Origin of the sequence: Bacillus sp. M6-12, from assembly GCF_002860285.1 — a bacterium.
Classification (GTDB): Bacteria; Bacillota; Bacilli; order Bacillales; family DSM-1321; genus Peribacillus.
In genome coordinates, this window is the sequence record NZ_PGVF01000003.1 from 57,672 (window position 1) to 173,014 (window position 115,343).

Annotated in this window: 111 protein-coding genes and 4 pseudogenes (2 of these 115 cut by a window edge); 19 read left to right on the top strand and 96 right to left on the bottom strand. The window is 39.8% G+C overall.

The features are described from left to right. The 11 genes from CVD28_RS05335 to CVD28_RS05380 all read right to left on the bottom strand — a co-directional run. Positions 1–1,344, bottom strand: partial view of a phenylacetate--CoA ligase family protein gene (locus CVD28_RS05335; RefSeq protein WP_101591347.1) — the 5' portion only. Its footprint begins 48 nt before the window's first position; 1,344 of the gene's 1,392 nt are visible here — the first part of the coding sequence; the start codon lies at positions 1,342–1,344; its stop codon lies beyond the left edge, outside the window. Between the two features lie 37 nt (positions 1,345–1,381). Then, a complete protein-coding gene (locus CVD28_RS05340; RefSeq protein ID WP_257985779.1) occupies positions 1,382–2,170 on the bottom strand; it encodes a creatininase family protein in 789 nt (262 codons plus the stop codon). Between the two features lie 142 nt (positions 2,171–2,312). Continuing rightward, positions 2,313–3,314: an MBL fold metallo-hydrolase gene (locus CVD28_RS05345; protein ID WP_180953972.1), complete on the bottom strand. Its 1,002-nt coding sequence runs from the start codon at positions 3,312–3,314 to the stop codon at positions 2,313–2,315. An 11-nt stretch (positions 3,315–3,325) separates the two neighbouring features. Continuing rightward, positions 3,326–4,120, bottom strand: coding sequence for an enoyl-CoA hydratase/isomerase family protein (locus CVD28_RS05350; protein WP_101591350.1), 795 nt, complete (start codon positions 4,118–4,120; stop codon positions 3,326–3,328). A gap of 49 nt (positions 4,121–4,169) precedes the next feature. Beyond that, positions 4,170–4,922, bottom strand: a complete 753-nt coding sequence (locus CVD28_RS05355) for an SDR family NAD(P)-dependent oxidoreductase (protein ID WP_101591351.1) — start codon at positions 4,920–4,922, stop codon at positions 4,170–4,172. Positions 4,923–4,984: 62 nt separating this feature from the next. Then, positions 4,985–5,131, bottom strand: coding sequence for a PaaD-like zinc ribbon domain-containing protein (locus tag CVD28_RS29435; protein ID WP_441296800.1), 147 nt, complete (start codon positions 5,129–5,131; stop codon positions 4,985–4,987). A gap of 44 nt (positions 5,132–5,175) precedes the next feature. Further along, positions 5,176–5,832 (bottom strand): Phenylacetic acid catabolic protein, encoded by a 657-nt coding sequence (locus CVD28_RS05360; protein ID WP_101591352.1) that lies wholly within the window; start codon positions 5,830–5,832, stop codon positions 5,176–5,178. Positions 5,833–5,836: 4 nt separating this feature from the next. Continuing rightward, the gene (locus CVD28_RS05365; protein ID WP_101591353.1) at positions 5,837–6,055 is read right to left on the bottom strand and encodes a hypothetical protein; all 219 of its coding nucleotides are present in this window, start codon (positions 6,053–6,055) and stop codon (positions 5,837–5,839) included. Between the two features lie 12 nt (positions 6,056–6,067). Continuing rightward, positions 6,068–6,376 (bottom strand): metal-sulfur cluster assembly factor, encoded by a 309-nt coding sequence (locus tag CVD28_RS05370; RefSeq protein ID WP_101591354.1) that lies wholly within the window; start codon positions 6,374–6,376, stop codon positions 6,068–6,070. Beyond that, a complete protein-coding gene (locus CVD28_RS05375) occupies positions 6,376–7,314 on the bottom strand; it encodes a Phenylacetic acid catabolic protein (protein WP_101591355.1) in 939 nt (312 codons plus the stop codon). Before CVD28_RS05375 ends, CVD28_RS05370 begins: the two co-directional genes overlap by 1 nt. A gap of 52 nt (positions 7,315–7,366) precedes the next feature. Continuing rightward, a complete protein-coding gene (locus CVD28_RS05380) occupies positions 7,367–8,575 on the bottom strand; it encodes a CaiB/BaiF CoA transferase family protein (protein WP_101591356.1) in 1,209 nt (402 codons plus the stop codon). A 294-nt stretch (positions 8,576–8,869) separates the two neighbouring features. Between CVD28_RS05380 and CVD28_RS05385 the strand changes: the two genes are divergently transcribed. After that, complete coding sequence (locus CVD28_RS05385; protein WP_101591357.1) at positions 8,870–9,526, top strand: GntR family transcriptional regulator; 657 nt, start codon at positions 8,870–8,872, stop codon at positions 9,524–9,526. 87 nt (positions 9,527–9,613) lie between these two features. On the opposite strand, the gene CVD28_RS05390 is transcribed toward CVD28_RS05385, so the two are convergent. The 16 genes from CVD28_RS05390 to CVD28_RS05465 form a co-directional block, all read right to left on the bottom strand. After that, positions 9,614–10,402: an IclR family transcriptional regulator gene (locus CVD28_RS05390; protein ID WP_101591358.1), complete on the bottom strand. Its 789-nt coding sequence runs from the start codon at positions 10,400–10,402 to the stop codon at positions 9,614–9,616. A 291-nt stretch (positions 10,403–10,693) separates the two neighbouring features. Further along, positions 10,694–10,957, bottom strand: coding sequence for a hypothetical protein (locus CVD28_RS05395; protein WP_101591359.1), 264 nt, complete (start codon positions 10,955–10,957; stop codon positions 10,694–10,696). A 38-nt stretch (positions 10,958–10,995) separates the two neighbouring features. Beyond that, entirely contained in the window at positions 10,996–11,772 is a 777-nt protein-coding gene (locus tag CVD28_RS05400) for a hypothetical protein (protein WP_101591360.1), read from the bottom strand. 67 nt (positions 11,773–11,839) lie between these two features. Next, positions 11,840–12,598, bottom strand: coding sequence for an SDR family oxidoreductase (locus tag CVD28_RS05405; RefSeq protein ID WP_101591361.1), 759 nt, complete (start codon positions 12,596–12,598; stop codon positions 11,840–11,842). 39 nt (positions 12,599–12,637) lie between these two features. Next, a complete protein-coding gene (locus CVD28_RS05410; RefSeq protein ID WP_101591362.1) occupies positions 12,638–14,086 on the bottom strand; it encodes an aldehyde dehydrogenase family protein in 1,449 nt (482 codons plus the stop codon). 389 nt (positions 14,087–14,475) lie between these two features. After that, positions 14,476–15,246, bottom strand: coding sequence for an IclR family transcriptional regulator (locus CVD28_RS05415; protein ID WP_101591363.1), 771 nt, complete (start codon positions 15,244–15,246; stop codon positions 14,476–14,478). 288 nt (positions 15,247–15,534) lie between these two features. Then, on the bottom strand, positions 15,535–16,764 hold the full coding sequence (locus CVD28_RS05420) for an FAD-dependent oxidoreductase (RefSeq protein ID WP_101591364.1): 1,230 nt from the start codon (positions 16,762–16,764) through the stop codon (positions 15,535–15,537). 329 nt (positions 16,765–17,093) lie between these two features. After that, entirely contained in the window at positions 17,094–18,296 is a 1,203-nt protein-coding gene (locus CVD28_RS05425; RefSeq protein ID WP_101591365.1) for an MFS transporter, read from the bottom strand. 332 nt (positions 18,297–18,628) lie between these two features. Beyond that, the gene (locus CVD28_RS05430; protein WP_101591366.1) at positions 18,629–19,546 is read right to left on the bottom strand and encodes a hydroxymethylglutaryl-CoA lyase; all 918 of its coding nucleotides are present in this window, start codon (positions 19,544–19,546) and stop codon (positions 18,629–18,631) included. Positions 19,547–19,558: 12 nt separating this feature from the next. Beyond that, positions 19,559–20,059, bottom strand: a complete 501-nt coding sequence (locus CVD28_RS05435; RefSeq protein ID WP_101591367.1) for a LeuD/DmdB family oxidoreductase small subunit — start codon at positions 20,057–20,059, stop codon at positions 19,559–19,561. Then, positions 20,060–21,334 carry a 3-isopropylmalate dehydratase large subunit gene (locus CVD28_RS05440; protein ID WP_101591368.1) on the bottom strand — a complete coding sequence of 425 codons (1,275 nt, stop codon included), beginning with the start codon at positions 21,332–21,334 and terminating at the stop codon, positions 20,060–20,062. 90 nt (positions 21,335–21,424) lie between these two features. Continuing rightward, positions 21,425–22,657 (bottom strand): CaiB/BaiF CoA transferase family protein, encoded by a 1,233-nt coding sequence (locus CVD28_RS05445; RefSeq protein WP_101591369.1) that lies wholly within the window; start codon positions 22,655–22,657, stop codon positions 21,425–21,427. Positions 22,658–23,320: 663 nt separating this feature from the next. Beyond that, on the bottom strand, positions 23,321–24,508 hold the full coding sequence (locus CVD28_RS05450; RefSeq protein WP_101591370.1) for an FAD-dependent monooxygenase: 1,188 nt from the start codon (positions 24,506–24,508) through the stop codon (positions 23,321–23,323). A gap of 105 nt (positions 24,509–24,613) precedes the next feature. Then, entirely contained in the window at positions 24,614–25,726 is a 1,113-nt protein-coding gene (locus CVD28_RS05455) for a cupin domain-containing protein (protein ID WP_101591371.1), read from the bottom strand. Positions 25,727–25,974: 248 nt separating this feature from the next. Next, entirely contained in the window at positions 25,975–26,916 is a 942-nt protein-coding gene (locus tag CVD28_RS05460) for a fumarylacetoacetate hydrolase family protein (protein ID WP_101591372.1), read from the bottom strand. A 25-nt stretch (positions 26,917–26,941) separates the two neighbouring features. Beyond that, on the bottom strand, positions 26,942–27,196 hold the full coding sequence (locus CVD28_RS05465) for a YciI family protein (RefSeq protein WP_101591373.1): 255 nt from the start codon (positions 27,194–27,196) through the stop codon (positions 26,942–26,944). 204 nt (positions 27,197–27,400) lie between these two features. Between CVD28_RS05465 and CVD28_RS05470 the strand changes: the two genes are divergently transcribed. Next, the gene (locus tag CVD28_RS05470) at positions 27,401–28,189 is read left to right on the top strand and encodes an IclR family transcriptional regulator (RefSeq protein ID WP_101591374.1); all 789 of its coding nucleotides are present in this window, start codon (positions 27,401–27,403) and stop codon (positions 28,187–28,189) included. A 221-nt stretch (positions 28,190–28,410) separates the two neighbouring features. On the opposite strand, the gene CVD28_RS05475 is transcribed toward CVD28_RS05470, so the two are convergent. The 12 genes from CVD28_RS05475 to CVD28_RS05530 form a co-directional block, all read right to left on the bottom strand. Next, complete coding sequence (locus CVD28_RS05475; protein WP_101591375.1) at positions 28,411–29,349, bottom strand: DMT family transporter; 939 nt, start codon at positions 29,347–29,349, stop codon at positions 28,411–28,413. Between the two features lie 147 nt (positions 29,350–29,496). Then, the gene (locus tag CVD28_RS05480; RefSeq protein ID WP_101591376.1) at positions 29,497–30,519 is read right to left on the bottom strand and encodes a TAXI family TRAP transporter solute-binding subunit; all 1,023 of its coding nucleotides are present in this window, start codon (positions 30,517–30,519) and stop codon (positions 29,497–29,499) included. A 46-nt stretch (positions 30,520–30,565) separates the two neighbouring features. Then, on the bottom strand, positions 30,566–32,521 hold the full coding sequence (locus CVD28_RS05485) for a TRAP transporter permease (RefSeq protein ID WP_180953974.1): 1,956 nt from the start codon (positions 32,519–32,521) through the stop codon (positions 30,566–30,568). 135 nt (positions 32,522–32,656) lie between these two features. Continuing rightward, positions 32,657–33,376 (bottom strand): class II aldolase/adducin family protein, encoded by a 720-nt coding sequence (locus tag CVD28_RS05490; protein WP_101591378.1) that lies wholly within the window; start codon positions 33,374–33,376, stop codon positions 32,657–32,659. A 546-nt stretch (positions 33,377–33,922) separates the two neighbouring features. Further along, complete coding sequence (locus CVD28_RS05495) at positions 33,923–35,887, bottom strand: TRAP transporter permease (RefSeq protein ID WP_101591379.1); 1,965 nt, start codon at positions 35,885–35,887, stop codon at positions 33,923–33,925. Positions 35,888–36,280: 393 nt separating this feature from the next. Further along, positions 36,281–37,279, bottom strand: coding sequence for a PhnD/SsuA/transferrin family substrate-binding protein (locus CVD28_RS05500; protein ID WP_257985760.1), 999 nt, complete (start codon positions 37,277–37,279; stop codon positions 36,281–36,283). A 20-nt stretch (positions 37,280–37,299) separates the two neighbouring features. Then, the gene (locus CVD28_RS05505) at positions 37,300–38,376 is read right to left on the bottom strand and encodes a TAXI family TRAP transporter solute-binding subunit (protein ID WP_101591380.1); all 1,077 of its coding nucleotides are present in this window, start codon (positions 38,374–38,376) and stop codon (positions 37,300–37,302) included. A gap of 798 nt (positions 38,377–39,174) precedes the next feature. After that, positions 39,175–39,513, bottom strand: a complete 339-nt coding sequence (locus CVD28_RS05510; RefSeq protein ID WP_101591381.1) for a hypothetical protein — start codon at positions 39,511–39,513, stop codon at positions 39,175–39,177. Positions 39,514–39,543: 30 nt separating this feature from the next. Then, positions 39,544–40,860: a TRAP transporter large permease gene (locus CVD28_RS05515; RefSeq protein ID WP_101591382.1), complete on the bottom strand. Its 1,317-nt coding sequence runs from the start codon at positions 40,858–40,860 to the stop codon at positions 39,544–39,546. Positions 40,861–40,876: 16 nt separating this feature from the next. After that, entirely contained in the window at positions 40,877–41,434 is a 558-nt protein-coding gene (locus tag CVD28_RS05520) for a TRAP transporter small permease (RefSeq protein WP_180953975.1), read from the bottom strand. Positions 41,435–41,519: 85 nt separating this feature from the next. Next, the gene (gene dctP, locus CVD28_RS05525) at positions 41,520–42,536 is read right to left on the bottom strand and encodes a TRAP transporter substrate-binding protein DctP (RefSeq protein ID WP_101591384.1); all 1,017 of its coding nucleotides are present in this window, start codon (positions 42,534–42,536) and stop codon (positions 41,520–41,522) included. A 46-nt stretch (positions 42,537–42,582) separates the two neighbouring features. Further along, positions 42,583–44,367 (bottom strand): thiamine pyrophosphate-requiring protein, encoded by a 1,785-nt coding sequence (locus CVD28_RS05530; protein ID WP_101591385.1) that lies wholly within the window; start codon positions 44,365–44,367, stop codon positions 42,583–42,585. Between the two features lie 898 nt (positions 44,368–45,265). Here CVD28_RS05530 and CVD28_RS05535 point away from each other — a divergent pair. From CVD28_RS05535 to CVD28_RS05555, 5 genes are all read left to right on the top strand, one after another. After that, positions 45,266–46,729, top strand: coding sequence for an aldehyde dehydrogenase family protein (locus CVD28_RS05535; protein ID WP_101591386.1), 1,464 nt, complete (start codon positions 45,266–45,268; stop codon positions 46,727–46,729). Between the two features lie 601 nt (positions 46,730–47,330). Then, entirely contained in the window at positions 47,331–48,419 is a 1,089-nt protein-coding gene (locus CVD28_RS05540) for an amidohydrolase family protein (protein WP_101591387.1), read from the top strand. A gap of 18 nt (positions 48,420–48,437) precedes the next feature. Continuing rightward, positions 48,438–48,806, top strand: a complete 369-nt coding sequence (locus tag CVD28_RS05545) for a metal-sulfur cluster assembly factor (RefSeq protein WP_180953977.1) — start codon at positions 48,438–48,440, stop codon at positions 48,804–48,806. A gap of 732 nt (positions 48,807–49,538) precedes the next feature. Further along, on the top strand, positions 49,539–49,955 hold the full coding sequence (locus CVD28_RS05550; protein WP_101591389.1) for a riboflavin kinase: 417 nt from the start codon (positions 49,539–49,541) through the stop codon (positions 49,953–49,955). A 252-nt stretch (positions 49,956–50,207) separates the two neighbouring features. Further along, entirely contained in the window at positions 50,208–50,663 is a 456-nt protein-coding gene (locus CVD28_RS05555; RefSeq protein WP_101591560.1) for a flavin reductase family protein, read from the top strand. 369 nt (positions 50,664–51,032) lie between these two features. Here the strand turns inward: CVD28_RS05555 and CVD28_RS28575 are convergent, their stop codons facing one another. The 5 genes from CVD28_RS28575 to CVD28_RS05575 all read right to left on the bottom strand — a co-directional run bounded on the left by CVD28_RS28575 (position 51,033) and on the right by CVD28_RS05575 (position 54,605). Beyond that, positions 51,033–51,371 (bottom strand): AMP-binding enzyme, encoded by a 339-nt coding sequence (locus tag CVD28_RS28575; protein WP_257985761.1) that lies wholly within the window; start codon positions 51,369–51,371, stop codon positions 51,033–51,035. 73 nt (positions 51,372–51,444) lie between these two features. Beyond that, positions 51,445–51,714, bottom strand: coding sequence for a long-chain fatty acid--CoA ligase (locus tag CVD28_RS28580; protein WP_257985762.1), 270 nt, complete (start codon positions 51,712–51,714; stop codon positions 51,445–51,447). Between the two features lie 220 nt (positions 51,715–51,934). Next, complete coding sequence (locus CVD28_RS05565; protein WP_180953979.1) at positions 51,935–52,765, bottom strand: alpha/beta fold hydrolase; 831 nt, start codon at positions 52,763–52,765, stop codon at positions 51,935–51,937. A gap of 73 nt (positions 52,766–52,838) precedes the next feature. After that, positions 52,839–53,066, bottom strand: a complete 228-nt coding sequence (locus CVD28_RS05570; RefSeq protein ID WP_101591391.1) for a hypothetical protein — start codon at positions 53,064–53,066, stop codon at positions 52,839–52,841. Positions 53,067–53,918: 852 nt separating this feature from the next. Further along, on the bottom strand, positions 53,919–54,605 hold the full coding sequence (locus CVD28_RS05575; RefSeq protein WP_101591392.1) for an RraA family protein: 687 nt from the start codon (positions 54,603–54,605) through the stop codon (positions 53,919–53,921). Positions 54,606–54,900: 295 nt separating this feature from the next. Here CVD28_RS05575 and CVD28_RS29195 point away from each other — a divergent pair, with 295 nt between their 5' ends. After that, on the top strand, positions 54,901–55,047 hold the full coding sequence (locus CVD28_RS29195) for a hypothetical protein (protein WP_374702505.1): 147 nt from the start codon (positions 54,901–54,903) through the stop codon (positions 55,045–55,047). A 355-nt stretch (positions 55,048–55,402) separates the two neighbouring features. Here the strand turns inward: CVD28_RS29195 and CVD28_RS05580 are convergent, their stop codons facing one another. From CVD28_RS05580 to CVD28_RS05625, 9 genes are all read right to left on the bottom strand, one after another. Continuing rightward, the gene (locus tag CVD28_RS05580) at positions 55,403–56,179 is read right to left on the bottom strand and encodes an IclR family transcriptional regulator (protein WP_101591393.1); all 777 of its coding nucleotides are present in this window, start codon (positions 56,177–56,179) and stop codon (positions 55,403–55,405) included. A 518-nt stretch (positions 56,180–56,697) separates the two neighbouring features. Next, the gene (locus CVD28_RS05585; protein WP_101591394.1) at positions 56,698–57,480 is read right to left on the bottom strand and encodes an IclR family transcriptional regulator; all 783 of its coding nucleotides are present in this window, start codon (positions 57,478–57,480) and stop codon (positions 56,698–56,700) included. Positions 57,481–57,579: 99 nt separating this feature from the next. Then, positions 57,580–58,788, bottom strand: coding sequence for an FAD-dependent monooxygenase (locus tag CVD28_RS05590; RefSeq protein WP_101591395.1), 1,209 nt, complete (start codon positions 58,786–58,788; stop codon positions 57,580–57,582). Positions 58,789–59,148: 360 nt separating this feature from the next. Continuing rightward, positions 59,149–59,865, bottom strand: a complete 717-nt coding sequence (locus CVD28_RS05595) for a dienelactone hydrolase family protein (protein ID WP_101591396.1) — start codon at positions 59,863–59,865, stop codon at positions 59,149–59,151. Between the two features lie 279 nt (positions 59,866–60,144). Then, complete coding sequence (locus CVD28_RS05600) at positions 60,145–61,515, bottom strand: MFS transporter (RefSeq protein ID WP_257985763.1); 1,371 nt, start codon at positions 61,513–61,515, stop codon at positions 60,145–60,147. A gap of 607 nt (positions 61,516–62,122) precedes the next feature. Continuing rightward, a complete protein-coding gene (locus CVD28_RS05610; protein WP_101591399.1) occupies positions 62,123–62,680 on the bottom strand; it encodes a hypothetical protein in 558 nt (185 codons plus the stop codon). Positions 62,681–62,720: 40 nt separating this feature from the next. After that, a complete protein-coding gene (locus CVD28_RS05615; protein WP_101591400.1) occupies positions 62,721–63,950 on the bottom strand; it encodes an FAD-dependent oxidoreductase in 1,230 nt (409 codons plus the stop codon). A 445-nt stretch (positions 63,951–64,395) separates the two neighbouring features. Continuing rightward, positions 64,396–65,976 carry a class I adenylate-forming enzyme family protein gene (locus tag CVD28_RS05620; protein WP_101591401.1) on the bottom strand — a complete coding sequence of 527 codons (1,581 nt, stop codon included), beginning with the start codon at positions 65,974–65,976 and terminating at the stop codon, positions 64,396–64,398. Between the two features lie 437 nt (positions 65,977–66,413). After that, entirely contained in the window at positions 66,414–67,157 is a 744-nt protein-coding gene (locus CVD28_RS05625) for an alpha/beta fold hydrolase (protein ID WP_101591402.1), read from the bottom strand. A gap of 320 nt (positions 67,158–67,477) precedes the next feature. On the opposite strand from CVD28_RS05625, the gene CVD28_RS05630 reads away from it, so the two are divergent. Continuing rightward, positions 67,478–68,251 (top strand): IclR family transcriptional regulator, encoded by a 774-nt coding sequence (locus tag CVD28_RS05630; protein ID WP_101591403.1) that lies wholly within the window; start codon positions 67,478–67,480, stop codon positions 68,249–68,251. A 167-nt stretch (positions 68,252–68,418) separates the two neighbouring features. Here CVD28_RS05630 and CVD28_RS05635 read toward each other — a convergent pair whose 3' ends face one another. Further along, a complete protein-coding gene (locus CVD28_RS05635; RefSeq protein ID WP_257985764.1) occupies positions 68,419–69,594 on the bottom strand; it encodes an MFS transporter in 1,176 nt (391 codons plus the stop codon). 640 nt (positions 69,595–70,234) lie between these two features. Between CVD28_RS05635 and CVD28_RS05640 the strand changes: the two genes are divergently transcribed. Beyond that, positions 70,235–70,996, top strand: a complete 762-nt coding sequence (locus CVD28_RS05640) for an IclR family transcriptional regulator (RefSeq protein ID WP_101591405.1) — start codon at positions 70,235–70,237, stop codon at positions 70,994–70,996. Positions 70,997–71,180: 184 nt separating this feature from the next. Here the strand turns inward: CVD28_RS05640 and CVD28_RS05645 are convergent, their stop codons facing one another. The 13 genes from CVD28_RS05645 to CVD28_RS05705 form a co-directional block, all read right to left on the bottom strand. After that, a complete protein-coding gene (locus tag CVD28_RS05645) occupies positions 71,181–72,068 on the bottom strand; it encodes a fumarylacetoacetate hydrolase family protein (protein ID WP_101591406.1) in 888 nt (295 codons plus the stop codon). Between the two features lie 20 nt (positions 72,069–72,088). Further along, positions 72,089–73,204: a cupin domain-containing protein gene (locus CVD28_RS05650; RefSeq protein ID WP_101591407.1), complete on the bottom strand. Its 1,116-nt coding sequence runs from the start codon at positions 73,202–73,204 to the stop codon at positions 72,089–72,091. A gap of 329 nt (positions 73,205–73,533) precedes the next feature. Continuing rightward, positions 73,534–75,237: an acyl-CoA dehydrogenase family protein gene (locus CVD28_RS05655; protein ID WP_101591408.1), complete on the bottom strand. Its 1,704-nt coding sequence runs from the start codon at positions 75,235–75,237 to the stop codon at positions 73,534–73,536. Between the two features lie 4 nt (positions 75,238–75,241). Continuing rightward, complete coding sequence (locus tag CVD28_RS05660; RefSeq protein ID WP_374702504.1) at positions 75,242–75,661, bottom strand: acyl-CoA thioesterase; 420 nt, start codon at positions 75,659–75,661, stop codon at positions 75,242–75,244. A 22-nt stretch (positions 75,662–75,683) separates the two neighbouring features. Beyond that, positions 75,684–77,231 (bottom strand): class I adenylate-forming enzyme family protein, encoded by a 1,548-nt coding sequence (locus tag CVD28_RS05665; protein WP_101591409.1) that lies wholly within the window; start codon positions 77,229–77,231, stop codon positions 75,684–75,686. Positions 77,232–77,604: 373 nt separating this feature from the next. Then, positions 77,605–78,780 carry an acetyl-CoA C-acetyltransferase gene (locus CVD28_RS05670; RefSeq protein ID WP_101591410.1) on the bottom strand — a complete coding sequence of 392 codons (1,176 nt, stop codon included), beginning with the start codon at positions 78,778–78,780 and terminating at the stop codon, positions 77,605–77,607. Positions 78,781–78,924: 144 nt separating this feature from the next. Continuing rightward, positions 78,925–79,704, bottom strand: a complete 780-nt coding sequence (locus CVD28_RS05675; protein WP_101591411.1) for an enoyl-CoA hydratase/isomerase family protein — start codon at positions 79,702–79,704, stop codon at positions 78,925–78,927. Between the two features lie 14 nt (positions 79,705–79,718). Then, on the bottom strand, positions 79,719–80,573 hold the full coding sequence (locus tag CVD28_RS05680; RefSeq protein ID WP_101591412.1) for a 3-hydroxyacyl-CoA dehydrogenase family protein: 855 nt from the start codon (positions 80,571–80,573) through the stop codon (positions 79,719–79,721). Positions 80,574–80,741: 168 nt separating this feature from the next. Beyond that, a complete protein-coding gene (locus tag CVD28_RS05685; RefSeq protein WP_374702506.1) occupies positions 80,742–82,925 on the bottom strand; it encodes a helix-turn-helix domain-containing protein in 2,184 nt (727 codons plus the stop codon). Positions 82,926–83,020: 95 nt separating this feature from the next. Then, positions 83,021–83,308, bottom strand: coding sequence for a DUF3237 family protein (locus CVD28_RS05690; RefSeq protein ID WP_101591414.1), 288 nt, complete (start codon positions 83,306–83,308; stop codon positions 83,021–83,023). Positions 83,309–83,541: 233 nt separating this feature from the next. Further along, positions 83,542–84,906 carry an MFS transporter gene (locus tag CVD28_RS05695; RefSeq protein ID WP_101591415.1) on the bottom strand — a complete coding sequence of 455 codons (1,365 nt, stop codon included), beginning with the start codon at positions 84,904–84,906 and terminating at the stop codon, positions 83,542–83,544. Between the two features lie 530 nt (positions 84,907–85,436). Further along, entirely contained in the window at positions 85,437–85,598 is a 162-nt protein-coding gene (locus CVD28_RS27905; protein ID WP_180953981.1) for a hypothetical protein, read from the bottom strand. A 198-nt stretch (positions 85,599–85,796) separates the two neighbouring features. After that, complete coding sequence (locus CVD28_RS05705; RefSeq protein ID WP_101591417.1) at positions 85,797–86,561, bottom strand: DUF4931 domain-containing protein; 765 nt, start codon at positions 86,559–86,561, stop codon at positions 85,797–85,799. A 271-nt stretch (positions 86,562–86,832) separates the two neighbouring features. Here CVD28_RS05705 and CVD28_RS05710 point away from each other — a divergent pair, with 271 nt between their 5' ends. Further along, positions 86,833–87,366, top strand: a complete 534-nt coding sequence (locus CVD28_RS05710; protein WP_101591418.1) for a hypothetical protein — start codon at positions 86,833–86,835, stop codon at positions 87,364–87,366. Between the two features lie 30 nt (positions 87,367–87,396). Here the strand turns inward: CVD28_RS05710 and CVD28_RS05715 are convergent, their stop codons facing one another. From CVD28_RS05715 to CVD28_RS29200, 9 genes and pseudogenes are all read right to left on the bottom strand, one after another. Beyond that, a complete protein-coding gene (locus CVD28_RS05715) occupies positions 87,397–87,891 on the bottom strand; it encodes a YkvA family protein (RefSeq protein WP_180953983.1) in 495 nt (164 codons plus the stop codon). A 225-nt stretch (positions 87,892–88,116) separates the two neighbouring features. Then, positions 88,117–88,596 (bottom strand): annotated as a pseudogene (locus tag CVD28_RS05720) (HAD-IA family hydrolase). Positions 88,597–88,658: 62 nt separating this feature from the next. Beyond that, on the bottom strand, positions 88,659–89,414 hold the full coding sequence (locus tag CVD28_RS05725) for an alpha/beta fold hydrolase (protein ID WP_101591420.1): 756 nt from the start codon (positions 89,412–89,414) through the stop codon (positions 88,659–88,661). 186 nt (positions 89,415–89,600) lie between these two features. Next, complete coding sequence (locus tag CVD28_RS05730; RefSeq protein ID WP_101591421.1) at positions 89,601–89,891, bottom strand: hypothetical protein; 291 nt, start codon at positions 89,889–89,891, stop codon at positions 89,601–89,603. Positions 89,892–90,335: 444 nt separating this feature from the next. Further along, positions 90,336–91,127, bottom strand: a complete 792-nt coding sequence (locus tag CVD28_RS05735; protein WP_101591422.1) for an HAD family hydrolase — start codon at positions 91,125–91,127, stop codon at positions 90,336–90,338. Positions 91,128–91,152: 25 nt separating this feature from the next. Then, the gene (locus tag CVD28_RS05740; RefSeq protein WP_101591423.1) at positions 91,153–91,521 is read right to left on the bottom strand and encodes a DUF2243 domain-containing protein; all 369 of its coding nucleotides are present in this window, start codon (positions 91,519–91,521) and stop codon (positions 91,153–91,155) included. Positions 91,522–91,642: 121 nt separating this feature from the next. Continuing rightward, positions 91,643–92,146 carry a GNAT family N-acetyltransferase gene (locus CVD28_RS05745; protein ID WP_101591562.1) on the bottom strand — a complete coding sequence of 168 codons (504 nt, stop codon included), beginning with the start codon at positions 92,144–92,146 and terminating at the stop codon, positions 91,643–91,645. A 14-nt stretch (positions 92,147–92,160) separates the two neighbouring features. Beyond that, positions 92,161–93,165, bottom strand: a complete 1,005-nt coding sequence (locus CVD28_RS05750; RefSeq protein WP_101591424.1) for a glutathione S-transferase family protein — start codon at positions 93,163–93,165, stop codon at positions 92,161–92,163. 264 nt (positions 93,166–93,429) lie between these two features. Beyond that, complete coding sequence (locus CVD28_RS29200; protein WP_180953985.1) at positions 93,430–93,558, bottom strand: ATP-binding protein; 129 nt, start codon at positions 93,556–93,558, stop codon at positions 93,430–93,432. A 667-nt stretch (positions 93,559–94,225) separates the two neighbouring features. Between CVD28_RS29200 and CVD28_RS05760 the strand changes: the two genes are divergently transcribed. Next, positions 94,226–94,486: a hypothetical protein gene (locus CVD28_RS05760; RefSeq protein WP_101591426.1), complete on the top strand. Its 261-nt coding sequence runs from the start codon at positions 94,226–94,228 to the stop codon at positions 94,484–94,486. Positions 94,487–94,572: 86 nt separating this feature from the next. Here CVD28_RS05760 and CVD28_RS05765 read toward each other — a convergent pair whose 3' ends face one another. The 13 genes and pseudogenes from CVD28_RS05765 to CVD28_RS05820 form a co-directional block, all read right to left on the bottom strand. After that, complete coding sequence (locus CVD28_RS05765) at positions 94,573–95,352, bottom strand: SDR family NAD(P)-dependent oxidoreductase (RefSeq protein WP_101591427.1); 780 nt, start codon at positions 95,350–95,352, stop codon at positions 94,573–94,575. A 34-nt stretch (positions 95,353–95,386) separates the two neighbouring features. Further along, the gene (gene allD / locus CVD28_RS05770; protein WP_101591428.1) at positions 95,387–96,400 is read right to left on the bottom strand and encodes an ureidoglycolate dehydrogenase; all 1,014 of its coding nucleotides are present in this window, start codon (positions 96,398–96,400) and stop codon (positions 95,387–95,389) included. 14 nt (positions 96,401–96,414) lie between these two features. Further along, a complete protein-coding gene (locus tag CVD28_RS05775; RefSeq protein WP_101591429.1) occupies positions 96,415–97,407 on the bottom strand; it encodes a 2-hydroxyacid dehydrogenase in 993 nt (330 codons plus the stop codon). Positions 97,408–97,434: 27 nt separating this feature from the next. Continuing rightward, complete coding sequence (locus tag CVD28_RS05780) at positions 97,435–98,250, bottom strand: carbohydrate ABC transporter permease (RefSeq protein ID WP_101591430.1); 816 nt, start codon at positions 98,248–98,250, stop codon at positions 97,435–97,437. Next, positions 98,247–99,005 (bottom strand): carbohydrate ABC transporter permease, encoded by a 759-nt coding sequence (locus CVD28_RS05785; protein ID WP_101591431.1) that lies wholly within the window; start codon positions 99,003–99,005, stop codon positions 98,247–98,249. Before CVD28_RS05785 ends, CVD28_RS05780 begins: the two co-directional genes overlap by 4 nt. Positions 99,006–99,231: 226 nt before the next feature. Beyond that, positions 99,232–100,545, bottom strand: coding sequence for an ABC transporter substrate-binding protein (locus CVD28_RS05790; protein ID WP_257985766.1), 1,314 nt, complete (start codon positions 100,543–100,545; stop codon positions 99,232–99,234). 37 nt (positions 100,546–100,582) lie between these two features. Then, positions 100,583–101,488 (bottom strand): sugar phosphate isomerase/epimerase family protein, encoded by a 906-nt coding sequence (locus CVD28_RS05795; protein ID WP_101591432.1) that lies wholly within the window; start codon positions 101,486–101,488, stop codon positions 100,583–100,585. A gap of 15 nt (positions 101,489–101,503) precedes the next feature. Then, complete coding sequence (locus tag CVD28_RS05800) at positions 101,504–102,211, bottom strand: orotidine 5'-phosphate decarboxylase / HUMPS family protein (RefSeq protein WP_257985767.1); 708 nt, start codon at positions 102,209–102,211, stop codon at positions 101,504–101,506. A gap of 3 nt (positions 102,212–102,214) precedes the next feature. Next, complete coding sequence (locus CVD28_RS05805) at positions 102,215–103,012, bottom strand: SDR family NAD(P)-dependent oxidoreductase (protein ID WP_101591434.1); 798 nt, start codon at positions 103,010–103,012, stop codon at positions 102,215–102,217. Between the two features lie 525 nt (positions 103,013–103,537). Continuing rightward, complete coding sequence (locus tag CVD28_RS27910; RefSeq protein ID WP_180953989.1) at positions 103,538–103,681, bottom strand: hypothetical protein; 144 nt, start codon at positions 103,679–103,681, stop codon at positions 103,538–103,540. A 40-nt stretch (positions 103,682–103,721) separates the two neighbouring features. Further along, positions 103,722–104,081 carry a nuclear transport factor 2 family protein gene (locus CVD28_RS05810; RefSeq protein ID WP_101591435.1) on the bottom strand — a complete coding sequence of 120 codons (360 nt, stop codon included), beginning with the start codon at positions 104,079–104,081 and terminating at the stop codon, positions 103,722–103,724. 199 nt (positions 104,082–104,280) lie between these two features. After that, positions 104,281–105,026 (bottom strand): annotated as a pseudogene (pyrH, locus tag CVD28_RS05815) (UMP kinase). Positions 105,027–105,252: 226 nt separating this feature from the next. Next, complete coding sequence (locus tag CVD28_RS05820; protein ID WP_101591436.1) at positions 105,253–106,716, bottom strand: SulP family inorganic anion transporter; 1,464 nt, start codon at positions 106,714–106,716, stop codon at positions 105,253–105,255. A gap of 173 nt (positions 106,717–106,889) precedes the next feature. Between CVD28_RS05820 and CVD28_RS05825 the strand changes: the two genes are divergently transcribed. Then, a complete protein-coding gene (locus tag CVD28_RS05825; RefSeq protein ID WP_101591437.1) occupies positions 106,890–107,432 on the top strand; it encodes a recombinase family protein in 543 nt (180 codons plus the stop codon). 202 nt (positions 107,433–107,634) lie between these two features. Here CVD28_RS05825 and CVD28_RS05830 read toward each other — a convergent pair whose 3' ends face one another. Next, a complete protein-coding gene (locus tag CVD28_RS05830; protein ID WP_101591438.1) occupies positions 107,635–107,952 on the bottom strand; it encodes an ABC transporter permease in 318 nt (105 codons plus the stop codon). Between the two features lie 162 nt (positions 107,953–108,114). After that, entirely contained in the window at positions 108,115–108,381 is a 267-nt protein-coding gene (locus tag CVD28_RS05835; protein WP_101591439.1) for a hypothetical protein, read from the bottom strand. A 299-nt stretch (positions 108,382–108,680) separates the two neighbouring features. Here CVD28_RS05835 and CVD28_RS05840 point away from each other — a divergent pair, with 299 nt between their 5' ends. After that, positions 108,681–110,084: a DHA2 family efflux MFS transporter permease subunit gene (locus CVD28_RS05840; protein WP_101591564.1), complete on the top strand. Its 1,404-nt coding sequence runs from the start codon at positions 108,681–108,683 to the stop codon at positions 110,082–110,084. A 99-nt stretch (positions 110,085–110,183) separates the two neighbouring features. Here the strand turns inward: CVD28_RS05840 and CVD28_RS05845 are convergent. After that, positions 110,184–110,653 (bottom strand): annotated as a pseudogene (locus CVD28_RS05845) (GNAT family N-acetyltransferase). A 442-nt stretch (positions 110,654–111,095) separates the two neighbouring features. After that, on the bottom strand, positions 111,096–111,287 hold the full coding sequence (locus tag CVD28_RS05850; protein WP_257985768.1) for a hypothetical protein: 192 nt from the start codon (positions 111,285–111,287) through the stop codon (positions 111,096–111,098). A gap of 598 nt (positions 111,288–111,885) precedes the next feature. On the opposite strand from CVD28_RS05850, the gene CVD28_RS05855 reads away from it, so the two are divergent. From CVD28_RS05855 to CVD28_RS29205, 3 genes and pseudogenes are all read left to right on the top strand, one after another. Then, a complete protein-coding gene (locus CVD28_RS05855; protein WP_257985769.1) occupies positions 111,886–112,167 on the top strand; it encodes a translation initiation factor 2 in 282 nt (93 codons plus the stop codon). 172 nt (positions 112,168–112,339) lie between these two features. Then, positions 112,340–112,703, top strand: a pseudogene (locus CVD28_RS28450) (ferritin-like domain-containing protein); the annotation flags it as partial. Positions 112,704–113,224: 521 nt separating this feature from the next. Beyond that, positions 113,225–113,407, top strand: a complete 183-nt coding sequence (locus CVD28_RS29205) for an aspartyl-phosphate phosphatase Spo0E family protein (protein WP_101591440.1) — start codon at positions 113,225–113,227, stop codon at positions 113,405–113,407. A gap of 51 nt (positions 113,408–113,458) precedes the next feature. On the opposite strand, the gene CVD28_RS29040 is transcribed toward CVD28_RS29205, so the two are convergent. Then, positions 113,459–113,635, bottom strand: coding sequence for a Fur-regulated basic protein FbpA (locus CVD28_RS29040; protein WP_308315064.1), 177 nt, complete (start codon positions 113,633–113,635; stop codon positions 113,459–113,461). Between CVD28_RS29040 and CVD28_RS27915 the strand changes: the two genes are divergently transcribed. Beyond that, positions 113,600–113,761, top strand: coding sequence for a hypothetical protein (locus CVD28_RS27915; protein ID WP_180954012.1), 162 nt, complete (start codon positions 113,600–113,602; stop codon positions 113,759–113,761). The two genes, CVD28_RS29040 and CVD28_RS27915, sit on opposite strands and share 36 nt — an antisense overlap. 285 nt (positions 113,762–114,046) lie before the next feature. Beyond that, positions 114,047–114,460 carry a hypothetical protein gene (locus CVD28_RS05875; RefSeq protein WP_101591441.1) on the top strand — a complete coding sequence of 138 codons (414 nt, stop codon included), beginning with the start codon at positions 114,047–114,049 and terminating at the stop codon, positions 114,458–114,460. A 47-nt stretch (positions 114,461–114,507) separates the two neighbouring features. On the opposite strand, the gene CVD28_RS05880 is transcribed toward CVD28_RS05875, so the two are convergent. Continuing rightward, entirely contained in the window at positions 114,508–114,750 is a 243-nt protein-coding gene (locus tag CVD28_RS05880; RefSeq protein WP_101591442.1) for an S-layer homology domain-containing protein, read from the bottom strand. 316 nt (positions 114,751–115,066) lie between these two features. Next, on the bottom strand, positions 115,067–115,343 hold the end of the coding sequence (locus tag CVD28_RS05885) for an N-acetylmuramoyl-L-alanine amidase family protein (protein WP_101591443.1). 407 nt of this gene lie beyond the right edge of the window; the window shows 277 of its 684 coding nt (coding positions 408–684); the start codon falls outside the window, past its right edge — the gene reads right to left on this strand; the stop codon is at positions 115,067–115,069.

The window sequence follows — 115,343 nt, forward strand, 5'->3', positions numbered from 1 at the left end:
ATCTACAATCCTTTTAAATTTCAATTCGGAGCGCGGTAATGTTTCCGGTTCAACCAACTCTACGTCCATCCTTAATCCTATATTCTGCTTAATAATGGACTGAGTCCTAAGTTTAAGGTGTTCCCAAGAGTCTTTTCCAACAATTTTTTCCGGCTCTAATCTGATGCTCATTTGATCCATCCCATTTTCCCTTGTTAGGATTAACTGGAAGTATTCACTCACTCCATCCACTTGGCGAATCAGATTTTCAATGGCAGAAGGATAAACATTGGTTGCCTTGACAGTAATCATATTATCGCTGCGGCCAAGAACAACTCCATCTAAATAACGCCAAGTCCGTCCGCATCCGCATGGGATGTTTTGATTATAGGATCGGACCAAGTCGTGTGTCGTATAGTTAATCAACGGTTGTGCATTGTTTACAAAGGTTGTGATTACATTTTCACCGATTTCCCCATCTTTCACTTCTTTTCCTGTTTGCGGATCCATTGTCCATGAGAAAGTATTTAACTCATTCATGTGGACCCCCTTCCGATGCAGGCAACCTGGTGCTATGGCATCCAATTCAGCTACACCTAAAAGTTCACCTGAAATTGCACCGTAAGCCTTATCCAGTTCTTTCTTTATTGCTTCAATAGAGCACGGTCCAGGCTCTCCGGCGTGGTATGTGAATTTAATACTCGATTTTGATAAGTCAATCCCCATCTCTTTTGCCTTTTCTGCAATTCGAATCGCATAACTTGGTGTAGAGATTAGTACTGTGGGTTTTGCTTCCATAATATTTTTCACGTGTGCTTCTGTATCACTCCCGCCTCCCGGAATGATTTTTGCCCCTAACCTTCTGACCCCCCAATACGCACTCCAAAAGCCGGCATAGCTTCCGAAATGAAAGGCGAAGTAAAAACTATCGGTAGGCCTTATCCCCAATGCCCACCATCCATAAATCCACGACTCTCCATATCTTTCTGTATCATAATGTGTATACGGTATGCGCAAAGGATGGCCTGTTGAACCTGAAGTTTTTGCTTCATGAGCTACAAAACTATCTGTTACGGCTGACGTTAACCCATATGGAGGAAATTCTTGCTGAAAATGAAGAAAATCGCTTTTATCTGTAATAGGAACCTTTGTTTTAAAATCTTCCAGAGTTTTAACATCCTCAGGATGAAATCCGATTTCCTTCCATGTCTTTTGGTAATACAGGCTGTTTTTATATGCATAAGCCAATAGTGATTTAATCTTATTTAAATGAATTTCGTTCAGTTTTTCCCTTGGCATTGTTTCTGCCGTTTCATTCCAATACTTTTGATTTAGCAAATTGTCATTCCAGTATTCCTGACTCATTTTATCCTCCTCTGATACTTGATGATACTTTAAGATATTAGTTGAAAAGATGGGAGCATTTTAGTACTTCATACACGTCCTCACCCTGCATATGCCTCAAGATTACCTTTTTGAAGGTATTTTCGTAATAATCTATTATTTCTTTTCCAACCTGTTTAGTGACCTGACTCAGATTCCCTGTGTACCCCAATCCCTCTCCCAAATCCTTGAAGGAATTTACCTTTTTCATATCTTCAAAGGGTATCTTCATCGTTGGCAAAGATGTTAGGTAATCCTGTTCAATTAAATCTTCGTGAATATATAACATCGGTGCCGTTTCATATACGCCGGCATGTGTATCACCGTCAAGATCCAGCTCTTCCAGAGAACCCAGTTTTTTACCTAAAACAACCATATCCATAACGATTCTTTCAAATCCATGGATTGAACGCGTCCCATACTCATCATTAATGCGGGTACATACCCTTTCAGCCGTTCTTACCCAGGGAGGGTCAAGATGCTGACTTATTAAAATAATATTATTGAAGCCCTCTACTGCTATCGATGACATTATGTCAAAAAGATACTCTTCCACTATTTTTTTTCTGATGGATATAGATCCGGGATATGGGAGCGAAAACAAAGCATTTATATATGAAACGGCCGGACAAATAACGACGTCATAATTATTCTGGCTTAAATACTCTGCACACTTACCCATTACATGCTCTGCTATAAATATATCTGTACCAAGAGGTGCGTGAATACCGTGTTGTTCAACAGGTCCAATTGGAAGTAAGAATGCCGTATTGTTCCGGTCTAGACTTTCAACCTCTTTCCAATTCATTTCTTTCAACTGGTATATCCTTGACAAATCATCACCTCATTCACAATTACTCTCCCATTGCTGTAAAGCCTGCACCCTATGTAAATTAAAAACGGGATACCGATCTTTACACTAATCTTCCATCTTCAGGAGGTAGCTGTACCTAAATGTAATAATAGTACTGACCGTTAGCCTGCTTTTTTTTGAGTTCGCTTGAATATAACAAATACTCCAGGTGAGCCAACGATTCAGCAAAAGCAAACTTATGCTGGACAGGTTCCTTTAATTCCCCAAATAATTCCTTGGAAATATCCCATCCTGAAACACCATTATCCTTTCCCTTGTTTTTAACAAGGGAATATATTTTCTCTAATCTTTCCTTGTGATGATGAATAATCTCATTTATTCTCGTTCGAAGGTTGAAAATGGACTGCCGGTGCCCAGTTAATGTTATTTCAGCTGGCAGTTCTCTTACAGCTGTCAATGATGAGATGAAATCACTTAAAGGATTGACTCCCGAGTTGGGTTGGAAGGAAATGTTTGGAGTGATCTTAGGTAAAACAAGATCGTTTGAAATAAAAATTCCATTCCTTTCGTCCCAAAAAGTCATTAATCCCTCTGTATGTCCAGGAGACCATATGGCCTTAAAATTGTAATTTCCGATCTCTATTTCATCACCTTCAGATATTAAACTGATTTTTCTAGGGTGAGGAGAAACAGCTGGGTATCTGCTAATATGTTCCTCCTCAACGCCTGATGCAATATCCTCTGGCATTCCATAGGCGGTAAAGAACCGCTTCATTGTTAAGGGATAACTCTCATCAAGCCAATTTAAATCCAAGTATTTCTTTTCCTTATCAAGTAAGAGAACATCAGCGCCCGTTTTTTCCTGGAGCCAACCTGCAGCACCGAAATGATCCGGGTGATAATGGGTAACAATAATTTGTGAAACATTATCTTTAATTTTTAGTTCTTTGAATACTTGCTCCCACGTTTTTTCTGTTTCCTCATCGCGGAATCCACAATCGATGATTGTCCAGCCATTGCTGCCTTTTATCAAATAGACATTGATCGCTTTCAATGGAACCGGGATAGATAATGATACTTTATAAATATTTTGATACACTTCCGTAATAAATGAATTCATTTCATTTGTTCCAATCATCCGTCTACCCATCATTTGCCCTTGAAATTGGCCTGCCGTTTTTCTTTGTATGCATTGACTCCTTCATAGCAATCCTCTGTAACAACCAAATGCTTGTGCATTTGCCTTTCAAAATCGAAGGCCTCTTCGATTCCCATTGATAATCCGCGATAAATGGATTGTTTCATATTGGAAATCGCAACGGATGGTCCTTTAGCGATTTTCGCTGCATATTCTAATGTCTTCTCTCTTAATTCTTCAGCCTGATGAACCTGATCAATCAAACCGAGTTCTTGTGCTTTTGTAACATCAATCAGCTCACCTGTCACTGCGAGATGAAAAGCTGTTTGCTGCCCGACCAGTCTTCCGACCAACTGAATACCTCCACCTCCGGGAAATAAACCTAAGTTTCTTTCTGGCAAGCCAAATTTTTGGGTACCATTTGAAGCAATTCGGAAATCACATGATAAAGCCAACTCCAAACCTCCACCCAAGCAGTGACCTGCGATTTCAGCAATAAATATTTTGGAACTTCCCCTCATTGAAAGTGTTAAGTCTTTAATAACTTTCCCAAGTTTATCCATACCATCAACATCATGACTCTCAACGGTAGCTATATCCGCGCCGCCACAGAAGATTTTCGGGTTTGCACTTCTAAGGATTATTACCTTCACTTCATTTTGATCCAGCAATTGATCTACAACCTGCTGAATCTCAAGTGTTGTGGGAATATCTAAAGCGTTAGCCGGTGGTCTATTTAATTCTACAATCGCAATATTTCCATCAATTTTTGTTAATATGCTATCTTGTTTTGATATTGTGGACATTTTTACCACTCCTTTGATAATGTTTGTGATTATAAACTTTTAGGAAAAGTTAAATCATTGTTAGACCGCCACTTACGCTTATTGTCTGTCCGGTAATATAATTAGCTTCATTCCCCGTTAACATCGCAACAATATAGGCGATTTCTTCGGGTTCCCCAGCTCGTCTCATGGGGATGGCTTTTTCAAGCGCTTGAGCAAGTCTTGGATTGCCATCTATGACTTCCTGGTATAATGGTGTATTTGTTGGCCCCGGTGCCACACAATTTACTGTAATTCCATTTCTGGCGACTTCCCGGGCCAATCCTTTTGTAAAGGCAATGACACCGCCTTTAGCTGCCGAATAGGCTACTTGGCCGCTGGTACCCACTCTGCCAGCATCTGATGCGACATTCACAATTCTTCCATATTGTCTTTCTATCATCGATGGCAATACTTCACTGCAAAATCTCATTTGCCCGATTAAATTAATATCGATTGTTTCGATCCAGCTCTCTTCGTCACTGTCAATGAATCTTTCTATTTTATCCCAGCCCGCATTGTTTACCAGTATGCTTATAGGGCCTAATTGTTCTTCTGTCAGCCTGACAGCTTCCTTCACTTCTGATAATTTTGTTACATCTGCGGTAATCGGGATTGATTTTAAATCTATTTCCTTTAAGCTGTTATGAAGTTGTATATTGTCACTCTCAACATTACTCACAATCGCAACTGAGGCGCCTAACTCTGTCAGTTTTTCAACGATTGATCTTCCAATACCCCTTCCCCCGCCTGTAACCAAGGCCACTTGATTTCTAAGATTCAACGCAAATCCTCCTTTAGGTTTAAAAATCTCTTATACAAAAGATTTTGATAGAAACAGCCTTCTTAAAAACGCACGGCCTCAAAACAGTTCGAACAATCTTCGCATCTAAACTTTGATGATAAGAGCCGATCACCAAACAAAGATAAAATTACAACATTATCTGAGTAACAATGGGGACAAACCTTTTTTTCTTCCTCAGCTGTATTCATAATATTATTCCTTTCCCGAAGGTCTTCTATTATTATGAAAAAATCTATATTCCTACTGTGAATTCATAGAGAATACTTTTAATCTCACCTTCTAGTTCCATAAGAATGTCCTTCGTTTTCTTTTTAATAATCCCGGCCTTAAAAAGCTCTTCAGAGGGAAACAGGGTTTCTGAGTGTTCCTTTAGGTGTTCCATCGCCTTTTGGACATCATAGATAAATGATTCTCTAAAATTATCAGAACTAATGAGTAACCTTGCCCACTCACAGCCGTAAAGCTGATGAAACTTTTCTTCCTTTATAATTTTTAAAATATTTTTCTCGAGAGGTTCATAATTTGAGTCTTCAAGATCTGATAACACTCTATAAGCAATTCCATCAAATACTAGGATATTCGCTATCACTTGACTCCAATTTTCAGGCTTTTGCTTCAAGCCCTGCAAGGAAGCATTATCCTGTTGCAATTCATTTTGGTTGGTTATTACTCTTTTAAGGATCGCAATATGGCCGTTTTCTTCTTGTACCATAGCTGAAATCCCAGCGCTTGCTCCCAGACTTGGTCCTTTAATGCACCAGTGTGTATAGTGGGATGTTAAAGCATGTTTGATCCCAATGATGCTTCTAATTAAACTATTCAATTCTTGCTCAGTGCTATCATCAAGAATTTTCATAATTGCGGAGTCAGAACCGGTTTTTATTGTCATAGAATCAGAACCCCTTTTTTGAAATAATAGGATTTAATGAAAAAACTTTAACTAAATGTTTCCTGGGAACGATTTGCATATCAATATAATTGAATTCATCATAAGTCGCTTGAGCATAGGCTGCAGCAAGCCTAGAAGATTGCGCCTGTACGGTCCCGATAATTCTTAGTGACTCCTCTCTTTTTGTTCTGGCTAAAACTTCATAAATTTCTTCCTTCAACATATTATTCACCCTCTATACACTAGTATTGAGACTTTGAAAAACTTTTATGGCCTTTTCAGACATATCTTTTGATGTCCAAGGCTTTGACCAGTCATCTTCAACAACGACAGATTCAATATTCGGTTCTTTCAGCAATCTTTCTTTGATATCATTTTTAATCCAATCCATGCAAGGACAGCCGGTCGAAGTAAAGGTACATCTGACTTTAACTGTACCATCTTCTATTTCAACCCCTCTTACTAAACCTAAATCTACTATGCTGACAGGATATTCAGGGTCATTCACGTCTTTTAAAACGGTCATAATTTCTTCAGGTGTCATTATAATCCTCCTTTACTCTTCATCTTTCGGTATTCTTCTTGAATGATTCCTATATGACTTTTGGAATTCGGTCCTCTTCCTTTCCACCGCTTCTTAACTTCATCCCAAGTAGTTTCTTTGTCGTAGTGCCATTTTTTATTTTTAACATCGAATTCGCAAGGAAACTTGTAATCTAGTACATATTCTCCGCTAATCGCATCATAATGTGCCGGAACCTTTAAACCAAATTGTTCGCAAATTGGTACTACTTGACTTAGCCACTCTTGTCTTAACTGGTCATTTGTTAATTTCCTTAATCTGAATTCAAGCTGATCTTTACGTTTTTTATATTTATCTGGTACACCAAACCATTCAACTGTAATAGGGAACATCCAATCCACTGCTTCTTGTAAGCGCTTTCTGGATTCCGGTTCAGAAATTAAGTCCTTGATAAGGCTAATACCAAGATTCATATGGAAGCGCTCTTCAATTTCAACTTTCGCAAGGGCTCTTTTCCACGGTCCGTAACTAGTGTTATTAAACGGATCAATTAAAAGCGTTGCACCTGCCCTATCCTGAAAAGCCCCAATTAACGCAACTTCTTCATAAGTTTCAATTGGCATATCCATCGCATAAGGATAATTAAAATCCGTATATTCTCGTTCATACAGCATTTCTTCCACTGTACCCCCGCCAAGATCCTCGAGTAAACGGTAGTGAACATGTGCATGACCTATTTCATCCTGGATGAGTGCCATTAGTTGCCGATACCGTCTGTCATTAACATCCTTATGGTTTAAAAAGCCATAATACAAAGCTGCTCCCATAATTTCAGTATCTGCAACGATTGTTAATGTGTCCTTGATCATTTTTAAGTACCCGCTGCTCATTTCATCAATACTTTCAATAAGATAGCTTTCATTCTTCACATTCTTTTTAACTTCCAAATCGGTCAACATATAAAATTACCTCCTTCAATGTTGTGTTTATTTAGTATTTTAACTGGAATTATCATATAATCTTTTGCTCCAGCAATTCACGGATTTTTTCTTCACTAAATTTAAAGATGTCTTTATATACATCTTGGTTATGTTCACCCATCGACAAGGCTCCTAAGTGCTTTACCTTTCCCGGAGTCCTGCTGAGTTTGGGAATGATACCCGGCATCGGAAAATTGCCTAATATCGGATGTTCAAAAGAGATAACCATTTCCCTTTCCTGATAATGACGATCTTCTACAATATCTTTCGCCGAATAAATTTTGCCGGAAGGCACTCCATGTTTTTCAAGTATTGATAGAAGTTCTTCAGAGTGCAGTGTTTTAGTCCATCCTTCTATTTTCCAATCAAGTTCTTTCATATTTTTAGCTCTTGCTTTATGATTTGAATACTTCGGATCCCCATTTAATAGCGGCTCGCCCATTGCTTCACAGAGTCTCTTAAATACACCATCTGCATTGGCGCCGATTACAATGTATTTCTCATCTGCAGTTAAATAAATGTTTGATGGTGCAACACCAGGAAGTGTATTACCCATTCTCTCTCTGATTTCACCTGCAATTAAATAATCTGGAATAATGCTTTCCATAACGGCAAACACCGACTCATATAAAGCTGTATCGACAACTTGCCCTTTGCCCGAACGTGTTCTTTCGTGTAATGCTATCAGACAGCCAATTGTAGCAAACAGGCCAGCTAGGGTATCGCCGATCGATATTCCTGTTCTTGTTGGAGGGCGATCCGGGAATCCTGTAATGTATCTCAATCCCCCCATGGCCTCTCCTACACTTCCAAAACCAGCTCTTGATTTGTAAGGCCCAGTTTGGCCATATCCAGAAGTTCTAACCATAATTAAACCTTCGTTTATTTTTGACAATTCACTATATGACAAGTTCCATTTTTCCATCGTACCAGGTCTAAAATTTTCAATTAAGACATCCGATTCCTTAATCATTTCTTTTAAAATGTTTTGACCTTTTTCTTCCCTTAGATTCAATGTAATACTTTTTTTGTTCCGTGATTGTACAGGCCACCATAACCCGATATTATCTTTTTCCTTACCCCAATTCCTCATCGGGTCCGCTTTATCGGGTGGTTCAACTTTGATAACTTCGGCCCCAAAATCTGCAAGTATTTTCCCGGTAAACGGACCTGCAATCAACGTTCCCAATTCTATTACACGAACTCCTTGAAGCGGGAGCTTTTCGTTTGTATTATCCATTTCAAATCCCCCTTTCCAAAATTAATATAAGATGTTCCTCCTTCAAATCCAGCTTGTTTGTATGCTTGTGAATTACTATTGTATACAATGTGTTCATTTCTGCTTTAATTTTAGTGTATATGGATGGTATTTTCAAGTTGATTTCTAAATATTTTTAATATTCTTTATAATTTTGTACACAAAGGTATAAAGTTTGTATACAATGATTGTTTTTTTAAAATTCTTTGGTAATATTTAATTAGCGTAATATTACAACTGCTTATTTAATTATTTGAAGGGTGTGCAAGATCTTAGATGTCAGTTTATGAGCAAATTAAAGAGGATATCATTTTTGGAAATTTAAAACCTGGGGAACGGCTAACAGAAGAATCACTTGCTAACGGTTTGAACGTAAGCAGGACTCCAATTAGAGAGGCGATTAAGACATTAGAGATTGAGGGTTTGCTAGTACGGTATAACAGAGGAATCTTTGTTAGGGAGTTTTCAGAGGTTGATATTCAACAGCTTTATGATTTACGTGTATTCTTGGAGGGGTATGCAGCAGGTCAGGCTGCAATCAACAGAACTGAAATGGATGTTGACAAACTCACTAACATTAATCAAATAATGATAAATCTTTTAAATGAATTTCAAGACACCGATGAAAATATGAAAAAAGAAAAAGTAAAACGATTAACAAACTTAAACAATAATTTTCATGATACTATTGTCAATTCTGCATATAACGAGCATTTAAAGTCTTTGATATCAAAGGTAGTCATCTTACCATTAGTTTTCCGTTCCTTTTTCTGGTACAACAATGAACAATTAAAACAGTCTGTTTCAGCGCACACCTTTATCATCAATGCAATTAAACGTAAAGACGCTGAAAGAGCCAAAATTGCCATGACTGAACATCTCTATCAAGGAAGAGACCAGGTATTAAGCTCCTTGACATCAGAGCGTTCTTGATCATTAAAAAAAGCCCTTCTTTGAAGGGCTCGATGCAAAGTGAAATAAAAAAAGTGGGATTGGAAAAACGTATTGTCTCATGTAGGATTAAACTATTTCACGATAGAAATCATGGGTTATATCATATCCTATATACTTCGAAAGCTGCAGACAAACCCGCAATAACATTCGAACCGCTTTTGAATCCGGGCTGCAATCGAGGATTCCGCTAAAGCCAACTACAGTTACAGCAGCAACCAATTCACTGTTTTGATTGAATATCGGTCCGCTAATCGCTTCGATTCCAGGTGCCACTCCTCCCTGTGTCGTCGAATATCCAAATTTTCTTATCTCTTCCATTTCCTTATCAAAATCTACAAAAGTAAGGTTATACTTTTCTATTTCCATGTTAATCACTTTCTCAGCTGCACTATTTTGAAGGAAAGCAGAAAAAATCTTCCCAGTTGCACTCCGGGTAACACTGACTTGAGAACCTACTCTTATTCCGAGCATAATATCGTGGTTGCTTTCTTCCCACTTGGTAAAAAAAGGGCCTCTGTTTCCCCATATTGCGAGGGCTACAGTTTCATTTAAGACTTCTTTTAATTCAATCAAATACGGGGCTGACACATCATTTATATCCATTTGTTTATATCCTTTTAGTCCTAGAAGAATTAGCTCACTCCCGATTGAATATCGTAAATCGGCATTTTTCTCAAGGAATCCAGTACGGCAAAAACTGGTCAAGTATCTATGAAGCTTACTTTTAGACATTTCACAAATATTGGCTATTTCAGTTATTCCGATAGGCCTGCCTACATCCGCAATCTTTTTTAAAATATCTATCCCTAACTCTAACGATTGAATTCCGTTTCCTTTTAACTCATCTTTTTCCATGCGTGAATTCCCTTCTCAAGAAATTAAACGTACAGCCTAATGATAATATTATATCAAGTTTTTAAAAAATTTACTTCACCTTTTCAACCGGGTTCGACATGAGCATTCAATCTAAATATGTAAATATGGAAATATAAAACCGTAATTAGGCATGAAAAATATTCAGCCGGCCTTCAGTGATAGAGAAGGCCGGCTTGGCTGTTAACATATCATAAGTAAATTAAATCTTCAACTGTTTAGTTCATATCCAGGTCAAGTTTCAAGCGAAACTAGGGTGGTTTCATCCCCTAATCATTTAAGTGCTTCATCCCTCATGCCTTTTATAATTTCTTCGAATTCCGTTTCTTTTAAATGACCATTTAATAAATCTTTTGTATGCGATAAGACGTTCATCAGAAATTGCACTGAGGCATCGTCCTGATGCTGTGTCATTTCCTGCCATAGATCATTTAGCTCTTTATCAGTATTAGAGAGGTCTACGCCCCCCTCCTTTGCAGCCTCTACTTCATCAATAATCCTATGGACCTCTTCAGTCCATTCCTCAAAGTTAAACATTGCTATTTCCCTCCCTTGGGAGTTCCTTATTAATAGTTTTAATCTACAATAGGCAATGGTGCAATTCGATTTGCGCCAATCAGTCTCAAGTCTTCAACCGCCTTGGGAATCCATGGTTTCATCTTATTAATTTGAATTTGCATCAATTTCCGGCGTTTGGTCACATCTCCAGAATATTTTATAATGATATCCCGGCCCACTGCAATGTGCCTTGGTTCCTCGGCAATCACTTCTTTAGCAATATTTGTTCTTAGATCCTCAGGAAAACAAGCATATGAAATACTGTCCTTCGGATCCATTCTGCCCCCTAAATGGTAGGATAGTATTGCCTCGCCAGTGCATTGAAGTGTAGCAGCTATTTCAGCAGGGTCATCATAATCAAACGTTGCACGGTACATTGCCATTACGTCTGTATCTACCTTGTAGTCCTGTATACGTGGATTTCCACCGTATTTTTTGACCCACGAACTCCAAATTCTTTGATGCTTTACTTCATCAATGATTTGCTGTGATAAACGAATCCGAATGCCAATATCGTCAGGGTTCCGCTCCAGCATTACTATCTGTTTTGCAGGGGGATTTACACCATTCCAATATTCTAACCAAGCTAGACGGAGGCAATAATCTGCAAGCCCCTTCCTTTTTGTCTCTTCATCCAATTCAACTATCTCATATCCATTCCTATGCAATAAGTGCTCGCCTAGCAGATAGGAACGTTCCAACAATTTATCCGCAAATTCCTCACCGGTCCATTGGCCGATTTCCGCATCAGACAGTTCATGATATTTCGGTAACTCAAACGTTTTTACTGTCAAAAGAATCCCTCCTGAAACCAAATTTTATATTTTTATAGTTTTTACTATGATACTATCCTTTCCCTGGCTATATGCCCCTGCCACCATCCAGCTGCAATGCCGTTCCTGTAATCATTTGGGATTCATCGGAAGCAAGATATAATGCCGCTGATGCTACTTCTTCCGGTGTGACTAAACGACCTAATGGAAACTTATTCATAAGTTCTTTTTTTCCGGCTTCTTTATCTTTATTAGTTATGAAGCTTGGTAGCATTGGACTGTCTACAGCAACCGGGCAGAGAGCGTTAACACGGATGTTGTAAGGCGCCAGTTCAATAGCCAGTGCTTTGGCCATAGTAACTTCTGCTCCTTTAGTTGTTGCATACAAGTTTGTTCCTGGCATAGGCCGGACACCTGTCATCGAGGAAGTGAACAGGATTACCCCGTTTTTTTGCTCTTTCATAATAGGAACGGCATATTTTGAACCTAAAAACGGTCCCTTAATATTCACATCAATGATTCGATCCACAAAATTCTCGTCTATATCTTCAATTAGCTTAAATTCTTGGGGAATCCCGGCATTATTATACAAAATGTCGATACGGCCAAACCGGGATATTGTACGATCTATCAAAGCCTTGATATCGTCAGCCTTGGAAACATCTGTCTTTACAAATATTGCTTCATGGCCTAACTCTTGTATTTCTTTCTGAACCGAAGCACCTGATTCCTCGTTGATATCAGATATTACTACCTTGGCACCTTCCTTGGAAAACAGCAGGCTTGTAGCCCTCCCAATACCAGATCCTCCACCGGTTATGATTGCCACTTTTCCATCCAATTTCACGAGAACACCTCTCCTCCGTATTGTTTAAATGAAACAGCCTTACATATCTGTCCTATGGATAATCGCTTGTAATTCGGTATTTTCATATAATCCTTCAACTCCATGACCTCTTCCGATCCCGCTTTGTTTAAATCCACCAAACGGCATATTTGCGGCTGATGCCCCTACTCTGTGAATGTTTACAAAAACACTTCCAGATTGCAGTTTCCGTCCCAGTTTAAATCCACGGTCAACATCTGCAGTCCAAATGGAATTGCCCAGTCCGAATTCAGAATCGTTTGCCATACGAATGGCATCCTCTTCAGTTTCAAATGGGATGATCGGAATAACTGGGCCAAATTGTTCCTCCTTCACAATTTCAGCCTCATGAGAAACATTGGTTATGATGGTAGGCAAGATATAATAACCATCCTCAAATGATACATTGTCGGCAATTCTACCAACGGTCTGTACAGTAGCGCCACTCGCTTTTGAATTGTCGATCAAATTTTTCACGGTGTCAAACTGGCTTTTATTATTCAATGGACCCATCGTTGTTTCCGGATCTAGTCCAAATCCAACTACAATCTTATTTGCAGCCTGCGTAAATTTCTCTACGAAGCTATCATAATGTTCCTTACAAACATAAATCCTCTTAATGCCATAGCAAATCTGTCCGCTTGCGGTAAAAACTCCTTTGATGAATTCATCAATTAAATGCTCATTCACTACAGCATCCCTTAAAATGATTGCTGCATCATTTCCGCCTAATTCCATGCTGACATTCTTTATGGTATCAGCCGCACCTTTCAGTATCGAACGGCCCACTTCAGTGCTGCCGGTAAAGGAGACTTTACGAATCATCGGATGGGTCACCATGGCATCCCCTACAGAAGCACCGGACCCTGCGACGATATTTAATACTCCTTCTGGCAAATATCCAGACACTTCATTCAATATCTTAGTTAATGTAAGCGGACATGACATGGATGGCTTTAAAACCACTGTATTCCCAGCCAGCAGTGCCGGTGCCAACATTAAAAATGCCAAGATAATCGGATAATTCCATGGAACAATAATGGAAACGACGCCTATCGGCTGTCTTGCTAAAATCATCTTGCCCTGGCTTGTTTCAATTACCCGGTCATCCAGCTCGTGAACTAAAGAACTATAATATCTAAGTACATTGGCTGCACCCAAAAGATCATGCTTTGCATCCCGCAACACTTTGCCGTGCTCCATAACAAGTAGCCGAGCCAATGCTTCACAATTTTTCTCTATGTATTGCGCAGTTCGTGTCAGATAAAGTGCCCGTTCACTTGCAGGAATCTCGGCCCACTGCTGCCAAGCCTTGCTTGCACTTTCGACTGCTTCATGCACATGAATCTCTGAACCTACAGAAATCTCACCAACAACTTGCGCAATATTCGCGGGGTTATAAATCAGCACATTTTTATTAGACCCAATCTGCTTTCCATTAATCGTTAATCTTTCTTGGACGATATCCATTTCGGCCTCCTTGATTAGCTGTCAGGTTTGTATTCATTTATTAGGTAGAGTGTGTTGCTGCAAATGATCGAGCAATGTAATACCCTACACCAAATGACACCGCTTACAATTAAGAGTTAGTTATTGACCATAGTTAAATGGTCACATAGAAACCATTTATAGGGATATAACTGCACTTTTGAAGTTTACTATATGTGAATTTCATGTATTATTTGTGAATATATTATAATATTAATTTGAATTTTTTGAATAGTCAATGCTTTATGGGGGTTATATTTTTTATTTTGCTTGATCATAATCGATCAGGAAAAACCCGATAATTTTTTCACTATCGGTTTTTTCCAATTTGACCACCCGGTTTTCCTCAACCTAATGTTGTTATCAAACTTTCAAAAATTTAGTTGCTTATATCCAAGCTGGTGTGAAATAACATTGCATTTATCCAATAATTTACTTGCGGACAAAGAGGTTGGTGAAATGTCATGGTCTCCATAAAGTCCTATCACACTAATTGCCCCAGCTAGTTTCATATCCGCATAAAAAATGGGTCTGCTTATAGCGGCAATACCGGATATTAGACTGCTTTCTGTTACAGAAAAGCCAGTTTTCCTTATCCTTTCAATCTCCGTATTAAAATCGTCAGGAATAATTCTGCCTGCTGTCAGCTCTTTTTGATACAGAGGATCTGTTATTTCCTCAGGAAGAAAAGCCCTGAAAATTTTCCCTGTTGCTGTATATAGAGGTACATATGAACCTGTATCTATCCCTATATTGATAATTTTATTACTTTTTTCCCAACGAACAAAAAATGGACCACGATCTCGCCAGATGCTCAATCCAACCGTTTCGTTTAATTGATCCCTTAATTCTAATAGGTGTGGTGCAGCCTGTTTTGCGACATCAAGGCCGTCAAAAGCTGCGCTGCCTAGAGAGATTAATTCTGGACCTAAGTGCCATTTTGGATTATCCTCGTTTTCGCGAATTAATACACCGAGATGTATAAAAGAGTTAAGGTATCTGTAAATCTGACTCTTATGTAATTTTGTTTCATTTGCTATCTCACTTAAACTAAGAGGCACTTTTTTTTCTGCAAACGTACGCAAAATGGAAAACCCAACTTCCAAGGATTGTATGCGGCGATTTTTATCGTTTTCTTCCATAATATATTCCTCCACGTAGCATCAGATTAATTAACACCTCGTTAATCATATTAATTGTTCTTTTTTTAGTCAAGAGATGGGTGGAATATTTATGGCACGTAAATTGCGATTAATGAAAGTAAACCCTTCAAACGGTGGTGCATGGACTGCTTTAAAAACCAGCATGTTGGATTAATGTATTCAATCTATTCAATCATTTTTATTAGTTTTGCATAATATTAGATTGATTATTCAGTTAATTTTTATCGCCGGTATGTCTTTCTATCTACGGACTGGAAAAGCCAGATATTAATTGTTTTGAGTTGCTTTTGGCGGTTCCCCAATTCCCTGTTCGCGGACCGCTGTAATTAATGATGTTCGAAGCAGCCATTGTTTCGCGCATTCAGGATTTGCTGCCAGATCCGCCATTTGTCTTTGCATTTTCAATCGGTATTCAGGATCATTTTCTTTCATTAAATTTGTATTCTTTTCTGTGATCTCTTTTACATAATCCAGAGCTACTTGACGGCGAACAGAATTATACACTTCAAGTTCTACTTCAATCTTTGATTTATTGCCCTCGCCTAATATACGGATCAAACGTTTGCTTAAATCGACAGCATCATGGATGCCACTGTTTAAGCCCAAACCTCCGAGCGGACTGTTTATGTGTGCCGCATCCCCCATAAGAACAACGCGTCCATTATAAAACTTTTCCGCGACACGCTGGTGCACTCTATAAATCATTTTCTCAACGATAGGAAATGTGTCATTGGTATTCAATGCTCTCTTAAATCCACGCTGAATGCTTTCATCGCTTAGTGCCTCTTCATCTGAGATGGAAGTTGGAATAGGATACAATAATCTCCATGCTTCCGGCACTTTTAGAATGAACAGGAATTCATCTGGATCAGAAATGTAATTCACATAAGCAAGATCTGGCACGTAATTGGTGAAGGATACCGGTGTACCAACAAGTAAAAACCGCTCTTCAAGAGTATATCCATCGAAAGATAGACCCAAAGATTTACGGACTGTACTCCTTGCACCGTCTGCACCTAGCAAGAAGGAAGCTCTATGTACCTTTTCCCCATCCGGAGTGTGGATCTTCACAGTCACTCCCTCTTCATCTTGTTTAATTCCAATAACCTCGGAATTAAACAGGACATTTGCTACTGGTCTTTGCAGCAATCTTTCATACACTACTTGAGTGTAAGTTGATTGCGGGCATTGCAGGCGGAAAGGGAACTTGGTTTCGTCCTTAATGAGAGATGCGTTAAATTCCGCATAAAGTCCTGTTTGCCTATCACGATATTGAATGATTGGTGCTTTTAATCCCCTTTTTAACAATTCCTCTGCAAGACCGGTTGGCTCAAGTAATTCCATCGTTCCCGCATGAAAAGTCGAAGCTCTCCACTCCTTGTTCGGGGCCCCATTCTTTTCAAGGACCAAAACCGGGACTCCTTGTTGAGTAAGTACCTCAGCAGCAGTTAAACCTACCGGACCAGCTCCTACAATAATGACTGGATTTTCTAACATCTGCACTCCTCCTTATTGTTTAGATGATTCGCAAAAACATGTTAAAGCAATACACAGTTAATCACTTTACTCGTTATCTATGTGTTAACGATATAAACAATATGTTAATTGTACTTTCACATTATCACCACTTTTATCATGATGTCAATTGATTTTTAACATAATTACAAGGTTAACATTCTAACTTTTTAGTTAACTCTTAAATCAGGTTATTATATTGAATTATTATTAAAAATAAGCATTTTGGTAAAAAAACAGCCATATTAACCAGCCTATTAACAGCAGAATATTCATTTTGCGAAGTTAACATTAATGTATTTAATAGGTAGCTAAACATCCAATCCAGGTGCTCGTGTTTCCATATATGGTTCCTGCATGTGCTTATGAATAACAACAGCCGCTATTAACATAAATGTAAACAGCGAGAAATAAAGAGCCTTGTCTCCCCCAATATGATGAAAAACTGCACCTAGCAAAGGTCCAACCCCTGCTCCGCTAAAGCGAATAAAATTGTAGGTTCCAATTGCCGTTCCTTTCTTTTCATGAAATAGATTAATCAATGTTGTGGTTTGAGCGGGAAGACCAATTCCGAGTGACATCCCATATAACAATAAAAAGGTAATCAAAATAGGTTTAGGTAAAATGTTGAACATCAAATAAAAACAAAAAATCAATACGATCAGTGAAATTCCATATGACGTTCCAATTAGAATAGTTTTTCTAGTGAAATAGCCTTGAAGTCTGCCACCTACAGCAGAACCAAGTAAAAGCCCTGCCGTTAAAGGGATATAAAACAACCCTTTTGATGTTACAGACATATCATATACATTCTGTAATAATCCGGGTAAGAATACGAGAAGAACATAATACCCATAAAACTGTATAAACCCAAGCAGCATTATGGAGAAAGAAGCTCTATTAAACAGGATTTCTTTAAACGTTCGAAATGTAATCTTTACCGGAGCTAAATCCTTTGGCAATGTCTCATATAGGACAATACGGTTATAAATAAAACTTATTAATGCCAATACTAGTAGAACTAGAAATATCCCTTTCCAATGAAAAAAACCAGAAACAAAACTTCCTAATACAGGACCAAAAACAGGTCCTATAAAGACCATGGTTTGGTAAACACTCATGGCTTTGCCGCGGTCCTTGGCTGCATAGATATCCCCAATGACAGCTGCGGCCACTACTGAACCTGTGCTTATCCCAAATGCTTGAACAGCTCTTCCAACCAAGAAGAGATAATAGTTTTGAGTCAGAAGACATATCAACGATCCCGCCATGAACAAGAGAAGTCCCGGCAGAAGGATCGCCTTTCGTCCACGGGTATCCGCTAATGGTCCAATAATGAATTGGCTTGACGATAATATAAAGGTAAAAATGGAAATCGTCAGATTCACCATAAATGTATTAGCTGCAAAATAACCGCTGATTTCAGGAAGACTCGGCGTGTATACGGTTTGAGTAAACGGTGCTAAAAAAGCTGCAATCGATAGGCCGGCCAGTATCTTTTTCTCTTTAGTCATGCCGATGTTTTCCTCCTAATAAAATGGTCAATTAATCTGAAGTATCGCTCCTAATCTATGATGTTTTGGTTTTGGTAGTACTACCGTCTAAATAAACGAATGGAGACAAAAAAACGAAATAATCCCCTTCCAATAATTAGATGGGGACTACTTCATTCTGTCATAACGATCATAAAAAATGACAACGTCGTGGTTACTCCAACGTTTTACACGTTTATATAACACGGTTAATTGCATCCTTATCTAATAAAATAAAAGGTTTCTTAATTCAAAGCCATAGCTTAAGCACAAATTAGGCTGAATGATTTATCGTTCATCTTAGCGTGACAATCTTAATTTTGTGTCGTTGCAGTTGTATTCCTTTGTATCTTGTGAAGATGCCCTGTCAATTGACGCTCGGTCAAGGGTTTCACAAGCTCAACACAATCCAGAATCTTGTCAAAATCGATTCCGGTTTCAATGCCCATCTCGTGCATCATCATAACTAAATCCTCTGTTGCTGTATTTCCTGCAGCACCTGGAGCAAATGGGCATCCGCCAAGTCCCCCGATTGAACTATCAAAGACTGTTACTCCAGCCTGAAGGGCTGCCAACGTGTTTGCTTGAGCTAATCCATATGTATCATGGAAATGAGCTCCAATCTTAGCTTTAGGAGATTTCTCAAAGATGTTGGAAAATAGTTCATAGACTTGCTGTGGGTTTGCGCGGCCAATCGTGTCACAAACTACAATTTCGTCAACATCTAACTTCTCGACTTGTTCAATCATTTTCATAACTTCATTGACAGCTACTTTCCCCTCAAATGGACACCAAAATGAGGTAGCGATGTCGAAACGGATAAATATACCATCCTCTTTTGCGCGATAAATGACAGATTCTAATTGGGACATAGATTCTTCCCTGCTCATCCTTACATTTTTTTTGTTAAATGTATTACTCGCTCCTACAACTAGAGCAACAGCATTCACATTACTCTGGATTGCACGATCATACCCTTTTTGATTTGGAATGAGCGCTATATATTGAATGTCTGTTTTTCTAGTGATTTTTTCCAGTACTTCCTTTGCGTCCTTCATCTGAGGCACATGTACGGGATGGACAAAAGATGTTGCCTCAATTCGGGTTATGCCAGTTTCAGACAAAGCGTTGATAAGTTCCACTTTATGTTCCGTTGAAATAAATCGAGATTCATTTTGCAGCCCATCACGAGGACCCACTTCTACTATTTCAACCTTTTTCGGCAGATACATCTTACTTCCTCCTTATGATGAAATTCCCATCCGTTTTGCCAAATATGCTTCAAGGCCACCTAGAGAAACCATTTCAACTAAGTGTTCGGGAAGTTTTGTAGTATCATAGTTTGTTCCTTTGGTGATGTTGTTTACAGTTCCTTCCAACAGGTTTATTTCCAGTTCATCACCTTCATCAATATGAGAGGTGTCCCCCATCTCTACCACTGGAAGTCCAATGTTAATGGCATTCCGATAAAAAATGCGGGCGAAGAAATTGCCCAATATCGCACCTACCTGTAAATGTTTTAATACCAGAGGGGCGGTTTCACGACTGGAACCTGAACCAAAGTTATCGCCCGCTACAATAATGTCACCTGGCTGTATTTTTTTTGGAAATTCCGGATCGATGGCCTCCATTGCATGTTCTGCTTGCTTTTCAATCGATAGGCTCATGTATTGTCCTGGTGAAATTATATCTGTATTAATGTTGTCTCCATACTTCCACACGCGCCCCCGTATAATTGCCGACATCTATATCATCATCTCCTTTTTAATGTATTTTCTTGGATCAGCAATTCTTCCCTCGATTGCAGTAGCAGCAACAGTTGCTGGGGAGCCTAAATAAATTTCCCCGAGCGGGCTTCCCATTCTTCCTTTAAAATTACGGTTAGAAGAAGACATTACAACTTCCCCGGCACCAATTACCCCACTGGTAAAACCTCCGCATGCTCCGCAGGAAGGCATATTCACAATACAACCCGCCTCGGTCAATATATCAAGAATTCCTTCTTTATTAGCCTGCATCCAAACCGCTTGGGAAGCAGGTACTACCAGGCAGCGAATATTCTTGGAAATCTTTTGCCCTTTAAGGATTTGGGCAGCAATCCTTAGGTCACTTAAACGACCATTTGTACATGACCCTAAATATACTTGATCTACATTTGTTCCTTCGACAGCCGTAACAGGATGAACATTATCAATCTCATGAGGGCATGCTACCTGTGGTTCAAGTTCTGATGCGTTGTAAGTAAGTTCACGGATATACCGGGCGTCTATATCGCTTTGAATCCGGTCCATATCGTTAACTCCTTTTGCTCTCAAGAATTCCTCAACCACATCATCTGGTTCAATCAGACCTGTCTTTGCCCCTGCTTCGACTGCCATATTGGACAAGACCAATCTTTCGTCTAACGACATACCCCGTATTGCACTTCCCGAAAATTCAAGAACCTGATAGGTTGCCCCGGCATGCCCAATGTCCTTAATTGTTTTTAACATTAAATCCTTTGAGTACACACCTTGAGGGATTTGGCCATCCCAATTTACTTTAATAGTTTCAGGGACTTTTAACCATGTTTCACCCGTGAGAAGGACGCCAATCATTTCTGTTGACCCAATTCCCGTTGCGAACGCACCTAGGCCACCTGCCATGCATGTATGAGAATCAGTGCCTAGTATAAGTCTTCCAGGACGAACATGACCATGCTCCACAATGACCTGGTGACATGGGCCTTCAAATTCATAATAATGAGGCAGTTCATATTCTCTAGCCCAATCTCTTGTGTATTTCAATATATCCGCTTGATGCACTGTCGCCGGAGGAGTACAATGATCTGACACTACGACAACTTTTTCAGGGTCAAACAGTTTACCCCCTAATTTACGAAATCCTCTGTCAATGAGTCGCGGACCCAATAAATCATGCATCATTGCAATATCAACTTTTACCCAAACAATTTCACCGGCCTTAACTTCTTTCTTTCCCGCAGCCCTTGCCAACGTCTTTTCAGCTATTGTCATGCCCATATCAACACGTCCTTCCGACACGGAATAAATTCGCAAATCATTAACTACTATTCGGATGCATCAGCATTATGCAATGTTTTTAAGTGCTTTTTAAGTGGAGGAATTGACTGATTTTCGATAAAGTTCAATAATTCCCTTGGACTCCAGTTTAGTAATTTGCTCGTCTGTCAGATTCAGCGATTTTTGTAAAACTTCCTGTGTATGTTCACCGAGCTTTGGGCCAACCCATTCAGTTTCTCCCGGTGTCTCACTGAGTTTCGGTACTATACCCGGGATTTTAAGTGCACCGATGCCTTCCACATCAAATTCGCGGATCATACCCCTAGCGTTGTAGTGAGGATCATTGACAATATCTTCAATAGAATAGATGGAACCGGCTGGTACCTTTGCGTCATCAAGGATTTCAAGCACTTTTCCAAAAGCTAAGCTTTTTGTCCAATTTTCAATCAGTTGATCTAAAAACTCGGAATGTTCCGATCTTTTAGCGTTATTCTCAAACCTTGGATCATCCGCATATTCCGGGTGACCTATAGCAATCATCAAACGCTTAAAAATCCCATCCCCATTTGCTCCAATAACGACATATCTGCCATCCGAACATAAATACGTATTGGAAGGTGTGATACCCGGAAGAGTGCTGCCTGTTCTTTCACGGATTATCCCGGCCCTATCATACTCCGGAAGCATGCTCTCCATTAAGCTAAAGACGGACTCATACAGAGCCACATCCACGTATTGTCCTTTTCCAGTGCCCTTAACGTCACGATGATATATCGCCATCATTGACCCGATGACCGCATACAGTGCGGAAATGGAGTCACCTATACTTATTCCAACGCGAGTTGGCGGACGGTCAGGATATCCTGTCAAGTAACGCAATCCCCCCATTGCTTCTCCTATTGAGCCAAAGCCTGCTTTATTACGATAAGGACCATCCTGACCATATCCAGTAACCCTTACCATAATGAGTCCAGGATTGATTTCCTTTAGTTGTTCGTAACCAAGTCCCCATTTCTCCATCGTACCAGGACGGAAATTCTCAATGATGATGTCTACATCTCTGGCTAACTCCCGGACAATGTCCTGTCCTTCAGGCTGCCTCAAATCAATGGCAATTGATTTTTTATTTCTGGATTGCACATACCACCAAAGGCTTGTCCCATTTTCTACAACGCGCCATGAGCGGATTGAATCACCGGTTGTCGGCGCCTCCACTTTAATAACCTCCGCCCCGAACTCTGCAAACAGCCTTCCTGCCGACGGACCAGCAATTAACTGACCCATCTCCAATACCTTCATTCCTTTTAATGCTTTTTCACGCATTTGCCCTCGGATCCTCCTTTATTGGTTAATTGATTGTTAGGTAATTTAAGATGAAAATAAATTCTAAATTATCAGTCTTATTTTTATAAAATACTGCTATCCTCCATTCCTTTGTCAGTAAAACGATCAAGACTAACATATAAAAAGCTTGAATATATTCAAAACGCCTTTGACATTAAGTTAAAGGCGGCCTGATATTAAAGAGATCCTTATCTAAGATTAACAATGGGTCATAGTTGTGTACTTAGTGAAAGCGTATACAATGTTTTTGAATGGACATAGATTCTGGTGATTTGTGATTTCATTTAATAGCGCGCTATTTTCTACATGTTAATAATGTGAACGACTTGTTATACCTAATTATAAATTAACATTTAGTTTTCGAATATGTCAAACAATTCAGTAGATTTGGGGGGACATTTTCGATAAAGCTAAAGTCATTTTGATACAACGCGTGCTTTAACGTTTTTAACTTCTGTCTGGACACCCTAAATCTGACTTGTAACTTCTTCGCTCCTTCATGGAATCTCAATGCAGCTTTCCGTCTTTTCTAAGTATTTTCCGGATTGCATTTTTCTTCATTTCGAAGATTTAATATAAAAAAGCTACTGGTAAAATGCCAGTAGCCAATAAAATTGTAGATCGATTATTCTGGTTGATCTATTATTTTTTGACCGCAATTCTCTGATATCCATAGAGAAAATCTGTAATTTCGTAATCCTGTGAACTTCGTTTTTCAAAAATTGTGTTCCGTAATAAAATTGAAACTGGATCTTCGGCATGTATGATCTCACCCCATGTACGGGCGCTTGTTTGAACTTTTGCTGTGCGTGGAATTCGTTCTTCCTGATATGCCAAAAATGCCTTGTTGTAACTTTCAGAATGTACCTGCAGCATATCTCCAAGATAAGCTGAATCTTCAAGTGCCTGGCATCCACCTTGAGCTAAATATTGCAACATTGGATGTGCAGCATCCCCAAGTAGCGTTATATTTCCTTTTGTCCAGTTTCCGATTGGCAGCCTGTCATACATCGGCCAACGAATTTGGCGCTGAATGAAGGTAAGCGCATTTTGTACAAGTGGATGGCTCCCAGCAAATCGCCTATCCATTTCTTCTGGTGTTCCCCAATCATCTGAGCCTTCCTTATACTCATAGCTTTTGAATACTACAACCTGATTATAAAGTTCTGCTCGGCGAACAGGGTACTGAACAAGATGCAACTTTGGCCCGATCCACATAATGACATCATCGAGGTTTGCATCCGAAATTTCTTCGATAGGAATGGTCCCTCGATAAGCCACATATTCCGAGCAAATTGGTTCATCGTCACTGAAAAACTTGCGTATATTAGATTTAAGTCCATCCGCCCCAATGAGCGCTTCTCCTTCATAAGTATCTCCATTCTGGTTGGTCACCCTTACCACATTGCCCGCTTCTTCGACGCTTGTAATGTATTGATCGTTTAGAAGCGTTATATGATCATTTGTCTTACAGGCTTCCAGCAATATTCTGTGAAGGTCAGAGCGGTGTAAAACAATATAAGGATGTCCGTATCGTTCTTTGAAAGAATTTCCCAGGTCAAGGGAAGCAAATTCATTTCCAGAATAGATATCTTTCACAACCAGACGTTTAGGAAATACTGCCACCTTTGAAATTTCATCAGATAACCCGAATCGGTCTAACACTGCCATTGCATTTGGAGCAAGCTGGATACCAGCCCCTACTTCCCCGAATTCAGGTGCTTGTTCCAGGACAGTCGATCGTTTTCCAGCCTCTGCAACTGCCAAAGCCGCTGCAAGTCCCCCGATGCCTCCACCAACAATGAGTACACTACCTTTGTTTTCAGTCATTTGCCTACACCCCTCAGTGAACTTTTCCCTCTAATAGAAGGAAGGAAATAAAATAGTTGTTAATATGGTTCTTCATTCAGTTTTGAATGAACGTACTTACAATGATTATGGAAGAACAGGTTTGAATCCACGCATAATGACCTGACGGCCATTGTGGTTATCATAATCCTGTTTTCTTTCGAGTCCAAATTTTTCCAGTATTGGCAAATCGTTTGTCGAGAATAGGTAGCTGCTTTCCTCTGCGACATGCTCATGCCATGCCCAGTTTGGCACGACAAAGAAATCACCCTTCTGCCAGTCAAACCTAACTCCGTTAATGACCGTATAGCCAGAACCCTCATGCACATGATAGATCGATGCGTGGGTATGCCGATGTGCCTTTCCATTGAAACCTGCAGGCAGTTTTTGTAACCAGGCAGCGATTGTAGGGCATGCGGTCTCCCCATTAGACGGGTTTATATATTCGACTGCATAGCCATCAAATGGATCGGGCTCAAAGCGGCTCAGACCGGCAATCGCTGCTTCTGTCCCTGCCCATTTGTAAGACCCAAGTGCTGCCTTTTTCGGGTAGCGGTCCGAGACGGGACGCACCATGCCTCCTTCATAACGCTGGGAAGAATAGTTATCGGGTAAATTTGGCTCCTCTATTTTCTCTGGATACGGCTCAAAGAATGTGCCGCCAAGATGGTAGATAGTTGGGATGTCGAGGCAGTCCATCCAAAACATTGGCTTTTCACCTGTATGTCCATGACCGTGCCACAACCCGTTTGGAGTTGTCAGGAAGTCACCACGTTCCATAAAGATACGCTCTCCCTGAACGATGGAGTATGCTCCTTCTCCCTCCATGACAAACCGGAGGGCATTTTGGACATGGCGATGTGAAGGTGCCGTTTCACCCGGCAAGATAAGCTGGACTGCAGCATAAAGTGTCTGGGTTGTCGACGCCCATCCCCATGGCTTTCTGTAATTAAGCCCTGGGTTTTGTAAATAGATTGCACGACGTTCTCCGCCACGGTCAGGGGTGAAAATCTGGGTTGCTTCGTTTAGTTTTTTGTATAGAAGTTCATGTTTCCAGAGGTATGCCTGCGCATGCGGCTCAGGCGTATGTTTCATTAAATCGGGAATTGCATTCCATAGAGGACCTAGATGGTACTGTTCGATGTCACGATTAAACTCCTGAACTATCGGGCTATCAAAGAAAGCATTTTTTTCTGCCATTGATTATTCCCCCTTATTCGCTAGTAACAATATGTTCCTTTATCAGTTTTTGTAGTAACGTGGTTTTGGCCTGGTGTTTTTATATATCCTCGATGATTATGAATTCAAGTGGTTGACCATCAAAGCATCGATTGCGGCTGAGTGCTTAGTACTCGGTGGTCATCCGTCAAAAAACTAAACGTTACTTTCATTAAACTTGTTGATGAAGCTATATATGATTTAATAACAGAGCTTGCAATAATTAATTATTAAACTGTAACAAGCACAGTCTTATTAACTTGGTTTTCAAGTACTCCAACTTGCTCTACTTCAATTCGAACTATGTCACCATCTTTCAAGAACACTTGTGGGTCGCGGGCGACGCCTACTCCTCCAGGAGTCCCTGTCAAAATGACATCTCCAGGTTCCAACGTCATCAAGCCAGAAAGAAATTCCACAAGATAAGGAACGGAAAAAACGAGGTTAGCTGTATTTGACCGCTGGCGTTCCTCCCCGTTCACAGTGAGAACAATGTCCAGCCCACATGGATCTGATAATTCATCGGATGTAATAAGCCAAGGTCCCATCGGTGCGCTTCCATCAACCGCCTTACCTTGAAGCCACTGAAGTGTCCGGCGTTGAAGGTCACGATAGGTAACATCATTTACGATTGTATAGCCCGCTACATAGTTAAGTGCATCTGCTTCAGATACGTTCCTTGCACGCTTGCCCACTACAAAGGCCAATTCAGCTTCGTAATCAAGCTGTTCGGAAATCGGGTGGAAAGGTATAGGATCCTCAGGACCTACCACGGTGTTGGCAAATTTTGCAAAGACTACCGGAAACGGAGGCAACTCCCTTTTCATTTCTAAAATATGTTCTCGATAGTTATGTCCTACACAAATTATTTTACCTGGTGCCGGAACTGGTGCTTCAATCTTCACTTCACTTTTATCAAACACCACCTGGACAGTACTTTCATTTGTGAGAGCATGGTCAATCGCATCCTTTGCCAGTGCTAAACTTTCCTTTCCACCCTGGAGAAATCCGTTCATGTCCTCCGGTATATACGCGTTGGCAATCTGCTCAGCACGAAGTTTTCCCTCCCGTTTCAATTTTTCCTTGAAGGCTCCATGCAGGTCAATGACTCTTTCGTTAACCAAAGCACCGATACGGGTTATCCCACCAAAAGTAAAAGTAATCAGTTTCATATAGGCCCATCTCCTTTTATTCCGATTAGCTAGCATTCCATTCTTTTAATTGATAAAAAGCCTCAGATGCATTGTTCATCGGGTCTTTCTTAATCAGATCTTCCGCTGCCTCAATTGATTCGCACTGTATTATGTAAGCGCCTCCAGTTTGGTCTGCAAAACCTCCTGCCAAAACCAACTTTCCTGCTTCCCTTAACTTTTGCAAGTGCTCTCTGTGCCCTGTAATACTATCACCGGTAAAGTCAGGCGACCTGACTATCCAGACAAGAAACTTTTTCATAGAACTCGTTCCTCCTTGTCATTCACATGAATAGGTTTTACACTTATAGATAACAATGTTCTTTATTTATAAAAAATGTAATCCAAATTATTAGAAATGTCAATATTCTAAATATAATTAAGTTTCAGATATATTCATTTTCTTTTTTTCTGATTGGGGTTTGGTATACTGAAGAAATCATAGATTATTAAGAGGAGCATAACTATGGACAATCAAAAAAATCTCCAAATGATTCAGTCTTTGCAAATTGGCATTCAAATCGTAGAACTCATTGCACAGCATGAGCACCCGTTAAAATTTGCAGAAGTCCAGGAACTTTCAGGAGTGACTAAAAGCAATTTATATAAATACCTAAACACATTAACCCACTTCGGATTACTCTATAGGGATAAAAAACAAGGTACATATTCTCTGGGCAGCAAATTAATCGAATATGGGATAACGGCTATTGGCAGTAAGGATGTGATAGGGACTGTCACTCCTTATCTGCGGGAAATCAGCCGCCATACTTCACTAACCGCACTTCTTGCCGTATGGACTCCTGGTGGGCCAGTTATCGCAAATATATGGAGTGCTAACGTTGGTTTGAATATTGGAGCCCAAATTGGGACCCTTCTGCCGTTGATGTCTGCTTCGGGTAAGATCTTTGCAGCTTTTAAGGACGTGCAGGATATAAAAGAATGGAAGCTTAAAGAACTAGGTAAGTTATCAGAAGACCATCGGAAACTATTTAAGGAGGAGCAAAAGCACATCCTGAAATATGGATTTGCTTACGCAGCGGAACCACTGGTTTCACATGTCTCTTCATTCAGTGTGCCAATATTTAATTACAAAAAGGATATTCTAGCAGCTTTGACGGTCGTGGGCTTTTCCGAATCAATTCCGCATTTGCCTGATGATGAAGTGAGTCTGTATGTAATAAACTGTGTAAAGGAGATATCTAATATATTTGGATATCACCCCAATCAAACAGAAATCCCTGACTCTATTTGAGTAGGGTTTTCTGTGTTTAAATAATCATCGCTTTCTTCATTCAAGCAATCAAAATGAAGCATAACTATTCCCGACAGCAGGATTGACTGTAAGCAGCAAAACTATGTAGCTAGCTATAGAATCGGCTAAAGAGTGCCCTTAAGACATTCTTGATAGATTAGAGTTTAAGCGACTACAAGCTGGCAGCTATCGACCATATTTCCCAACTTTATTAAAGTTGACTATAATAAAAGAATAGCAGAAATGCCAGCTAGTACTAAAATTATGCCTGCTATAGTTCTGATAGTAATCGTTTCTTGATTTTTAAATAGAAAAAAACTTACTGGAGCAACAATTACTGGTGTTGACATTGTAATAAGGTTTGAAATGGATACTGGCATATATCGCATTGATGCGATCGATAAAATTTGGGCTGACATAGTAATGACGCCACTGATGCTATACAATATAACACCTTTACGATCGAAGGTTTTTAATTTCCCGAAAAACTCTAAGGTATTCTTATTTGTTATTACATGCAGAACCAGACCTAAAACCGCCCCTAAAATCCCGCCAATTATGGGTTGATTCCAACTCTGAATCGCAGCTCCTCTAACCACATTCCCAACGGAATATGATAGAGAGCTGAGGAACGCTACAATAATCCCCGAATGCAGTAGGTTATGGAATGAGAAGGAACTTTTTACCCTGCTAAGTTCTGAGCCAGCGGCTATCTCTTTTTTGGCATAGCTTTGATTCATATTAGAAACAAGGAATAAACCAAACAGCATAAGAAATACAGACAATAAATCCAGCCAGATTAACCGCTCGCCCAAAAATATCCAAGCAATTATTGTTGTAAATAATGGATTGCTCACCATGAATGCACTTGCTCTTGTCGGTCCCAGCTTATCAATTGTGTCAACGAAAAACCAACGCCCTAGATATGTGCTAAAAAATCCAGCTGATAAAAACAGAAAAAAACCTTTTGTATTCCAATCTAGATGGATCTCTTCAAAAAAGAAAAGGCTAACCAATAAGAGTAATGTACCAAATAATACATTTAAACCCACTGAAATAAGAAAGCCGACATGTATATTAAGTCTTGCAGCAGCAATTTTTGTTATGATGATATTTACAGAATAAAAAATCAAGCCTATTATTGCCAGAAATTCTCCCATTTTTCCATCCCTTATGTTATTGATTTTTTAGATACTTGGTTGAAGAATTTATCATCTGTAATTATTCTATGCAAGAATTCGCTATCTTCTGCAACAAAAAAATAGATAGCGATATATCAATATATTTATCGCTACCTCATTTCATATCTATTTCAAAATACCAACTTCTTTGTAGAATTTTTCAGCACCTGGATGTAATGGAGCTCCTGTTGCTTCTGCGATCGTTTCCTTTGTAACTCCTTCAAAGGATTTATGCACTGTATAAAGGTAATCCAAATTCTCATAGATTGCCTTGGTCACATTATAAACAAGGTCATCGGGGACATCACTGCTGGACATTAGTATTGTATCTATAGCTGCAGTAGGAATATCTTCCTTTAAAAATGGATAAGTACCAGCCTTTATCGTATAAGGTTTTGCGTCCATTTTCTCGACCATTGCATTGATTGCCTTATCAGAAAGTGGAAGTAATTTGACCGGTTTGGTAGTGCCAAGTTCCATTATACTGCCGGCTGGTGATGGTTGGGGTGAAATCGCCCCATGCATTTTGTTATCCTTTATTTGGTCATTCACTTTGGTTGGGGCAATAAACTGAATTTTCCCGCCATTCTTTTCGATTTCTTCGTAGCTGGTACCATAACTTTCAAAAACGATACGGTTTGATATTTCCAGAGGAGAGTCCTTCGTATTAACCGATGCGATGAACGGCATTTTTTCCTTGGCAATCTGTTCTATAGAGTTAATACCTGAATCTTCACTTACCATAAAATTGTATGGCATTGTATGAAGAAAAGCTACGGTACGGACTTTTTCGACTTTGGATGAATAAGGCTTTTGCCCTTCATAAGCCCACTTTGCTGCTGCAGAGCTGACAATGCCAAATTCGGCTTGGCCATTCGTAACGGTAATAACATTCGCGCCGTCCTGTCCTGGCATATATGTAAACGTCGCATTGTCATGGGAACGTTTGATCGTTTCCCCTAAACCCTCGCCAATTGTACTCCATAGTCCACCGGCAGCCCCACCGGCTATAGTAACCTTCAAGCCACTTCCACTACCATTGGTGTTTGCAGCAGTGCCTGCTTTCTTCTCATCTGCGGCACCACAACCTGCTAAAATGATTATGCTTGATAGACCAATGGCCAGGTTTTGCAAGATTCGTTTTTTCATCAATTTTCCCCCTAAGAATTATAATTTCAATGTTTCTTAAATGGTCCTAGAAATTCGCGGGTGTTATGTCACTATTATTTTTATCAATCACTCGGGTTTCTTTAAAATCTTTAATTACTTCAGGAATTTTTGGTCCTAATACGATGCCCGCTAATATCAAGCCTATGAGACTGCTAATATAATTTGGATATATAAGCAAAATTGCACCTGCTACCACTATTATCTTTTCCCAGGTTTGAAGGGTCTTTCCGAACCATCCTTCTAAACCGGCTGCCAGTGAGACGACACCAATCACCGCTGTAACAATTGATAGAATAATAGTACCTGTTGACCCTATTAATAAAAGGGAAGGATCATAAACAAACATGAAAGGAATAATGAATGCCACAAGTCCCAGGCGGCAAGCCAGGAGACCTATCTTCATCGGATTGGCATCTGCAATTGCGGCTGCTGCATACGCTGCAACAGCAACTGGAGGTGTGATTGCTGACAAGCAAGCATAATATAAAATGAATAGGTGTGCTTGCATTGTCTCAATACCTACCTGTATCATTATTGGTCCAGCCAACACTGCAGTTAAAATATAAGCAGCAGGTGTAGGCATTCCCATACCAAAGATGATGCAGACCAGCATCGTTACCAACATCGTCATGAAAATGCTACCGCCGGAAGCTGTATGGATTAAAGTTGAGAATTTTCCTCCCAACCCGGTAACCTGAATGACCCCTGCTACGACTCCAGCGGCTGCACACACAGCCACCAAAGGTGATATCCGAATCGTCGTGTCGATTAGCGTGTTAAATAGTTTACGCGGAGTTAATCGCGTTTCTCGCTTAAAATAACTTACCACAATAGTTGCCACGGTCGCAGCAATGGCTCCCAGTACAGGTGTCAAGCCTTGTTCAAGAGCTGCAATGAGAACTATGATGGGGATGACGAATTGCCCCATGGACTTTATGACCTGTTTCACGGTAGGAAACTCTTCATCCTCATAGCCTGCCATTTTTATCTTCTTAGCCTGGAAATGAACTTGACTAAATATAGCTAAATAATACAAGAGACCAGGCACAAGGGCAGCATATGCTATTGAAGCATACGGAATGCCTGTCAGCTCAGCCATCAGAAAGGCTGCCGAGCCCATTACGGGAGGCAATATACTGCCTCCGGTAGCAGCGGTCGCCTCTATTGCACCTGCATAAACGCTGGAATATCCGACTTTTTTCATGGATGGAATCGTGAAAGACCCTGTTGTAGCTACATCCGCAACCGGACTTCCGGAAATGGAACCGTACAATCCGCTGGAAATAACCGCTACCTTTGCTGGCCCTCCAGCTACCCGCCCGGTTACCGCTTTTGACAAAGCATAAAAGAAGTTTCCACCACCTGACGCATTGAACACATTGCCAAAAAGTACAAAAAAGAACACGAAGGTTGCAGCCACGGTCGCAATGGATCCATAGACGCCGTTGACTGTGTAAACCATTTGATCAACGAATTGCATAACCGTCATTTTTTGGTGTCCGAAAGTCCCGGGAATCAGATGACCCCAAAATGCATAGGCCATTAAAACGCTTACAATAACCAGCATTCCAGTTCCCAATGTTCTTCGTGTAACTTCCAGTACAATTGCTAGCATTGCCAATCCCAAAATTAACTCCGATGATGTAAGGGGATCCGCCATCGGCCAGCGGGTCAGGATTCGTTCGGAATCAAAAATCAGGAACACTCCAATTGCTAACAGTAGTAGTGAGACGAGTAAATCATAGATAGGGACTTTGCTACCTTTATTGCTTTGGCTAAAGGAAAACACCAGAAATGTAACCGCTAACATAAAAGTGATGAAAATAGAATTGTGCAGGAATTGATCCAGCGTGGCAAATAGGATGACATAGAATTGAAAAACTGTGATTGCACAAACAAGTATTAAGATAAATTGTCTTATCCATCCCTCTGGCTCCCTAATCGTACCTGTACTGAATAAATTCCCAAATAAAGATTTCAAGCTCATCCCTCCTTTTTTGTATAGTTATTTCAATTATTTATGCTTTCAGTGCTGACCCGAAATTGTGTCGATATCCAATCGCTTTTTTCCATTGGTACAGAATCTGGTCTGACCAACGTGAAACAGAAGGGTAATTCATTTTGAAAGTGAACGTACTCTTTCACACCAAAAATTCCAAGCCCTTTCTTGAGCTAATTCCATATTCCAAGTCTTTTTGTCACACGTCCTAGCCTCTTCATAACTTAGATATTTTGGTTGCCCAAAAGATAAAGACTTAAGCTGGTTTTCTGCATCAATAACCATGAATATTGAGTTCATTACACACTTCCTTAATGATTCCCCTGTCACAATTACGCCATGTCCCCTGAGAAACAATGCCCTTTTATTTGCAATAGTTCTTGCCACCCGTTCCCCTTCATCCTGGTTTCGAATCAACATTCCATCAGAAACATCGTAATCATCATAAACCGGGACTCCATCATAAAACATTGCACCATAATGGGATAAGGGTTTATAAGGTATATCCAATACGGTAAAAGGGATTAATGCCTGTGCATGATTATGACAAATGGAATTTACTTCTGGGTTGTTTTTATATATTTCCGAGTGTATAACCCTTTCCGCATATGATTTTTTATCTGACTCTGTCAAACATTGACCTTCCAGATTATAGGTAAAAATATCATCGTATTCTACGGACATTGGTGCAAGCGATCTTGATAGGTAAAATTCATTTGGATTTTCAGGATTCCTAACACTTATGTGCCCGAAAGCTTCAAATAAAATGTTTTCGTTATACAAGATCTTGTTTGCCATTACCAGTTCTTTGATTATACTTTCCTTAATTTCCCCCACACTATCATCCTCCTAATTTAAATAATCCTTTTTAAACTAAAGCCGTGAACCAACATCATATATCAACCAATTGCATCATTATCAATATAGATAACATAGTTCACTATTAAATGGAATATATCACCCTACGAAGAGTCTTGTCAATAAAAATTCTCAATATAAAAACAATTCTATTTTTTCTAACTTCTACTACAATTAAGAGATGTGCGCGCGCAGTCATCAAAAAATAAAAGATGTATGTGGCCTGTTCTTCCAACGTGAGACATATGTATGTCTAAGTTTATGAAGTGACATGGATCTATTAACTGAACGGAAAGATAGAGGCAGTATTATTAACAAATTGAGGACTGTCTTTGAGTTTCGAATTCATATAATTATAAAAAATTAGTTGTCTATTCCATTTGATACTTGAATTTGGTATAAGAGATTATCTCCTTGATTCAAAACATATTCCCTTTGAAATGCTGAAAAAAAAGAGGCTGTTTGAAAACAAAAGTTTAACCTTTTGTTTTCAAACAGCCCCATCCCATATCATAAAGATGCTTTTTAACCTTTAACTTCTATATCCGGAATATAAATCCTGGATTTAATTTGTTGATAGATATAAAACATGGTTCCGAAGCCAATAATGATACCAATAATATCACTGTATACTTCAGGATAAATAGTCAATAAACCTGATATTAACATCACTGCACGTGCCCATATATTCAACTTTCGTTTAAAGAACCCTTCCATCGCAATGGCAAGGAAGATAGACCCTATAACGGCAGTAACCATGCTCATAATAATTTCCGTTGTAGTTCCCAATAACAATAACGCTGGTTCATAAATAAACATATATGGCATGATAAATGCCACGATACCTAAACGTACCGACCTTAAACCAATTGCCATCGGAGATGCTTCTGCTATGGAGGAAGCTGCAAAACATGCCACAGCTATTGGTGGTGTAATAGCAGACATAACACAGAAATAAATTATATATAGATGTGTCTCCAGTATTCCTAATCCAAGCTGGATTAGTGCTGGTGCTACTAATGCAGCTGCCAATACATAAACGGATACAGTTGGCATTCCCATTCCTAAAAGAATTATAATAAACATGGCGATCACTAAGGAGAAAAAGACATTTTCATTCGAAAGGGAGAAGATTAAACTAGAGAACTTCCCTGCTAAACCTGTTAAATTGATACTGCCGATTACCATTCCTGCGGCAGCACAAACTACAGACAGGGTTGCCATGGATGTACAGGTATCAACAAATATTTCCACTAATTTCTTGTGTGTTATCCTTGTTTCTTTTTTAAACCAACTTACAATAAATACGGCTAATGTTGCAAGAGATGCTACAAAAAATGGTGTATAACCTCCAAGTAAAAAATACACTAATATAAATAGTGGAATGATATGTTGTCCGCCCGTCTTGAAGGTTTCTACAAGACCTTTGATCTGGTCTTTCTCTAATCCCCTTAAACCCATACGCTGCGATCCTAAATGTACCTGTAAATAGACAACAAAGTAATATAATAATCCCATAAATAAAGCATGCTGTATGATATCCCCGTATGGAATACCTGTAAACTCGGCCATTAAAAATACTGCTGAACCCATAACTGGAGGTAAAATACTTCCCCCTGTAGAGGCAACCGATTCAACTGCTCCAGCATAAACAGGACTGTAGCCGATTTTTTTCATCATAGGTATGGTTATGGAGCCTGTTGTCACTACATCGGAAGTAGGACTACCAGAAACAGTCCCAAATAAGCCACTGGAAATAACCGCAATTTTAGCAGGACCTCCAACCTTCTTACCCGCGATTAATGCTGAGATATCAAAAAAGAATTGTCCTCCTCCGGCATAAAGGAAGAACTTTCCAAACAAAACAAATAAAAATGCATAGGTTGCAGCTACCTGAATGGGAGCACTAAATATACCTTCATATGAAATAAACATTCTTTCTACAAATAACTCTAATGTAATTTCACGATGGGCAAATGTACCCGTTAATAAATGGCCAAAAAAAGTATAAACTAATAGAGCGATGACAACTACTGAAATTCCAATCCCGGCAACTCTGCGCATTAACTCGAGAGTAAATAAAATCAACATAGTCGCAAAAATGAAATCTAGTGTATTAAATTGACTGATACCGGATATCCAAGATAAATATCGTTCTTGATTAATAACGAAATAGATCCCCACTCCCAGACTACAAAGGGATAAAATATAATCAATAATGGTTATGTTTGTAGCTTTATGACTATATGTTGTTGTTGTAAACGCAATGGCATACAGACAGGCAACAAAAATAGCTACCAATAAAAGTGTATTAACACTTCCAATGGAAGCAACGTATAATTCAAAAAGAGTTAAAACAGTTGATAAAATTATGATCGGTATTTTGACAAAGATATGGCTTGGTTTAACACTTTTTCCTCCTTTAAAAGGAGCATATATATACTCGAAAAATGCGAATGAATTTTTCAAAATTGTCTTTTCTGATGCCATTATTCATCACCTTGCTTTCATATAATCTTTGATGTTAAGACTATCTTCTAAGAAGAGAGACTTACCACTTAAAAAGGAGTCAGCCTCAAGCATTAACCTTATTTCATGATTCCGTGTTATAAAGAGCATGTGGCGGAGAGGATGCTTATTCTGGTTCCAGCCCAATCATGGATAAAATAAAAGATGGACAGCTTGAAATGTTTATTACTCACGGATTTCCTCTACACGGAAATGCGAAGATGTAAATATGAACAGGGAACTATTCATTTCAAAATCAGATTATTTTTCAAGGAAAATCACTCACAGATTTAGTTTGTAGAATCTTAATGACATACAATTACAATTCTGTGAGTGGTAAATTTTATTTAAAGGATTTAGGCACTATGAAAACAATTAGATTTTAAACTTACTAAACAGTGTAGATGTTACAAATAGATCCTCTATAGACATTTCTGTTTTCGTTAATCCCTGTTCCCTGGAGTACTGTAATGCTGCACTAATGGTTGAAATATTTTTCTCAATGCCGTATGGCCAAAAATCTTCACCCATAATTGATTTAGTTCTTTCCACTTCGTTTACCTGCCATGGTAGGGATGTACTAAGCGCAGCCGTTTGATTATATTCATCGTAAACCAGCTGTTTCGATTGTTCAAAAGCAGTGATTAAATTGTTTGCCACCCAAGGATGTTTTTCCAATATGGCATTTCTAATTACGATTAAATGCATAATTGGGAAATATCCTGTCCGCAGGTAATATTCTTTTTCCACTTCTACATAATGAGGGAAAAGTCTTTCAATATTAGAAGAGCCATTTAGAAATGCGGAAGGTGCTCTTGCTGTAATAAACGCATCGATCTCTCCATCTTCAAGCATATTATTTAAGGTTTGATGTTCTTGAATTGGTTGAACAGTAATGTCAGATGGAAGATCCAATTTAATTTTTTCATGTCTGCCGGTTTGTTCCATTCCGCCCGAGAACCAGGAAATATCCCTCGCCTTTACTCCATAATCATGTTCTAAAAATCCTCGTATCCATAGAGCAGCTGTCATTTGATATTCAGGTACTCCGACCTTTTTTCCTATTAAATCAGATGGTTTTTTGATTCCAGAATGTTTATTTACAAAAATACAGGAATGTCTAAAGAAACGAGAAGGAAATACTGGAATGGCTGTATAATCAATCAAGCCTCTTTCCTTAGCTATTAAATAAGAAGAAAAGGACATTTCTGACACATCAAATTCCTGATTTTTTGTTAGTCTCCAAAAGATCTCCTCAACTGGTAAACCTAAATGTATTAAATTAATTCCCGTGGGTTTTACTGTTCCTATTGATAACGCTCTAATACGGTCATAATCGGCACATGCAAAAGATAGAGTTAGTTTTTCCATCATTTATTTCCTTCCTTTTCTATTTATTTTAAGAGTCCTTGTTCTTTAAAATATCGTTCAGCGCCCGGGTGAAGTTTATATTCGCCAACATCCAGGAAACTCTCAATGGTTAAATCATCAAAGGAAGCATAGGCAGATTTGATGGAATCCAGATTTTCATGGACTGCTTTTGCCAATTTGTAACCTACGTCTTCGGAAACATGACTGCCAATTAAGAAATAGGCATCTAGTGCATATGAGTTTATATCTTCATCAAGAAAATCATAGACTCCCGCTTTAAAGGTATAAGGATATAGGTTCCATTTATCAATAACCTCTTGAACAGCATTATCATCTAACTTCAGCATAACTAAATCTGTAGTTGATGCTAATTCAGTAAATTTTCCATGTGGAGGGAATCCGTTCCCGATGAATAAATCCAGTTTTCCATCTTTCATTTCTTCAACTGTTTGGGATGAAGCGGAATAAACGATCTCTCCTCCCCATTTTTCAATATCCTCTAAGGTAATATCATGGGCTTCCAATAATGCGCTTCCTGGAGTAAATTCAGATAAGTTTCCTCTTTGGTTTAAACTGATCCTTACGGGAACTTTCTTCTCGCGTATATCATCTAATGATTCAACACCATATTTTTCTGCAACATCTTTTCTCATAAGAACATGGGCTGCACTATCAGAATAAACTTTACCCAAAACATAAAAATCATCTGGTGAATAAGCTTGTGTAAAAGGTGCTTCTCCTTTTAAGGCAAGTCCCATTTCTATGACTGATGGCGATCCTGCCATTTCAGTTTCCTGATTAATCAAACGGATTAAGCTTCCTGCTGGATTTCCTGGTTCATAACTTACAGCTGAATTTGGATATTCTTGACGTACGGCATTTGCTAAACTTTCCCCAATTACCTGCCACAATCCTCCGGCTGAAGCACCTGCTAATGTAACATCTACTGGAGAATCATCTATGCTAACATTTCCTTCCCCTTTTCCCCCTGCTTTCTTTTCTTCTACCGGTTTGCTTGTTTCATTTGAACTATTACAACCTGCTAATGCAAGAAACAGTATTGTAAATATACTAATAAGAATGGAATTTTTTAATTTCATTTTTCATTAACCCCTCTTTTCGTTTTTTATTGGAACTATCTTCCTTTTTCGTTAACTTTAAGTACTTTGTTTACTATCACCTCAAATTCTAATTTTTCCCTTTAGAGAATAATTTCTCCTAGGAAGACTAAAATATTTTTCTTTCAAGCATTATCATTGTTTGTCGGAATTTGCTATAGTGTTCATTCGAAAAAATAATATACACCTATAAAAAAGGTGATCAAAGTGGTTTAAAAACTTAGCCTCTTTATGAAGTGCATATTAATTTTTTAGAAATTATAAATATATGTATTACACCAACTGGATTATTCAAACCACTCATTATGTAATTTTCATTATATTATGAACATTTAGAATTGTCAAAATCATTAAAAAAACCAGATAATAACTGCCCGGTCCTATTTGGTTAGTGAATGTCCGATATTTTGTTCTCTATTCCATGTTCAGCCTTATAATATTTTTGATACATTAGTCCTTTAACTGTGGTAGACGCCAGTTGCTTCAATATGAAACAACTAGAACCGGATTCTTTATTTTCATTGAAGACCAATGTGTGCCTGCGTCCAGTTCAAGTTCAGTAATTGGTCTTCTACGTTTTCAACGATTCCTTCCTGGACTTTGGAAATGCCTCTGTCATTCACATCGTTCGTTGCCTTAACAATACTCAGGTGGTTTTTTCACACTAAGAAATAAATTCGGATATTTATATCAGTAATAAACAAAATTATCACAACAAAAAAAATAACCGGCACTTATGCCAGCCGGTTATTGCCTTAGGCCACGAATGCTAAAAACTGCTCAATATTGCCAGACTGATGATTTCCAACCATTATTCGTTAGGCAATATAGCTCTTTTTCAATCATCACGATATCATTTATCTGTAAATTGTTGATTAAATCCTTTAATACAACTTGGTGTGCCACTGTTCTATTCCAAAAACTCAATAGCCTTTCTTTCTTTGCTGAAGTCCAGTCTTCCAATAAATCACTTTCATACCAATTAGGACTGTCAGTTGCCCTATCCAATGAATGGGTTAATTCGTATTTCTCTCTTCTAACCAGGGAGACATTCTTATCATCAATTACTCTGCTTATTATTTTTTCGGGACCTTTCACTTTAAACACTTTGATTTCCATATAATTATCCATCTCCTTACACATTATTTGCTAACTTGAAAGAATGGTTGGAAGCCAAGTAGCGATTTTTGGCAGCATCATTATTAATGTCAGCACAACAACTTCCAACGCAATGAAAGGTACAGCACTTTTGATGATGTCTGACATGGTAATATCTTTTGGTGAAACGCCCTTCATAACATATAATAGTAGACCAAGAGGCGGAGTTAAATGTCCCAAATCCAACGCGATCAACATCAGAAGCCCAAACCATACTGGATCAAGTTGGAATACTGCAATCATAGGCATGAAGAGAGGAAGAGTAACCATCATAATGGAAACCTGATCCAAAAAACATCCCATGATGATGACTATGAGCATCATTATAATCACAATCCAAATCGGCTCGATATCCAGACCGGTAAGCAGGGTAATCAGTTCTCTTCCCGCTCCTGTATACGCCAACAATTGACTAAATACGGCCGACGAAGCAATAATGATGAAAATCATACCGGTAATCTTGAGCGTACCTTGTAACGATTTCCAGATAACTTCTTTATTGAGGGCTCGATAGGCTGCTGTAACAATGATTGCTCCAAGGGCACCAATCGCTGCAGACTCGGTGGGAGTGGCAATTCCAAAGAAAATGAATCCCAATACCATAAAAATAATAACCGACATCGGGAATACATATTTAAAAAAGGATTGAACCTTTTCCTTGAAACTAACTTCTTCAATATCATAAACTGGAGCTAGTTCAGGGTTTCTCCAGCACTTATAGATAATATAAATAATAAAGGAAATCGCCATAACGATACCTGGAATGATCCCGGCAATGAGCAGGTCATCAACTGGAATTTGCCCCATTGCACCGAGCAAAACCGCCATAGCACTTGGCGGGATAATCATGGCCAAACTACCAGAAGCTAATATAGGCCCGACAGTCATGGATACATGATATCCCCTTTTTCTCATATCAGGGACCAATACTGATCCGAGCATGGAAGTATTGGCAATATTGGATCCACTCATAGTTGCAAATAATGTTCCACCTGCAATTGAAAGGATACTTAAACGCCCCGGTATCCGGCCAAACCATTTGGATAATATGTCAAGTGTTTTCAAAACTAAACCTGAATGAAACAATATTTCCCCCATTAACACGAAAAACGGAATGGGTGTCAGTGTAAATTTAGCCAATGAATCATACATGCTTAAGATCATATTATTTAAGCCTGCTTCAAAACTTACGATGTAAGCTACAGCCAGGATATTAACCACTAAAAATGAAAATACCACCGGCATGCCAATAAACATAAAAAATAACAATAACCCAAGAAAGACTAGCAAGAATCCCCACCAAACCATAATATTCCACCCCCTTCTATGATTCTCTTAAGAGTGTAAGCCGGACAAAATTGTGAATGAACCTCAAAAATAACAATCCAAACCCTATTGGAATGATTAATAATGGGATGTATTTGGGCATTTCTAACACATTCGTGATGATGATCCCCCTTTGGTAATGATCGATGGTAACTTGTAAACTAAACCAAAAAAGAATCATACATGTTGCACTTCCAACTAGATAAATAATCCCATTCAGCCATTTTTCAGTTTTCCCGCTTAAATGTTGAGTGAATACGTCCACTTTTATATGATCATCGTTTTTCAATATCCAGGGTGCTGCTAAAAAAGCAAGATATAGCATTGTATATTCGCTTAATTCAATAGTCCAGGAAACATTAACGTCCAAAAAATTTCTCGCTAATACTCCATAACAAATTGACATTAATGAGATGACTACCAAAACCGAAGCAACAATCATTAGTGCCATTTCTATTTTAGAGAGTATACTGTCAGTGATATGAATAAAGGATTTTATCCATTCGTCTTTGACATTTGTTTTTCTTTCAGATAGCGGTACATTCCCTGTGCTCAAAAGCTCATCCTCCCCAACGGAGATTTTCATAGCCAATAATGGTTAAATAAGGGCTTGTTCCTTTCGGAACGAAGCCCATCAGCTGTTATTTTTTCCTGAACAGTTCTTCAAGTTTTGCAGCATTATCGCCGCTGACTTCCTGTAAATGCTTCCATCCTGCCTCTTCTGCTATCTTTGGAAGCTCATCGCCCAGATTCAATTCTTCAATTCCCAGAGTTTCAAATTCTTTCTTTTCTTTCTCTCCATAAGCTAATACATTCTTTGTATAAACTTCACTAGCTTCTTCTGCAGCTTCATAAAGTATATCTTTTAAATGATCTGGAAGGGAATTCCATTTATCATTATTCACTATTAACTCTGTATCATTAACATAAATATTAGGAGTGATTCTTTGTTTAATCTGTTTCTGCCATCCTAGATCTGTTATTCCCACATCAACAAATGCAACGCCGTCAACCATTCCCCGTTCCAAGGCAGAATATACGTCCTCTAAACCAATTGTCATACTATCTGCCCCAACTGCTTTTGCAAAAGGAATATGAGATGGTGCAACGCGAAGGCTAAAACCTTTCAAATCCTCAACTTTCTTAATTGCTTTATTTGTGTATAAAGCATAATTAAGGGCATTTCGCTGACTATGCAATAAATGCATATTACCTTTTTCCTCATGTATCTTATTAATGTAGTCATAAGCCCCATTTTCCTTTTCCTCATCGAAAGTATAGTCCGAATACGTCATAACCTCTGCTTCAGGCACAACGCTTGTGTAGTAGCCGCTTGGAAGAAAGGCCAGGTCGACATTTCCACCCTTAACGGACTCTCCTAACTGGAATGGCGGAACAACTTCAGGACCGCCTAAAAAGTTGATTTTTAATCTTCCATCACTTTTCTTTTCCACACTTTCCGCTAATGCAGGCATCATTGTTGAATAGACACTATTTACCGCAAACGCTGCCACAGCTTTAATTTCGATCGTCTCACCTTTATCCGTTTTCCCTCCGGATGCTGATGGTTCTGCTGTATCTTTTCCGCATCCTGCCAGGATCCCTGTCAGCATTAATGCCGTTACACTTAATTTTGTAATTATTGGGAACTTGCGCATCAGCCGAATCACACTCGCTTTTCAGTTATTGTTTTTTTTGCTAAATTTATAGGTTTTGATGAGAAACCTGGGGAATTTGCACGTCAAGCACTACAGAACGCCCTTCCTTAACCATGTTGATCGCGCTTATTAAGGCTTCCACCAATTCACTTGGATAACGTATCGTCCGTGCATACGCACCGCCCGCTGCCTCGGCTACCTTTGCTAGCTTTGCCGGCGGGTCGAAATTAACCCAAAATTGATCAGTTTGACTGGCTGCCCCATCTGGATGCACTCCAAGTGTGGAATATCTCGGCGCTCCCCAACCGCGATTATTGTAAATAATGGTTAAAAAAGGAGCGTCATACTTTCTTGATATCCAATGTACAGGTGTTGGATTGCTGAATATGTAGGAACCATCACCCGTGAGGTTCACCACTAATTTATCCGGTTTCGCTAATTTCGCACCAATGGCTGCTCCTCCATTCCATCCCAAGGAACTCGCTCCACTCCCAAACATCGTTCCAGGGATGTTGCGTGGAATGAGTTTAGAAACAATATCATAATTGGTTATCGATTCATTGATAATGATCGTATCTTCGTCAATAACTTCTCTTATACAGGCAGTAAGCCATTGAGGAGTAATCACCCTGCTGTCTTCCAGCAGTTCTTCTTGCTTCCAATTCCTCCTTTGTAAATCATGGATTTCTGAAACCTTATTGTATCTATAGGTAATTTTTTGCTCATCAGTCGTTTTTTCATCTAAATAGCAATTCAATTGCTCTAAAGCAATGCATGAGTCTGCCTTAAAGAAGCTTTCTGAAGGGATGTACCATAGAGGTGTTTTCTCCTTTAACGGGTCAACATCGATGTAGTATATTTTTGATTCAGCGGATGGTTTGTTAACTAACGGAATCCAAGGTACATCACTGTCTATAACCACAATTACATCGGCATTCGCCAAATGCTCATTTTGGTTCGGATTGTTCCAATGAAATCCGATATGCATTGGATGGTCAGATGGGAAATTCACATAATAAGGAACAGCTTCAATCACAGGGATTGCCAATCGTTCACTCAGTTTGACAAGCTCGTTAACAGCATCCGGATTTCTGCCTAGATAAGATGTAACAATGAGAGGATGACTAGCATTTAACAAATCATTAGCTATAGCTGCAATCCCCTTTGGGGGAATAGCACTCGGACTAAGAGGCTCCCATCCTTTCGTATTGAAAGGCATATTGTCAACTTCTTCTTCCAGCACTTCGCGGGCTGCCATCAAATAAACAGGTCCTTTTGGATCACTTTGGGAAATCTGCAGTGCCCGATGTATCATCTGCTTTACATTTTTACCAGTGCGAATCTCGTTGTCATACTTCATGTATTGACGAACAATCCCCCTCTGGTCGAATACATCCTGAATCCAATGGATAAATTCATTCCGGCTACCTGTAAGCTCCCCTTCTTGTGTAAACGGGGATGTTCCAGCAAAAATAAGTACAGGTACCCTGCCCCTTGCTGCATTGTGAATGGAGCCGCCTAGATTTTGGGTCCCGCATTCCACATGTACAAATACTGCTTGTGGCCGTCCTGTTAGCTGGGCATAACTATGGGCGGCACTGAGTGCAATCATCTCGTGTGGACAAATGATGATTTCGGGTATGCTTTTGTTTTCCTGCTTAGCTTGAGCCCAACTCTCTATGATTGCAGGATGATCACTTCCCAAATTGGCGAATATATAATCTACCCCCGCCTCTTTCAACGCATCCATCATTGCACTAGCGGTGGTATATTTACTAACCTTTAAATCTTTTTTGTCTAGATCTAAAATTTCTTCTAAAACATTAACCATGGTAAACCTCCTTAACCTAAGTCTTTTTGAAAACGTTTCCAATATACGATCGATTTTGCACCATATATCTGATGCTGATAAAATCAATCGACGATTGAAATAACCTCTACATCTCAATTATTTAACGTGCAATTGTGACTATATCTCCGTTTGTGACAAGTAGAATAAATTTGTGTGAATGTCTTGAGGGAAAAATTACTAATAAACAGGAGTCTGGTAGTTAGGTGTTCTATTCTGTAATGTGACAACATTTAATTTTGAAGAGTTCTTTGATGTACGTACATTGTTTAAAGTGTAGTAAAAACGAACAGTTTCTTATTGATTCCCCCTCTCACCCTATCATTCACACATGGTGAACAGGTTTCACTATAGGCGAGTGATATTGCTAAATATAACAAGCCCTGCATTTGAATGTAAATAAAAACTATTCTAAATATTACAACAATTATCAACATGAACTGACTGCTTCCTTCTCCATTCAACACGATTCAACTTTAATCTCTTATTTATACTCTTATGTCGCCCTTCTATTATGAATGTTCTAAAAAAATAACAAAATAATTCTTTATAATATTTGTAATATTTATAATATTTAAAATATAATAATGGTGTGTTAATTTTTAATCTAAGCACTTTGGAGAAAAAGCCAAGGAGGGGGGAATGAAATCACCTATATTTAAATTCTGGTACAAATACAAATGTGTTCTTCTTCCTCGTTTTACTTTACTTAAATTAACATCCTTACTTACGTACCTATATCATACGTATTTCAGTCTTCAATGAAATTATTTCTCACCACAATTTGATAGCGTTTACATTAAACTACTAATCAGCATACGGAGTAAAAATAGTATCGTCGTTAGTACCTTATTTCGAATATAATAGGAGGCTGGCTATATTGAATAAATTACTTACAGAAACAGAAATCAAGGTAAATCTCTTGATTGCCAATAAGGAAGTAGAGACCGAAAAATATGAAGAAGTTCGGGATCCGGGGAAATTAACGGATATTGTAGGCCGGATTGCTGTAGGAAGCGCTGATGATGTGGATAAAGCTGTGCAAGCAGCGCATCAAGCCTTTTTATTATGGCGTAACACACCGGTTCAAGAACGCATTCAAAAGGTTAGCGAAGCAGCTCAGGTTCTACAAGCATCTGCTGAAGAATTAAAAGCATTACTTGTTAGAGAGCATGGTGGAATGCTTTGGGAAGCAGAAACAGATTTTTACCTAGGTGGCGGTGCAACTCTTTTTTATGCATCCATTGCAGAGTCCTTTTTGAAGCCAAATCAGCGCGAAGATGAAACAGGGACGATCAGCATTGAAAAAGCGCCTAAAGGAGTTATTTCTGCCATCATACCTTGGAATATGCCTATAGTTTTAACAATGAATAAATTAGCACCAGCATTAGTTACAGGGAACACGATAGTTGTAAAACCTTCACCTACTGCACCTCTAGCTTTATCCCTTCTGTTGAAAAGGATGGCAGAGGTTCTTCCGGATGGGGTTATCAATGTCGTGCATGGTGATGCAGATGTGGGCCAGGCTATGACTCGCCACCCATTAATTCGGATGGTTGCATTTACAGGAGGAACGGAAACAGGCAAGAAAGTAATGGCTGATGCAGCACAAACAATCAAACCTGTTACCCTTGAATTAGGAGGAAATGATCCTGCCATTGTCCTGGATGATATTAATCCGCGTGATATTATGCCAAAGCTTTTAAAAGGCGTATTTACTCGAAGCGGACAAATCTGTTTTGCGGTAAAGCGGATTTATGTACCGCGCAGCATGCATGAAAATTTTTATCAAGTCCTATGCGAGTTTGTGGATGAATATAAAGTAGGTCATGGATTGGATTCCCGTGCATCATTTGGGCCGTTAAACAACAAAAAGCAATATGACTTTGTTAATCAGTTGATTGAAAGGACTAAAGCAAGTGGTGCAACTGTCAGGGAATTGGGAGAAAAACTTGATCCAGAAAATTGGAACAATGGATATTATATCCTGCCTCATGTCATCAAAGACGCTCCTCCAACCGCAGATTGCGTAACTTGTGAACAATTCGGACCTGTTATACCAATAGTCGCTTACGATTCGATTGAGGAAGTTGTAAAAATGGCCAATGATGGCGAACACGGTTTATGTTCATCCATATGGTCCAATGATCATGAGAAAGCACTAGAAATAGCAAAGCAAATCGAAGCAGGCAGTACGTTCATTAACAGCCATAGTTTTGACTCATTGTCATTGGGAATGCCTTTTGGCGGAGTAAAACAAAGCGGTATTGGCAGAGAAATAGGCGGCGAAGAAACACTTTCCGAATATATTAATTATCATTCTATTAGATTAGTTAAAAATTGAGACTATAAAGTACAATCAATCTATACATTTTATTAATGAAAAAGCCGGCCTTCAAGCCATAAAAAAGCCATCTCAACGTAATCTACGTTTAGATGGCTTTTTTTAACTACTCCCCTTACTTCATCCTCTTGATGCAAGCATTCAAGTCATCTCTTGCTGCCCTTTCAAATGAAAATACTCATGTAGCGTTAATAAAAGAGTAAGAATGCTTATATTGACTGATGACTATTATTGTTAGATACCTAATATCAATCCTGTTGCCATTAGTCCATCCTGTAAATCCACTTTCATTTCTCTCAACTAATTATTTTTTTCAATTCACCTCCTAATCATTTCCTATGAAATCACATTTTATATAACAAATATTCACTAATTCTTCATGAATTTTCCTTCTTAACATATTTTATAATACAACGCTTTCAACATTTAAGGAGGTGAATTTTAAGTCTTATTGTAATGGGCAGCTTAGATTACCAAAGGTTATATGTAAAAGAGTTCAAAGTAAAGAGATCTGCAGGTACAGAACATAATCAATTGAATCTATTTTGCATCGGCTGTAGGTAACCTTCAATTCAAATTTTCTGTATAGGAGTGTTGAAGAATGATAGAAGATGTAATCGTTATTGATGGGGTTGCCCATACGTACAACCTAGACCGTAACAATCATGCAAGCGGCCGGTATTCCGATGCGGTAAGTGAACTTGTATGGGGATCATGTTACCCATTATCGCAGCAAGGGTACCGAGTCCCGCGTGAGTCGTTCCTGAGGGATTGGGACATCGAAGAAACGGCAAACATGCTATTCTTAGAGAGTAACACGGACTTGGCTGTTCATCATGTCCTTGAATTAAATGCATATAAGGACGGGCTTGTTTCTTATGAAAAGACGAGGGCCATTAAAGAACGCTGGCCGGACCGGTTCATCGTCTATGCTGGAGTCGACCCTCTCCGTGGAAAGGCGGCTCTTGAAGATCTCGAGCGCCAGGTGGAAGTCCTTAAGCCTGTTGGCTTGAAACTATACCCGAGTAGCTGGGGAGCTGACAATGTTCGGGGATGGCATATGGATGATCCGGAAGTGGCCTTTCCATTCTTCGAAAAGGCACGGGAGCTGGGACTGGGAACAGTGGCCATACATAAAGCTGTGCCCCTCGGTCCGATACCAATGCAACACTACAAAGTAGACGACATAGACCGCTGTGCAGATGCCTTTCCGGATTTGAATTTTGAAATCGTCCATGGCGGTATGGCTTTTATTGAAGAGACTGCTTGGCAGCTTGCACGCTTTCCAAATGTATACGTAAATATTGAAATATTGAGTGCGCTTGCTGTAACCAAACCTCAGGCTTTTCTCCAAGCAATGGCTGGCCTCATCTCAGCCGGGGGACCAGTAGCATTGGATAAAATCATTTGGGGAACAGGATGCATGGCCTTCCACCCGCAGCCTCTGCTGGAAGCGTTCTGGAACGATTTCGCCTTCCCTGAAGAGTTAGTCAACGGGCATGGATTACCACGCATGGATAAAGAAGCTAAACGCAAGATCCTGGGCGAGAATTTTGCTCGCATGATTGGCTTTGACTTACAAAAAGCGAAGCAACGTACCGTAGGCGACGAGTTTGATAAAAAGCGTAAAGAAACAGGCGGCAATGCTTCGCCATTTTCGACTACTAAGGTTTCTGGGATGGTAGAGTAAGCTATGGAAAACAATAGTATGATTATAACGAACGAAAAACAGTCAATAATCCGCAATATACTTAGTGAAGTTGTGGACCCGTGTAGCGTTGCCATGGGCGTACCCCTCAATGTTCTAGACATGGGCCTTTTAAAAAATATAGAAGAAAAAGAAAATGGAGAAGTTGCCATTCACCTTCGAATAACTTCCCCAATGTGCACGATGGTTTCTTACTTTATTAAGGAAATTGAAGAGCGGACAAATGAGTTTCCAGGGATAGGGAACGTTATATGCGTCGTAGACAACGGGATCGAGTGGGAACCGGGCATGATGACAAAGGAAGCCGTTCAAAAACGGATGGACTACCTGCACAGCCTGGATCGGAAAATGAGCAGAAAGATCACATAAAATAGGGTTAAATGGGTATAAGAGGATACTTTAGAAAAAAGTATATAAAAAAAGGGCTCTCACTTAATCACATTGTGAGAGCCCAAGTTATTGACAATTCGCACCTAATCTGTTTAGTAGAAGTTCATGATACAGCCCTCCCCTACTCCCTTATCACCAAATAAGGACATTTTAATTGAATAATTATTTACTCTTTACAGTTAATTCATGGGGTCCTATGACCATTCCCCTTTTACATGCATCTTCATTTTTATAAACCTCTTGACATCAATCGTACATTTTTTATCATCTCATTAAGTTTTGTAATAATTTGTGGCTATACTCTATTCCGTTTGATACTTTTAAAAAGTGGTTTAGGTCAAAGCCTCTAGCCAAATATCCCCTCCAATATTCCAACTTTAATTCTGGATAAATAAGTGATAAAATGCTAAAAATTTAACTATTGTAGCTTAATACACTGAATTATCACAATATTTAATATATAATGGCATTAACTAATTTTATTTAGTGGGAGGCTGAATCCTGGGATTGTTTTTTTGGAATTGGACGAAGGTTTAATGGAATCCAGTTTCAGGTTAAATAATCTCAAATAAGACATTTCCTTGTCTATAATGAACATTTTAAAAATGTTAATAAAATTCTAGATTTAAAGTAAGAGCTCACTCGATAAGTTATTTACCTGAACACCCCCGCTTAAAAAGACACTAATAAAGAAGGAAGGGATTTTACGCGATGAATACACCTCTTTGTTCATTGCATGGAGTAGTCATAAAAGGAAGACAAATTGGCGGAACCATAGGATTTCCTACTGCCAATTTGTCATTAATTTCAAAAAAGCCAAACCTTGAACATGGAGTGTATGGTGTCATAGGTTATTGGAATCAGCACCAATTATTTGGTGTGATGAATATAGGCGTAAGACCAACGTTCCATGACACTCGTGAGGTTAGCTACGAAGTGCATTTCTTTGATTTTAATGATCAAATATATGATGAAGAACTTTATGTAGATGTCTTATTCTTTGTAAGACCTGAGTTATCATTTTCAAAAGTTGAAGAACTTATCCAGCAGATTCATCAAGATGTTGCTTTTGTAAAAAGAAGTTTTTCATCGCAGCAATCAGTTAATGGATGTTTTTCTGGGCTTTGAAATAGAAGAATGGGCTTGTTACTTGTACAAAAATATGTAATTACAAAGTTTTTAAACTATTCAGATAACAGCATTTACAGATTATAGATAATTGCGTATTATTTACTTAAGTGCACAAATAGTAAATATTGTTTACTATTTGTTAACAAGCTATGAAAGCATTACAGCACTATGTAAAAAATTATAACAATTAAAAAGGGAGAGATTAAATTGAGTACAACAACAGAACAAGTATCATTATTTAAAGAAGTGATGGGAAGTTATCCAACAGGAGTAACAATTGTAACATCAGTCGATGAACAAGGAACTCCAGTTGGTCTTACTGTAAATTCTTTTGCCTCTGTTTCCATAGACCCTTTGCTTGTTTTATGGTCCATTGATCATCGGGTTTCATCTCTGGATGCTTTTAAAAATTCTAATAAATTTGCCATACATATTTTAGCCGGTGAGCAAAAAGACCTTTGTTGGAGTTTTTCAAGCAAAGATGCTGATCGATTCGGCACATGTGAATGGAAATTTTCTGATTACAATCTTCCTATTATCTCAGGGGCGTTTGCAACTCTACAATGTAAGACGTTTAAACAGGTTGAAGCCGGCGACCATACGATCTTAATAGGTGAAGTTATTGATATTCAAAAAAATGAGAAAGACCCAATGCTATATTTCCGCAGGAATGTAGGCTCTATTCCTGAAAACTGGTCTATATAACCTTAAAATGATAAAAAGCGTAAGGAGCCAAATTGACTGGCTCCTTACGCTATTTAATCATTACTCTTTCCAACTATTCCCTTATGGAAACCGGCAGCAGCAAAGCCCAAGAAGTGCATCTAATATATGAACCTTTTACTCTATTTTTCTTTCCTTACAAGCTTATCAACCAGGCTGTCTAGGAGATGAATTACTTCCTTCATATACCTCTCGGGAAGAAAGTAAATAAAATTTCTAGTAAGGTATACATTTCTAGCATGCTCTAGGTCCATTGAGGATATAAACAAAACCCTGATTTTTCCTTTAAAATAGGTAATTCAGGGTATTACCTTCCAAAAAGTAAATTAGCGCATAAGGTAAACCAATATTTTACCCATCTATGCTTCTTTTCATCTTAAATTCACAAGATTTTGTCTGATTATTAAGTCTTTTAAATCCGGCTTCACTATTTTTCCGGAGAGTGTGATGGGGAGAGAGATTTTCCATGAAAAGGATCTTATCAGGAACCTTATAATCGGCGACACGCTCCGCAATAAATATTTTCATATCTTCAACTGTCGCATCATATCCCGGCTTCATGAGTATCGCTGCACATGAGATTTCGCCCAACACAGAGTCAGGCAAACCAACGATCGGAATGTCCATCACACTTGGATATGTGTAGAATATCTCTTCTATTTCATGAGGATAAAGGTAATACCCCCCCACGAATAATCATGTCCTTCTTACGACCCACAATACGAAATTATCCTTGACTATCGACGGTAGCTAAATCCCCCGTTTAGAACCACCCTTCATCGTCCAAAACCTCACGAGTCTTATCCGGCATGTTATAGTAACCCTTCATTTGTCCAGCCCTGCGGAAAGCAGACTCGCCAACTTCACCAACAGGCACTTCTTGCCGGCGGTCATCCACTACCTTCGCTTCAACGCCTGGAAATACTCTTCCGACCGTTTCGGCAAGAGTCACATCACCGTCCTCAAAACTCGTTATTATCAACCACGAAGAGGCCTCAGTCATACGGTAAGCTACTAAAATTTCACATCCCATTTCAGATCTAATCCTCCGCACAATTTCCACGCCTACAGGTAGTTAGCTGACCGCTGATAGATATAAATGTCCGTTCATTTTCATTATTAATAGAATCTAATTACCTTCTCCGAATACTTATTTATCGTGTCTAAGTTCTTTAAATGTAGGTAATAATATGATTACTCCCCTTATATTAGCAAACTAAAAATTGGCTTGAACACACTGATATTGATTTTGCTTAACCTTCTTTTAAAAATTCGATTACTCTATTGTTAAACTCTTCATGACATTCAATATTTGGACAATGACCTGCATGTTCAAATACATATAATTTATTATTCGGTAACTGCTCTACTATTTCTTTATGATAACCTGGATCGCGTAGTTTGTCCTTTGCACCTGCGATAATAAATGTTGGAACCTTTACATTAAAATAGTCAACATTGGAAAGCTTTTTAAAGTCTGAAACTTTTTTCTGAGCACTAGGCGATTTAAAACGAGCAGCAGCCGTACATTCCCAAGCCCCAGGCTCCAATGATAATTGATATCTCTTATTTATATATTCCTCATTAGCCCATTCTTGATCATTGAATAAAACTTCAATTATTTTCTTCATATGTTCCTTGGTACAATCATAGGAATTTAATATTTCTCTGGCTTCATTTTCTGGAATCACACCTCCGCCGCTGACAACGACTATTTTTTTCAAAGGCCAGCTTGGAGTCTCTTTAGCTGCTTCCCTTAGAAGTAACGTTCCACCCATGGAATTGCCCATGAAATGTGCACTATCTATACACATTACCTTTAAAAAATCTCGTATATGATCAATTCTGCGTTCTAGCATACCATTAAAATCGAATACTTTTTCTGTCTTTCCAAACCCTAGCCAATCAGGTGCATATACATGAAAATGTTTACTCAATTCTTCAATGTTATACTCCCAGCTTAATTCAGCACACCCTCCAAATTCACCACCATGTAAAAGTACCAATGGTTCTCCTTCACCGGCTTCTAAATAATGGGTTTTTACTCCATTAACCATTACATAACTACTTTTGACATTACCCATAAAAAACAGCCTCCTTCTCATCAATTAATGAAATGAAGAGAGGGGTCATCCCCTCCCTCTTTTTACAGCTTCCTTATCTAAACTCTTTGACAATATCAAATAGTTCTTTACCTTTGTCATTTGCATTCTTGTAAACCTCATCTAATACATTCTGAGTCAAATCTTTAAATACTTTCTCCTCTTCTGCATTCAATGTATGAACCTTCCCTTTTTCCGCTTCCATTTCTTTCAACAGGTCTTTATAGAAAGTTCTGCCTAGTTTTTCATATTCAACCATAGATTCATTACCTGTTTCTATCATTACATCTTGCCCTCATTCTTACCAGCCGATTGGGTCAGGTACTCACCATAGGAGATTTTGGTTTCTCTTCTGATCTGCAGGCTGGGGACTTGGTTCCATTAAATTCGACATAATAACCTCCTGATGAAGTACTTATGTTATAATCGACTTCCTTTTCATGCTTGCTCTTAAACCTGTAATGCTGCTAGGCCTGTACCCAATAGTGATAAAACCTGGATCGAAAATCTAAAAATCAAAATTTTTTCACAGAATCTTTAGACGAAGAAAATGGCAACGCTTTTTTCTTTTTATTCATTACAAAAGAATACTGAATAAATTTAAATAAATATGAAAGCGCTCTCGCTAATTATAGATATAAAAAGTATTGCTCTATAATTACTATAAATTGTGGATGAAGAGGAAGGAAATGTTAACCAAGGTGGAAAACGATAAAATATTGCAGGAGACATTAGAGTTTTTTCAGCTAGCCAATATCAAAAAAAAAAAAGATTGAAATGGCAGATTTTGGACTTGGCCTTATTTTATTATATTGAATTACTTGCTGTTCTTTCTACTCTTTAAAAAATCCAAAGGTACAGATCCAACTGATAATTATGTAAGGCTAACCATGGATTCAGAATCGCTTCAGCTTACAAAAAGTAAGGGTTAAACCCTCTGTTGCCAGTTAACTCCCGGAGTTTGCCGGTCGGAATGTTAGTGACATAAAACTCTATGTTAATCCAAAGAAACCATATATATTTTCAGCCAATAGATTCGCAATTTGCATTCGAAATTCATTTCTTCAACCCCTCAATGTCATAAACTTATAAATTATTATGAAGAGTGTATGATTTGAGCACTTTTTTTAACACTTCAAAGTCTATCAGCAAATTCGAAACCTTTCCGTTTGAGGATTTCATCTACCCATTTTCGGTCGACTTCTCCATTCTCAATGGAACGCAGAATCTTCTCCTCCTTAATTTGCTGCTCCTGTGCAAGCTGAAGAATTTCCTCTGCACCTTGGCAAGGGATAGCCACCAATCCATCTTCATCCCCTACAATAATATCTCCTGGATTAATTACCATGCCGCCTATTGTCACAGGAACGTTAATTTCACCAGGTCCATCTTTGTATGGCCCCCGGTTTGTTACCCCTTTAGCAAACACAGGAAACATTTCTTTCTTAATAATGCCGTAATCCCTAATGGCCCCATCGATTACAAATCCAGATATTCCGGCCTTTTGTGCCAAGCGCATCATAATTTCCCCGACGATTGCATTAGTTGTTTCCCCGCCTGCATCTACTACAAGCACTTCACCAGGTTTTGCAAGGTCGATTGCTTTATGAACCATTAAATTATCTCCTGGTCTTGTTTTGACTGTGATTGCCGTACCTAATAATTTACCTTCTTTATGATGCGGCCTTATGCAAGAGCCAATTGCGTTTAGCCGGTTCATATTATCACTGAGGTGTACAGTAGCAATATTTCTGAACTTTTCTATTATTTCTTTTTTCACTGGATTATTAATTTGTAAAATTCTAAATCCATGGTTTGTCAAAGATGGTTCCCCCCTAAATCTACACTTTTATTATTTATTATTCACAGAAAGATTTTAAGAACATCTATTTTCTTATTCAGGATAAATATTCAATTCATTTAAAGCAGGATAAATATTATTTTTATAGTTTTAATTATTAATATAAGCCAATAGCATATGGCAAAACCATACAACATGGTAATTCTTAAGGAAAATATTTCATTATTAAAATCAATAAATATAAAATATAGTCCTTAGAATTTCAGCTTTATTTTTCTTTGCAGATTGGCAGGAAATTTTTGAAGCAAGGAGATTTATTGAAAGGGAACTCACCTTCTTAGGCACTAAAAAAGCAAGCCTGGAAGACTTCTTTGATATGGAGAAAACCATTTTGGACATGGAATTAGCGATCAATGAAAATAACCATGCAGATTATGTCTCGGCCAATTTACTTTTTCATTAGAAAATTGCGAGATCGCCAAATAACCTTGTAATGTATCATTTATACCAATCAATCAATAATCTAGTTGCTCACGCCAAAAAAAAGCGGTAACCGTTCAAGGAGTAATGGATAATTTACTCCAGTTTCACAAAGGCATATTAAGAGCGATGAAGAATCATAACCCAGAACTTGCTAGTGAGTTGATGATTATATTAATAATGTTCATGTCCTTTTACGAAAAAGTATGATTATTAAAGTACCAGGCAACCTCCACCGGTTAAGGACAAATCATCATCCCCGTGCGGTGCAGTCGTACATTGTTATCCTGTTCATTTCAAGGACATACTTATTGAGCAAAAAGAGGTACTATTAGCACTTAAATTCCTTTCTTTTTACGTTCTTTAATCATTTCAGAGATTTTTTGACCAGCCAGCTTAATATCTTCCAAAAATTTTGGATTTTTCAGTTTGTCCTTCATTCGGTGTACTGGACCTGCTATGCTTATAGCCGCAATCACTTGGTCCTTTTCATTGAAAACCGGAACCCCTACTGCAATAATCCCTTCAAGGAATTCTTGGTCACAAATTACATAATATTGCGACCTAATGACATCTAACTTTTCTAATAACTCATAATGAGAGGTGATTGTTCTTGGGGTGTATCGATCCAATTCCTTAGGGAGTAATGAATGAATATAGCCCTCATTCTGGAAAGCAAGGATAATCTGCCCAGTGCTTGTTGAATGAATTGGGTGCCGTTTACCAAGGTGTGTATGAAGTTGAACAGGAAACTCACACTCTATTTTTTCTAGGTAGATAATATGTTTTCGTTCTAAAATACCGAGATGGGAAGTTTCTCCCGTTTTCTCAGTTAGCAAATTTAGGATCGGAGTGGATTCCTTTAAAAAAGGTATTTGAGTCCTTACTATATTTGTTAAGGACAAAACAGATGTTCCCAAACTGTAAAGATTTGTTATGGGATCTTTATAAACAAATCCTTCACTTGTCATAGTAGATAATAGTCTGTGTACTGTGCTCTTACTTATCTGTAATATCCCCGCAATTTCAGTTATACCAAGCTCTGGTTTATCCATAGAAAAAATCTTAAGTACGCGTAATGCATTTGAAAGCGATGAGTCCCTTTGATCCCTCATTGTCTCCCACTCCCATCTTAGCGATTGGTTAATTCTTATTTACAATGGCTATTGGACAAGAAAAAAAAGAAATGAAGTCATTATCATCGGCCGTAATCCTTGTCGTTTCGTATTACATACCTCACTTTTCTTTTTACCTGCTCATAAACCAATTAATCTCATAATATTCTCTTTAAATAAATATAACCATGGTGTAAATCATATTGAAAGAAAGACCAAAATTGTTCTGGTGATATGTCATTTATCCAATAACCAGAATATCTACCAATTTGGTGATCATTTATGGATCACCTCCCATTCGGACAGGTAAAATGGCATGTGATGTCTTTGCCTATCACTATTCCCAATGTTTTACTAAGAAAGTTTTTTTCACATCTAAAGGAAGAAGACACCTCAAATTCCGTTCGACTGCACCCATGCTGGACACCTCAAAAAGAAGCTGGCGTATGGGCCAACTTCTTTTTACTGCTAAGTGTTACAGCCACTCATTAAATAAGACATAGGACTTGATTGGGATATTAATAAATTTCAGTTAAATATCCAAGCTTTTGCGAAATTTCATTTGCTGCCTTTTTTGTCATTTTAATGAGTCTTTCCCGATCGTGGAATTCCATTTTATGGCTTGGCCCAATCACGCCAATCGCCGCTACAGTTTGTCCATTCAGCCCGAATACTGGAACGGAAATACCAGTTAGGCCTACAAAAGTTTCGTCAATATCGACAAATAACCCTTGTTCCTTTATCGTTTGCAGACGACGGATAAAGATTTCTTGATCTATTAAAGTATAAGGGGTTCTTTTCTCTAAAGGCGTGTCATTCAGAATGGTTTTCACTTCAGTGATTGGCATCTGAGCTAACAGCATAATACCCAGCGCGCCATAATGTAAAGCCCGGCTGCGGCCTGCATAGGAACGCAATGGAAACTCATCATTGCTATCAATTGACAATAAATATTGGATTACATTTTTTTGCGGGATAGCCAGCAGAATCGTTAAACCTGTCGTTTGGTGCAATTCAGACAGCACAGGCTCGGCCTCCCTGCGAATATCAAGGTTTTCTAATACAATTCCCCCGTATTCGAGAAACTTGTAGCCCAGCCGGTAGGTGTGATCTTTATTTTCATAATAAATGAGTCCATTTTTCTCCAGCGTCCATAACATGCGGTATACGGTAGCTTTAGCAAGGCCGGTTTGCTCTACAATACATTCAATTGTCAGATTCACTTTTTCAAAGCTAAAGCAGTTTAATATGCTAATAATTCGTTCAATAGCACGTATCGGCTCTACTTTAATATCTCTCATATCATACAACCTTTGTATAGTTATTTAGAACTACTTGCTGCAACATGAAATGAAAGGGCTTTCGTTAATTGAAAACCCTTTCAAGCCACCGTATTTTTATTATTGATTTACTAGATTATAATGCCCGTACAGCCAGTCCACAGCTTTAAAGTCTTCTGATGACCGTTGCTCCAGCAGTGTATCTCGCAATAAGGTGCCAACCTCATCCCCAATGTGCAAGATTTCTCCAAAAACCCGTGCGTTCTTCTGAACTCTTGCTGTACGCGGGACCCGCTCTTCTTGATACTTAGAGAAAGCCTTTTCTACATCATTGGAATATGAATTCAGCTTCTCTCCCAAGGTAACCGCATCCTCCATCGCCTGGCACGCACCCTGGGCCAGATATTGAAGCATAGGATGTGCAGCATCACCAATTAATGTAATCCGGCCTTTCGTCCAATTGTCAATTGGCTCGCGATCGTAAAGCGGCCAACGGCGGTGGCGCTTGATATAGGAAACTGCATTACGTACGGTTTCACAACAATCGCTGAAACGTTCATCCATCTCTTCAGTCGTGCCCCAATCCGTTGTTTCCTCCAGCTCCTTCTTGTAATTATAACTTTTAAAGACGACTACCTGATTGAATAGCTCCTTCCGACGTACCGGATACTGAACCAGGTGACGGTCCGGTCCAACCCAAATCGTAACATCGTCCAAACCTGCATATGATACTACCTCTTCCATTGGGATGGTTCCGCGATAAGCGACATACTCTGAGCAGATTGGTTCGTCATCAATCAAAAGCTTGCGTGTCTTTGACCAAAGTCCGTCTGCTCCTATCACAGCTTCTGCCATATATGAAGAACCGTCACTGCATGTAACCTTGACCTGGTCTTCCACATTGTCAACGGACTCCACCTTTTTGTCATTCAATAAAGCGATGCGGCTGTTTCTTCTGCAGGCGTTAAGCAATACCGTATGTAAATCGGTCCGGTGCATGACGGCATACGGGTATCCATAACGGTTACGGAAGGATTCACCAAGGTCTAATGCTGTTAGTTCCTTTCCTGACATTGCATCCATCAGTACTAGACGCTTCGGAAAGAAAGCAAATTCAGAAATTGCTTCGAATAATCCGAATTTATCTAACACCGCCATCGCATTGGGCCCTAATTGAAGCCCTGCACCGATTTCACCAAATTCGGGTGCCTGTTCCAAGACATGCACAGAACGCCCTGTCCCCGCAATGCTCAGCGCTGCAGCTAGCCCGCCGATTCCTCCGCCGATTATTAGGTATGAAACTTTATTTATACTTGTCACTATCTGCATCCCCTTTTATCCGAATTTTGTAAGCATAATAAATTCCGAGTATCATAGAAAATCGGAACCGTTCGAATATTACTAAAGTTACACCCTACCTGTTTGACTGAATGTGATTACTAGCATTCGTACATAATGTTCTATTAAATAGGCTTGATCCTTGGCAGGCAGAATGGGGCCGGGCAACCGACCACATCCCCCTTAACAGGGATGCTAATATAATATTGTTCCCCTGTTCATTATATTATGAATTGCCGAATCACACAATGAATTTTTTTAACTTTTCAAATGATTTATATTATTAATTATTTTCTGAATTCATTCGAAAAGGAGTACCGCCAATGGCTGTACCCCTTAACAAATATAAGATTATCGTTTGCCTTTTAGATAAAATTCCAGAAAGGTGACTGTATGATCCCATGCTTCTTTTGCGGCTGCTGGACGGTAATTACCCCGGGTGTGATCATGAAAAGCATGCCCGGCACCCCGGTATGTTCGAATTTCATATATTTTGTTATGGTTCTTTAATTCGTCTTCCAGATTTGCCACATGATCCATCGGAATCAAAGGATCGATTTCCCCAAAATGCGCCAATAGGGGTAATTTTAAATTGGCCGCTTTTTTAATAGGTGACACAGGCTGGTTAGTGGTTTCTTTTTGATGAACCATGCCATAGAAATCAATGGCTGCGTTTAGTCCATCAATCTCACACCCGGCTAAATAAGCGAATTTTCCTCCCACGCAAAATCCCATTACAGCTATGTTTTCTTCCATCACTTCCGGAAGGGTTTGTAGATATTCCATTACCAGCCTTGTGTCAGCCATTACTTTTTCATCACTCAACCCTGCAAGAGTTTGTTGCATTTTATCCGGTGTTGACACATCCGGCTGGCCAGATACAGTATAATAATCTAATGCAAAAGCCACATACCCATGTTCTGCCAAACGTTGAAGGACATCTTTTATGTATGGAGTCAACCCATGAACGGCCGGCATCAGAATGATGACAGGTGCCGGCAGCAATCCCTCTGGTTTGACAAGCCATCCGCCTACCTCTTTGTTTTGGTTGATATAGGTTTTTTCCATACATTCCACCTTCCTGCATCAATACAATTAGCAAAAAAAACTTTATTTATCAGTATGACTTCAATGTATCGATTATTTCCTGATTGTCTTGTGAAACAACTTGGTTAACCAAATTCCTCGCATAAATATTACAGCGTAATCCCGGGAAGGTGCTCGCATCCTTCCCGCATCACACATAATTGTTAGAACAGACGTTGATAGCTGACCTGGTAGACGTATACCGAGCTCGAAATCAGTTACTACCTTAATTTTTTAGTTTAGATGTCGTTATAAGTCGCATTATACATTGACATGGGTATTCAGCTGTGCCTTTACGTCATCCGGTTTCGTTATCTTATCAAAGCTACCGTATTTTTCCTGAATGAATAAAATGGCAAGAGCTCCTAAGATACTTGGAACAGCAAACGCAATAAATGCGTTTTGTGGAGCGATTCCCGCAGCCAGGATCAGGGCAACCACTGTCGGAGCTAATATGGCACCGATTCTACCGAAACCGAGTGCCCAGCCAACACCTGTGGAACGGGCTTCGGGAGGGTAATATTCTGAAATATATGGGTTTGCAAGATTTTGGGTTCCGACTGTACAAGCTCCTCCAATCATGATCAAGATATATAAAAGGAACAAATTGGAAGTTAAACTTAAAGAAATGAAACACAAAGCACCTAATACATATAGAGAGACCAGAATTCTTTTATGACCAATCTTTTCAGCCAGATACCCTCCTATTAGAGAACCGACCACTTGACCTACGCATAGGACCAAATTGAAAGATAAACTTGAAGTCAGGCCGTATCCAGCCTGCTGCATAATTTTTGGCAGCCATGTATTAAGTCCATAAACCATCAGCAGGCAACTGAAAACAGCAATCCAAAAAGCAAAGGTACTGGCTGCCCGCTTATTTTCAAACATTTTCTTAACCGGAGATCCGTTAAACGCTTTTTGGTCGCTTGTATATTGATAGGTTTCCGTTTCCTGGTATTGCCCGACAGGATTGATTCTGTTGAGGATGCTTACAAGCTGCTTGGTTTGCTTTTTACTAACATAAAAAGACATTGACTCAGGGAAAAACTTCAGGAAGAATGGGAGAGTCAAAAGCGGAATAACCCCGATAAAATAAATTACTCTCCAGTCTGTCACTGGAATTAAATACATGCCAATCAGAGAAGCCAATATCCCGCCGAGTGAGTAGCCGCAATACATTGTGGCTACAATAAGGGCTCTATTTTTCTTTGGGGAATACTCTGTCATCACTGAAATAACGTTAGGCATTAATCCACCCATTCCAAGTGCAGCTAAGAATCGCATAATGGTAAACATGGTAGGATTAGTCGCAAGTCCTGAAGCTAACGAAAAAACGCTGAGCAATACCATACATATAGCTAACGCCCTTTTCTTCCCCAGTTTATCTGCCAATGGACCAAAAATAAATGCACCAACCATCATTCCTACTAAAGAATAGCTTCCAACTGCTCCCGCCTCGACAGGAGAAAGCGACCATTCTTCCATGAGCCACGGCAAGCTCACCCCAAACATAACAATATCAAAGCCGTCGAACATAATTGCGTAAAAACACCATAAATATACTAATAAATGAAAGCGATTAAATTTACTATTAGCAACCACTTGTGAAGGATTAATCGTACGCATCATTATTCACCTTCCTTATTTTAAGAGTTTTGACCAATTCATTCCGCATTGCAAGAGAACCGTTTGCAGTTACGCGTTCTGAGCCAATAAATTCTCGTCTCTACATATACCCATGATTGTAAGCGTATACAATTTTGGGTATTATCAGGAGAAAATCGCTAACTATCCTCCTTTCAATAAAAATCTTTATTTTCTGAATTAAATAATAATACGGAATATTTCGGTGTACAATCCCATATGTCCCGCTATGTGGAACAAGTTATAATTTTACAACTAAAAACCATAAAAATATTAATAATGCAGGAAAAAGGATCATTTTCAGGACAAGAATCAAAAGGAAATGATTATTAATAAACTGCCAAGGCCCAATCATGCTCTTTCTTTGGATCTTTAGATGATCAAGCCTGGGTAAATTATGTTGCTTCGTACCTCGGAAATTGGAGTTTAATGTCTGAAAAAAATAAAGCTGCACCTGTTATGCTTCCAGGGCAGCTTTATTATCATCTCCAAATAGAAAGTGATTTGCCTCTCCATCTGGTTCTGTTTAAACGCGAATGATTACATCTTATTCTTTTAAATATTGTAAAAATGGATTACATCATCGTTCTTTTTAAAGAAGATAAAATATATTCCCGTTAGGCCCAAGTGGCAGATGGCCCATTTCCAGTAATTCCAGCAAGGGACTAAAAATATCCTCTTCGCCTGCAAGTTCGGCCGAGCATGCCAGTATACTTATATACATTGCATGTCCTACCAGGTATTTCACTGCATTTTCATCTCCGAAAAGATGGAAGGCTTGCATATATGCGCCGTGAAATACCAATTCTGGCACACGGTCTACTATATCTTCCAGCAGTTTTTCGTTTCCGTTGATGTCGATTTTGTTCTTTAGCTCTTCAGGCAAATCTTTTAGTACATCCCACAGAGCACTTTTTTCAAGTGCGATACGCGAAACCGCCTCAGGAACTTCCTCTTTGGAGAGCCATTGTATTTCATAGTCTTTTACACCCAAGTTGCTCATAAGTTGATCTAGTTTTGTATTGGCTGCATGATCAATTTTTCCGGCATAAGTATACCAGTCAATGGTTGTTAGCCGCTCGATTAATTCATTCACGGAACGAGCATCCGTCCCATATTCTTCTTCACTGATTAATCCTGCTACTGGCATGCAAAACTCTCCTTTCCATTCAATGCTTAAACAGTGTTTTTTAATATTTCGTCGTGAGTTCGGGTGGACCGAACTTCGGGCCATATGGACCTTCATCAAGCCAACGTCCAAGTCTTGGAACTATGGAAACCAGTGAAGCTGCAAGTTCTCGTTTCAAATTCATCTCTGGAGAGTTCCCCTGGAGATGATGAAGTGCAGTTGTTGACCCATCCCGGTTCCACATCGCAGCAATACGGCGCTCTGACGCTGCTTTATCTATCGCGTCTCTCCGCTCTTCTTCCGAACCTGCCTTCAATGCATTTTCAATCCCTTGAACCCCAATGATTGCATCAGGAACACCTGAATTTAATCCACGTGCACCAAATGGAGCAAACAAGTGGGCTGCTTCACCGGCAAGCAGGACACGGCGTTTTTCGTCTGTGAAACTATTAGCGACCACCTGATGGAATCGGTAAGTAGATACCCAAGTTATTCGATCCGCATATTTTTTATCCATCACTTTAGGCAGCCATTTTTTTACGCCTTCAACATCTGTATATTCGTCTAGATTGTCGCCTTCCAATAGCTGCAGGTCAATTCTCCAGCCGTTTTTAAACGGTACAAACATTACATTCCGTCCCCCCATAGCAGGATGTTGGTAATGGAATGTACGCTCAAGCGGAAGCGGATTTTCAAGGTCTTCCGTTACATCGACAACCAGGAATGTATCTGCGGTTCGTGGCCCTTCAAATTCCAACCCTGCCTCACTGCGTACGACAGAACGCGCACCGTCAGCACCGATGATGTATTTCGCTCCCCATACATCACCGGATTTAGTGGTTAATGTCACACCGTCTTCGGTAATGTTTAGTTTTTCTACAGGTGAATCCCAGACGAATTCCACTCCCGCTGCCAAGCAAGCTTCGTAAATATGCTTTTCAATATCATCCTGATGCAGTGCTGTGAAATGTGGCAATTTATTTGGATCTGTATTATCGGTTTTCCCATAGTTCTTGACATATACTTCTTTTCCCTTGTAAAGGGTCCGTTTAATAGGCCAGATGATTCCATTGCGTCCCAATGTGAATCCTAGTCCCGGAGAGATTTGTTCCAGATGCTTTAAGGAAGCGCTATGAAGAAATATTGCCCTGCTGCCTGGACGGGGACGGCCGAATGGATCCGCTTCGATTACAACAGATGAAATTCCTCTTTGCTTTAACGCAAGCCCTGCGATTAGACCTACCGGACCAGCGCCGACTACGATAACATCCCGTTTGTTTACTTGTGCCATAACTTTAACTCTCCTTATCATGTTATGTTTTCAAAAGACTTATTGTATTTACTATAAAAGACAGAGACATAGTGGATACACCTTTTTGTTCCTCTATGCGGGACAAATGCATTTTTTCAAAAAAATAAAATTAATATATTAATAAAAAAAGAGATTTAAAATAAAACAGACAAATAATTTCTGGGGAAATGATGGTAAACTTGGTACCTTAAAGCTTCCCATCAAATCAGATAAATATTCCAACGCGGCAGAACATTGCAGGTAGATTTAGTTTAACAATGATAATGCCGGAAGAGCCTTCTACGTCTAGTTTCTTCGAAGTTAAGTATTATTATTGCTAGATTGATCGTAATTTTTTCCATGCGGAATATCGTGATTCACGAGGAGAATAATAATGCCGGCACAAAGAACCTTAAAGTCTCTTTTTACCGGCATTTAATTTTTATTATTCTGATAGAGTGGTTGCTTCTTTACGAAGCGGTCCCTTCGAGATTTTTCCAGAAGGCGTTGTTGGCAGTTCGGCACGCACTTCAAGAAATTCTGGTATTTTATATTTGGCAAAACCTTTATCTAACAAGAATGTTTTGATTTGTTCAAATTCCAAGCTTTCATTGTCCCTCAATGTTATGAAGGCGCATGCCCGCTCTCCGAGACGTGGGTCAGGTACGCTCACTACCGCAGCCTGGCGAATTTTTGGGTGCATTTGCAATGCTTCCTCAATTTCTGTTGCATGGAATTTTAAGCCGCCGCGGTTTATGGTGTCCTTGGTCCGTCCAGAAAAATGGATATATCCATCTTCATCAAGAAATCCCTGGTCGCCCGTCAAAAAGTAACCATGTTTTGTGAAAGCTGCCTCTGAAGCAGCAGGGTTGCCATAATACTCAATGAACAGGCTGCCCCCTTTAAAAGCGATTTCTCCAATTTCCCCTGCAGGAAGAGGCCTATGTTCTTCATCCAGCACAATGACTTCGCCAGCAGGAGCGGCACGGCCTACTGTCTCCCAAGCCTTCGCTGGGGCATCTCCAGGGCGTGTAAAAGTTCCGGCGCTGATTTCGGTCATTCCCCATTGCGCCCCGACTTTGCAATTCAAAACGTGCCTTAATTCTTTAACCATCTGAGTCGGAATTTTCGCGCCTCCGGTCATCACAAGACGAAGATTGGTATTGTGTGCCTCATTGTCTTTTACATGGTGAAGGATATCGATCAAATGAGCTGGGGCTGCAAACAAAACAGTAACATTTTCTTTTTGAAGAATCCCTGTTACTTCCTCTACTTTATATTCGCTGCATAAAAAATGGCTAGACCCATGAAGAAGACAATTCATAATCATGGGAAATGAAAACATATGGCAGAGTGGTGTCAAGCTTAACATGGTGTCCTTCTCAGATAATTGATATTCCTTTCCATTGGCCAAATTCCCACCGACAAATGTACGGAATGTATGAAGAACAGCTTTTGGATTGGACTCTGTACCGGATGTGAACAAAATGATCGCAGGGTCGTCCACTACAGGCCTATTAGCCTTTATTTCTTCATCGGTAATTCCCTCCGGGTCCTGCTCCAGAAGGGAAGAAAAAGCGATGCTATCAGGACGTTTTGGATTTCCGGCAACTATTATATGTTCCAGATGGGTCATTTTCCCTTTCAGTTCATAAGCCAAGTCTTCAAAATTCAGTTTTTTGAATATTCCCGGTACGATAAAGGCTTTCGCCTTACAATGGCCCAGCATATACGTTAATTCCTGCATACGATAATTAGGGCTTAGCGCGTTAAAAATAAGGCCTATCTGCGCTGCAGCGAGATGGGCTATAACATACTCCAGACTGTTTGGCAGCTGAACAGCCAGAACGTCACCCTTCTTTAATCCAATCTTTAAGAAATGTTTTGCCAAACGAAGTGACAGCCTCTTTGCATCTTCGAATGAAATGATGTTCTCCCCATCTGTAAAAGCTGTCTTTTTTCCAAATGTCAAAGCGGATTCTTTCAGTAAGTCATGAAACGTGTCCGGTACTTTTACCAGTGTCATGAAATCCCCTCCAAAACCTTCATTTCCGTTCCCAAAGCACAAAGCAGACAAATACGGGAACTTTATAGGAATGCAACCCTTTTTGGTATCCAGTCTTATAGCAATAGGGAGCGTTCCCTACCTATTAACTCTATTATTTATGATCGATTATGTGCGAATAAGTTCAATACCCTTCTTTGCCGGAAACTTGAAATGAAGCTTAACGGCGCCCTCAAGGTTGACTTGCGCCATAAAGTGTCCACTTTCAATCCGAAGTATTTGCAGCCATCAAAAAATAATACAATAATAAAGAGATTAAGAGATTAATAAAGAATATTAATTATGCAATTACTTTGGTAATCTTTTGTTCTTCCTTTGTTATTTGTAAATATGCTGCGGAAGTTATTCGCTAAAGCAATGTTTGTTACAAAGTTACCATAATCCGAATTAGTTCAGCCTTATACGTTGCTTAACTCCTGCTTTTTCAGGCTAATTGAGTGCAGAATATCTGCTAGTTCCCCTGATGCTGAGTAAAAAGGTGAATGGTCTGTATCGAGTGTAAAAATCTCTTCACAAGGAGTTGATGTATACATATTTTTCTGGCACCAATTTGTGATCGCCTTATCCTTTAAACATTCAATATAATATTTTGGAATCCGGCCAAATCGCTCTTTGGTAAGGCTAAGTTTAGTAGACAGCACCTCAAGAGGTTGTACTACCAACCTCGATTTAGAACTTTCCGCATCAGGGGTTGGACATTCTTCATAAAACACCTCAATTAACGCCTCGTCTTTCACCGTGCAATGAACGTTATCATTCGATATGATCATGTTAGGCGGTACAAGAGAAGATGTGTCTGTTTGGATTACATCCACCATTGATTGGCCATCTTCCAATAAGAAAGCGGTTACATATACAATAGACTTAACCTTTTCAGGCCGATATTCAGCGCTTTGAGAGACAACTATCCCACCCATACTATGACCTACAAGAATAACAGGTTCTTTTGCCTCATCGATCACCGAACATACTTTATTTGTATAACTCTTAAGAGAAACTTGAGAAGCCGGTGTTTTATCGGCCCCATGACTTGGCAAATCTACAGCATAAACAGTATGTCCATTCTTTTCAAGCATAGGTACGATGTTCTCCCAACACCATGCTCCATGCCAAGCACCATGTACCAAAACATAAGTAGACATGTGTCTCACCCCATTTTAGAATATTAACACTATGGCTATTATACTTATTCATCCAAGAAGAACTACAGATGCAGATTCTTCTATATGGAACAATTCTTTCTTTTTGATAAAAAAAGTTGCAAAATAAAAGATGGCAAGTAATATGCAGGACCTGGCAACGATTCATTTCACTATTCCATATTAAACAGATACGCAAAGTAAAGGTCCTAATTTTGAAAGAGTTACTTATTTTTTCAGATTGTTAAAATTTCTTTTTTCATGTTTTTAGTAATTTAACTAGTATAATGGTTATAAAAAGCGTTTAGGACTGTGATTTTGAAATGTCAAACCAATTAGACACAAGGTTCCTGTCTTCCGTAAAGAATGGGATGCGGATTTTGCGGCTGTTCAAAAGAGGCCAGGATGAGCTTAGCGTTACAGAAATTGCTAAAAATTTGAATTTGCCGAAGAGCACTGCACATAGGTTGATTACAACAATGGTTAACGAAGGATTCTTATCCAAGAATCCGAATACAAATAGATACCGGCTAGGTCTCTCCCTTTTATCACTCGGAGGGGTGATCTTCAGCCACCGGGACTTATATATAGAAGCTCAGCCAGTACTTAAAAGATTAGTGGACCAATTAGGGGAAACTGCCCATATCTGCCTTCTTGAACATGATGAGGTAGTTTATTTCGTTCGCACTGAATGTAAAGACTCTTCCCGCCTTTTAACGCAAATGGGAAGAAAAAGCCCTTTTCATTGCACAAGCGAAGGACTTGCCATCCTTGCTTTCCAGCCCGAGAAAACGGTTAAAAAGCTATTGTCGAAGAATCTATATGCATATACTCCATATACGATTACAGATAATGATAGTTTAAAAGATGAACTGACAAAAATTAAAAAATCCGGGTACGCTCTATCCAGGGATCAATTTTACGAAGGGTTTGTCGGTATCGCAGCTCCCATTCGGGATTTTAATGGCAGCGTCACCTCTGCAATCTCCGTTATTGGCCCAACGTCACGGATTACCGAGGATCGGTATTCATATTTTATTAAACACATAACCAATGCTGCTAAAGAAGTGTCCAATTTACTTGGTTTTTATGGATAGACTTTAATAATGCATTATTAATTGCCTATGTATGTAGAGGTTATCAACTTTTTCTTTGCCACACAGATGGAAATGTTTTTCATGACGAGACACACCTTAAGGAAGAAACTAGTCGGGGGCAGGAACACATAGATGTAATTGTTGTACCTTTGAGAGTTCCCACTCCCTTAAGCTTCCTTATGTTCTATTTCCCTTATCCCTTCGATCGTCCTTTGTTTCTGTGCCCAATAATAAAGTCCAATACCCAAAACTACATAAATTGCACAGTATAAATAGAGACCGCCAAGGCTGATGTGGCCTGCAATTGATCCTATAAGGAAGGATCCCACTCCGATGCCAAGATCAAAGACCGAAAAGAAAGTGGCGTTTGCCAAAGGGCGCCGTCCTGGGGATGTACTATAAAGTGCAAGGGTCTGGAAGCTTGGAAAAAGCGTCCCCCAACCAATGCCTATCATAGCTGCTGCCATGAAAAACACCATCGCTCCGCTTGTTATACTAAGAACGTACATGCCGAGTGCATATAGTACAATTGCAGGGAAGACGATGAAATTCGCGCCATATTTGTCAAACCATCTTCCTGTAAATGGACGTGTCACTAAAAGACCGACCGCATAAACAACGAAAAAGTAACTTGACTCGGCAGCAAGCCCCCGTTCCGTAGCAAAAACCGCTATGAACGATAAGATAGCTGAGTAGGCAATTGCGAAAAAGGCACCTGTCAGTGCTATCGGAACAGCAGCCCTCTCGAAGACCGAATGTTTTTTCTGATGTGAACGTGTTTCTTTTTCAGTATCAGCAGGGACCTTAGTCAACCATCCAGTCAAGAGCGCACAAAGGGAGAACAAGGCGCTGAACCAAAACATCATCTGTATGCCCCATTCTCCATTAATGGTTAACCCAAGGAAGGGACCGGCCACCATCGCCAAATTGGTAGAAACGGCGAAATAGCCCATCCCCTCTCCTTTCCGTGCATACGGCAATATATCCGCCACAATAGCCCCTGTAATAGTCGTCGCCATCCCAAATCCGATTCCATGAATAAATCTCACAAAAAGAAGTGAACCCTCTGATTCACAAAACGAATACATGCAAGATGCCAGAAAATAGACGATCATCGACAGAATATACATTGGTCGTTTTCCAGCCCGATTGACCCAAGCCCCCATAAAGGGCCGTGTTACAATGGCTGCAATTAAAAAAACAGTCGTGAACAATCCAGCCACCATGCCTGAGGTTCCCATGCTCTCCATAGCTGCTGACGGGATTGTGACAAGTAAATAATAGTAGGCTAAAAACAAAAAGAAATTTGCCGCACAAATGATGATGAAATTCTTCGTCCACAATTTTTCACTATCCAAATGATTCTCTCCCTAAATGCATATAAAGTATCGTTCTTAATTAAGCATATTTATACCATGACACAATATACTTGGCGCTTACATTTCCTGACCTCACTATTCAACAGTTTGATGGGTCCCTCCCCCGGGCTGTAACATTTCGAGGAAAGCGCGAAGTTCGAACTGGAATCACGTATGTGTTGGAAGAATAGTGATTGTGCGAAATTAGGAGCCAGTAAGCATCTTTACTACCAAATCTTTATTGCGGTAAATGACTTGATTACAATTTTATTCTGACAAACGATACATCGCCCTGCTTGCACAGTGCACGCATTGTTTGACGCAATGAGGTTTTAACGGTGTAATATGCGGGACGATGAGATATTGTAAACAAATGACAAGATGGGATTTGCATGCAAACATTACCATACCAGATTGCACCTCCTAACTTTAGCAGAAAATGTATGTCCTTCAGCAATAATAAAAATAAAAATCCGGTAAAGGACACTGTTTTGTTCCTCTATATGAACAAAGTAGAAATTAACTGTTTTTTTTTAGTAACTTAGAAAATATGTGAATGATGAATAATAAATGATAAAATATTAGAATGACATTGTTGTGAAAAGAATGAGAAGGAAGGTTTTACATGTCTGAAGCAAAGTCACCTGTAATGATCCAATCGCTACTTGCAGGATTTTCTATCATTGATATAGTTGTGAAACATGGGATTCCTATGAAATTCAATGATATCCATAATCGTACAAATATCACTAAAAGTAACCTGCATAAATACTTGAATACCTTGATATCCCTTGGAGTCCTCTACCGTGACCCTGATAATGGCCTTTACTCTCCAGGAAGCACCCTGATTGAGTATGGCATGGCTGCGGTCAATCAGGAAGACATTATAAGAAAAGTAACACCCTTTCTCCAGGAGATCAATTTAGCTGCAAAAGAAACCACTCTCCTGGCTGTCTGGACACATCAAGCTCCAATGATCATTAAAATGATTCATAGCCATGCAGGTCTCAATCTCGGTGGCCAGGTTGGAACGTTTCTGCCTGTCAATTCGGCCGGTGGAAAGCTTTTCGCTTCTTTTTTAAAGGGGCCTTTTATAGAAGCTTGGCTGAACAATGAATCATCCGGCATGAGTAAGGAAGAGTATATTCGCCTTGAAAAGGAGATTGCTTCCATTCAAAAAGAAGGTATAGCATTCGCCAAGGATGCGCTCGCACCTTCAGTCGCTTCAGTAGCAATCCCTGTATTTGACTATGGCCGCGAATTGCTTGGTGCAGTTATAATAGTCGGTTTCGAGGATTCCATTCCTACCCGTTCGGATCAAAAGCTTAGCGAATATCTTCTGGAAAAAAGCATTGAAATCTCGTCCCAGTTTGGATATTCGGGATAACAGAATAAAGCCAGCTTATTAGATTAATATCCCCTCTAATAAGCTGGCTTTAATTTTGTATAAGCAACCCAGTTACCGCGGGTGAATGAACTGTTCATTTTCAACAGCTATTTATAGAGGGAACTTATTATCATTATTTGGCCTTTAGTTCAACATAAATTAACGGAGCTTGATATGAAAATTTTTATCCTTCAAGGGTTTGGTGCTCCAGTTCCTTCTGTCCCAGTGCTTCCTCTGAATATTTTACATCCACTGTAAACTCGCCGACCTGTTCAATTTTAATCCTGACATGGTCCCCGTCTTGAATTGGTCCAACGCCTTCCGGAGTTCCTGTCGCGATGATGTCTCCTGGCTGCAGGGTCATATTGTTACAGGCCACTTCAAAACATTTGAAACAATCATAGATCAGGTGCTTTGTGCTTCCATCTTGCCTCACTTCATCATTTACCCATAGTGTCATGGCCAAGTCATTGGGATTTTCAATTTCGTCTGCCGTTACGATCCACGGACCAATCGGAGTGAAGGTATCAAATGATTTTCGCCATGTTCTTTCTTCATTGCCGCGAATTGAAATATCAAGCAGTGCAAAATAACCAAAAATATAATCCTTTGCTTCCGAAGCCTTTACATTTTTCGCCTTCTTGCCAATCACATAGCCAAGTTCGGCTTCATGGTCTGTGCGACGGTCAGCAAATGGCAATAGTATAGGATCCGATGGTCCTGACAGTGATTCAGGAGACTTCAGGAAAAGTGCCAATTCTTCAATTGTCCGTGGCGCATTATTGAACATTTTGTTCATTTCGATTTGGTGATTTAAATAATTCACCGGTGCTGCCCAAATTTTACCTGTGGATGGCACTGGAGATTTCAAAGTTACTTCAGAAAGGTGATAGGATTTACCCGATTGGGCGGCATCTTCCATTTTCCCTTTCAGCTGATCAAAATCTTCCATTAGCCGCAGAAAAGATTCTCTAGGTGATGCAGAATCCCAGCCTGCAGCCTCGGATACGTCCGTCACATAGTCCCCTTTTACGATACCTAGTATGTCATCATTAAAAATCGCGATTTTCATTTCGTTTCCCCTCTTCCTTACTAAGCTTCATTAGGCACAAAAGTTTTTTCAATGATCTGGTGTCCGCCGTTTTCTTCATAGGCTTCCTGATATTCAAGTTCTAATTTTTCCATGACAGGTTTATCATTGAATGAGAATAGGAAAACATCTTCCGATCCAGTATTAACATGTTCATGACGGCTCCATGGCGGCAGGATAAAAAAGTCACCTTTCTCCCACTCAAATTTCTGTCCATCAATAACAGTGTAACCCTTTCCTTCAAGAACATGATAAATCGCGCTGTGAACATGACGGTGAGCTTTTGTCTGCTGACCAGGTTTCAATTTCTGCATCATCGTACCGATTCTGGAATCAGCGGAACCACCCGTAGTAGGGTTTATGTATTCAATCGCATACCCATCGTACGGATCGTTATCTGCCTCTGTCATTTCATCAAGCAAATACTTCACTCGGTCAAATTTATAGCCAAATATAGGTGAAGGATAGCCCGGTTGTTTTTCCTCGTTAATCTTCTTAAAAGCTCCCATCGAGAATTGCTTATTAGAGTAATTTTCCGGCGCTTGCAACGGGTAATTTTCCTCTTCATATGGTTCAAAGAACGAAGCTGCCATCGTTCTAACCAGTCCCACGTCGAGGCCGTCCATCCAGAACATTGGCTCTGTTCCTTCATGCTTATGCTCATGCCATGTCCAGGCAGGAGTTAAAATCATATCGCCGCGTTCCATATATGTCTTTTCCCCATTGACTGCCGTATAGGCCCCATCCCCTTCAATGACGAATCGAATGGCAGATTGGGAATGGTGATGGGAAGGAGCGCTTTCACCCGGCATTAACAACTGGATTCCAGCGTACAATGTATGCGTTCCGTATCCGACAAGCCCGCGCTTCAGCAAGCTAGGGTTCTGGAGGTAAACAACACGGCGTTCGGCATCTTTACCCGGCTCAAGTAAATCTCCTGCCTGCAAAACATACTCACGTACAGACTGCCACTTCCATAGATACGGCTCTACATCATGAACCGGTTCCCTTGTGACCATGTGTCCCAAATCGTACCAGAGTGGCCCAAGATGATTTTTCTTCATACCTTCATAATATTGATCCAGCTTTTCCTTGGTAATGGTTTCATTTTTCGCCATTTAATAATCCTCCTCATTAATTATTGATGGTGTCTATATAGTGAACTTAATTACCTAAATAGTACATTTAGTAATAGAATATTGTCAATAGTCAGAATTTAATAGTTGCCACACAGTTCAAACCCTGTAGCTTGCAATAGATTCCCTTCTATCTGAATTTTTATACACTAGTATTCAACTGTATTTTGTAAACGGGAATCCGATTTACATATGAGTATTCGATATTTTAGATCGATCAGAAAGTGATTTCTTAAAAATAATGTGCCTATAAAACTTATAGAAATTACTCAAATTATCCTGTTTCTGATCCGGCAAATCACTGGATAATCTTACGAAACATATTTTTTAGCTTCGATGATTGCGTCGGCAATGTACCTTTTTAATTCAACAGTATCTTCCTGGCTGCTCATTATAAGCCGTCCCGCAGTACGGGAAAAAGTCTCATCGTCTCCAAGGTGATTTAGTATGCCTAAGGCTTTCATTGCAACCAGCTGGGATGTCTCATAAACAAAAACTTTTGTGTAGCATATTTTTAGGTTGTTTTTCACTTCACCTGTTACCTGTATTGCCTTCATCGTTCGTAAAATCGCACTTTCTGCGGCATATATCCCGATTGCAAGGTCTGCGATAAATGCGGCAGTTTCTTGCTCTTGATTAAGATTCATCAAGTCATTTTTCCGAACAGCTCCTATGGCGGCATGATAAAGGTTCTTCATGATCTGGAGTGTCTGTTTCTCTTGCTGGAGAGTTCCTTCATCGACATTACGTTTCTCGTCAGGCAGTTCATAGGCCTTCAGCAATGTAGACGCGATAAGTATTCTGTTGATTTCATTCGTCCCTTCAAAAATCCGGGTCACCCTGGAATCACGATACAGCGTTTCGATTTCATATTCTGACATATAGCCATAGCCACCGTGGATCTGCAATGCTTCATCAACAATGAAGTCCAAAAACTCAGTGGACATTACCTTGTTAATAGAGCACTCCACTGCATAACGGGCTATCGTTGCTCCAAGAGAGCCGTTTGTTTCCTTCATGCTTTCAAAACCGTCCTGCATGGCACCAGCTGTTCTATATACAGAACTTTCACTGGCATACGTTTTGATTGCCATATCCGCTAATTTATTTTTAATCAGATTAAAGCTGGAAATAGGCTGGCTAAACTGTAACCTTTCATTGGCATAGTTGACAGCAAGCTCGATCGATCGTTTTGCCGTTCCCAGTGAAGTGGCCGAAATCTTATGGCGTCCGATATTCAATATGTTAAATGCTATTACATGGCCCCTGCCAACTTCACCGATGACATTATCGACCGGGACTTTTACATGATCCAGGATAAGCGAACATGTGGAGGATCCCTTTAATCCCATTTTCTTTTCTTCCTGGCCAATGGATACTCCTTTATATTGTTTTTCAATGATGAATGCAGTAAATTCTTGTCCATTCACTTTAGCGTAAACAATAAAGATGCCTGCGAAAGAAGAATTGGATATCCATTGTTTTTCTCCAGTGAGGATATAATGTGTCCCGCATTCGGATAATGTAGCCGTCGTCTTAACACTCATAGCATCCGTACCTGATGAAGGTTCTGTTAAGGCATATGCAGCTACTGTCTCCCCTGACAGAATTTTAGGCAGGTATAGCGCCTTTTGCTGCTCAGTTCCAAAATAGGCGATTGGCAGGGCACCGATCCCGGTTTGTCCGCCAAAAGTAATGGAAAACGACCTGCCCAATGCCATTTTTTCTGCTATGATGCTTGCACTGATTTTGCCCAGCTCCAGCCCGCCGTCTTTTTCTGGAATATCCGCACTGATCAGGCCAAGCTCTCCTGCTTCCTTGATAAGACGAACCGTTACAGCAAAATCCTGGTCCTCAATGCTTCCTAATGCTGGATAGACTCTATTCATCACGAATTTATGAGTCATCTCTTCAAGCATGATTTCTTCATCATTAAAGTCTTCAGGTGTGAATACTTCATGAGGAACAAAGTCGGCAGTTAAAAAATGCTTAAAGTGTGTATTTTCGGTAGGCATTTGTTCACCCCTTCAAAGGCAGTGTGCCCTGCAGCATTTTCACCCTGATTTCATCGGGTATTGGCTGGGCCTTTGGTTTACTTTTGAATGATGTCCATGCGCGAAGTTCATATCCTTCAGCTATTACCTGGTCTCCTCTAAAAAAAGTATGCTGTAACTTGAAAACTTTATTTTGTAAATCTGCAGCAGTACTTTTTACTACAACGCTATCCTCGAACAACAGAGGAGCTTTAAACTTACAATTAGCCTCCAGCAAAGGCATACCGATTTTCTCATCTGCATAAAGTTTCGAGGATGGAAAACCAATTGCCGTAAAATATTCATGGGTTGCTTCATCCATCCATTTATAAAAGTTTGGATAAAACACAATTCCCGCTGCATCCGTGTCACCCCATCTTACCTGGAACGAGTATTCAGCTATCATTTAAGTATAGCTCCTTTCAATTTTAAACTGTGCCACAGACCTGGTTGGACACCTGATCGCGAAGTTTCATTTTTTGGATTTTTCCACTGGCAGTGGTTGGAAATTCATTTATGAACACCACTTTGCCCGGAATTTTATAATTCGCTATTTGGTCCTTTAGAAACTCTTTAATTTCTTCTTCTGAACTTTCTGCACCATTCCTTAGCTGAATAACAGCACATACCACTTCACCAAGAACTGTATCCGGGATTCCTATGACCGCAGCACCAAGGATTTTACGGTGTTTTATCAGCACGCTTTCAATTTCCTGGGGATAGATATTATAACCGCCTCTAATGATCATTTCTTTTTTCCTGCCAACAAAATGCAGATATCCCTCTCCATCAAGAATTCCGAGATCCCCTGTGTAAAACCATCCGTCTGCATCGAGAACCTGGGCAGTCTGTTCTGGCATTTTATAATAGCCTTTCATCGTCCCGAAGCTTTTGATAGCTATTTCCCCGGTTTGTCCGGATGGGAGTTCAACCCGGTTTTCATCGACAATCTTAAGCTGAACTCCGGGAATTGGTTTCCCTAGTGTCTGCGTTATTTTCAGTTCATCATCATCATAAAGCGTCATCGTGACAGATACTGTTTCCGTTATTCCAAATGATTGGCAAAGATTAATGCCCATGCGTTCGCGTATTTCCATTACCTTACTCGGGGGAATAGGGGCCGCCCCTACCATACCCGCACGCAACGTTGATAAATCAAAGCTTTCAAAATCGTCAACTTCCAATTCTTTAATGAACATCGTCGGGACACCCTGCTGGATGGTTACTTTTTCTTGTTCGATCAATTTAAGAGTTTGAACGGGATGATATTTTTCCTGTAAAACCATGCGGGCACCCGTTGATACAGCACAAAGCAGATTACAGGCCATACCAAAAATATGGAAAAGCGGTGCAGAAATAATAAACACGTCTTCTGCCGCACATCTAAGTTCTCCAGCAAGTGTATGTGCTGACTGTACCACACCCCTGTGAGTAATCATAACCCCTTTTGGAACACCAGTTGTGCCGGAAGTATACAAAATACAAAACAGGTCGTCATTAACATCAACTTCAGCTGCTTTAACATGACCATCGACTTTGTCTTCGTACGCGTGGAGTCCCTCACGGCTGAACCTTACCGATATTAACGAAGGTACTATTTTTTTCGCTTCATTTAACCCAAAATTGCGATCAAATTCCTCCGATACTATCAAAATTTTAGGCTCGGAATTTTTTAAAATGTATTCCACTTCATGTGATCGGTATTTAGGATTAAAAGGAACCAGAATTGCTCCGATTTTGGCTGCAGCGAAAAATATAACCGCTGTTTCATACCAGTTAGGCAATGACACGGCAATCCTATCCGATTTTTGTATACCAAGGCTGTACAGAGTTGCGGCGAACATGTCCACATCCTTTTTCATCTCCCGGTAAGAAACACGTCGTGTTAAGTCAAAGATCGCTTCTTTTTCCTTCTGTGAGGAAGCGGCATTTTCCAACAAACCATACACTGTCATCAAATTCTTATCCTTATTCATATACATACTCGCCCCTATTTGGTTCTAATTTTCCTTCTGTCGCCTTAAATAATGAAATATAAGTATTACAAGCACTTCTTTTCATTTTCTTAGACATGCAAGCGCAGGAAATAGCGCATGGTTATATTTGTTAACAAAAGAATAATAATTTACAGTTGCACATCTCAATTGCGTTTTGTTTTTTTCGCATTGAATCTGTGCATCCAAAAGGATTACGCATTATGTCTTGAACATATGCGGCCTGCTTCAAGCTTTCTGCATAAATTGTGTGACAGCACAGAATAATAGTTTTGACAATATTTCTTTTAAAATATGAGAGTAGGAAAAGCCATCCTGGAATTAGGACGGCCGTGACTAATTTGAATCGCTTTTTCTATAATGCTTCCCAAATCGCCGCAATTCCCTGGCCACCGCCAATGCATACTGCCGACGCTCCGTATTTTTTCTTACGCCTTCTTAACTCATACACCAGTGCAGTTACGAGCCTTGTCCCGGATGCCGCCAAGGGATGCCCGATAGCAACTGCACCGCCATTTACGTTGCCTATTTCCAGGTCAAAGCCCAATTCTTTTTGACATGACAGGTACTGTGCTGAGAATGCTTCATTTATTTCAATCAGGTCCAGATCTGAGATGTTTAAGTTGGCTTTCGCCAATGCACTTTTGATGGCCGGCACTGGACCGATTCCCATGTACTTCGGTTCTACGCCAACTACGTCCCAAGAAACAAGACGGGCAATCGGTTTTAGACCTTTTTCAGCTGCATACTCACTAGAGGCTACAATGACTGCCGCTGCACCATCTACCATGCCGCTCGCATTACCGGGTGTTACGACGCCATTCTTAACGAATCTCGGTTTCAGTCTGCTGAGCTGTTCCATGCTTGTATGCCGAATGTGTTCATCCTCTTCAATGACTTTATCCCCTTTTCTGCCTTTTACGGTGACAGGAACAATTTCTTCTTTTAAATATCCTCTTTCCCTTGCAGCGAGCGCTCGTTCATGGCTCGAAAGTGCGTGCTGATCTGCCTCTTCCCTTGATATATTATATTTGGCTGCCAGGTTTTCAGCGGTTTCGGCCATTGTGCACTCGCCGTATGTGTCATAGAGTCCATCCCACACCCAGTCTTCTACGACAGGTGCACCGAGTGGACTTCCCCATCTCATCCCACGGATTACATGCGGCACCTGGCTCATGCTTTCAGACCCACCCGCCAGGACGACATTCGCCTCACCTGTTAGAATGTAACGTGCGGCCGTTAAAATGGCTTCGACACCGGTACCGCACAGCCGGTTGATCGTCAAAGCGGGGACGTTAATAGGCGTACCTGCTTTTAAGCCAACATGCCTTGCCAATAAGTGGGCATCTTTACTTGATTGCTGCACATTTCCGAATACAACCTGATCAATTTCTTCTGCTGATATCTTCGCTCTTCTTATGGCTTCTTTTGCAGCAATGGCACCTAAGTCCGTTGCGGTTATTTCCCGGAATGAACCTGAAATTTCAGCGAACGGTGTCCGCGCACCTTCCAACAAAACGATTTCCTTCATTCATTCACCTCATTTAAATTAATGGGGCCCACAGAAATCCCAAACTTTTTATCGTCTAAAAGAATCCTGGCCCTAAATTTATACCATTCGTGTGACAGCATATGGAAGATGAAGCGGAATCTTTCTCTATAGAACTTTTGTCCCTTATCTTCCTGTATACACTGGTTCCCTTTTTTCTACGAACGCCTGCAGTCCTTCCTTCCTATCCTCAGTTGAAAAGGCATTGGCAAAGCATGTGCTCTCGATGATCAAACCTGATTCCAGATCGGTGTTGCTTCCGGCATTTACTGCAGTCTTCACCATCTGGAGCGCCACCGGCGGTTTTTGTGCCAGCTTTCCTGCCCATTCCTTCGCTTCTTCCAGAACTTCTCCAGCCGGTACCACTTTGTTGACGATATGTAAGTCCAGTGCACGCTGGGCATTAAACATTTCCCCGAAGTAAAGCAGCTCCTTGGCTACCCCCTGTCCAACAATCTTCTGCAAGCGCTGTGTGCCCCCGCCCCCCGGTATGATGCCGAGACCAACCTCGGGAAAGCCAAACTTCGCTTTATCCGAACTTATTCGCATGTCGCAGGCAAGCGCCAGTTCCAATCCTCCGCCCAGTGCCATTCCATTCAATGCCGCAATGACCGGTTTTGTTACATTCTCTATTTTTGTGAATACTTTCCTTGATGTCTTGTTCATCTTATTGATTCCCACCAGGTCCAGCCCTGCCATTTCATTGATGTCGGCTCCTGCGACGAACGCCCTCTCCCCGCTTCCAGTCAGCACGATTGCCCGCACATCCTCATTGGCTTCCAGTTCATCAAATAACATAGAAAGCTCACGGAATACCTGTGTATTCAATGGATTGACGGGCGGACGGTTAACGGTGACCACCGCTACTTTATTTTCGATTTCGCATAATAGTAATTCGTACATCACATTCATCCCCAATCTTATTCGTAGTCGTAGAACCCTGCACCTGTCTTCTTTCCATGTCTGCCCGCCCTGACCAGCTGTTTCAAAAGGAGCGGCGGTGCAAAATGGTCATCATTGAACTCCTCTTTGAAATACTCCATCACATGATACCCGATGTCCACGCCCGCAAAGTCCTGCAGCGCAAACGGACCCATTGGATAGTTCAAGCCTAATGTGACGGCTTTATCAATATCTTCTGCTGTCGCCACTCCTTCTTGCAGCAGCTTGATCGCCTCGATAAATTGAGGGATCATGATGCGGTTAACAATGAATCCAGGGGTGTCCTTTTTCACCTCGACCGGTTCTTTATTCAGTTGTTTAGATAGCGCTTTCAATTCTTGCACGGTTTCATCGCTTGTCTTGTACCCGCGCACTACCTCCACAAGTTTCATTAACTGGGCAGGATTGAAAAAATGCATCCCCGCAACGCGTTCCGGGCGTTTAGTAGCAGCTGCAATCTCAGTGATAGACATCGATGATGTGTTAGTAGCAAGGATTACGCCTTCCCGGACGATTTTGTCAAGCGCAGAGAATACTTCTTTTTTCAGGGCAAGATCTTCCAGTACCGCTTCAATCACAACATCCGCGTCCTTCAGGTCTTCGAGGTTTGTCGTCGTTTGGATTCTCCCAAGCGTTTCCAGTTTTTGATCTTCCGTCATCTTTCCCTTTGTAACGCTTTTATCCATGAATTGCCCTATTCGCTTTAATGCATTGTCCAAATAGCGTTCTTCAATGTCACGTAAAATTACCGTAAAGCCATTCATTGCCGCAAGGTTCGCAATTCCCGAACCCATTGACCCGGCACCGACGATACCGATTATTTGATTTGCCATCTCTCTAGCTCCTTACTTTCTAAAATTAATAAATATTCTGTAAATAAATTATAGCGTTGAAGTACACATGATTGATACCTACAATGTGTATGAAAAACATATCATTATTTCATATATTCTAACGAAACAAGTCAATGCAGAACAAAGAGCATCACTATTCTCTGTCGTTTAAAGAAGTCTTCCATTCATATCATAAAGTTTTAATGCCAACATCAGATTAAACCGTACTTCTGCATCGTTTAAATCCGCTTCCAGCAGCAATTCGATCCTTTCTAATCTGTACAATAGGGAACTCCGATGGATAAACAGTTCTTCTGCCGTGCTTTTTACGTTTCCATTGTTTTGAAGGAATACGTGAAGCGTATGAAAAAGATCTATGTTTTTTCCTTCTGAATATTTCAGGAGCGGACCCAGCTGATTTTTCACGAAAAGAACGACTGCAGTGGAATTATCAAGATAATGGAGAATTGTATAGGAACCGAGGTCTTCAAAAAGAACATGACCATTGTTCTGGAATCTGCTGCTTATAATGTTCAATGCCTGATTGGCCTGCTGATAGCTAACATAATAATCCCGAATACTTGCTGTTTTCCCGCCTATTCCCATTAGTACCCGGGATCGTACGGGTGCTTCAGAAGTCCACTTCTGAATTTTTTCATAGATTGTTTGCCAAAACTTCTTCGGTTTGTCCCTTTCTTTTTCCGAAGATATTATCAGAACGAACGTATCGCCGTGTGACCCGGAAATAAAGGAAAGGTTAAGTTCAGGCAGACGGGATTTTATTGAATCCCAAACAAGGGTTATTTTCGCCTGTTGTTCCAGAAGATTACTCTTTTTCATTTCACTTTCATCGAGTATGATGGTCAAGACTGCCACACGATGACAGCTGAACAGGTTCCATTGAAATAGGTTTGCATATTGAAGAATACTTTCTTCATCTTCGATATTTTTCATCAGCAGCTTGCTTATGTAGCTGTCCTTTGCTTGTTCCTTTGCATCCAGAACAAGCTTTTGCTTAATAAACTGAATTGAGCAAATATTACGTGCTAAATCAACCGTAATCCGTTCAAACTCGTCCAATTTCACACTCGACTGCCGAAGAGCCAGGTAACCGAGAAGATTTCCGCCCCCATTTACCGGCCAAACCGAAAAGCTAAAGTCAGCATTATTGGGATCCTGTATATTGATAACTCCATCACCCTGTTGCTTGTTTAACGTCTCCCTTACTGTTTCAGCAAACTTATCTGAATATATGAAACCATCTTCACGTTCCCATTCGGAGAAAGATAATGGGCGCATAAATCTATCAAATAACACAACTGAATTTTGAAACAACTCACACAGCATCAAAGTAATGCCGTCAAAATTTTCGACTTCCACAGTTTCTTTCACAAGAGCCTGCTGATAATCCAAAAGAAACTGGAGCCGTTGTTTATGATCTCTCTCATTATTATATAAACGGGCATTTTCAAGCAGAATGGCTACGTGATTGGATAATAGTTCGAGCACCCGCAAGTCATCTTCCGAAAAGACTTTCTCCCCTTTATTCTCGATATGCAGCACTCCAATCGGTTTCAGATCAGCGAGGAGGGGTATTGTCAATTGGTTCCCGCCTGGTGTTTCCAGGTAAGGAAAATAATCTCTCAGCATATAGTTATCCTGAATCATGATTTTCCCGGCAGGTTTTGTCCTCCCATAAGCCGGCGGCTGGAAGACGAAACAATTTTCTTTTTCACTAAATAAATAGATGCAGGCAAAATCGGCATTAGTGCCTTTTCCAGCCCTGTATGTCAATTCTGCGATATGGTGCTCCAGGGGTGCATCCAGTGAAAGGTTTTTGCTTATCCATTCAATACCTTCAATTTTTTTCATCTGCAATTTTTTTTGCCTCGCCATAACCATGGCCACTGCTATGTCTTTTCCGAATTCCTCAAAATGGGTTTCCATATCCAAAAGCGGCACGTAGCTAAAAAAACCGACGATGCAGAAGCCGAAATGATATGTATCGTCTTTCAGGGGGACAGTGAACCATGTGTTAACATGAGCTTTCTTCAATAGTTTTGCCAGTTCGCACTGTTCCGGTAAATCTGCAGTTTCATAGGTTACACTATGATCCAATAGTTTTGACGAGCATGCTGCTGTGTAAAGAGGGAAGCAATCGGTTACAGCGGGGACGTTTCCACTCCATGCTTTTGGCAGCAGCTTGCCCCCTTCGTTCATCACGACACCAACAAAATCGCAATACAGTTCCAATCGAAACGAATTCGTCAAGTACTGTAATGCCTCCTCTTCGGTATCAAATTTAATCAATTGGCGAGATGTCTTTCGCAAATGATTTTCTACTTTTTTCATTAATTGTACTCTCTTTATATCAAACAACAATCATTCCTCCTTTGCCCGCAATCACTTTATTTCTATTGTAATAGAAGAAAAAGGAAAAACAAGATTCATAGCACCTGATAAAATTGGATTTGAACTTGGGACGGCCTCCTCAAACCTTCACCGACAAAAATATTCCTATTTAGAAAAGCATTTTTTTTACTCCCTGTCTCAAACGAGGGTACCGTTTTAAAATAATAAGGTCCTTCCGGAACTTCTTCTCCATTAATAATGCGGTCAATAACATCCTTGGGTCCGTACCTACACCCTTTATTGACCACGTAAATATGATCTTCATCATCTGCATGAAGGGTGTAATGGGCAAGGGCTTCTGTAACACCGTCATAGCGGTTCATTTAGTACCCAGCGCCACCTGGCAAGAAAATTCCGTTTAATCCCGGACCGATAAGTCTCCTTCCCTTAATAGAGATGATCCTTCTTAGTCCTGTGCCGACATCCCCACTTCAATTGGGATGTCCACATCAATAATCGCTGTAAATCTACGATGTAGGTTATTTCCCATGTCCTTTCCACCCCTTCTCTTAAGACATAAATCCCGAAGAGATAACCTCCTCGGGATTCAATAATTTTACTTAGCTGTAGCTGCAGTCAGATCATCTTCTGCTGATTTTTGTTCACTCATATTCACATTATAGTTCGCATGCTTCTCTTGAACGAACATCATCGCCAAACCACCCAATAAAGCGGCACTGGCAATTGCTGCGAAGTTATACTGGGGCTGAAGACTCATCGTCAAAAGAATTCCTACAAATGTTGGGGCGACAATTCCCCCTAAACGGCCAAACGCCATCGTACTGCCCAGGGCAGTAGAACGCATATCAGTAGGATAGTACTGGGATACAAAAGCGTTAGACATATTCTGTACTCCCACAGATGCGGCACCTATTACTGATATCAGGGCGAACGCGATGAATGTACTATCAGTGAAACCTATAAGTGACAGGGCAATTGCACCACAGAAGAACAGTGGAACCAGAACTTTCTTAAAGCCCAACTTATCCACGAGTCTGCCAAAAATGATGGTACCTGCGATTGCACCAATTTGCATGACAGCCGTAAATGTGAGACTGGAACTAAGGTCATATCCAGCTTGCATCATAAGGCGCGGAAGCCAAGTATTCATTGAATAAATCAAAACGAATGCACTAAAGCAGGAAATCCAGAACATTATGGTACTGAATGCACGTTTTTGTTCAAACAATTTTACAACAGGTGAACCCGGCGCTTTCTGAGTAGGATTTACAAATTCCAGCGGCTTCTCCATGCTTATGCTGGAGTCGATCCTGGCAAGTACTTGCTTCGCCTCGTCCACTTTGCCTTTTTGAATAAGAAAACCAACAGATTCTGGTACACTCTTGATAATGAAGGGTATGAACAGAAGGGGAATACCCGCGAGCCAGTATATTGGCTCCCATCCAACTGTTGGCAGAAGCGAACGGCTTGTAAGTGCCGCCAAAATAGCACCGACAGAATAGCCGCAAAATACGAATGATACGAGAGCAGAACGGATATGCTTAGGTGCAAATTCTGTGGTCAGGGCAATGACATTGGGCATAACTCCCCCTAAACCGATACCAGCAATGACACGACAAGTTATAAATAAGGCTGGACCATTTGCAAAACCGGATAACATTGTAAAAAAACTAAAAAGGAATATAGTAAACAAGATAATTTTCTTTCGGCCCATTTTGTCAGCAAGCATCCCGAACAATACAGCACCGACTGCTGTACCCATTACCGTGTAACTGCCGATTGCTCCTGCTGTCACATCGGAAATTCCCCAATCCTTAATTAGAGAGGGTACTGTAGCCCCATAAATAACAACATCATATCCATCGAACATAATCACTAGAAATAGCCAGAAGATTAACCAAATATGAAAGGAATGAATACGGCTTCCGTCAACTACATTCAATGGGTTAATCGATTTCATTATAAATACCTCCTTAATGTTCATGTTCAATCCGAATTAATTTAACTTATCCCTCATACAGAAAACGCTTACATACCTCCTTCTACCCTCCTGTTCAATTATCTGAATTTTCCGCAACTTAATTGTAATCACAGGTGATTCATATTGTTAGCCGCCTATTGTAGGAAAAATGATTTTTATTTTCATCTATTTTGTTGGTGCAGGTTCTTGTACCTGCAATTAGCGAGGAGACCCGGATATGGGATTAATGCATTTTGCGTGGGTACTTTTCCGATTATCTTTCACTTTCGCTATTGTCACGATCTAGTTATTTCTAACTATAAAATTCCTAACCTCAATTTGCGTGACTTCACTTCCCAATTAAATGGGCATTAAGAATTAGAAAGAAAAGGCCATACGCCAATCCAGGCATAGTCATAACTGATTTGGCCCCCGGTATGGATAAGACCATACAGGAAGTATGGCCCGAAACCATGGTGGCTGCCAACCCCGTTTATGGATTCAACTTTTTACACGTGAATTGGATCGTTTTAGAAAGAAACTGACCAAACAGGAACCATCCCAACGGAAGCGTCGGCAGTTGCCACGTCTATTGACCACAGAACCTCACAATCTCGGGAGCCTGCATGAACTTCAACTGCTTGAAGAATGGCTTTCAAAGTTTCCTGAGCTGCATGAATTGTACCAGCCATTACAGGGAATATCATGAAAATATAATAGATATTTGAAACTTATCATCAAAAAAGGGTGATCTTGGTAAAAAATCCTAGACCACCCTAACTTTTTATTTGTCAAATTTCATGCAGAGATAGTACTTACTTAATAAAAAATCTATCTAATCTAGATGTGTTTTCATTGCAAAAAATAATGCTATGTCATAATTACCTGCATTAAAGCTGTTGATTATGTAATTTAATTACTCTGCTGGCGACTTCCTTAATATTATCCGGTACTTGCGGGAGCGAATAGCCAATAAATAACGGAGTGGTCACAAACCGGGGGATAATTTTACATATGATGCTTTCCCCCATTTGATAAAAAAATAAATTATAGCTTGTACATTTAAAATGAAAGTGGTTTAGGATAAAATCTGCTGCGGTCTGGATGCAATCAGCCATTTGATCTATGTATATTAGATCCTTCAAAATGACGTTAAATTCGTAAAATCCGACCCTCGGCTGAGTGGAAAGGTTAAATTCCAGGTGTTCACTTTTGTGGATCAGTTCCCCTTCAAAATCTTCAGGATGGATCTTTTCCCTGTAATCGATATTTTTAAAGCCTATGATTTGCATGTGCGGGTGGCGTATGGAACCTCCTGAGAAGGGGCCGTGGTTTTTGGTTAGGATTATGGACTTGTACTCGCCTTCTTCTATATACTTAAGCCAATGATGGACTGCAAAACGCATGACTTTATGTAGATGTTCTTTGCTGTACTGTGACAGCTCAGATCCGCATTCATCCGTCTCTATAAGTACTGTCTGCAATGTATCCTTTAAGGTTTCATATTTATTTTTCAATAAAATGATCGAGCCTTCCATTGCTATGATGTTTTCCAGCTGTTCAACTGCGCAAAAAGGACACTCAGCAGTCGTGTTCCTTATAGTTTCAGGCTTTTTGAACCCTGTTTGAGTCACAAAGTGCAGATGAGTATCCATTGGCAGTTCCCCCGAATCAATGTCTTTTTTATTATTATATTGAATTTCCTGCTATTCTTGCCACTATTTAAAACTTGCACAGTGCCCATATTAGAAGCTTTACTATATTTTGTAAAGAACAGTTATTTTTATAATAAATAAAGTGTAACTAATCTCTCCTAACTGGAATTAGATTGAAACTGCCCTTTTTAAAATTTTTTCCCATATCAGGGCGCGTGTCCATTCTTCTACCCAAGCATATGAATACCTTACTAAAAAGGAGAGATGAAAAGTGATTAAAAAGAAGAGAATGAGTCGGGCTCAATCAAATTCTATCCAGGAAAAAAATATTAATGATGAGGTTGGAATGAATAATACGAACCAGGTCTGGCTGAACAATAACTGGGGAAGTTTAAATCAAGATGCGTCAATGCAAACTGAAGTTCGAACGTTTAATAATAAAGTGAGCCAGGTATGGATGAACCCGCAAGCCGGGGATCAAAACCCTTTTCTGCAGGATAATGCTGTACCTGAAGTTCAAGAGAACCTCCAAGGTGAACTCAGGGAAATGTCGAATCCAAATGAAAGTGATGAAAGCATTGAGCTGCAGGAAAACATTGTTTCTGCAGTTCAGGAGAGTCTTCAGACTGAATTGCATCCTGAGAATCTGCATGAAATGGAAGTGAACATTCAGCCTTCACAGGAAGATAATATACAAATTAATGATCAGCAAGGAGAGCTCCGTCCGGATAATCAGATCCGTAACCGACGGGCGCGTTTACCATTTTGGCTGCATAAAAAACGAAACAAAACAAACACCATGTAAATCATGGTGTTTGTTTTGTTCGATCTTTAATTAATCTCGGCGGACAGTATCCTCGGATTCATTGCTGATCAGTTCATTTGATTTTTTCCATTCCAGGAACTTATCGATATCCTCTTTTACTTTTTTAAGTGTAAATGCGATAACTGCTGCGTCATCTGTAAAACCCAGTGCAGCGATTATATCAGGGATTGCATCCGCCGGCATGACAAAATAAAGTACCGTGCCGACGATAAGGGCCAGCGAACCATAGGGAATATTTCTGTAATCTCCTTTGATATAGGCTTTCACCAGCTCAAACATATTTTTTAAGCTTTCCAATGTTTCTTGGACAAAGCCTTTTTTATCCTGGTTCAGATCGGCTTTTTGTTCAGCTTCTTTAATAAGGTCTTGCAGTTTATCTGTATCATTTAAATATACCTGAGCCTTGTTCATCGCTTCTTCGTTCTTTTTTGATAAAATCGTTTCGCTTTGAAATTCATTTTTATCTTTTGTTAATGTTTTATCTTCATTCCGCTTCCAAAACAAATTTACCCCTCCATTAATAATCATTATATCAAATTTTTTTCCAGGCATTGGCCTTATTGAATTCATTATACATTGCTGCATGCGATTCCTTTTAACAAGTTATACCCACTCTGGGATGTAAATTCACGTGGATAATTTTTCTGCTATAAGATTAAGAAAAAAAGCGGCTGGTTCAAGTTTTTGAGCCAGCCGCTTATATTAAGATTTTGTTAATGAATCCTGGTATTAGGAATGAACTGCAGACCATTTATGAAAGTGTTCTTTGATTTTATTCCAATCAAGATCCTCTGTTGCAGCGACTTTGAAATCGGCTTTTTGTAAAGATTCACCGACTCCAACAGAAACCATGTCACTCGAATTGATCGAATCTATTCCTTCTGCAGCATCTTCAATGCCTATAGATCGTTTTGGAATTGCATTCAGATTTTTGCATGCAGTTAAGAAAATTTCCGGATCTGGTTTGGACTTTTTAATTTTTGAAGCATCCACACGGTAATGACTTCTTTTTCTTCCTGGGTAAAGTCATTCCTGCCGATTTCCCTCTTGGAGAATTAATTCAAGGGAATCCATGCGGCTTACTCCTTTTAGCTTTTCATTGAAAATTTCACTGGCAAACTGTTTCCACGCTAAAAAGTGATAATGGGCTGTATCTGTAATGACACCGTCCAGGTCAAAAACAACAGCATCAATTTGATTATTCGTCATCGTTGCCCCCTCCTGTTCCAAAGATGCACGGATATTTCCGGTTTTTTCAGAACTACTCCTAATTAAACAGTTAAAATAGGTTTGCCAAATTTTTTATCATTTTCAGCCAAGAATTGCTGTATTGCATTTATGTATAATTGGTGGTCAGGTTCCCACAGCCTGTGGCCGGATTCTTGAAAAACAAATACCTCTACTTTGCTATTGCAGGCTTTTTCTTTATATAATTCAATTTCCGCCTGAGTTAATATTACCCGTGGTTCCGCCGCTTTGTTGCCGCCTGTCATTAAAAGAATCGGACACTGTAAAACATGCAGCTGGTCCCATAGTTCGATATGTTCTGAATCTTTTTGGGTTCCTTTTACCGCAATCGGATTAACTAAATCCGGGAAAGCTAAAAATTTCTCAGTCCACACTGCAGGGAGGCTCGGATACTGTGCTGGATAATCCCCGATGATGATTCCTTTTACTCGTTCAGGGTACTTTAGGGCGAGGCCGAGTGCTGAAGGGGTTCCAAGTGAAAAACAGTATAAAAAGAATTCCTGTAATTTTGACTGCTGGAGCACTTTTTCAAGGTCTTCAACCAATGTTGCGTAATTATAGCCATGTTCGGGAACATCGCTTTTTCCCCTGCCTCTCTGGCTAACCGATATTACTCTTCTTGGAGATAACAAAGTACAGTCATTTAGAAAGGATTCAGCACTTCCAAATGCTCCAGGTATATGGACCAAAGGTGTTAATGAATTTTCTACAGATTCATTCCCATCCAGGTAATGAATAGTAACGCCATTATTTTGAACATACATGTTTTTAATACTCATTTGTTGGTCCCCTTTTTTTTAGCTCTTTTTAGAAATACAATAAAACCTTTTTGTTGGAAAAAGATACCTATCATTTTTATTATATATTTTTCAGAGAATGTTTTGTAATTTTATACAAAAAAAAAGCCAGCATCGCTGCTGACAATTCTTCTAATTTGATAATTTTCCCTTTCTCAATGAACATTGTTATTCGGTTACTTCTATAACAAATGGAAATGCTCGGACCTTGCGATTTTGCTGAAATTCAGCCCATATTTTGTAGATGCCCGGCTTATCAAACATTGTTTCAAATACTGGCTCCTGATCACTGGATGGATGAACATGGAGAAATTTTTTACCGTATTCATCAAGAATGACAACATGGCCCATTGCTCCCAAATACGGAGTAAGATTGGTTTGATCCAGTTCGAAAGAAAGCTTTACCTGTTCGATTGCCCTGAGTGAACTGATGGCGAGCTTTACGGTTTCTCCATCCAATGTCCTGCTTAACTCAGTGTCGGGCTCAAGTCCTTGGCCATGAGCGGCTCAACCCGGATTACCTACTACAAAAGGGACTGGTTCTGCTTCATAAGCCATATGCTTGGGTCACATACAAAAAAAGCCTGCAGACATTTGGATGCTCTGCAAGCTCATTTTCTATGGCTGTTTTCGTAAACTTTGTTGCTATTTAGAAGAGTTGTCAATTTTCACTCCAAGTGCTCGCTTTCCGCAAGGGGTGCGGTGAGCATCCTCGTCGCTAAAGCGACTGTGGGGTCTCACCTGTCCCGCTGCTCCCGCAGGACATTGAATTGGCTTCCTTGAAAAAACACCGCACGAAGGAATTGCGGAGCATTTTCGAGGAGTCTCGCACCTTCCGCAACAATCAACTATTTTCTACACAGAACCCCAGTTTAAAAATAAACATTATAGGACACAGCCTTTCTATTTATCCTTTAACTCGTCCAGGATAGGAAATAATTCTTCTAAATGCCGGATTTCATATGCTGGAACAACTTCTTCCCGGGTTTTATTATGGCGGTTAATCCAGACCGATTTGATGCCGGCCCGATTTGCGCCAAGGATATCAGTCATTAAGTTATCACCAACCATGATCACGTCATCCTTGCCCAAGGACATGCGTTCTAAGGCATGTTCAAAAAGTGAAGGATCCGGCTTCCCTTTTCCAAAATCACCTGAGATAACAATTTGGTCAAAATAAGGGACCAGTTCGGACGTGATTTCCAGCTTCGTTTTTTGAAGGTCTGGCGATCCATTAGTCAAAAGCAAAAGCTTATACTGCCCTTTTAATCTGTCGAGTGTCGCAAAGGTCTCCTCGTATACAAAGGGAAGATTCCTCCGCTCCTGTGGAAAACGTTCGGCCAGTTCAAAGCCAAACTCAGGGTCATCAATGCCCATCCTTTTAAGCCCCATTGTCCAGGCTTCTTTCCTGTAGGCGGGAACCATTGCATTCATTTTCCGAAAATCCTCCTGGTCGTCCAAAAAGTTGCCCCATAATCCTTCAAATGGATTAATCCCGATCATCTGCGTGAAAGGGTAAGTTTCATAGGAGGAATACAATTTTCGCGCCTCTTCCCGTACCGCCTCCTCAAGCTGATCCGGGTCTATCCCAAATCGTGCCTGAGCAACCTTGCATGTTGCCGCAAATGCTTCCTTAACGCTTTTTTGATCCCATAAAAGCGTGTCATCCAAATCGAAAAATACTGCTTTTATCATAACGGCCCCCATCTTTTACTAGAAGTTATGCTCCACGGAACATACTTGGCTTTTTATTAAATTTGTTATTCTGCTGTTCCCTTCGTATCCCATACCATACAAAAACACTCCCGAATACTACCAAAATGGGCTCCAGCCAATTTGCCTCAGGCCCATTGGTGATTCGGTGAAGCTGAAAAATCCAGTGGAAAACGATTATATCAAAGCTTAAGAATAATCCGGCTGCTACGATAAAGCCTTGAAAAAATGAGGCTGAGAAGAATCGCTTAAAAATACCCATCAGCAGAATGAGAATGGCCATTCCGAAAACAACTGCTCCAATCCTCCCTGCCGCGCTTTCAGCCTTTAATCCTGCAGCAAACGCTTCAATAATATGAAAAAATGAATCTGCCAATATAAAACCCGCTAATATACCTAGTAATCTCAAGAAATCAAGTCCTTTGCTTATTATGTAAAATCTCCTCCTGCTGTATAAAGGAAAAAGAAAATGGCAGCAAATGATCTGCCGTCTCAATTTATTTTAATGTAAGTCGATAGGCTTTTACAATGATTCCATCATTTGCTGGTTCAAAATCAAATTTTGGCTCCCTTTTAAAACCCATTGATTCATACAGCCTCATAGCGCCCTCCATGAATTGCCCCGTATGAAGCCCAATAGAGGAAAATCCTTTTGCCTCCGCTCTCCTGATACACTCAGAAACAAGTCCTTTTGCAGCCCCTTTACCGCGTGCCTCTGGTGTCACAGAGAGCATTCGGATTTCAGGATAGTCTAGTTCTTCAAGATACCCTTCATATGCATCACTTTTAGCAGGAAACAATGCAACACTGCCTACAACCTGGCCGTCCAGCTCTGCGACGATAAGCTCAACTCCCTCCAGAGTGTCTGCTTCAGATGAAATTGCCTTTTTTAGGGCATTCCAGTGATCCACAGGGATTTTTGCTGCATGTTCCTGATATGAATGGACTCGCTGTTCGCGGATATAAGCTAATTCATCGTTCGCGGCGTCTCGGATTATCATAGTTTTCCTCGCTCTCATATTTGCTTGCTATTAATCAAGAACTTATTACGTCTGCCGCTTAAGGCTTCCCGATTATGTCTGGATTGAAGTCCTGAAAGGTCAGGCCCCTTAGGCAAGATGTTTTTACTCTTGTGGTCATCACTTGCTATATGGTTTGACAGGTGGTAATGCATTTTTATTGCATGGAAATCAGTTGTATCACCGAAGCCGGGGGTTTGAAATAAATCTCTGACATAGCCCCACAGATTAGGAAAATCAACAATCCGGCTGCGATTCGTCTTAAATGCCGAGTAGTATGCAGCGTCAAAGCGGATTAATGTGGCATACAGCCTGACATCTGAATCTGATATATAATCACCAAATAAGAAACGCTTTTGTGAAAGCCTGTGCTCCAATTCATCCAATCTGGCAAACAATGTATCATATGCTGCTTCATATGCTTCCTGAGAACGGGCGAAACCGCACTTATAAACCCCGTTGTTTACATCATGGAATATTACTTCATTGAGAATATCAATCTCATTGCGCATGTTTTCCGGATACAAATCTGGCGCATTTTCCTTGTGCAGCGGAGCCCAAACTGTTTCGAGGTAGTTTGTCAGTTTAAAATAATCGTTGTTGACTACCTTCCTTTCCTTAACATCTATTATGACTGGTACCGTTGGCCTGCCAGTGTAGCCAGGATCTGTTTGTTTATAAATTTCACTTATGTACTTAATACCGAGTACCGGGTCTATCCCATCCTGATCCAAAGAAAACTCCCAGTCTACATGAGGGACATTAGGCCGCATCGGACTTGCAGTACCGAGGCTGATTGCATCCTCCAGTCCCAGTATTTTTCTAACAATCACAGATCGGTGAGCCCATGGGCAAACAGCTGACCAAAGCAAACGATATCTTCCCGCCTCCACCGGCAGTTCCCCGGGACCATTACCAAATGGAATAGTAAATCTATTTGCCTGGCGATTAAATGACCCATCTGCCTTTATTTCGCTTATATTTCCTGATTCAGAAGCCATTGTATCCCCCTCTGGATTTTTATCATAATTTTACACAAGGCTAAACTATATTTCCAATTGTCAGATTTTATAAAAGTAAGAAATCAAGGTTAATAGAGTGTAAGCTTCAGTTCTCGAGAAATCAATGCATCTGATTTTTCATTGGGAATTTGCATCTTCACAGCAAGCCCATTTCCAGGCTGTGAATGAAACTCAATGCTACCGCTAAAATTTGGATTCTTTCCCTCGTGCCTGATAGACCCATGCTGGTAAAAGAAGATGTAATTACACAATATCAAGGCCAATGCCATCATCGGAGTATTGCAGCTGAACCATATCTTCCCGTACCGTCATATGAACTTGCAGATGGGAAGCCTGAGAATGTTTCGCAGCATTATTAAGGAGCTCTTGCACAATTCGATATAGGCCAATGGTTTTTCTTCATTTCAGTGTGAGGCCGGCTTTATTATCCGCCTTAAAAACTATTATAAAGGTTGAAGAAAGCCGGGTGTACTCCATTTCCCTCAGCAGCGGAGGGCCAGTTCATTGCAGGTCATCTTAATTTGGTGAGTTCCTGGGCTGTAATAGCTTCTTTGTGTGCGGCCATAAGATGAAGCTTATCTTCCGGAAAAAGTGGGTCAAATGCATTTTTGCCAACCATCTCTTCGGCGCTGGAACATAGAACACCTTCAAATGAAGGCGTTACATACTTTACTAATATCCATCGTATGCTTCGTAATCAGCTCGAATTCTCAATTTACATTGCTTGTAATTTCCAAATTTTTAACCACCACTCAGGTTAATTTTACCTTTACGAACATTTTACACGATATGAATGAAGTGTGAAGCTTCTATTTTTGATAACAGTTAAATATGTATACTCTCGCTTGCTTCCGTTTTGATGGGGAATCCAGAACTAAAACTTTGCCAGTAATGACTATTTGGAGAATTTTTAAAAGAACTTCAGCTCTAAGATTAATGAATCGATCAAACAGTACTTCTGCCTGACTGTTTCAGAAAGTTGGACAGCGCATTAAATGGCATTATGTAATATAATGGAATTAAAAAAGAGGTGAACTCATTGCAAGAAATTATTGGGTTCTTATTAGGAGATCTGGATTTATTTTATCCTTTGCTGCTCGCTTCGGTCTTTATCTTTGTTTATGCGATTGTAAAACGCTCGTGGGCAGCGATGCTGTTAAGCGGTATTTTGCTGCTTCCGGATGCCATCTATTTCAGCGGATATCCGTCTGTCCCATTCGCCATTGGTATTCCTCTTATCCAAGTATTTTTTGCGGTTATTTACTATCGGGAAATAAAACTAACGAAGAGCGCCTTATAAAAAAAGACAAGAAAAAAAGCCTTTTACAAAAGGCAAAATGATTTCTTTTGTATGTATGTGTTTTACTGTTGTTTTATTGGGTTATCCTATTTATATGCATTCCCTGGAAATTGCGTGGCATATTTTCCGCCGCTGATGTCAATCATCGTCCCGGTAATATAACCGGCAGCATCTGATGATAAAAAGCAGATTAGATTGGCAATGTCTTCCTTCTCTCCCCACTTCCGAATAGTTAATGTGTCCAGAAGGCGATTTTGCTGATCCTCCGGCAGCTCTGCAAATCCGTTCAGTGTACTGGGAACCATGCCTGCTGCATAGCAATTGACCGTTATCCCCCATGGTCCCAGTTCGCCTGCAAGCACCCTTGTAAAATGTCTGACTCCCGATTTTGACGCTCCATAAGCGGACCCATTAATGGTTGGTATAATCGCGGCAAATGAGGCTGTATTAATTATGCGGCCAGATTTTTGGGTTTTCATGATGGGAGCCACCGCTTTACACATTAGAAACGTGCCTTTAAGGTTTACGTCGAGACAGAAATCCCACGTTTCTTCTGATAAAGTTTCAACCGGTCCGTCTCCTGTAACACCTGCATTATTAATCAGAATATCGATCCGGCCGTATTTCTTTACAACTTGATCGACAACCTCCGCTATTCTTTCACTGTCTCTAATATCACAGATGAATTGTGTTCCCTGTAAGCCTTCATTGGCAAATTCATCTGCCACATCATACAAATCCGGCTGACTAACATCAATTGCGACGGAGTATACCCCCTCTCGAGCGAGCTTGAAAAGGATCTCTTTCCCTATTCCCTTGCCGCCACCTGTTACAATCGCTACTTTTCCAGAAAGATCAATCTGCATGGAAACTTTCCTTCCTTCTGTGGTTTTGGTTTTCCTAACCGTTAGATAAAAACTGCCAGACTGATTCAGGTATTGGGATTCCGTTATTTAACCGTTTTTCCTCTGAGAGAGATTCCGGTTCTCCAGGTACCAATACTCGAGTAAAACCATTTGCCGGCTTTAAAGCGTGAATTTCCTGAATCATGCGATCCATATTGCTTAAAAAACTTTCGGCCAGCGTGAATTTCGCCGGATCGATTACCATAAAAAAATGACCTAATTCTCTCATTTTATTGTAGTCATCGTACATTTTCGCAATATGCGGCCCAAACGCAGATCCTGTTAGCAGCCCGCTGAAAATATCAACTACCATACTAAAGCCATAACCTTTTGCTCCGCCAAAGGGAAGCAAGTAAGCCACTTTATCTGGATCTGTGGTTGGAATCCCTTCTTGATCAACGCCCCAATCTTCGGGGATTGTCTTACCGTATTCTTTCGCATTCAATATCTTGCCAAACGCTGCGTTGCTTGTAGCTAAATCAAGTATGATAGGCTTCTCCTGTTTGGCCGGAAAGCCAAAAGCAATCGGATTGGTCCCAAAATAAGGCTCTGCTGCTCCAAACGGCACGACAATGGTATCCGTATGAGTCATTGCAATGCCTATAAGGTGTTCATCTGCGGCTTGCTTCACAAAATAAGATAAAGCGCCGCAATGACTGCTGCGTTTTACGCCAACGGCACCAATTCCTGTTTTCTGAGCCAATGTAATAGCATGTTCCATAGCCTTTTTTGATACATCATGCCCGAACCCATTATCGCCATCATACATAGCGGTCGACGGACCAGTCTGCTCAATAGAGTGGGAGGAACGGGTATTGAGTCCTCCTTCTTTAATCCGTTTTACATAATGCTCTGTACGCAGTACGCCATGGGAATCCACTCCGCGTAAATTAGCATGAACCAGCACATCTGCAACGGTGTTCGCTTCTTCCTCCCGAACGTTTACTGCTGAAAGTTTTTTGATCACCAGTTTTCTTAAAAATTGATGGGAAACAATTCGATCACCCATTATTTTGTCTCCTTTCACACAGTGCCGTCCGTCTCAAGCACGCTTGGATTAAGCAGATTCATTGGTGTTTCACCTTGAAGAGCCTGCTGTAAATTTTTAATCCCATGGTCAACCATCCGGCTTCTTGTCTCTTTAGTTGCAGAACCAATATGCGGAAGAAGGACAACATTCTCCATTGATAACAGTTCACTTTTATGCTCTAAGGGCTCTTGCTCAAAAACATCTAATCCTGCCCCAAAAATCGTTCCGTTCTTTAGCGATTGAATCAATGCAACCTGATCGACAACTGCTCCGCGGGCGCCATTAATCAATATCGCAGATTTTTTCATAAGGTTGAGTTCTGCTTCTCCAATTAAATGAAAGGTTTCTGAGGTTAACGGAATGGTAAGACAAACAAAGTCCGATGACTGCAATAACTCGGATAACCCGCAATAAGAAGCACCGTATTGTTTTTCTGCCTTTTCATCACGGGTTCGCTTGTGGTAGAGTACTTTCATATCAAACCCTAAAGCGGCCCGTTTTGCGACAGCCCGTCCGATTCTTCCCATGCCCACAATTCCAACTGTCTTGTGGTGGACATCAAGGCCAAACTCACTTTCAGTGATTTCTTCATGCCATTTTTTTGCCCGAATATAGCGGTCCAGCTCGGATATCCGACGGCTCGCAGTAAGCAGCAATCCGAAAATCATATCAGCAGTTGTGTCTGTTAAAGCATCTGGAGCATTGGTAGCAATAATTCGGCGTTCTGTTAATTCATCTATCGGTAAATTATCATATCCAGCGGAAAAATTACTCACCACTCTAAGCTGAGGTGCCCGGTCTAGAATTTCATTGGTGATCTTCATAGTGCTTCCAAGCAGACCATCTGCATTAGCTAAATGCCTGTTAAAATCGTCGTGATTTTGTTCATTTATTTCTTCAAAGTAAGCAACATCACAATGTTTCTGAAGCTTTTCCAGGAACCGGGTAGGAATTTTCCGATAAACGATAACCTTTGATTTCTCCATTATTTTTTCTCCCTCTAAAGGTTTACTTTAGCCTTTTACAGCTCCTGCTGTTATTCCGCTGATGATATAACGCTGGACCAGCAAAGATATGATCAGGATAGGCAATGTAATGATGACTGCTGCCGCCATTAGCGCACCCCAGTTAATTTCTGAATAGGACATAAAGTTAAATATAGCAATCGGCAGTGTTTTTGTCCGATCTCCGGAAAGCACCAGCGCAAACATGAAGTTATTCCAGGATAAAATAAAGGACATAAGTGAAGCAGTGATAATACCCGGTGTCACTAAAGGAAGCATGACACGGACGAATGCTCCCTGCAGCGTGCAGCCATCGATCCGTGCCGCATCCTCCAGCTCCTGCGGCAAGCTTTCAAAGGAAGAAATCATTATCCAGATGATAAAAGGCAGGCCGACTAGCATATGGCTGAGTACCAAAGCCGTATAAGAATCTACTAAACTTAACTTGGAAAAGATAATAAACCATGGAATCATAAACGAAATACCCGGCACAATTCTGGCTATTAAAATAGCAAAGCCGAATTTATGCTGTTTATATCTTGCAATCGCAAACGCAGCCGGCAAACCAAAAATCAGCCCCAAAATGGTCGATGCCAAAGCGACAATAAAGCTGTTAAAGATAAACTGAATATAGTCGTATTCATTAAATACGGATATAAAGTTTTCAAAAGTAGGTTTAAAGAATAACAGAGAATCGGAAGACATGATTTGCGCCTGCGTTTTTAAAGATGCCAGGATCATCCATAGAAATGGAAAAATAAAAACTAAAGTGACTAAAAGAATAAGTATGTAGTACAGGATGTTCATTCTCTTTTTTGTTTTCATAGTGTCACCTCTGTTTTTTTCCGAAGAATGATAATTAAGGAACTAAATCCTAGAACAATCATAAAAAAGAGGACCAAAATCGAGCTGGTGTAGCCTAAACGGAAGTATTGAAAACCATTTACAAAGCCGTAAATATTTAAAGTTTCCGTAGCATAACCTGGGCCGCCCTGTGTCATTGCATATATCAGGTCAAATTGTTTTATCGCATCTATTGCACGAAGCAAAACTGCCGCAAAGATGGTTGGCAATAATAACGGAAAAGTGATTTTCCAGAACACCTGCCAGGAATTAGCCCCATCCACCGCAGCGGCTTCATAATATTCACCTGGTATTTGGGATAAACCCGCAAGTGTAATAAGTGTAATCATTGGCGTCCACTGCCAAGTATCTACAAGTGCGATCGCCGGAAGAGCTTGCGTCGGGGAGGCCAGCCATAATTGGGGGTCAATCCCAAGGTATGATAAAAATTCATTTGCAAAACCAATCGATGGCTCAAAGATTAGGAGCCATACTAAACCAACCGCCACCGGTGTAGATACCATCGGCAAGAGGAATAACGTTTTAATGAGCTGATTTCCCCTGAATTTCCTATTAAATAACACCGCAATGGCAACGCCTAATACGGTCTGGAATACTAAAGCCAATGCTGTAAAATAAAACGTCCGGAAAAAGGCAGGCCAAAAACGGGGATCTTCAAACAGCAGCTCTTTAAAGTTGTCGAGGAAGACCCAACGAGGCGGCTCAAGGCTTGACATGCTCCATTCAAAGAAGCTCAGGTAAAAAGTGTATCCGATAGGAAAAGCTATCATGACAAATACAAAAATCACTGAAGGCAATAGAAAAATATATTTTAAATGCCTTTCAATCCAGAGTTCGATTTTAATCAGCCTCCTTTTTTGAAATTTATGCTATTATGCAACCGGTTTCTAAAAGGATCAGATCGATTCTGATCCTTTTTTTGAAACCTTGTTGTCATTCCGGTTACTTGCTTTCCCGATCTAGCAACTCCTGGAATTGCTTATTTGCGTCTTTAGCGGCTTTTTCCACATCCTTGCCTGAGATGGCTGCCACAATTACCCCGCCAATAATATCGCGGGCCTCATTTACCTTTATTACAAGCGGCCTATCATATTCCTTGCCCATTTCATTTGATTTGTTAATAACCGCAACCAGTTCTTCAGGGAAGGATTTTGTGCCATCCGGGCTGTCCCAAACGGATTGACGCGGTCCTGGAACGCCTGTGCTTTGAATTTTTCCAACAATTTCCTTGCTTGTTGCCCACTTCAAAAACTCCCATGAAGCATCTTTATGCTCTGATTTTGGATTCATTGCCAGCCCCCATGAAGTTACGTTATATGGGTGCTGTCCGTTTGGCCCGCTTGGAAATTCAACAAAGCCAACCTTATCGCCAACAGTTGATTTAGCAGGATCCAGAAGATTTGGGTAGATGCTGTCTGCATCTGTATACATGGCGGCTTTCCCCTGTCCAAACAATCCAGAAGCTTGCGGCCAGCTCATGTTTAATACTCCCGGCGGTCCATAATCCTTTAGCATACTTCCGTAAAACTTAAAGGCTTCAATAGCCTCCGGTGTATCCAGTGCAGCTTTTCCATCAACAAAGAAGTCTCCGCCAAATCCATATAAATAACTGGAAAATTGGGTTACAGATGGTGAGCGCTGTCCCCTTGAAACAATTCCGTAAAAATCATTTTTCGGATCATTCAGCTTTTCTGCCACTGCTTTTACTTCTTCAAGTGTTTTAGGCGGTGTAAGGTTATTCTTCTCAAAAATATCTTTGCGGTAATATAAGATTTCCCTTTCTGTTACCAATGGGATTCCAAACATCTTCTCATCCGCTTTTAATGAATCAATGGAGGATGGAGAAAAGTCTTTAATATCCCACTCAGCATCACTTGTGTAGCTGCTGATATCATCTGCCCAGCCATTAATATTAAACAGTTTTCCTTCCTGCAGCGGCCGGATCATATAAACATCAATGCTTTTTGAACCTGATGTGAACTCAGTTGATAGCTTTTGAGTTAATTGATCTTCAAAATATTTTTCCAGCTTTACTTTAATTCCAGTTTCTTTTTCAAACTCCGGTATTAATGGCTCAATAGCTTCGGTCCAAGGATGGTTCGCTCCTACAACACGAAGTTCAGCCGGTTTCTTTTCTTCCTTGCTGCCGCCTCCACCTTTGGTTTCCGTGCTGGTGTCACCGCCCGAACAGGCTGCCAAGGCAGTGGTAAGAGCCAGAGCACTTGCTAAAAAAAAACTTTTAAATTTCATGCTCATTTCTAGTCCCCCTTTTTGTTTTGCTTATTGAAAATAATCAAGCTTCAAAAACCTGATTGATTTTCCCTTTTAAAAAATCTACTGATTCCTTTAATTCACCAAGACCATTTACCCCATCTTCTATCGAAATCCAGTTGCTAAAACCAGCAGACTTCAAAATATCAAAGATCTGGTCATAATCATTGATTCCTTTTCCGATTACACCATGTGCCAATGCTTCCGAATAACCTTGCAAGGAGTAATCCTTTAAATCTTCTAATGTATAGCCGTCCTTTAAATAACGATCGCTCGCGTGCATGGTAATCGTTCTATCCTTTACTTGATTTAATAGTTTGATAGGGTCCTCCCCTGCAAATATCGCGTTCGACGGATCAAAATTCACACCAAAAAAAGGAGAAGATATTTCCGATATTATTTCAAGGTAAATATCAGATGCTTGCGCAAACTCAGGATAGTTCCAAAAACCGTCTTTATAATGGTTTTCCATCACAAGATACACTTGTTTTTCCTCAGCATAAGGCAGGAGTTTGTTAATACTCTCCACTGTCCAGCGTATTCCTTCTTCTCTGGAAACCTGCGGCCGCTTTTGTCCTGAAAGTACCCGGCAGCTGCGGAATTCAGCTGGCCCTAGATAAGCCATGACATTGATCATTTGTTTCATTTTTTCAATTTCCTGGTTCCGGAAAGCTTCATCAGGATGGGTAAAATCAGGTGATGAACACATCATTGGAATGTCCAGTCCTTCTTGCAGTGCTGCCTGTTTTACTTTCTCCAAATAAGATACCTCCGTGCTTTCAAGGAAAAGCGGATATAGTTCCAGCCCATCCGCTTCCAATGTGCCGGCCAGCATGATCCATTCAAACAATGTCATCCGGCCATCGGATAATTCATCCATATACCCTTTTGGAAAGACCGAGATTTTCACTCTGTCATTAAATGACATCCTAACTCTCCTCTATTAGTAGTTTTTAACCTTATGAACAAGGTCCTCAAGAACAGCTTTTAATTCGAATTTATTGGTGCTTGGCCGAAATTCTTTCTTGTCAATTACAAGGGGTGCCCCAACGACGACCAACGGAGCGCCATGCTTTGGCATTTCGGCTGCTTGAGCAACTGATAAGCCGCCAACTGCCTGTACTGGAATAGAAACTGCATTGACTACTTTATCCAGGTGGTCGAATGGACTTCTTTCCGGATCTTCGCCCCGTTCATCAAAACCAGTATGTACGATGATATAATCTACGCCATTTTCCTCAAGCATTTTTGCGCAGGCAACAGGGTCAGCTGCAGCCATAATATCTCCCATCACTTCAATGTTGTAATCGCGGGCTGCTTTTACAACAGCTCTTATGGTAGCTGGATGAGCGACTCCCATAACAACCACATGGGTTGCGCCTGCTTTTGCCATCATTTCCGCTTCCAGATAGCCGCCGTCCATTGTTTTCAGGTCTGCCACGATAGGGTAATCCGGATAAGCCCCTCTTAAAGCCCGAACAGCATGGAGTCCCTCCCCTAATAAAAGCGGTGTTCCCACCTCAATCCAGTCGATACCTGCCTCCACTGCTATTTCAGCCATTTCAAGAGCATCCACTAAATTCGTCAGGTCTAATGAAATTTGGACAATTGGTTCCATCAATTTCTCTCCAGTCTTTTGGGTTTCATTCAATATTCATTTTTCCCTGCAAACAATTGTTTCGCCAGTTAAATAATCAGCCTGGCTGCTTGCTAAAAACAGAACTATTTTTGACATATCTTCAGGATTAGCCACCTTTTGAAGACGGGACAGTCCTTCTTGATTAAAAACATTATCACTTTCCGTCCGGGTAGCTTTGAAGCGGCCAGTATAGGTTGCAGCTGGTGCAATGCAATTTACGTTTACGTCATAAGGCCGAAGTTCAGCTCCTAAACATAGCGTGTAATGTGAGATGGCTGCTTTGGCAGACGCATAAATAATACCCGCCGCTGCCGGCACATGCCCTGCTGCAGAACCAACATTAATGATCTTGCCGGTTCTTCTGCTTCTCATATGAGCGCCCATATATTTGCACATACACATCACATTCAGCAGATTAAGATTGAGAACGGCCTGAATATCTTCGACCTTAATATCAATTGCATTGTTTGGATCCGGCCGCGGTGTTTTAGCCCCAATATCCCCTCCAGCGTTATTTACTAAAATATCAATCTGCCCAAACTGATTAATCGCCTGTTCTGTAAATGTTTGGATTTGGTCAGGACAGGTCAAATCAGCAGTAAGAAAAGCGGAACGGCGGCCCAACGACCTTATTTCATCTGCCACGGCTTCCCCTGAAGGAGCCTCACCGAATTGGGCGGCAGCATTTGCACTGACATCATGAATGATTACATCTGCTCCCGCACGGGCAAGATCCAGTGCATATTGCCGTCCAAGCCCCCGGCTTGAACCTGTAACCAAAGCGATCTTTCCCTTTAAATCGTTATCCAGCATGTTTCATCACCTCATCATTTTCATAATTCTCATAACCTAAGTTTTTTTGTGAGAGTGGAAAGACGTTCTTATCCTGTTGAAAAAAGGAGTATGTTGCCTATCACCTCCACTTTTGCATTGATTTAGTATCGCAATTCAACTTACTGCGAACATAAAAAATTGAATGGTTGTATTAATCTCACAGCCTGGAAGATGATGAAGTCCGTTGATTTTTTAAAAGGAACTAACATAAAGCTTGACCCATTCATCTCTATTTTTAACAGGTAATGAAAACTCTTGTCCTTTTAAACTATGTAGCTGTATTACTTTTCATTACCATTTACGCTGTAACGCTTTCCATAACTTCTCATATCAGTTCTACTAATAACACCGTCATAGAAAAACTTTTATCCACTATCATTGCAGATAGGTGGATGACTAAATTAATAAGTGAATCTCAGGAGTGGATAGTAAATTTGTTCAAAAAAAAGAGAGCTGCTGTCAGCTCTCCTTCTCCCGTTTTTGATTCTTTATTGATAGCGTTATTTAACTCACTTCTTTAGCTAAGTCAGGCTTTAGCAATTTGACACTTTCAAAAACTTTTCCAAGTTTAAATGTTCCTTGTCCGAAAGCTGCGTCTGGTTTCTCATTACCCGCCATTTTACCCCCGCCAATCATAAAGGTTTTCACATATATTCCTCTATCCAAATTCACTGTTATCTTCAATTAATTAAAGCGAAGTATTTGTACCTTGATGAAAGAACATTTGCCATCTACCCCCATTAAATTTCCAGATGGAGCTGCGCAGTGAATGCTGTTCTTTTATATGGTTATATATTCTGTAAGTGGTTAACACGATCTCTTCAGACAATGGATGAATTTCAAAATCACTCATTGTCATTTTTGCCACACTTAATCCCTCTTTACCAATTCCCTCATCCTTGTACAAGACCTTACCAGAGCTTCCAAATTCAAAGAAGCTTTCTGCAAGTATTTGCTTGAGCTTTTCTGGAGATGTGCGAATCTCTGACTTTAACAACAATTCTTCCAGTTCACGTAAATGTTCTTTTAAAGAAGATTCCATCGCCATATTTACACCTCCATTATTTTGTACATCGAACAAGCTGCCGGGTTCCTAATAGAATTATAATCTAATAGGTATCAGATCTTCGTAGCGGCAACAACTATTGCCATACTTTCAACGTTGAGTAATGAAAAGTTTTTTCCAAATTTCATTCGGATTGTTCCCATGATTATGAAAGGATGCTAAGTCACTCAGCCTAAACCTCTTAAACCAGATCTTCCATTAGCATTGTTGTTTCTTCGCTTATTAAGGTGCCTATTTGTTGACCTGTGCAGAGTTTCCTCATTGCTCCGGATTCAGTAAAATTAAAGATATGGACTGGCAGGTTAAAGTCTCTTGCAAGCAAAAGGGCTGACTGGTCCATCACTTTTATATTATTTTGGACTACATCGGTATAGTTTAAATTTGTGTACATTTTAGCGTTCCTGTCTATTTTTGGGTCCGCGGTGAAGACTCCATTTACCCCTTGTTTGGCTACTAAAAGGGCATCGCAATTCATTTCAACTGCCCGCTGAACGCTTGGATAATCTGTTGTTACAAAAGGCTGCCCATTTCCTCCGCCAAAAATAACTATATAGCCTTTATCCAAATGGTGCATCGCTTTCAATCGTATGTATGGCTCAGCAACCGATGGAGCTGGAACAGAGGTCATTACCCGCACTTCTTTTTCAGTTTTGGACTTCAATACGCCTCTTAGCATAAGGCTATTTATGATTGTCCCTAAGGTGCCTATATTATCAGCCTCTACCCTGTCAATTCCCCATTGGCTTGATAAGTTTCCTCTAAAGATATTTCCGCCGCCGATCACAATGGCCACCTCTACCCCATGTCTGTTAAAGAAATAATTTCGGTTGTTATATGCTCTAAGTTTTCCACTCCAAAGCTTTCACCAGTTTTACTTACTAAGGCACCACCGCTTAATTTAAATTAAACTCTTTTGTACTTGGCCATAATAAATTCCTCCTAAAAATAAAGGAGCCAAAGCAAAATGCTTTGACCCCTGAAATAAAAATAAAATAAAAGAAGCAAACTGAAATCAAAAAAGATAGAAATCAATGCATTCACTCCTTTCAATATTTCCATAAATAGACAAATTTTCTAAATTATAATTTACTTTTATAGTTAATTCAAGTAAATTTTTTAACGGTTAAATACATATTTGCACTCCTATAATGGGTTAATGTGCCGATAATTTTGGATCTGCCCTATTATAAATTGCCAGCTTTTCTACAAGTCTCTTACTGGCTGAATCCAAGCCTTTAATTGTTACATCATTATCATTTTCACGGTATTTCAAGACAACTTTATCGATGGCGCCTACAGCTGAGTCATCCCAAATATGTGCCTCAGTAAAATCAATGATTATATTCATATTCTTAACCGTAAAATTAAATGAGTTCACAAACCCTTCGACAGATGCAAAAAACAATTGTCCTTCTACACCATAAAGGATGTTTAAGTTCTTTTCTTTAGCTGTAACTTTGATGGCAGAAATTTTGGCAACGAATAGTACAGCACTTAAGATTACTCCCGCAATAACACCTTTGGATAGATCGTGGGTTGCTACAACGATCATCACCGTAACCAGCATAACGATCGCATCGCTCCTTGGTGCTTTGTATAGGTATTGGAATGAAGACCAGTCAAATGTTCCAATAGAAACCATAATCATAATTCCGACCAGCACGGGCATTGGAATCTGGACAACTAATTCACCTAACACAATAATAAGGAAGATTAAGAATAAACCGGCTGTTAAGGTTGAAAGCCTTCCACGGCCCCCTGACTTCACGTTAATGACGGATTGACCTATCATAGCACAGCCTGCCATACCGCCAAAGAATCCTGTTACAATATTGGCAATCCCCTGCCCGGTGGCTTCCTGGTTTTTCCGGCTTTCCGTTCCTGTCATATCATCGACAATTGAAGCCGTCAGTAAAGATTCTAATAATCCGACGATGGCTAAAGCTATGCTATAAGGCAAAATAATTTGGATCGTTTCAAGCGAAAACGGAATGTCAGGAATAAAAAATGATGGCAAAGTTTGTGTAATGGAGCCAAGATCTCCTACTGTCCTCAAATTAGCACCCGAATAGATTGAAACAGCTGTTAACGCAATGATCGCGATTAATGGTGCAGGAATGACCTTTATAAACCTAGGCAAAACATAAACAATTAGCAATGTAATGGCTACAAATATATAAGTCAGATTTGAGATACCCAGGAAGTGCGGCACCTGAGCCATGAAAATAAGAATGGCTAATGAATTAACAAAACCGATCATGACGGCTCTTGGAATAAATCTCATTAACTTCGCAATTTTTAATACACCAAATATCACCTGGATAATACCTGTTAAAACGGTTGCTGCTAGAATGTAGTTTAGTCCGTGATCCCTCATTAAAGGAGCCATTACTAACGCCATGGCTCCTGTTGCGGCTGAAATCATACCCGGCCGGCCGCCAATAAAAGCAATAATAACTGCTATAAGGAAGGATGCATATAAACCTACCATTGGGTCTACACCTGCAATGATGGAAAAAGCGATCGCTTCCGGGATTAATGCTAAAGCAACAACAATACCTGCGAGGATATCTGCCCGGACATTAGAAAACCATTCCTGTTTAATTCTTTCTGCCACTTTCTGTTCACCTCATCTGTTATTTTCACTGTTAGTAACCAGTTAATATCGAAATTCAACAAAGCATAGTGTACCATTTGCTATCCCGAAAAGGAACCCTTTTGAGACTTATTAAGGTAAGTGAATGATATGTTATCATAGAGACAAGGTATCAACTGTAAGGGAGAGTCTGTATGTTAATTGGGTATATGAGACCGTACGAAAATGACCTCGATTGTAAAAACCAGCTAAATAATTTAATTAAAATAAATTGTGATTTAATTATTTCTGAGAACCATTCCTCAGCTAAAAAAAGAACAGAGCTAAACGGTATGTTAACCAGCTTAAATCAGGGAGATAAGGTTGCCGTGGCCAAATTGTTTACCCTGGCAGATTCTACGCGCCACCTGGTCGAACTGCTAGATGAAATACATTCAAAAGGAGCTTTTGTACTATCTCTTAAAGAGGGGATTGATACGAGCCATGAATCCGGCGCCCAATTCTATTATATAGTCAGGCACCTGCTGGAATTTCAAAGTGATGTAATCAGTGAAAAAACCAAAAAAGGATTAACGGAAGCAAAACAAAAAGGAATAGCAACAGGCCGGCCCAGAAAGCCAGATGAAAACGTGCAAAAGGCTATCATTATGTATCAAAGCAAAAAATACACCCTGGCTGAAATTAAAAACGAAACAGGCATAAGCAAATCTACATTATACCGGTACCTGGAGAATTGATTCTTCTTATAAATAACCTGCGTTAATCATACTTTGTTCATACGCTAATAGGCTGCAATGGTACACCTCTAACATCCTAAGCAGTCCCTAATTTCGAAAATGCACATTGGAGCGGCACTTGTGAAATGCAATATATAACGATAACAGTACTAATAAAATAAAAAATGGCTTGGAGTTTTCTCCAGGCCATTCATTACTTAAACTAAACTTTTCTTTTTTTAATGAAGCTTGAGACTTTTAACGCTAAACCAATGAAAAAGTACAGAATCCCGTTTCCTACTATAATTAACCCTATAAAAGCCCCTGCTAATGCTCCTCCCTCTCCCGTTCCGCCTGCATTATGGGACATTTTCACAAACATACCTCCGACTAAAAAAGCAAGGAAAGGACCAATAATTGAAATGATAAAACCAGACCATATAAAATGCATTTTATTATTTTTATATAAATAAATTGCTGCTGCATTGATTATAAAGAGCATCATGAAAATAATGACCCAAACTAATCCATCGCCATCCAAATTATTTCCTCCCCATTTAGCTCTTTTTACGTTTATGTTAACACAAATTTCCATAAAATATAAAAAAATCACTCTTTTCTTCGGGAGTGATTTCTTATAAAAAGTACGATATAATTCCGGAAATTACTTGCACGATCAATACTACAAATAGAGTATACGGGATTATAAGATTGCTTGGACGGAAAGAACAATACAGATGACTGCTAAAGTAAAAAAGATGGCAGAATGTAAATAACTCCTTCTCATTTTAATACCATAAGCAGTAAAAAAGATAGCTGCAGCCAACTTGGAGAAACTTTGTAAATAAATATTATCCGAGAAAAATGAACTGCTTAAAAGAATGGAAAGTAGCAATGCTGCAGAGATTAGCATTTTAAACCAAAATGGCTCATTCAGGAACTGCTTAATCATGAGTTTCATTAAACGCATGACAGTATAACTCCCTTCCATTAACTTTTCTTTCTAATGTAAGCATATGGGTTTTCTCAAAAAGTATCAGCCCATTTTTTCCAAATACCGATTCTGCGAGTGAGAAATGTTTGGTAAATTTTATTGTAATCTTTAAACAAAATCATGTGTCGGCTTTCTGGAATTTTTCTGCAGCATATAGGTGGCTATCTTTTGTAAAATCGTGTAATCTACAAAAGTATCTTTTTTACCAAACTTAACATTTTTCGATGTTTATTGGATTATCGCCTAAACAGAAATGGGGACCTATATTGGATTCAATGAATTATAAACAGTCAACGATTGTAGCCCTTCTGCTTGCAGGGACTTTTATCGCGATCTTGAATCAAACGTTAATGATCACTGCGATCCCTCCGGTGATGGAGGAAATGCATATTACGGCAAATAGTGCACAGTGGCTGACAACCGTTTTTATGCTGGTAAATGGGATTATGATCCCTGTCAGCGCCTTTTTACTGGAACGCTTTTCAACAAGGCAGCTTTTTTTATCAGCTATGGGCGTTTTCGCTGCCGGTACATTAGTGGCGGGGCTTGCTCCTAATTTTGGGATGCTGCTGCTAGGGAGAATGATTCAATCCAGCGGGGCCGGCGTAATGCTTCCGCTGATGCAAACCGTCTTTTTAATGATTTTCCCCGTACATAAACGCGGAGCAGCTATGGGGCTGGTCGGACTTGTCATATCTTTCGCACCTGCGATCGGCCCAGCATTGTCAGGATGGGTAACGGAACATTACTCCTGGAGAGTGTTATTTTTTATCATCCTGCCGATTGCCATTATTGATATCATTATTGCTTTTTTTGCTTTAAAAAATGTTACAGAAGTAACCCGCCCAAAGGTGGATGTGCTTTCGATTGCTTTGTCTTCCGTGGGGTTCGGAGGGTTGCTTTATGGATTTACCGCTGCAGGAAACTATGGCTGGACAGACCAGAGCACGATTATAACTCTAGGCGCCGGCACCGCGGCACTTATTTTATTTATTACAAGACAGCTGCGGCTGGAGCACCCCATGCTTGAGTTTCGGGTATTTACGTATTCGATTTTCCCCCTTGCTATCATAATTGGAGCTATTACTTTTATGGGGCTAATTGGTGCAGAAACGCTTATCCCATTGTTCATGCAGAACATGAGAGGTTTTACAGCATTTGAAGCTGGATTGGCTATCCTCCCGGGAGCATTGATTACCGGAATCATGTCGCCGTTCATTGGGCGGATATTCGACAGGATTGGGGCAAGATGGCTTGTGATTACGGGATTACTCATTATCGCAGGTTCATCCTTTGCCTTTATAAAGGTAGGGCCCTCGACAACCTTTACCTTCATTATGGTGATGTACAGCATCCGGATGTTCGGGCTAGCTATGGTTATGATGCCAGTTTCTACAGCTGCCTTAAACCAGCTGCCAAAACGGCTCATCCCGCATGGTGCGGCGATGGATAATACTATGAAAATGATTGCTGCTTCTGTTGGTACAGCCATCCTTGTGACGGTGATGACCACAGCGACTGAAAATGCACAGCAGCGGCCGGAAATAGCTCATCCGGATATGTATGGTGCTCAAATTTCCTTTATTGTCGTTGCCGTACTTTCGCTGCTAAGTCTGGTGATTTCTTTTTACATTAAGGATCGAAAACCGGCAGAAAAAGTGCTTTCGGATAAGGTGTAAGGCGAATAGCCTATTCTTCTCTGCCTCAGCAAAAACATCGGACTCATCCCCCTGGTTGATAATCTGGAGGATGGGTCCTTTCTGCTTGAAATGGACCTATCATTTTCCCTTTTTGTAATATATGAGGGTTGCATTGTCATTTAATTTTTTGCTGATTCCTGTCTTGATATAATCCATCTTTTCATATAATTGGCAGTTCCGTTCTTCTTGTAAAATAGTAGCTAATTCCCAAGAAACAGCCTCAGAAAACATTTCTTCGATTAAATGTATAGCCTGTTGAGCTATCCCTTTCCCTTGATGAGCAGGATCAATAAACATAGGGCTTATCCAGAACTGTTTGCCCTCTTTCCAATAAATGCAGATTGCCCCTGCAAGGGTGTCGCCAGCGAAAATTTTATAAAACCCTCCATCAGACCGGCTGATTCTTGTTATTACTCTTTCAACAGTTTCCACCGCTGGGTTTGTATTGTAATCCTTATATTTTTCCAGCAGTGGCAAAATGCTTTTACTTGAATATCAAAAATCGAATCCGCGTCCTCAATGGTTGCTTTTTGCAGCCAGACTTTCATACACAGCACCTGCCAAATCTACTTGTTTTGCAATACTTTTTAATCACAGATGTATTTCTTCTTAAACATTAACTAATGTTCTAATAATCTATTATACTCATCGATCCATAAAGCTTCTCCAGGACAGATGATAACAGTGTTTCCCATGTAATAAAGTGAACATTTCTCTTCAGATCAGGAGCTATTATTTTAGTCATGACGTGCTAGTATTCTCTGGTTACTTACCTATTCTTTTCAGGACTAATAATGACTACCATATTGTCTTCCGTGTTATCACTATAGGAAATGTTTCTTAATAGCTGAATTGATCACGTTTGTTCTTATCGTAATGCTGGTGCCTATTCATTTACCCTCACCTCGACTTCCTTAATGATACTTTAGGGTAGGCTGCTTCCAATTACCACTGTCATAGAACTTACGCTTTTGATATCGCATCTTATATTCAGACATCAGTTGCCTGCACAATCATATATCCAACGATCTTTACTGACTGATTAGCTTTCAATCTGAACTGATCATCATATGCATTCATTAGATAACCAATCTTCTCAGGGATAAATACAGTATTGGTAATAGTTTCAATTGCACCAGTTGGAAGTTGAACAGCAGTAACAATTAATCTTGAATCGTCCACACCACGCTCAATTTGAAAACATTCTCGACTAATACCATTCCGTCCACAGTTGTGCTGACATTCCATTTAGTGAATTTTCCTAAAACTATCTGCTTATAAGGGTAAACGTGCAATTTGTCACCCGCTTTTTTAATATCGCGTTATATTCGAAATGTGAAATGAATACTAACATACAACCTTAACTTTTGGTCTGAACATATCAGCTTTGCCATTATCGAAATAGACGATTCCAGAAAAAGTAATATGTGTGATTGTATGGGGAACATCTTTTGAAAATCCCTCTTTGTATCCTCCGAATCCAGTTTCAAGAATCCTCACACGGTCACCTATGTTAGCTCCTAATTTTTGTACTACTTCCGCACGTTCTTGTGCCTCATAATGAGACTCATCAATTTGAGTTTAAAGGATTTTCCGTTCTCCTACTGGTGTTTTTATCATGTAAACAACAGGGTGAACCTTATCTGTAACTTTTACTAACACAATGACTCCTCCTTTGAATGGGCTATGTTTCGAATTGTGAATTTATGTGTCTCTTTCACAAAAAAAATACTGAATACATAAAATGTTAGAAGAGGCATTGTGACTGGAGGAGAAAAGCTTGTATAAGAAAAAAAAGAACAACGGACAAAATATTCCAATCATCCAACCGGAAAATCAATCCGCTGTACTTGCAGTGATTGGTGCAGCATTATCTACACTTGGCGATGGAATTTCCACTATAGCAGCAATTCTTGCATTAGAAGAATCACAACAAGGTCTTCAAGGGAATAGTAATAACGACAATTATAATAACATGCAGAAACAAATCGATTACTTAACTACTGAACATGAAAAACTAAAAAAACAAATAAATAATCAGAACCCCCATCGGCGGAAGTAACTTAATTAATATAATTGGCTATTTTGTTTAAGCATCTGCCTTGATTCTTTTTATTTGAATGCAGCATTATGGTCGAAATGGGTATAAACTAAGTCGCTTTTCTAAATCATATTTAAAGGACATGATGCATTTTTTTTCTCGTTAACGGAATACTTTATCCAATACAGAACTAATTACAAATCTTAATAAGGTAATAAACCGAGAATATCGAGCTATTTATTGTTATGCAATTAGCAAACCAAGCTCCTAACCCACAAATTAAAAATCGTATTTTAGAAATAAGAAATGATGAGATTAGACACTACCAAACCATTGCACATATATATGTCATTAACAGGGAAACAACCGTCTCCACAAATTACAACGCAATGTCCAGCAGATTTCAGACAAGGTGTTCTAGCAGCTTTCATAGATGAACAAGAGACAGTAGATTTCTATCACGAAATAGCAAGAAGTAAAATAATCATTTGATTAAAGACGCATTTACTCAAGCATCTGCTGATGAACAAAATCACGCTGTTTGGATTTTATATTTCAATGAATCACCATTAATTTTTCAGTCGCCGACAATTAAGTCGGTTTTTTGTTGTCAAAAAAATTTAATGTCGCTTTATTTGTCAAATGTAGAACAGCCTATTTGCTTTAAGAACACCCATTCCTCTATCTTACTTACAAATAAAGGTATAGGATTAAACAGTGGTTGGAATTCCACATTAGACAGATAAGTGGTTAAGTGCAGTGTCCCCTGCTATTTAACTAGTTATCTGTTTTTTCGTTTCTGACAATTCAGTGAACAAGTCCATCCAGTAATTTACTTTCCCAACAAATGGTATATCCTGAAATTAGAAAGATAGATACCCGATTTTTCCCTTGAGCTTCGGAAAAGCCCAGGGGATTTTTTATTTTCGTTACTCCTTCCGTTTAATTAAATTCCTCCTGCCTCTAAATGACTGTCGAAACTCTACGAATATTGACTAAAAGTAAATCTTTTCCTCTTTGCATTAAAGTGTTAAATTAAAAACTGTTGTTACTATATGCCTAAACGGAGGTTACTTTCATGAATGCAATCCAGTGTACTTGCACTACAAAAGACGAAATATTAAAGAGAATTCAAATTCTTCGCTCTGAACTAATTCAGACTGGAATGAATGAGGGTCTCCAAAGTTTAAAAACAATAAAATTAAGTCAAAAACTTGATGCTTGCATCTTTAAATATCAATCTACCTTCCGTCATTCTTAAGAGTATTCTCCCCTACCTTCTTTTCTGATTTTCATTAGCATAAATTTGTTCTTACTCAGATAGGCTCAACTCATATAGCTGCTTACCATCTGGAGTTTTAAAATAATTCATGTTAAGCAAATTCTGCTTCAAATCGTCCTTCTTTTGCTCTAAAACATTTCTAAGATGATAGTTGGTACAGCAGATAAATCTTTGAGTCTTAACGAGAGAAATAAGGTAATTAGCCAATTAGGTTTAACTGATGAAACAACATTTACAAAAGACCATATAGAGGTATATCACTTTAACAATATTGGAAATACGTATAAAGGCAGCATTAAAGAAGATTTTATTCTACAAGCTGAGTTTAAGTAAACCCTCTCAACTGTAAAGTGCTTCTTTTTCTTTGAAGGTAATTGGCAGTTTTGAAAAAATTATGACGGGAAAAATAACTGTATTAAAAAGTAGCCATATTATTAAACCTGACGCCTTGAAATCATCTTTTCCATAGAATTAAGGTTCAGCAGCTAAATAAAAGCAAAAATTGCAAAGAATCCCTGCTTTTGGCGAGGCATATACTGTAAGTAAGCGCCTCTTTCATAATCCACTTACTAGTTACTCATTTAGTTTGAATGATAAAGTCTAAGGGGGTTGATAAACTTGAAAGAAATCATCCAAGTGTTAGCAGATATTGTAAATAACCTTCATGATTTTATCCAATATTTTGTTTTACATTCTTTAAATCTAAACTTAGACGATAAAGATTTACATTTTTGGTTAATGGGCATCTTAGGAATTATAGTTTTTTTATTTGTTCTGATTGTATCTAAGATGGTTTCTAAACTTCCCTTTGGTATCACAATTCTGTCTTTTTTATATACCCTGACATTTATGGTTGTATTAGTTTTTGCCATAGAAATTCAGCAAGCAATAACAAACCGGGGAAACATGGAGTTTCAAGACGCTGTGATAGGATTATGGGGATACATTGTGTTTTTCTTAGTATTTGCGGCAATTTCCTCAATATTTATGATTATGAATAAGGCATGGAAAAAGCGCTTTACAAAACATTAAAAATACTGTATTCCAATGCCCATCTCAATCGAGAAGGGCTTTTTCCATTATGCGTTGATTATCGATAATTTTTTAAAATTTGGAATTACAGTGAAAGGTTTAAAGGTGCCATCCGGATATCCCTTTATGATTTCCTTATCTGATAAAAAGCTAATCTCATTTAACGCCCAGAATTCACCCGCCCAATCTGAAAAGGAACTTTTTGCTTCAGCCTGGGAGATCCCAATAAAAAACCAAACTGCAAAAAAATAAGTGACTGTCCTAAAAATCCATTTTCTTAATTTAATCATTCCCCCTTATTTTTCACTTTTGAATGTGAGTAATAACTTACCATATTATGCCAGGTTCCGGGTGTTCAGGGAAAATTTTATCTATATTTTAACGGGATTTGAAAATTGAGGATTCTGAGCCATGGCTACAATGAGTTTATGATAGCAAATCCTCTTTCAGCTGTGTGACATGCAACTCTGCCACTTTAACCTAGTATATCTGGGCCCGGGTATACTAGGTGTGCATATATAGGCAACTTTAAAAGCCCTTCTCACAAAAGAAGAGCTCCGTCTATTTCTCTTCACCATTTCAGTATTAGGGTTAAGAAGGGTTTCATTATTCCTCTCTAATATAAGTGATATAGCCATAATCTTTCTTAATCTTAGCAGCTGCTGCTTCTGCATCGGCCTTAGATGCAAATGTACCGGTATATAACCGATACTTCTTACCCTGGACGGGAGAAGCCTTTTTTGCGGGAAGTTCTAGAAATTTAGCGATTCCTCTGGCATACGCCTCAGCCATCTCCTTAAGAAATTGTTCATTTTTGAGTAAAGCCGCATCTTTAGAATCGATGAAGCCAATTTCAGTTAGTACGGCAGGCATGTTAGTTTCT

Coding starts and splice junctions, on each gene's coding strand:
- CVD28_RS05340 (WP_257985779.1), bottom strand. CDS start 2,170: ATGAATTGGAAAGAGGTTGAAAGTCTAGACCGGAACAATACGGCATTC.
- CVD28_RS05345 (WP_180953972.1), bottom strand. CDS start 3,314: ATGATTGGAACAAATGAAATGAATTCATTTATTACGGAAGTGTATCAA.
- CVD28_RS05350 (WP_101591350.1), bottom strand. CDS start 4,120: ATGTCCACAATATCAAAACAAGATAGCATATTAACAAAAATTGATGGA.
- CVD28_RS29435 (WP_441296800.1), bottom strand. CDS start 5,131: ATGAATACAGCTGAGGAAGAAAAAAAGGTTTGTCCCCATTGTTACTCA.
- CVD28_RS05360 (WP_101591352.1), bottom strand. CDS start 5,832: ATGACAATAAAAACCGGTTCTGACTCCGCAATTATGAAAATTCTTGAT.
- CVD28_RS05365 (WP_101591353.1), bottom strand. CDS start 6,055: ATGTTGAAGGAAGAAATTTATGAAGTTTTAGCCAGAACAAAAAGAGAG.
- CVD28_RS05370 (WP_101591354.1), bottom strand. CDS start 6,376: ATGACACCTGAAGAAATTATGACCGTTTTAAAAGACGTGAATGACCCT.
- CVD28_RS05375 (WP_101591355.1), bottom strand. CDS start 7,314: ATGTTGACCGATTTGGAAGTTAAAAAGAATGTGAAGAATGAAAGCTAT.
- CVD28_RS05380 (WP_101591356.1), bottom strand. CDS start 8,575: ATGGATAATACAAACGAAAAGCTCCCGCTTCAAGGAGTTCGTGTAATA.
- CVD28_RS05385 (WP_101591357.1), top strand. CDS start 8,870: ATGTCAGTTTATGAGCAAATTAAAGAGGATATCATTTTTGGAAATTTA.
- CVD28_RS05390 (WP_101591358.1), bottom strand. CDS start 10,402: ATGGAAAAAGATGAGTTAAAAGGAAACGGAATTCAATCGTTAGAGTTA.
- CVD28_RS05395 (WP_101591359.1), bottom strand. CDS start 10,957: ATGTTTAACTTTGAGGAATGGACTGAAGAGGTCCATAGGATTATTGAT.
- CVD28_RS05410 (WP_101591362.1), bottom strand. CDS start 14,086: ATGGATATCGTCCAAGAAAGATTAACGATTAATGGAAAGCAGATTGGG.
- CVD28_RS05415 (WP_101591363.1), bottom strand. CDS start 15,246: ATGGAAGAAAACGATAAAAATCGCCGCATACAATCCTTGGAAGTTGGG.
- CVD28_RS05420 (WP_101591364.1), bottom strand. CDS start 16,764: ATGTTAGAAAATCCAGTCATTATTGTAGGAGCTGGTCCGGTAGGTTTA.
- CVD28_RS05425 (WP_101591365.1), bottom strand. CDS start 18,296: ATGACTAAAGAGAAAAAGATACTGGCCGGCCTATCGATTGCAGCTTTT.
- CVD28_RS05430 (WP_101591366.1), bottom strand. CDS start 19,546: ATGTATCTGCCGAAAAAGGTTGAAATAGTAGAAGTGGGTCCTCGTGAT.
- CVD28_RS05435 (WP_101591367.1), bottom strand. CDS start 20,059: ATGTCGGCAATTATACGGGGGCGCGTGTGGAAGTATGGAGACAACATT.
- CVD28_RS05440 (WP_101591368.1), bottom strand. CDS start 21,334: ATGGGCATGACAATAGCTGAAAAGACGTTGGCAAGGGCTGCGGGAAAG.
- CVD28_RS05445 (WP_101591369.1), bottom strand. CDS start 22,657: ATGCGTGAAAAAGCATTAAAAGGAATGAAGGTATTGGAGATGGGTCAG.
- CVD28_RS05450 (WP_101591370.1), bottom strand. CDS start 24,508: ATGACTGAAAACAAAGGTAGTGTACTCATTGTTGGTGGAGGCATCGGG.
- CVD28_RS05455 (WP_101591371.1), bottom strand. CDS start 25,726: ATGGCAGAAAAAAATGCTTTCTTTGATAGCCCGATAGTTCAGGAGTTT.
- CVD28_RS05460 (WP_101591372.1), bottom strand. CDS start 26,916: ATGAAACTGATTACTTTTACTTTTGGTGGGATAACCCGTATCGGTGCT.
- CVD28_RS05465 (WP_101591373.1), bottom strand. CDS start 27,196: ATGAAAAAGTTTCTTGTCTGGATAGTCAGGTCGCCTGACTTTACCGGT.
- CVD28_RS05470 (WP_101591374.1), top strand. CDS start 27,401: ATGGACAATCAAAAAAATCTCCAAATGATTCAGTCTTTGCAAATTGGC.
- CVD28_RS05475 (WP_101591375.1), bottom strand. CDS start 29,349: ATGGGAGAATTTCTGGCAATAATAGGCTTGATTTTTTATTCTGTAAAT.
- CVD28_RS05480 (WP_101591376.1), bottom strand. CDS start 30,519: ATGAAAAAACGAATCTTGCAAAACCTGGCCATTGGTCTATCAAGCATA.
- CVD28_RS05495 (WP_101591379.1), bottom strand. CDS start 35,887: ATGGCATCAGAAAAGACAATTTTGAAAAATTCATTCGCATTTTTCGAG.
- CVD28_RS05500 (WP_257985760.1), bottom strand. CDS start 37,279: ATGATGGAAAAACTAACTCTATCTTTTGCATGTGCCGATTATGACCGT.
- CVD28_RS05505 (WP_101591380.1), bottom strand. CDS start 38,376: ATGAAATTAAAAAATTCCATTCTTATTAGTATATTTACAATACTGTTT.
- CVD28_RS05510 (WP_101591381.1), bottom strand. CDS start 39,513: ATGGAAATCAAAGTGTTTAAAGTGAAAGGTCCCGAAAAAATAATAAGC.
- CVD28_RS05515 (WP_101591382.1), bottom strand. CDS start 40,860: ATGGTTTGGTGGGGATTCTTGCTAGTCTTTCTTGGGTTATTGTTATTT.
- dctP (WP_101591384.1), bottom strand. CDS start 42,536: ATGCGCAAGTTCCCAATAATTACAAAATTAAGTGTAACGGCATTAATG.
- CVD28_RS05530 (WP_101591385.1), bottom strand. CDS start 44,367: ATGGTTAATGTTTTAGAAGAAATTTTAGATCTAGACAAAAAAGATTTA.
- CVD28_RS05540 (WP_101591387.1), top strand. CDS start 47,331: ATGATAGAAGATGTAATCGTTATTGATGGGGTTGCCCATACGTACAAC.
- CVD28_RS05545 (WP_180953977.1), top strand. CDS start 48,438: ATGATTATAACGAACGAAAAACAGTCAATAATCCGCAATATACTTAGT.
- CVD28_RS05550 (WP_101591389.1), top strand. CDS start 49,539: ATGAATACACCTCTTTGTTCATTGCATGGAGTAGTCATAAAAGGAAGA.
- CVD28_RS05555 (WP_101591560.1), top strand. CDS start 50,208: ATGGGAAGTTATCCAACAGGAGTAACAATTGTAACATCAGTCGATGAA.
- CVD28_RS28580 (WP_257985762.1), bottom strand. CDS start 51,714: ATGGGATGTGAAATTTTAGTAGCTTACCGTATGACTGAGGCCTCTTCG.
- CVD28_RS05565 (WP_180953979.1), bottom strand. CDS start 52,765: ATGGGTAATGTCAAAAGTAGTTATGTAATGGTTAATGGAGTAAAAACC.
- CVD28_RS05570 (WP_101591391.1), bottom strand. CDS start 53,066: ATGATAGAAACAGGTAATGAATCTATGGTTGAATATGAAAAACTAGGC.
- CVD28_RS05580 (WP_101591393.1), bottom strand. CDS start 56,179: ATGAGGGATCAAAGGGACTCATCGCTTTCAAATGCATTACGCGTACTT.
- CVD28_RS05585 (WP_101591394.1), bottom strand. CDS start 57,480: ATGAGAGATATTAAAGTAGAGCCGATACGTGCTATTGAACGAATTATT.
- CVD28_RS05590 (WP_101591395.1), bottom strand. CDS start 58,788: ATGCAGATAGTGACAAGTATAAATAAAGTTTCATACCTAATAATCGGC.
- CVD28_RS05595 (WP_101591396.1), bottom strand. CDS start 59,865: ATGGAAAAAACCTATATCAACCAAAACAAAGAGGTAGGCGGATGGCTT.
- CVD28_RS05600 (WP_257985763.1), bottom strand. CDS start 61,515: ATGATGCGTACGATTAATCCTTCACAAGTGGTTGCTAATAGTAAATTT.
- CVD28_RS05610 (WP_101591399.1), bottom strand. CDS start 62,680: ATGCCAGTAGCAGGATTAATCAGTGAAGAAGAATATGGGACGGATGCT.
- CVD28_RS05615 (WP_101591400.1), bottom strand. CDS start 63,950: ATGGCACAAGTAAACAAACGGGATGTTATCGTAGTCGGCGCTGGTCCG.
- CVD28_RS05620 (WP_101591401.1), bottom strand. CDS start 65,976: ATGACACTGGTAAAAGTACCGGACACGTTTCATGACTTACTGAAAGAA.
- CVD28_RS05625 (WP_101591402.1), bottom strand. CDS start 67,157: ATGTCTACTTATGTTTTGGTACATGGTGCTTGGCATGGAGCATGGTGT.
- CVD28_RS05630 (WP_101591403.1), top strand. CDS start 67,478: ATGTCAAACCAATTAGACACAAGGTTCCTGTCTTCCGTAAAGAATGGG.
- CVD28_RS05640 (WP_101591405.1), top strand. CDS start 70,235: ATGTCTGAAGCAAAGTCACCTGTAATGATCCAATCGCTACTTGCAGGA.
- CVD28_RS05645 (WP_101591406.1), bottom strand. CDS start 72,068: ATGAAAATCGCGATTTTTAATGATGACATACTAGGTATCGTAAAAGGG.
- CVD28_RS05650 (WP_101591407.1), bottom strand. CDS start 73,204: ATGGCGAAAAATGAAACCATTACCAAGGAAAAGCTGGATCAATATTAT.
- CVD28_RS05655 (WP_101591408.1), bottom strand. CDS start 75,237: ATGCCTACCGAAAATACACACTTTAAGCATTTTTTAACTGCCGACTTT.
- CVD28_RS05660 (WP_374702504.1), bottom strand. CDS start 75,661: ATGATAGCTGAATACTCGTTCCAGGTAAGATGGGGTGACACGGATGCA.
- CVD28_RS05665 (WP_101591409.1), bottom strand. CDS start 77,231: ATGAATAAGGATAAGAATTTGATGACAGTGTATGGTTTGTTGGAAAAT.
- CVD28_RS05670 (WP_101591410.1), bottom strand. CDS start 78,780: ATGAAGGAAATCGTTTTGTTGGAAGGTGCGCGGACACCGTTCGCTGAA.
- CVD28_RS05680 (WP_101591412.1), bottom strand. CDS start 80,573: ATGGCAAATCAAATAATCGGTATCGTCGGTGCCGGGTCAATGGGTTCG.
- CVD28_RS05685 (WP_374702506.1), bottom strand. CDS start 82,925: ATGAAAAAAGTAGAAAATCATTTGCGAAAGACATCTCGCCAATTGATT.
- CVD28_RS05690 (WP_101591414.1), bottom strand. CDS start 83,308: ATGAACCGCTATGACGGTGTTACAGAAGCCCTTGCCCATTACACCCTT.
- CVD28_RS05695 (WP_101591415.1), bottom strand. CDS start 84,906: ATGAAATCGATTAACCCATTGAATGTAGTTGACGGAAGCCGTATTCAT.
- CVD28_RS27905 (WP_180953981.1), bottom strand. CDS start 85,598: ATGGCTGGTACAATTCATGCAGCTCAGGAAACTTTGAAAGCCATTCTT.
- CVD28_RS05705 (WP_101591417.1), bottom strand. CDS start 86,561: ATGGATACTCATCTGCACTTTGTGACTCAAACAGGGTTCAAAAAGCCT.
- CVD28_RS05725 (WP_101591420.1), bottom strand. CDS start 89,414: ATGAGTATTAAAAACATGTATGTTCAAAATAATGGCGTTACTATTCAT.
- CVD28_RS05735 (WP_101591422.1), bottom strand. CDS start 91,127: ATGATAAAAGCAGTATTTTTCGATTTGGATGACACGCTTTTATGGGAT.
- CVD28_RS05745 (WP_101591562.1), bottom strand. CDS start 92,146: ATGATAATCCGAGACGCCGCGAACGATGAATTAGCTTATATCCGCGAA.
- CVD28_RS05750 (WP_101591424.1), bottom strand. CDS start 93,165: ATGGCTTCTGAATCAGGAAATATAAGCGAAATAAAGGCAGATGGGTCA.
- CVD28_RS05765 (WP_101591427.1), bottom strand. CDS start 95,352: ATGCAGATTGATCTTTCTGGAAAAGTAGCGATTGTAACAGGTGGCGGC.
- allD (WP_101591428.1), bottom strand. CDS start 96,400: ATGGGTGATCGAATTGTTTCCCATCAATTTTTAAGAAAACTGGTGATC.
- CVD28_RS05775 (WP_101591429.1), bottom strand. CDS start 97,407: ATGGAGAAATCAAAGGTTATCGTTTATCGGAAAATTCCTACCCGGTTC.
- CVD28_RS05780 (WP_101591430.1), bottom strand. CDS start 98,250: ATGAAAACAAAAAAGAGAATGAACATCCTGTACTACATACTTATTCTT.
- CVD28_RS05785 (WP_101591431.1), bottom strand. CDS start 99,005: ATGTCAAGCCTTGAGCCGCCTCGTTGGGTCTTCCTCGACAACTTTAAA.
- CVD28_RS05790 (WP_257985766.1), bottom strand. CDS start 100,545: ATGAGCATGAAATTTAAAAGTTTTTTTTTAGCAAGTGCTCTGGCTCTT.
- CVD28_RS05795 (WP_101591432.1), bottom strand. CDS start 101,488: ATGTCATTTAATGACAGAGTGAAAATCTCGGTCTTTCCAAAAGGGTAT.
- CVD28_RS05805 (WP_101591434.1), bottom strand. CDS start 103,012: ATGCTGGATAACGATTTAAAGGGAAAGATCGCTTTGGTTACAGGTTCA.
- CVD28_RS05810 (WP_101591435.1), bottom strand. CDS start 104,081: ATGGCGATGGAATCTTCTTTAAAAGAACATTTACGTGAACTGGAAGAA.
- CVD28_RS05825 (WP_101591437.1), top strand. CDS start 106,890: ATGTTAATTGGGTATATGAGACCGTACGAAAATGACCTCGATTGTAAA.
- CVD28_RS05835 (WP_101591439.1), bottom strand. CDS start 108,381: ATGCGTTTAATGAAACTCATGATTAAGCAGTTCCTGAATGAGCCATTT.
- CVD28_RS05840 (WP_101591564.1), top strand. CDS start 108,681: ATGAATTATAAACAGTCAACGATTGTAGCCCTTCTGCTTGCAGGGACT.
- CVD28_RS29205 (WP_101591440.1), top strand. CDS start 113,225: ATGAATGCAATCCAGTGTACTTGCACTACAAAAGACGAAATATTAAAG.
- CVD28_RS05880 (WP_101591442.1), bottom strand. CDS start 114,750: ATGATTAAATTAAGAAAATGGATTTTTAGGACAGTCACTTATTTTTTT.